Consider the following 114,481-nt stretch of genomic DNA (forward strand, 5'->3'; position numbering starts at 1 on the left):
CTGATCCCTTCCCGAACTCAGAAGTGAAACCTCTTAGCGCTGATGGTAGTGTGGCACTTGCCATGTGAGAGTAAGTCATCGCCAGCTTTTAAATTAGAAACACCCCCTAGCTAACGTTAGGGGGTGTTTTTTATCGTCATTGAAAATTATGTGAAGTAAAATTTGATGTTTTATATCCTGATCAAAATATTACTAAACAAGATAGAATTATCCTAAATAATCATCGTTATATGTTGTTGAATAAGAATAGTAAAATGGATGGAATTTAGATGACTAATCATAATTATTCTATTACTTCAGAAGAATTCGTACAAGAATTTAAAGATTTAAGAGATGAACTGATTCAGAGTTATTTTACTCTTGACTCCGATATATCACGGATTGCTTTATTGGAAAAGTCCGGAATGAATAGTGAGCAAATTAATTTAACGAAAAAAATTGTTTTAGAAGCTTTAACTGATGCGTTGTATACCATTTTACTCGGTCTTGATGGCTGCACATCAATTGGTCGGCATCAAATCATGTATAGGCTATTTGATGAGGAATCAAATGAACTGACTGGCAATATAGAATTGATAGCATGGGAAAAATTTCATAGCGAAAATACATAACAATGTATAGTTGAGAGAGTTTAAAATTCATTTTTATTCCTTTTAGGCATTCTTATGCAATGGGTTGTTGCTGAAACATATTCTTTTCCCTACGAAGCACAAATTGCTAAAACGCAATTGGAAGCCGCTGAAATTCCTGCCCATATTGAAAATGAACATACCATTAATATGGATTGGCTTTATTCCAATGCATTGGGTGGTGTTCGCTTGTTAGTTCCCGAAAGTTATTTGGAAGAGGCACAAGCATTACTGGCTCAAGATTTTAGTCAGGAATTAGAACAAGAGTTTGGTTTTAGTGAATGCTGTCCTAATTGCGGAAGCACAGATATAAAGCCTTATACAGAAGGGAAGCGGCCTGCATATTTTGTTTTCTTATTGCTGGGTTTTCCACTATTTTCATATAAACATGGAACCAAGTGCCAACAATGTCAACATTTCTGGAGTTGAGTTTGTATAAGCATTGATTAACAGAACCAGGTTTGAATTTATGAATGGCATCCTGTAAAAATAGATAGAAAATTAAAAGGAAAAAAGATGGACTTCAAAGGAAGTTGCCACTGTGGAAAAATATCCTTTGTGGCACAGGGAGAGTTAACCGAAGCTCTGTCATGTAATTATTCGATTTGCCAGAGAAAGGGTTCTTTATTGTGGTTCTTGCCTACGGATCAAGTCAATATCTCCGTTCAGGAGGACGCGTTAGCGAGCTATCGATTTAATAAACATGTGATTGACCATCATTTCTGTAATACCTGTGGTATTCATCCCTATGCAACTGGAATTGATCCCAAAGGCAAGCAGATGTATGCCATTAATATAAGGTGTATTGATGATCTTAATTTGGAAAGTATCAAGATTAATCATTTTGATGGACGTTCAGTGTGATCATAAAATCTAGAGTATAAAAATGAACAAGAATAAAAAGTTAGATTCAGAACAAGTTGCAGTGCTATTAGGCATATTAAAGGCGCGTTTTGAAAAAAATATGCATCGACATAAGAATTTAAATTGGGCTGATATTGAGGATCGGTTGCAGCAGCAGCCAGAAAAATTATGGTCGCTCAATCAAATGGAAGATACGGGTGGAGAGCCAGATGTGGTTTCATTGGATGTGAAAGCGTCAGAAATTATCTTTTATGATTGTGCTGTGGAAACGCCAAAAGGTCGTAGAAGCCTTTGTTATGATCGTGCGGCTTTAGAGATGCGTAAGGAACATAAACCTGAAAACAATGCAGTTGAGGTGGCAGACGCCATCGGGGTTGAGTTGCTAACAGAAGAAGAATATAGACAGTTACAGTCAGTTGAGCATTTTGATTTAAAAACCTCAAGTTGGGTCAAAACACCACAAGATGTGCGTAAATTGGGCGGTGCAATTTTTTGTGATAGTCGTTATGGTCGAGTCTTTACCTATCACAATGGTGCTCAATCTTATTATGCGACCCGTGGATTTCGTGGCCGATTAAAAATATAGTCTCGTTGTTTTATCTCACTTATGCAGTTTTTTAACTTTTAATTTTGCCAAGCGCTTGCTTGGTTTTTCTGGTTTTGCTACTTTAGTGCTCATTCAATAAACAATGATCAATAATTGCTAGGAAGCAGAATATGCACCTTAATCCTTTGTACTATAACGAGCAGCATCTTGAATTTTCCAAGAGTATCCGACGCTTCGTAGAAAAAGAGATTTCACCTTTTATCAATGAGTGGGATGAAAGTGAGACCTTTCCTAGAGAGCTTTATAAAAAAGCAGCAGATATTGGTTTGTTAGGATTAGGTTTTGAAGAACAATATGGAGGGGTCGCGGGAACAGATGCATTTTATACGCTGTTAGCTTCGATTGAGCTTGCAAAATGTGCATCGGGTGGTCTTAGTGCTTCTTTGCTGTCTCATACCATTGGTGCGCCTCCGATTCAGCACTTTGCAAATGAAGCGATTAAAGCTCAAGTGCTGCCTCAGATTTTATCGGGTGAAAAAATCTCGGCACTGGCAATTACTGAGCCAGGCGGTGGTTCAGATGTCGCTTCACTCAAAACCAAGGCTGTACGTGATGGTGATTATTTTCTGGTCAGTGGTGAAAAGACCTTTATCACCTCAGGGATACGAGCAGATTATTACTCGGTGGCAGTGCGTACTGATCCAAATGCCAAAGGGGCAAATGGTATATCCATGCTCCTGATTGATGCGCATAGTGAAGGGATCAGCAAAACCAAACTGGACAAAATGGGCTGGTGGGCATCAGATACCGCGCATTTACATTTTGACAATGTCAAAGTGCCTGCTAGCCATTTATTAGGTCCTGAAAATATGGGCTTTCTGGTGATTATGAATAACTTCAATATGGAGCGTTTTTTCCTTGCTGCCAGTAGTTATGGCTTTGCCCTGACTTGTTATGAAGAGGCACTGGATTGGGCACAGCAGCGTCAAACCTTTGGTAAGCGTCTAGTTGATCATCAGGTGATGCGTCATAAACTGGTTGATATGGCAACTCGATTGACTACAACCCGTGCTTTACTCGAGGATACGGCTTATCGTTTAGGTAAGCCCGAATTGCAGGGCAGTGAACTGATTGCCCAGATTTGTATGCTGAAGAATGTCGCCACTCAAACCATGCAATTCTGTGCAGATGCGGCTGTGCAGACCTTAGGTGGTATGGGCTTTATGCGTGGTACCAAGTCTGAACGAATCTATCGTGAAGTGAAGGTGAATATGATTGGTGGTGGCGCAGAAGAAATTATGAAAGATTTAATTAGTAAGCAGTTGGGCTATTAAATTCATTTCGTACCTCATTAAAAGTGCGGTTAAAACACCGCACTTTTTCATTTTGAAATTTATTCTAGTTCAGCTAATTCCTCTAAAGAAATTTGACGGATTTCAAAGATAGGTTGTTTTAGAAATGAATTCAGTGCTTTGATATCAATAAATTTTATGCTGTCGAGTGCAATACCTTCGATGCTATCTTTTTCGGCATCATAGCGAATATCTGCAGTTTTCTCGATAAATTGTTTAAATAACAATGGACTATCACTTAACTCTGCAAGAGGTTTATCCATCAAGGCTTCGAACTCATCGTCCATCGCATAAATATTGGATTCCCATGTAACATCACTAAAGTTCTCATCTTGGCTAGAAATAATGCTGCCAGTTTCATAGCCAGAAAAATAGTCTTCTTCTGAATTGATCCAAAGCACATAGCAGGGTTGTGTCGCATCGACTTCTATGAGTTGATACCAGACGATACCTGAAATTTTGGCAAATTCGAAAGCATCATCTTCATTCAGCTTTGGAATTTCACCATCTTCAATATCAAATTTTTTGCCCGTTTTTTCTAATACCAAAGCTTCAAGTTTTTCGTAGATTTCATCATCTACTTCGCCATTGCCGATGTCATAGTTACAGAGTTCATCATAATATAAGCCCTCAACAACTAATGCTTTGTATGCCTTTTCTGCTTCAGCTTTATCTGTATAAATCTTTTTGATTGCCCCAGTCGAAACGCAGTGGGTCAGATGCCATTCGTCATTATAAGCAAAGTCATTTTGACGAATCACGTATTGGATATTGCTCATTTTTATTTCCCCTTAAGTTAAGCAATTTTAGTTTTTAATTCTTGCAGCTTAGCTGCACTAGGCGGCACAGTCATGCCATTGTCCATCCAGAGTTCAAAACGCATCGGATTGAAAAAGAAATCGGGACGAATATCAAAATCAATAAATTTGGCTTCACCTTTTCCCATCATCGGAAGAATGGTATTGATAAACCAACTATTGTGGGTGATCAGTAACGACTTTAATTGTCCTGTCACCGATAAAGGAGAGAGCAGTGTTGCTGATAGCTTTGGATCATCAATCACGTCAGCGTGGAATTTCTCTAGGCGCTTTGCCAATCCATCTGTGGGGATATCCTGCATGGCTGCAACAAAATCCCCTAAAGTTGGAATAAAGCGGTGATGGAAATCAACCAATAAGTGATCTTTTTCACACAGGTCTTTCACTTCAATGCTATTTCCAGCACTATTTTCGAAGTGATGTCCAAAGATCGGAATAATGACTTCCTGAACACCCCAAAAGGTATGCAAGATACGATGGCGATTGTCGGTACACAACATTTTGGTGCTGTCGATTAGCGCATGAATATCAATATAATCTTCAAGCTCGCCCCCGCGACGTTTCACCGATATATTGGCATGTTGTACTGGATTCATTTTTACTAATTCTTATAATCATTTGATGTTTAACAACAATAACAGTTTTCTAATGAAACGAATATAGATGAGTAGACGTGAGCGATAAACTGTGTCGTGCTGAAATTGGAATTAAATTTTAAAAGGCTTGATATTTCTTATCTGTCCAATCCGAATTTAAAATTGCCCAACGTTCATGATCTTTCCATTCTTTTCCACCGACTCGTAGGTACTGGCGAGAGAAGCCTTCTTTCACAAAACCTGCATGTGCAACAAGGCGAATAGAGGGCAGATTGTCTGGTTGAATATTGGCTTCTAGTCGATGTAGATTGAGTGTTTGAAATACTTCTTTTAAAACCAGTTGTAGTCCATATCGCATATAGCCATATCCTGCATAAGGATAAAAGGCTTCATAGCCTAAATAGGCAGAATGGAAGTAACCACGAACAATATTCGATATATTAAAGGTGCCAACAATGGCATGATTTTCTGTTAAACAGACAAAATAACGGTGTTCTTGAGCGAGGTAGTGTTCAAAATCAGTCGGTGGATAGGTCCATGGTCGATGTAGATGAATACTATTTTGGTAGGCATGTTTGATTTCAGTTAAATCACTGAGTTGAGGCTTACGCAAATAGATAGCACTCATTTCACCGCCATTTCCCAAACCATGTCCGTCAATTCATCAATTTTGACTTTGCCTTCTGGCCGATACCACGTCACTGTCCAAGAAATCGAACCACCAAGTAAACGACGCCAGATAAAGGCATCATGTTTCACCTTGCCTTGAGCCCGTAATTTTTCAATCACATCCAACCAGACTTGCTCATATTCATTACGCATCTTCAAAAGATAGTCTTGTTTTTCTTTAGAAAGAGCAAACCATTCATGTACCAGTACAGCCATAGCCGCACCAGTATCACCAGCAATGGAAAGTAATTCGGCTTTGATCAAATGACGTAATTGCTGTTCAGGATCGGTTGAGCGTTCAGCCGCTTCTTTTAAGCGGGCAAAGTTATAAATGATGGTTTGTTCCATCACTGTCGCCAGAATTTCATCTTTACTTTTAAAATGATGAAACAGACTCCCAGATTGAATGCCAATAAATTCACCGAGTTGACGAACTGTGGTTTTATCATAACCCTGCTTATAAAATAGATAGGCTGCACCCTGCAATAAACGCCCACGAGGACTGTCATCAAAACAAACAATTTTGGGGATTTGTTCAATTGAAGTTGCGATCATGCCTATCCGTCTATCCTATTTAAGCTGAGGTACATTGTAACAAAATTCATTTCATGCATTGTCTTATCTTTTTATAACAAGCATTTGCTTTAATTTGACCGTTTTTGCCAATACAGCATAGCATTATGTACTTTACAAACCAAGCACTTGCTTGGTAATGTTAAGGCGTTTTTAGCAATAACAATGAGAAAGCGCATGACAAGTGTCAAACAGGATGACCAGAGGGTAGTGAAAATCGGGTGTGCATCAGGGTTCTGGGGCGATACCAATACCGCTGCTTTTCAGTTGGTACATCTAAGTGATATTGATTATCTGGTCTTTGATTATCTGTCAGAAATCACCATGTCGATTATGGCCAAGGCGATGATGATGGACCCAAGTCATGGTTATGCGCTGGATTTTGTCAGTCGAGTCATGGCACCACTGATCAATAAAATTGCTGAGAAAAAAATTAAAGTGATTAGTAATGCAGGTGGGGTAAATCCACTGGCTTGCCGTGATGCATTACAAAAAATCATTGATGAAAAGGGCTTAAATTTAAAAGTCGCAGTCGTACTGGGGGATGATGTATTACCAAAGCATGCTGAATTACTTACCCAAAATGTTCAGGAAATGTTTAATGGTGATGCCTTACCTGCACATGTTGCCAGTAGCAATGCCTATTTAGGCGCAGTTGCGATTCGCGATGCGCTCGATTTAGGGGCAGACATCGTGATTACAGGTCGTGTGGTTGATTCAGCCGTTGTGCTTGCACCCCTGTTGCACGAGTATAAATGGTCACTTGAGGATTATGACAAGCTGGCACAAGGCTCATTGGCAGGGCATGTCATTGAATGTGGTGCACAGTGTACAGGTGGAAACTTTACTGATTGGCGTCTAGTTCAAGGCTTTGACAATATGGGCTTTCCAATCGTTGAAGTGAGTGACGATGCTTCATTTATTGTGACCAAGCCGAAAGGGACAGGTGGCCTCGTTTCAACTGCGACCGTAGCAGAGCAGATCGTTTACGAAATTGGCAATCCACAAGCCTATCTTTTGCCTGATGTGACTGCTGATTTTAGCCAAGTTCATTTAGATCAAGTAGGCGAACATCGAGTCAAGGTGACAGGTGCAACAGGTCGTGCACCCACCCAGCAATATAAAGTCAGTGCGACCTACGCCGATGGTTATCGTGTTTTGGTCAGTTTCTTGATCGCAGGTCGTGAAGCACCAGAAAAAGCCCAAGTGATTGCCGATGCCATTCTGAATAAATGTGAACGCGTATTGGCGTTACGATCAGTCCCACCGTTTAGTGAAAAATCAGTCGAGATTCTCGGGGTTGAAAGTACTTATGGCACACATGCCCGAATCAAAGACAGCCGTGAAGTAGTGGTCAAAATCGCGGTCAAGCATCTGTTTAAAGAAGCTTGTATGTTCTTTGCTTCTGAAATTGCCCAAGCTTCAACAGGCATGGCACCTGCATTGGCAGGGATTGTCGGAGGCCGTCCTAAAGCATCGGCAGTGGTGAAATTATTTTCATTTTTGATTGATAAAGATCAATTAAAGGTAGAAGTCGATTTTGCAGGACAGCGTTATCCCGTACAGATTCCTACAGGGCAAGAGGTACCAGCTGTCGAGCTACATCCCGTCGGCGAAGTGGCAACCTATCAAGGTGATGAGGTTGAAGTACCGTTGATTGAGGTGGCACATGCACGCAGTGGCGATAAGGGCAATCATAGCAATATCGGGGTGATTGCACGTCAAGCGGAATATTTACCCTGGATTCGTGCGGCACTGACTGAAGCCAATGTTGCCGCGTATATGCAGCATGTTTTAGATCCAGAAAAATCAAAAGTGATTCGTTATGAATTACCTGAGATGCATGCGCTGAATTTCATGCTGGAAAATGCTTTAGGTGGTGGTGGGATTGCCAGCTTGAGAATCGATCCACAAGGCAAAGCCTTTGCACAGCAATTATTGGATATGCCGGTGAAAGTACCAGTACAACTGTTAGAAAAATAAGTAAGGATGTAAACATGGGTTATCAATCAATTTTCAGGGCAGATGCATTTGCTGACAAAGTCATTATCGTGACAGGTGGTGGCTCTGGTATTGGCCGTTGTACGGCACATGAATTGGCATCCTTAGGTGCGCAAGTCGTGATTACAGGGCGAAAAGTTGAAAAACTGGAAAAGGTTAGCCAAGAAATTCTGGAGGATGGGGGCAAAGTCCATTTTATTGTCTGTGACAATCGTGATGAAGAACAAGTTAAAAACATGATTGCTGAAGTGCTGGAAAAATTCGGCAAACTCGATGGTTTAGTGAATAACGCAGGTGGGCAATTTCCTTCTGCACTTGAGAATATTTCTGCCAATGGTTTTGATGCTGTGGTCCGTAATAACTTGCATTCAACCTTCTACTTGATGCGCGAAGCTTATAATCAATGGATGGCAAAGTATGGCGGCAGTATTGTTAATATGACTGCCGATATGTGGGGTGGTATGCCGGGTATGGGGCATTCAGGCGCAGCACGTTCAGGTGTAGATAACCTCACTAAAACTGCTTCGGTTGAATGGGGCAAATCAGGTGTGCGTGTTAACGCGGTTGCACCAGGTTGGATTATTTCTTCGGGAATGGACAACTATAGTGGTGATTTTGCCAAAGTGATTATTCCGAGTTTAGCGAGTAATGTTCCATTAAAGCGTATGGGCACCGAGTCGGAAATCTCTTCCGCGATTTGTTATTTACTTTCCGATGCCGCTGCTTTTGTGTCAGGAGTGACACTGCGCATTGATGGGGCTGCTTCACAAGGTACACGTATGTATCCATTGGCAGATGCAACCAACAATGAAGCCTTTAATGGTTTCCATCGTGCGTTTATTCCTGACATTTTCAAAAATATCGCTGATGGAGAATAAAGATGAGTATTCTCCAATCTGAGATTGCAGTGGGTGGTGAGCAATATGAGCAGAATAGAGCGGCTTTATTAACGCAGTTGGCTGAAGTTCGTGCCGTGCAACAAAAAAGCATTGATAAATCTTATGCGGCAAAACCCAAGTTTGATAAGAAAGGCAAAATCTTGCCCCATGAGCGTATTCGCTTACTATTAGATGCGGATTCACCTTTTGTCGAGCTGTGTGGTCTAGTGGGCTACAATATGCATGATGATAAAGATGGCTCCGAGGCAGGTGGTGGGGTGATCGCAGGGATTGGTTTTGTCAGTGGTGTACGTGCGCTGGTCTCTGCCAGTAACAGTGCGATCAAAGGTGGCACTATGTCACCGATGGGGGTACATAAAACCCTCCGCCTGCAAAAGATCGCATTAGAGCAAAAGCTGCCAATGGTGACCTTGACTGAAAGTGGCGGGGCTAACCTGAACTATGCGGCTGAAGTGTTTACCTATGGCGGTATGACCTTTGCCAATCAGGCACGATTGTCTGCTGCGGGGATTCCACAAGTCGCGGTGGTACATGGTAATGCAACCGCTGGAGGTGCTTATCAACCGGGTTTGTCTGATTATGTGATTGCAGTACGCAAACAGACTGAAATGCTATTGGCAGGGCCACCATTGTTATTGGCGGCAACAGGTGAGGTTGCAACGGCAGAAGAGCTGGGTGGTGCGGAAATGCATACTCAAGTTTCAGGTGTAGCTGAATATCTTGCTGAAAATGATGCCGATGGTATTCGTTTGGCACGTGAGATTTTTGAGCATCTGAACTGGAAAGAACAAACTGCGCAATCGAATCAGAATTATAAAGAACCGCGTTATTCTCCCGAAGAGTTGTTAGGTATTATTCCGCAAGATCCAAAGCAACCTTTTGATATGAAAGAAATCATTGCACGGATCATTGATGATTCAGACTTTCTGGAATTTAAACAGGAATATGATGCTTTAACGGTCTGTGGCTGGGCAAAGGTGGGGGGGCTGCATATCGGCGTCATTACCAATAATGGCCCGATCACGCCGCAGGGGGCAGCCAAAGCAGCGCAATTTATTCATCTGTGTGAACAGACCCAACGTCCACTCTTATTCTTGCACAACACCACCGGTTTTATGGTCGGAACCGATGCAGAACAGAACGGCATTATTAAGCATGGTTCTAAACTGATTCAGGCAGTTGCGAATGCGACGGTACCAAAAATCTCAATCGTGGTTGCGGGTTCCTATGGGGCAGGCAACTATGCGATGTGTGGACGCAGTTTGTCTCCGCAATTTATCTTTGCATGGCCAAATTCGCATGTGGCAGTGATGGGCGCAGCGCAAGCAGGCAAGGTATTGCGTATCGTGGCTGAAGGTAAACAAAAAGTATCAGGAATGGAACCGAATCCGCAGATGCTGGATTTCTTAGAACAAAGTACAGCAATCAAACTGGAACAGCAGTCGACCGCTTTATTCAATACCGCAATGCTCCATGACGATGGGATTATCGATCCGAGAGATACCCGAAAAGTACTGATTTTCTTATTACAAACCATTTTTGAAGCACAACAACGTGAGTTAAATCCAACACGATTTGGTGTGTCGAGATTTTAAGAAATCTCCCCTGAGGAACATCGTTCCGTAAGCCTTTTTGAAAAGGGAGGTTGGGAGGGATTTACGAGATTAAATTTAAGGAACAAAAACAATGAAATTTACCGCAGAACATGATGCTTTACGCCGCACCACACGCCAGTTTGTGGAAAATGAATTGAATCCCTTTATTCCAAAATGGGAAGAAGCGGGACGCTTTCCGATTCATGACGTATTTAAGAAAATGGGGGATTTAGGTTTATTGGGGATTTGCAAGCCAGAGGAAAATGGTGGTTTAGGGCTCGACTATTCTTATAACCTTGTGGTTGCAGAGGAACTCGGACGTGCTGCTTGTGGTGGTGTCCCCCTCGCGATTGGCGTACAAACTGATATGGCAACGCCAGCATTGGCACGCTTTGGTAGCAGAGAGTTGCGAGATGAATTTTTAGACCCTGCCATTCGTGGTGAATATGTCGCATCGATTGCTGTATCTGAAGTGCATGCGGGTTCTGATGTGGCAGCCATTAAAACGACTGCAAAAAAAGATGGCGATGACTATGTAATTAACGGCAGCAAGATGTGGATCACCAACTCACTACAAGCAGATTTCTTCTGTTTACTTGCCAATACCTCTGATGACAAGCCACATGTCAACAAATCCATGATTATTGTCCCAGCTAAGACCCCAGGGATTAGTTTCTCTGAACCCTTAAATAAACTGGGCATGCGTTCAACCACCACGGCACAGGTTTATTTCGACAATGTTCGTGTACCGCAACGCAACCTTGTTGGTGCTGAAGGCATGGGCTTTATGATGCAAATGATGCAGTTCCAAGAAGAGCGAATGTGGGCCTGTGCCAATGCAGTGGGCGGGATGGAAAAAGTCATTCAGCAAACTATTGATTATGCCAAAGAGCGCACTACTTTTGGTCAGCCCTTAATTCATAACCAATATGTACATTTCCGTTTTGCTGAGTTGATGACCGAAGTGGAAGCATTACGGGCATTAACTTATCAAGCCTGTGAACAGCATATCGCAGGTGAGAATGTCACCATGATGGCCTCAATGGCGAAGCTGAAAGCCGGGCGCTTGAGCCGTGAAGTGGCAGATAGCTGTCTGCAATATTGGGGTGGCAATGGCTTTATGTGGGATAACCCTGCTTCGCAACTGTTCCGTGATGGGCGTCTAGGTTCAATTGGCGGTGGTGCAGATGAAATCATGTTGGGGATTATCTGTAAGCTCATGGATATTCTGCCTAAAAAGCAGAAAAACTAGGAGACGAAAAGATGGTGCTTTCAACTTCTCTTGCAGACTTGAATATTGATGACAGCATTGAACTCGAGCAACAGGGTAGCATTTTGACTCTATGGCTGAATCGTCCTGAAAGCCGTAATGCCATGAGCTTGAATATGGTCACTGCCATTCAACAGGTGTTTAGCCAGATTGCCGATGATTCATCAATTCGCGCTGTCATTCTCAGAGGTAAGGGTGGGCATTTCTGCGCGGGCGGTGACATTAAAGATATGGCGAGCTTACGTGTTGAAGCTGCGAATACAGGCAGTTTGCAACCTTATGTCGATTTTAACCGTCGTTTTGGTGCCATGATTGAACAGGTTGATCAAGCACCGCAAACCGTTGTGGTGGTTTTGGAAGGTGCAGTACTCGGTGGTGGTTTTGGTCTGGCCTGTGTTTCAGATATTGCCATCAGCCGTGATACCGCTCAGTTTGGTCTGCCAGAAACAGGTTTGGGCATCTTACCTGCGCAAATTGCACCTTTCGTGGTAAAGCGTATCGGCCTGACTCAAGCGCGCCGTTTGGCTTTATTAGGTCTACGTTTTGATGGTCATGCTGCTTTGAGTTTAGGTGTGATTCATCAGTTGGCGCAGAATGACGCTGAAATAGATCTACAGCTTGCTGAGACGATTCAACAGATTAAACGTGCTGCACCTTTGGCTTCTCGTGTCACCAAAGCCTTATTACATCGAACGCTCAATGAACCTTTAAACTCTTTGTTGGATGATGCCGCACAACAATTTGCACAAGCAGTCGGTGGTGCAGAAGGGCAAGAAGGAACGATGGCTTTTATTCAAAAACGTTTGCCAAACTGGACTGAATTGTAAAAGAGCAAAGTATGGCTTTGCATACTGTATTGGTCAAAACCATATGAATACGGTGCTTTGAGGGATTAAATAATGAAATTTTCAAAAGTGTTAGTGGCAAACCGTGGTGAAATCGCCGTTCGTGTCATGCAAACGGCTAAAGCAATGGGTTATCAAACGGTTGCCGTGTATTCAGATGCCGATAGCAATGCACGCTATGTCCAGTTGGCAGATGAGGCGGTTTATATCGGTCTATCTAAAGTTTCAGAATCCTATTTATCGATTGCCAATATTATTGAAGCCTGCCAAAAGACAGGTGCGGATGCGGTGCATCCCGGTTATGGTTTCTTGTCTGAAAATACTGACTTTGCTCAGGCTTGTCTTGATCATGGCATTACCTTTATTGGGCCAACAGCTGCTGCCATCGAATTAATGGGCAGCAAGCGCCTGTCTAAAATTGCCATGATTCAAGCTGGAGTACCTTGTGTGCCCGGTTATGAAGGAGATCAGCAAGATATTGATTATCTAGCTGAACAAGCTGAGTCTATTGGTTATCCTTTGATGGTTAAGGCATCGGCTGGCGGCGGTGGACGCGGCATGCGTTTGGTTCATCAGGCTTCAGATGTGCTAGATGCCTTAAAAACAGCACGTTCAGAGGCAGAAAATGCCTTTGGTTCAGGTGAGCTGATTTTAGAGAAAGCCGTGATTGCCCCACGTCATGTCGAGATTCAGGTCTTTGGTGATACACATGGCAATTATGTGTATTTGTTTGAACGTGATTGTTCAATTCAGCGTCGTCATCAAAAGGTGGTCGAAGAAGCCCCTTGTCCTGTGATGACGCCTGAACTTCGTCAGAAAATGGGCGAGGCAGCCGTTGCAGCAGCACGGGCTTGTGATTATATCGGGGCAGGTACAGTGGAGTTTTTGCTGGATCAATCGGGTGAATTTTATTTTCTGGAAATGAATACCCGCTTGCAAGTCGAGCATCCTGTCACGGAAATGATTACAGGGCTAGATTTAGTAGAGTGGCAGCTTCGTGTTGCCAATGGTGAAACTTTAGCTTTGCAGCAACATGAATTGAAACTAAATGGTCATGCGATTGAAGTCCGTCTTTATGCCGAAGATCCGCGGCAGGATTTCTTGCCACAAACAGGTAAAGTGCTTCGTTGGCAACCCGCTGGTGCTGATGGTATGTTGCAGAATGTCCGTATTGATCACGGCATGTTAGAACAAGGTGAAATTAGTCCGTTCTATGATCCGATGGTGGCCAAGGTCATTGCTTATGGCAAGACCCGTCAGGATGCGATTCGGCTGCTCGCTCGCGCCGTTGATGATTGTGTCTTATTGGGTGTGAATAGTAATAAACAATTCTTGAGCAATTTATTACGACATCCGATTATTGTTGCTGGGGATACCAATACGGCCTTTATTCAGCAGCATTTTCAGGATGATATTAGCCTACATCAACAAACCTTAAAGATTGAAACGCTTGCGGTGGCAGCAGCATTATTCACTCAACAAAATCAGCAGCGCGTTGCTTGGCAAACGGGTGTTGGCATGCCATTTCCACTGAAACTGAAATATGCAGACCAACAGTTATTGTTACATGTACAAAATGATCAACAGCAGGTTAAAGTTGAGTTATGCGACCAACAGGCAACGATCAAGATTGTGAATATTAGCGATGTGGATATCATTTATAGTTGTGAAGGTGTTCGTCGTAAGCTCGCGTATGTGATTGATCAAGATCAGCTGTATTTAGATGCAGACAATGGCAATGTAGTGATTGAAAATATGACTTATGCAGCTCCAGAAGTCGCAGAAGTTGTAGGGGACGGAAAAATTCGTGCGCCGATGGATGGAGCTATTGTGAACCTATTGGTCAATGTTGGTGATCAGGTGGTGAAAGGACAAACATTGTTAGTTCTCGAAGCCATGAAAATTCAGCAACAGATCAAATCCGATGTCGATGGTGTGGTCGAGGAACTGATCGGTCAGGTTGGGCAGCAGGTGAAAAAACGCCAATTGCTGTTAAATCTAAATATGGCATAGTTGCCTATGGTAGCAACTAAAAAGCGAGGTTTTATGCCTCGCTTTTTAGTAAGCTCAATACAGCTTCTAAGGAATGTTGATGGTTCCCTTGTAATTCCTGCGTTGCAAATTCAGCTAAGGCTTGTTCATGCGCTAACAAATAGTGGAGAAAGTCTTGTGTGTTGGCATCTGCGTGTTGCTGCATCCGCTCAAAAGTTGCCATAAAAGGTTGTGTGCCTTGCTTCAGTAAATGCATGGCCAGTTTCCAAGGCAGTTTGGCCATGGCAATCCCTGATGCTTTAGCTTGCAACTTAATGTGTGGTCGAATTGAAGCAGTGTGACCATGTTGCAGTAAGAAGCGTTGTAATTTCTGTAAGGTCTGAGTTTCCAGTTTGGCTAAGGTTTGCCATTTTTGCTGCTGTTCGATTGAACGTGCATGTTTAGCAGCATTGAGAAAAATCAGTTCACCGAGTATTTCTGATCCGAGTGCAGTATTCAGATCTTGTTGATATTGTGGGTAATGCATTCCTTTGATTTCCATGAATAAGAGTCGATTGAACTGTAGTAAGTTGACTCATTATAAATAGCATAAAAACTGTGCAAGACAAGTACTTAACCATCTATGTCGGTTATATAGATGGTTGAAGCGAAATCAAGGAAACATTTTTAAGCGCAAATTCTCTAAACGGCTTTGATACTGCTTTTGCCATTCTGTGTCTGAGAGTTGTGCTTTTAATGGTTCCATCTCTTTTTGCAGCTGCTGCAAGGCTTGTTGGTATTGATCGACTTGCTGCTGTTGCAGAGCTTCACGTCGTTCTCTTTGCTGAACCTCTTGGCGTTCCTGTTCTGTCAAATATTGCTGTTGCAATTTCTGCTTGATCCGTTCAATTTCAGCAGGATTTTGTTGGCCTTGTTTAATCAGATTCAATGCTTGTTCATATTGCCCGATCTTGTTTTCTTGTTGAGTTGTATCAGGATACTGTTTTTGTAGCTCTTCAAAGGCTTTTAAACGTTGTTCAGCACTAAGTTTTTGATTCTGAGCCAAATCATTGTAGGCAAAACGATAATCCGCATACTGGCGTTCTTGCCCAAAACCAAGCATTGTCTCTGCTTGTCCCAAAGTCTGCTCTCTCAGTTTCCACAAAGCATCAAAGCGTTCTTTTGGCGATAAAGCGGTTGATAGCACTGTACTTTGCATACGTTGTTCATACTCAGGCAAACGTTTGAGTAGATTCGCGACCAGTTGTGCAAATTTCTGATCCGGATAATTGGCCAAGGCTTTTGCCAAAGCAGAATTACAGTCAGAGACAGGGCAGTTGGCCTTAAAGTCATTGAGAAACTCAGTGATATTGCCAGGTTGTTGTTGTAACTTTTTGAGTTGTTTCAACAGCGAGTCCTGAAAAATTTCATCCTTGTTTTTATGGGGCATGTTGTCATCACTCATCTGTATCGATGCATTCGGAGATACTGTGGATCTGGTGTGCTGGATTGCAGCGGAAGAGGCGGTGCTCTTCCAGACTACAATCGCAACCAAGACCACGACAACAATAACAATTGTCAGCAATAGTCTTTTATTCATACCGCCTTCCGTTTTATGGGTTGTAATTAAATTGTCCCATCACAGGGAAGTGATCTGAGAGATCCCATGTCATGTACAGTGGGTCAGCCGTAGTACGCAAGATACGAACATCATTACGCGCCTGAGTAGGCTGGCGATGGTTATTCGATGCTACGATATAGTCTAAATATTCAACGGTTGAACCACCAGAACCTGCTGCTCCTGCCAATTTATTCACACGTGGGTCAAAGGTCGACGCGGTATAGCCTGTGCTCGTTGCTGCTGTGGCATTCAGATTGGTCAACATGTCTTGATAGTCTTGCGGCCAAAGTAATTTATTCACATTAAAATCGCCACCCATTAATACGGCATCAAAACTTGGAATATTTTGTTGATTGACCAATTGGCGGATTTGTTTGAACTGAACTTGACGCAGGGCACGAGCTTCATCGGTATCAAATGAGGCGGTATGCGTTGAAGTCACATGATAAGCCTTACCATTTTTAATAATTTCGGCATACAGTACACCTTTATCGGCGAAGCAATCGGTGCCTGTACAATCTGGATATATCAATTGAGCAGTTTTCGCGATTGGATAACGGCTGACAATCACCAGACCGCTGTCAAACAAGTTATAGCCAGAACCGACAGGAATATGAGTTTGATAAGGATATTGTTGTGCCAGTTGATTCAACATGCCTGTACGCGATGATGCAAATGCTTCCTGCATCATAATTACATCATAGCCATTTAGATGATTTGGCAATTCAGCCAAACGTTCGTTGATTTTACTCGCGACCATTGGCAGCGCATAAATATTATAAGTCAGGACTTTGAGTTCATCGGCACTGGCTGAAACAGGCTCTTGTACCGTGTTTTGATGAATAGTGTAGTGGAAGTCATCATAACCGCCTGTATATTCAGCTTTTACTGCTGCCTGAGCGGATAAGCCTGCATAAGTGGTATTGATACGATGAACATTACGATCTGAATACCATGGGGATGTGGTGGTCGTCGTTTGAATACCGTGCTGAATATTACTGCCCGACCAAGTTCCCGTCATGGTTTGTTTTAGGGTGACTTGTGAATTGCCACTGCTGAGAACAGTATCAAAGTTATAGGTTTTACCTGATTTTATTCCTGTATAACGGTTGATACGTAATACCCGTTTGGTCTCGTATGGTGCAAGTTGAGTCGCTTCCTGCGCCCATTCATTGCCTTGCTGTAAGCTTGCCCCAGTTTGATTGATCTGTATCGATACGGTTTGTGGCGTGGTATTGGTCACGAACACATAGGAATCAGCCAAGGTCTGTTGGGTGGAAAAACCACTGATTAATAGCGCGACCCCTGCGCCTAGTTTTAAGCTCTTCAGCTTCATCTTTTATCTCTCCATAGTGCTTAATAATGTCAGAACAAATACAACCGCATATTGTTTAAATTATTCATTTGTGAAAATTTTGTGATTGTTATTTGTTCGAAAATTATAATAATGAAAAAATATTGCTAAATCATTTATATTGATGACCATTCATCTGATGTTTTTAAAAACAATATTTTATTCTGTATTTTTGGTTTATTTAGGTTTTTTTTAACAAAGAAGGACAGCTAATTAGTGAAATTCATAGCTTATTAAGATTCAAAAATGAAAATTGAAAAGTAAAGTATTATTATAGAAGTTATAAATGACAAAAATCTGACAAGCTTCTATGCCTGTCAGATTTTAGAGGTGAAAAATTAAGCTTGGTCTGCGTCGACAATGGCGCCACTGGCTTGCTTTAAGCTATAGAGCAGTTGTCCTAGTAGGACGTCTTTATTGCTTAAGGTTACCATCACCATTGGATGATGAGGGGCAGGAATTGAAGTAAGAATCGCTTTACCGTTCTCTGCATCCAAAGTAATACTCTGGCATCCCGTCAGCTGGATTTCATTGAGAAAAGCGGTGACCATTGCCAAGATTGAACTACTCACAGCCGCAAGTTTAGTGCTGTTATAGGGGTTTTTCTTGTAAATCGAGGCTAACTCAAATCCATCGGTAGAGCAGAGCATAATATAATCCACTCCTCGGATATTGGTTAAAATATCGTTGGCTTGAGCCTTTGCAAATTGAATCAGCTCTTTGGGTGCCGTACGTTGCTGACTGGGAATACTGAACATAATTCTTCTCTTTATAAAGTAATTAATTTGTTGCTTTTAAATTGACTTCTAATGCTGCAATGAGTGATTCAATCATCAGCAGAATATGCTCTTGTTTACGTGCATCGATAAAAAAAAGTGGATAGTTGTATTCATTTTGAATCAACCACTCACGATAAATAGTCGTGGGTTGTCCTTTATTTTCATCGACATGGGTGATACCAATGGAAATGTTCTGGGTATAGTCTTTAAAGGTATCTAAATAGCCCTCAAGCTCTTCAATGGGTACTTTACTATTGTGATCGACCAGTAGAATTACCCCCAATGCACCTTGGCAAATAACTGGCCAAATAAAATCAAAGCGTGACTGTCCAGGTGTGCCATATAAGCCAACTTTTACACCGTCATCTAATGTAATCTCGCCATAATCAATGCCCACCGTAGTTTGCATTTTATTATGAGCCTGACTATCTGTATTGAATGCTTCGGTTGCGAGGACAGGAATTTCTGAAAGCGATTTGATTGCTTCCGTTTTACCTGCGCCCATGCTTCCTGCAAAAACAATTTTGTATTGTTGGAGAATCATATCTATCCTTAAAGCCCAAAGCGGCGTCTAATCTTGCCAAAAAATTTATTTAAAAAGCCTTGTTGTTCAATTGTTTGCTCAGTAGTTTCTGTTTTTAAATAATGACTTTCTGAAGCAGGGATAATGCCACCATTGTCTGAAAGAATGCAGGCAGCGATAAATTGTTGAACCGTTTGAATAGGAAGTTTTAATTGTGTTGCAACTTGGTACAGTTGGGCTCCTTGTATAAAGCAAGCGGCAAGTAATAGAGTGGTTTTCCGCTCTGTGTTTTGCGCTGGCTGTGGCCAATATTCAATTTTGTAGTATTCATTTTCATTTGGCGCCAAGCGTTGGAACTCAAGCGAATGCCAAAATAGATTCCATAACCAATCATTTAAATTGTATTCAACCTTACGCGATACTTTGGTGAAGTTCGATGTCGTTGCGAACTCATATTTAAAGCTGTGGTTGGTTTGCGTATGGATACGCGTAGGTTCTAACCATGCAATTTGGCTGCGGGTGTCGATGATGGCTAGGGTGCCATGATCATCAAACAGGTGCAGTCGGGCATTTTCAGGATTTAACATGTCAGTTAAATACTTTGCATTGATCGCATTATGGGTGGAAACGGATTCAACTCTGGGCTGTTGGGCTTGTTGATGGGTGAGATAGCTTAAAAGGCGAAGATGAATCCAGTTTTTTAATGCATCAGTGTGCTGAAAAGGCAAATAAAGTGTATTGTGTTCTTCTATATGCTGTGTGCCTTCTCCTTTAGAAACTTTTAAGCAGGGAAGTTTTTTTTGTTCTAAAATTCGTTGAATACCTTCAGTATCAAAAAAGTTTTCATTTATTAATAATAAGTCGATATTTGGATCGGCAATATTGATCCAGTTAATGCCAAATTCATGAGGTATTGTTTTTCTAAGCTCTATTTTTAATTCATCTGAAACTTTTAAACTTATACCTGAAATTGCGATATTAATGCAATGTCCATTCATAGTATCACTTTAATGTTTTATAAAATATTGGACTGCACAGAATTAGTCTAATAATACTAAAGACTAATAATAGACTGCTTATATAACTCTTAATTTATTTTAAATAAATAAAATAAGAGTATATACAAGTAGTCTAATATATTAAATGTATTTAAATAGAGAGTTAAGCAAAGTCTAACTCTTTTTCAAATGTTTTTAATTCGTGACGAGCCATCGCTAAGTTAGATTTAGTGCGGTCTAATACAAGATAAAGGAACAGGTTGCCATTGCTTTCAAGTGGACGGATTAAGTGATATGCCTTACCAAGTGTGATGAGGATATCTTCAATATCATCATTAAGTTTCAGTGAGTTAGCTACACGGCGTTTTGCTCGAACAACTTCAGTATTACCTGCTGCTGCCAGTTCTAAATCAAGTGCCCCACCACCTTGAGTTGCTAGCGCTAAACCACTTTCTGTGTCTACTAAAGCTGCCGCAACGAACCCATCAATATTTGTTAAGCTTTCTAATGAAATTTTAGCCATGATTTTATCTCTACTAATACATCTTTGTTTATGAATTTATATATTTGCTACTTTTGTTTTTGATTAGTTTTCAAAAGTAGTTAATCTCATTATAGGAAACTCTTTTATTAAATCAATCATACTTTAAAATAATTGAAATGACAGGATTGCTAGTAATTGACAATTTTTGTCAAATAAACAAATAAAAATATTAATTAAGGATTGGATTTTGTTTTTATTGTATGTTAAGCACATTAATATTTGGGTTTGAAGGTATTTCTTGATTGTAAATAAATGTAAATTAATTTAATTAAAATAAGTTAATTAATATTTTAAGCGAGTTTAATTTTTTGGTAAGCCCCTGATAAAGAAAGTAAATCTACTTTCTTTATCATTTTATTGTGAGTCTTAGGCTGAAATTAATTGGCAATATGAACAATACAAAAAGAGCAAAATGACCAATGCCACAAAAGGAGAAACAATATACGCCCAAGCAGGAACTACAGGCGTTTCAACTTCAACTATTTCCTCATGATTATCATGTGCAGTTGGCTGTGATTGATGAACCATTTGATTGAATTCTTGCATGGTGGCTTCAAGCGATACTTCTTGCTGTATCACAGGCTTTGAACCAAGTAATTCTGTCAGTTGATTGGTTGACCAGACCCAGTCTTCCGCTTGCCCCGATAGATGTTCAATTTGACCAACTAAAAGCTCTGTCAATCCTGTCTGTCCAAAGCTTCCTGTTTGGTCCAGTTGCTTCAATTCAGTCAACTGTAGCGTCAGTACATCAGAAAGGCTAGTTTCCAACTCCGAGGCTTTTAGCGTAGATTGATTATGGGCTGAGGTAGTGAGATGGCGAGCAACCTCTTGAATGTAAAGCGGATCAGCGGTTTGAACTTCTTGATACAGTTTTTGTGGATTTTGTTTCCATAGACTAATCAATTGCCCAAGTGCTAACACGTTCACTTCATCAATATACGCTTGTTTTTCTTTAGTAGAATATTGATTAAAAAGTTGTGGTTTTTGAATTTTAATTTGTTCAGAAAAGTATTGAACTAAGTCAAATGCCATCTCGTCTATCCTCGCTTAATCTAAAATTCTTAGTGAAGGTTTCTTTTTAGTTGGTTCAGCGTCTTGCTTACCTTCATCCACTGGAGGAGCGGTTGTATCTTCGATTTCTGCATATTCAGAAGCATCGAAGAATAAACCTTGTCCATTTTCTCTTGCATAAATCCCTAATACAGCACGAATAGGCACATAAATTTCTTTTGCAACACCACCAAATCGAGCCGAGAAGGTAATTGCGTCATTGCTCATATGGAATTGATGAATGGCATGTGGTGCAAGATTTAAGACAATTTGTCCATCTTTGACAAATTGTAATGGAACATCAGTATGGGGTTGCGTTGCATCAACCAATAAATAAGGGGTCAGCTGGTTATCGCAAATCCATTCATAAATGGCACGAGCAAGATAGGGGCGTGTAGGCGTAAAAGTTATTTGCTCAGACATAATTGAAAAACTTATTAAATCGTTGAAATCAATTCATTGTAGCTGTTTTTTTCTTGAGCTGTCATTGATTTAATGAAAGATGGTCGGCTAAAGATACGATGACAATACAAGAATATAGGCCGACAGTGCTGTGCAGGTAATTCAATCCCCATACTTTTTAGACGTAGAAAGATCGGGGCCAACATACAATCAAGGATTGAAAATGTTTCCGACATGAAAAATGGGAAATGCTGAAAGAGTGGAGTCAGTGAAATCAACGTATCTCTTAGTTCTTTCTGAGCCTTTTGTTTTTGTTTGGGATCCAGCGTATCTGTGTGCCTCAACATGTGATCGGCCAATTTGAACCAATCTTGTTCAAAGCGCCAAATATATTGACGTTGTTCTGCTCGTGCCATCGGTGCATCGGCATAGAGTTTATTTTGGCGATAACGATCATCTAAATATTCAGAAATAACATTGGCTGAAAAAAGTTTCAGGTTTTGTTCAATCAACATGGGAAGTTGGTTATAGGGATTCAGGTCTGCCAAATCCTCATCTTCATGGTCGGTGAGAATAAGATGGTATTTGATTTGTTTTTCAGCCAGTAAAAAACGGATCCAGTGTGAGCGGAAATCGTCTGCATGACTATAAAGCGTAATGCCTTGGACAGGGGTTGGGGGATTTTCTAAAGACATAAGTCCAAAAAATTATGGTTGACTGTTTAGAATACTAAAATTAACGTGGGAAATCACTTAAAGCTGAACAATATCATTGTTACAGAATAGATTTATGATTCAATAAGTTCAAAGAGAGAAAAATACAATGAAGCCAGATTACCTGATTGTTTTATGTGGAGCGTTGTTACTGGGTGGTTGTGCTAGCTCACCGACGGGGTCGGGGCAGGGCAATGTCTCATCAGTTGAGAGTGGGGCTGCTGCTGATGCAGTGGTTGCTGATGCGGCTGATGACGATAGTGGGCAACAGTATGGGGGGATCAAAAAACAATATGTTGTGAAAGGTTGTCGGGTCACTATTTATAATGATGGTCCAATCCAGATGGTTCATGAAAAAACAGGTCAACCGTGTAATGCACCGATCCCGAAAGATCATCAATTTTCCAAAGTGAGCAAGACCTATACTCAGAATGGCTGTAAGATCACAGAATTTTCTTCTGCCGATGGCACGGGTGATGCAGTGATGGATTGTTCTAAAAAGAAATAACGATCAGTGAGTAATAAAAAAACCTCGGAAAATTCCGAGGTTTTTTGTCCAATTCGTAAAACGATTAACGTTTAGAGAATTGAGGACGTTTACGAGCTTTACGTAAACCAAGTTTCTTACGTTCAACTTCACGAGCATCACGAGTAACGAAACCAGCTTGACGAAGAGCAGGTTTTAAGTTTTCGTCAGCAGCGATCAATGCACGAGTAATACCGTGACGGATTGCGCCTGCTTGACCACCAATACCACCACCTTTAACAGTGATGTAAAGGTCAAATTTTTCAGTAACTTCTAAAAGCTCTAAAGGCTGACGCACAACCATACGAGCAGTTTCACGACCGAAATATTGCTCAAGCGTACGGTTGTTAATTACGAGTTTACCTGTACCAGCTGATAAGAAAACACGTGCAGTTGCGGTCTTACGGCGACCTGTACCATAATTAGTAGCCATGTGCTGTATCCCTTAGATGTCCAAAACTTGTGGCTGTTGAGCAGTATGAGGATGCTCAGTACCAGCGTACACTTTCATTTTTTTGATCATTGCATAACCAAGAGGACCTTTTGGTAACATACCTTTAACAGCTTTTTCTAAAACTGCTTCAGGTTTGTGAGCAATTAACTTCTCGAAGTTAGTCTCACGGATACCACCAGGGAAACCAGTATGGCGATAATATTTCTTATCAAGCGCTTTTTTACCAGTCACTTGAACGTGTTCAGCATTGATCACAACGATGTAGTCGCCAGTGTCAACGTGAGGAGTATAAGAAGTTTTGTGCTTACCGCGTAAACGACGAGCGATTTCAGTCGCAAGGCGACCTAAAGTTTTGCCAGAAGCATCAACAACATACCAGTCGTGTTGAACTTCAGCTGGCTTAGCGCTGAGAGTTTTCATTTAAACCACTACCTATTATAGTTGGTTTGGACGGTGAAATCTGTCCAAACAAAAGGAGACCGAATTCTACATGGATTTATAAAAATGCACAAGAAAAAATCACCTGAAAGGTCATAAAATGCTGCAATGTGACTGAATTTGTAAGTAAGACGACTTTTATTTCAGGCAACATTATTTGCCTTGTGAGGGGGAGGGATTTGCCCTATTATTTTTTTAGCAAATATTTGAAATAAATAGAAGTATTAACCTCTTCTCTTGGGGAATTTGATGAAGTTGTCGTTTTCTACAAAAATTGTTGTAGTTACATTATTGATAGGTGTTTGTTCTACACAGACAAATGCACGACGGCTTTATAAGTGGGTAGATCAAACGAGTGTTACTAATTATTCCGAGTTTCAACCCAAAGAAGGGACCAGCCGTAAGTTAGAAGTTTTGGAAAGTCGAGGTAATGATCACGTTGACCCAGCAATGGTAGTGACAGCTGAGATGAAAGCAATCGAGATTCCTGTCGATCAACTCAATCTTCAGGGGCAGGCCTCGCACATAACAGTACAGCCTGTTCAGCAACCGACGACACAAACTGTGGTGAAACAAGGGGCAATTGCAGCACCTTATACTCGGCCTGTAAGTACTGTGCCTGCAACACCTGTGATGGAGAAGAGGGAGTCTCCGATTGCACAGCCTGTTCAGGTTGCAGAAAAGAAAGATGTAGTTAGTAATCCATTGATAGAAAAAGCCGCAAGTAGTGTTGTCGTCGCAGAGAGAAAAGAAGAAGTCGCTGTGGTACAGCCTGAGAAAAAAGTACAGCCAAAGATTAATCCTTGGACACGTAAGGTGGAGTTTGTACCATCGAATTTAGTTCCACAGAACTTACCGAAAGTTTCAGCAACGCCCTAAAGTATTTGAATTATTAAAAATGAAGCACTATAGCTGTTCTGAGATTTTGGTTACACTAGATGGGAATCAAAAAAAGACTGGCGGTATAGATGCTTCCTTTATATGTCACTTCAGGCGAACCAGCAGGAATTGGTCCTGATATTTGTCTCAGTCTGGCAGAACGTGTAGATGAGCGACCGATTGTTATCCTTGCTGATCTACAGATGTTACAACAGCGTGCCGATCTTTTAGGAATCAATGTTGAACTGATTACTTATCAAGGACAAGCAGAATCCAGTTTGAAGGGGCAACTTTTTGTTGAACATGTCCCTTTAGCAAAACCTGTTACTTTAGGTCAGTTAGATTCAGCCAATGCCGCCTATGTACTGGAACAATTACGTCGTTCAGCGGCTTATGCGATGTCTGGACAGAGTGTTGGTGTTGCGACAGCACCAGTGCAAAAGTCGATTATCAATGATGCGGGCATTGCATTTAGTGGGCATACCGAATATTACCAAGAGTTTGCCGGCATTGATCGGGTGGTGATGATGTTGGCCACCAAAACATTGCGTGTTGCCTTGGCGACAACACACTTACCCTTGCGTGATGTACCTGATGCCATTACTAAAGAACGCCTGCTGCAAGTCATTGATATTTTGATTCATGATTTAAAAACAAAATTTAAAATTGCTCAGCCAAGTATTTTGGTATGTGGCCTGAACCCGCATGCAGGTGAAGATGGTTATTTGGGTCGTGAAGAAATTGAAGTGATCAACCCAGTATTGGAAAGCTATCGAGCGCAAGGTATTGGGATGAGTTTAAGCTTACCAGCTGATACCTTATTTACCCCTGAAAATTTAAGCAATGCAGATGCGGTTTTAGCGATGTATCACGATCAGGGCTTACCTGTGTTAAAATCACAAGGCTTTGGTGAAGCAGTTAACATTACTTTAGGCTTGCCATTTATTCGAACCTCTGTCGATCATGGTACAGCACTCTCTCTTGCAGGCACTGGACAAGCAAAAGCATCGAGCTTGCATGTTGCAGTGGATTTAGCACTTGATTTAGCTCGTCAGTGATTAACGAGTAAATTATTCACGTTGGAATTATTATGTATCAAATTAATGCCCTAAACCCTAAAGATGAAGGGCATCAGGCTCGAAAACGTTTTGGTCAAAACTTCTTACATGATCAACGTGTGATTGCCAAAATTGTACGCTCTGTGAATCCACGTACAGGCGAGAATATTGTTGAAATCGGACCTGGTTTGGCTGCATTAACATCGCCGTTGATTGGTGAGTGTGATGCTTTGACCGTGGTTGAGCTTGACCGAGATTTGGCAGCAGGGTTACCTGGGCGTGTGCCGCATCCTGAACGTTTGACCATTATTGAAGCCGACGCATTAAAATACGATTTTACTGAATTGTTTAAAGATGGCCGTCCACTGCGCGTAGTTGGAAATTTGCCATATAACATTTCTACGCCCTTGTTGTTCCATCTCTTGGAGTTTGGTGACAAAGTCAAAGATATGCACTTCATGTTGCAAAAAGAAGTGGTTGACCGTATTACTGCGACGCCAAATACCAAAGAATATGGTCGTCTGTCGGTGATGATTCAGTATTACTGCAAGCCAACATTTTTGTTTGAAGTACCACCAGGATCATTCAATCCACCACCGAAAGTCACATCGGCAGTGTTCCGTTTAGAGCCGTACGAAACCAAGCCAATCGTAGCAAAGGATGAGAAAGCCTTGGCACGTTTGGTTGGGCATGTCTTTACGCAGCGCCGTAAAACGCTACGGAATAGTTTGAAAGGGATGTTGGCAGAAGATGGTTTTGAAAAAGCAGGTATTGATCCGATGGCGCGTCCAGAAACATTGAGCTTGGCTGATTTTGTCGCACTTTCTGATCAGATGGTATCTTAATGTCTAAACGCTATAACTATGTCATTGGTGATGTGCAAGGTTGTTTCGAAGCACTGAAAGCGTTGCTGAAAGAAATCCGCTTTGATCCTGACCAAGACTTTTTATGGTTTGCGGGTGATTTGGTTGCACGTGGTGAAAACTCGGTTGGTGCTTTACGTTTTATTAAAAAGCTGGCTGACCGTGGTGCCGCAGCAACCGTACTGGGTAATCATGATCTTACGTTGATTGCCTGTGCGCGTGGTTTTAAAAAAGCCAAAGATAAAGATCATACTCAAGCAGTGATTGATGCGATTGATGGCGATGAGCTGATTGATTGGCTGCGTAAACAACCTTTGAGTCTATCTCCAAATGAACACACCTTGATTACCCATGCGGGCGTACCCTGTATTTGGAGTGCGGCAAAAACAGTTGCGCTGGCGCAAGAAGTGCAACAGGTGGTGGGTAATGATGATCTTGCAGTATTAGACAGTTTTCTTGCCGAGATGTATGGTTCACAACCTGATCTATGGTCTGATGAGCTGACAGGTATGGCGCGTTTGCGCTGTGTTACCAATTATCTGACCCGGATGCGTTTAACTGATGCTAAAGGGCGTTTGGAATTTGATTTTAAAGATGCGCTTGATGCACCGATGCCAGCGGGCTTTCAACCGTGGTTTGAGTTTGAAAGTCAGGCGGCACAAACCCATCAATTAATTTTTGGACATTGGGCAGCTTTGCAGGGCAAAACCATTAGTCCTCACATTCAAAATGTGGATGGAGGTTGTGTTTGGGGGCAGCAACTGGTGGCTTTCCGTCTAGAAGATCAGCAGATTTTTGCGGTGGATAATCCTTTGGCTTGAATAAGTGCAATTTGAGTTTGATCTAAATATTTTTATCTAGAGTCTGTTGGAAAAAAATTATCTTAACGGTGTCTTGATAAATTTTCATCGAATTACAGGATCAGCCTGCGGCTCGGCCTACTTTTGTTTTGGGAAAAGTAGGCAAAACATGAGGGACGAATAGCAAAGATTAATAATCTTTGCCGTACCGTAAGACGAAAGCTATGCTTGAGTCCTAAACTACGCACTTCGTTTATCTTGCGCTAAGCCAAAGTTTAATCGCTTTGGCTTACTCAGGTTGCTGACGACGTTTCCGACACCATATTTCTGATCAAATTTAGGTTAAGTATTTATTGTGTTGTATACAAATACCCAGTTTCAGGCTGGGCATTTTTTATTTTAAGACTGTCAAAAAACTGTCATAGACTGATCATTAAAGTGTCAAAAAATGCTTTTAAGCTGAAAGCATGAAAATAACGACACAAATGGATGGCGATATGCAGAGTACATACGCGACATCTCTATTCAAGCAGGAGTTTCCTGAAAATTTTAAATTTTACTTTAAAAGGAAACAACTCAAAAACAAACAAGATGAATTGTCTGAGCTTCGTGATCTGGTTCGTCCTCGCCTTCGAATTGCAATTGTGACTGAAACATGGCCTCCAGAAATCAATGGTGTGGCACTGTCGATGATGCAATTATGCCAAGGGTTACAGCGACTAGGGCATAAAATTTTACTGGTACGACCAACCCAAAAGGCAGTGTGTACCGAGTTTCATCCCGAACAAGAATGCTTAGTGATGTCACAACCCATTCCTAAGTATCCAAGTATTCAATTTGGTTGGCCGCAATATATCAAGGTTTCCAAAGCCTTCGAAAAATTTGCCCCAGATGTGGTGCATATTGTGACTGAAGGGCCTTTGGGATTGACTGCACTACAAGCAGCAAAGTCGAGGAAAATTGCAGTGTCCAGCGGTTTTCATTCGGCATTCCATGATTTTAGTCGCTTCTTTGACTTGGCATTTTTAGTCAAGCCAATTCAACGCTATTTGACTTGGTTTCATAACAGTACCGACGTGACGTGTGTTCCGAGTCAATATACCGAGCACGCTTTACGTGGTTTCGGTGTGACTTGCCCATTAGTTGTAGTTGGTCGTGGTGTGGATACCGAAAAATTTTCACCTCAGCACCGTTCGCAACAGCTTCGCCAGCAGTGGGGTGTCGATACCGATACTCGGGTAATGCTATACGTCGGACGTTTATCACCAGAAAAAGAAGTCGATGTGCTGATTAAAAGCTTCCATGCATTACAGGCACAACAAGGTAGAAATAGCAAATTTGTGATTGTCGGTGATGGCCCAGATCGTGCTCGACTCAGCAAAATGGCCCAATCCGAAGATGTTATTTTTATGGGCAGTTTAAGCGGACGCGAGCTGTCAGCAGCTTATGCCAGTGCAGATGTTTTTACCTTTGCCAGCCAAGCCGATACCTTTGGCAACGTGGTGTTGGAAGCGATTGCTAGTGGTTTGGCCGTAGTTGCTTATGATTATGTTTGTGCCCATCAACACGTCAAACCGAATGTTACAGGGTGGTTGACTCCATTAGGGCAAACAGATCATTTAATTCAGTCGATTCGTCAACTACCTGCACTACCACAATTGAGACAGATGGGCTTATTAGCCAGTGAAAGTGTGCAACAGAGTAGCTGGCAATTTCCAGTACAACAATTAGAACAAGCACTCTATCAAGTCGCGAGGAGTCTCCCATGACCGCGACTTAAAGTATTCTCATCAGAGGAGAAAAAGTATGAATCTTCAAAATGCAAAAATAAAAATACTTGATTTAGATTTAAAAGGCTGTGTCTACCTCAATCATCTCTCCCATTCGCAGCGAGTCGCTTTATTTTTTAAAACGATCAGTCGTTTGGGGGATGGACCATTTTGGTATGTCATGTTGTTGTCAGTTTGGGCAATGCAAGGTTTGGCATATGGCGTGCAAATTTTGTATGTGATTGCTGCGGGTTCTGTAGGAACCTTGATCTATAAATTTTTGAAAAATAAAACCACACGTCCAAGACCCTATCAGGTGCATCAAGTAATTGTCTTGGGGGAACGAGCATTAGATCATTTTAGTTTTCCGTCAGGTCATACTTTACATGCAGTGATGGTGACTATCACTTTGGGTTATGTTCAGCCGCTGTTATTGATCTTGATGCTGCCATTTACCATTCTCGTCGCCTTGTCACGTATGGTATTGGGTCTGCATTATCCAAGTGATGTGATTGTGGGGGCAATGATCGGTGCATCGGTTGCAAGCGGCATTATTCTGTTGGCGCCTAGCCTGAATATCGCGTTGTAATTTTTTTTATGCTGAATTTCGCAATCGAACACTATCTCTTAAATTACATGATTTGTTAAAGTACGCTCAATCACATACATTTATTTAGGTTGTCATATGGGCTTACGTTGGACAGATACGATTGATATTGCGATTGAACTCACCGAAGCACATCCGGATGTAGATCCACAATGGATCCGTTTTACCGATTTACATGCATGGGTTTGTGCTTTGCCTGACTTTAGTGATGATCCAAATAAGTCGACTGAAGGTTTGCTTGAAGCCATTCAAATGGCATGGCTGGATGAAGTTCGTTAAAAATTCGTCAGAAAACGCTTAAGTTTTGCATATTCAAGCTGATTATTGGCGATGACATCGGTATAATGCGGCAAATTTTTTAGTTTAAACCATAATAGGAGTCAATCATGGCGATTGAACGTACTTTATCTATCGTAAAACCAGATGCAGTATCTAAAAACCACATCGGCGACATTTTTGCTCGTTTCGAAAAATCAGGTTTGAAAATTGTTGCAACTAAAATGAAACACCTTTCTCAAGCTGATGCAGAAGGTTTTTATGCTGAGCACAAAGAACGTGGTTTCTTTGCAGACTTAGTTGCATTCATGACTTCTGGTCCAGTGGTTGTTTCTGTTCTTGAAGGCGAAAACGCTGTTCTTGCTCACCGCGAAATCTTAGGTGCGACAAACCCTAAAGAAGCTGCTCCAGGTACAATCCGTGCTGACTTCGCTGTAAGCATCGACGAAAATGCTGCTCACGGTTCTGACTCAGTTGCTTCTGCTGAGCGTGAAATCGCTTACTTCTTTGCTGATAACGAGATTTGCCCACGCACTCGTTAATCCAAAGTATTCAGACCAGATAAGTGGTATACTACTTATCTGGTTTTTTATTTCTTATCGCTTGTGTTGTGCGAATAATGCACAGCAGTTTTTAGCGTCGATATTGTTTAGGTAAATATACATGAGTTCTGCAGTGGTCGTTTCATCAGAAAATTTAGATGAAAAACAACAGTCTGTTTCTACACCTGTCGTTCATGCTGCCGAGAAAAAAGTAAATTTACTTGGCATGTCTCGAGCTGAATTAGAAAAATTCTTCGAAGACTTAGGCGAAAAGAAATTTCGTGCGGGTCAGGTCATGAAATGGATTCATCAATATTTTGTGACTGATTTTGCTGAGATGAGCAATATCTCAGGCAAATTACGAGAGAAACTCGAAAAGATTTGTGAAATTAAAGCGCCTGATGTCGTGCATCGTAACTACTCTAAAGATGGAACCCGTAAGTGGGTGTTCCGTGTTGGTGATGGTGAGGGGTCATTGGTTGAAACCGTATTGATTCCTGCGGAAGATAAAACAGGTGCACGTAAGACCTTGTGTATTTCATCACAAGTGGGCTGTGCCTTGGATTGTTCATTCTGCTCGACAGGTAAGCAAGGTTTTCAACGAGATTTAACCCCAGCTGAAATCATTGGTCAGTTATGGATGGCGAACTATTCCTATATGGAAGAGGTGCCTGTTGCCGAACGCGAGCGGACCGTGACCAATGTAGTGATGATGGGTATGGGCGAACCTTTACTCAACTATGATGCTGTACTCAGTTCTATGCAGTTAATGCTGGACGACTTTGCTTATGGCATGTCGAAACGCCGTGTAACCTTATCGACTTCAGGCGTGGTGCCTAAAATTGATCAGTTGGCACAAGATATTGATGTGGCATTGGCGATTTCACTACACGCACCGAATGATGAGTTACGTAACGAACTGGTTCCAATCAATAAAAAATATCCATTACAGCAGTTAATTGCCGCATGTCAGCGTTATTTAACAAAAGATGGTAATGAAAGTGCACGTCGCCACGTTACGATTGAGTATGTAATGTTAGACGGTGTCAATGATAAGCCTGAACATGCACAACAACTTTTAAAGTTATTGAAAAACTTACCGAGTAAGATCAATCTTATTCCATTTAATCCGTTCCCGCATGCACCGTATGGTCGTTCGAGTCGTAACCGCATCATTGCGTTCCAAAAAACTTTGTCGGATGCTGGATTTGTGTGTACGATTCGTCAGACACGTGGTGATGATATCGATGCAGCGTGTGGACAATTGGTAGGACAGGTTGCTGACCGTACTCGTCGTGCTGAACAATGGAAAAAGAAAGTGGCGCAACAACAAGAAATTTTGCGCACACAAGGATAATACTTGGGGAAAAGGCGTTGAATACCACTCGACCAAAAACGATTATTGCGACAGCTGTTGTGTTTACTTTACTTGGCTTAACAGCATGTCAAACACCCTCTACAACATTAAAAAAAGATCCAGAAAAAGCAGTGCAAGTTCGGACTCAACTTGCAGCAGAGTATATTCGTAGCCGTGATTTAGATGCAGCCAAGCGTTCGCTTGACCAAGCTTTAAAGATTGATTCCCGTGATGCCAATGCCAATATGATGATGGGAATCCTGCTGCAACAAGAAGGCAGCGCCACCAATATGGAAAAAGCAGAAGCTTATTTTAAGCGTGCAATTTCCTCAGAACCTGATAATGCTCAAGCGCGTAATAATTACGGTACATATTTGTATCAACAGCAACGCTATAATGATGCCATTGAGCAATTTACCCGTGCGGGTGCAACCTTAGGGTATGAACAGCGCTTTCAGTCGTTGGAAAACCTAGGGCGAATCTATTTGAAGTTGGGCGATGTTGCGAATGCTGAAAAATCATTCAAACAGGCGCTACAAGCGAATCGAAACGCAACCATTTCAATGTTAGAGTTGGCGGAAATTTTCTATTTGCAACAAAATAATAGAGATGCAGCGCAACTATACGAACAATATGTTCGTAACGTGGGACAGAAAAACCAAGGTGCTCGGGCGCTTTGGATTGGTCTACGCATTGCTCGAGCGAATGCGGATCAATTAGGAATGCAAGTGTTAGTCAATCAACTACGTGCGTTATTTCCTGATAGTCCAGAATATCAACGTTATTTGCAATTACAGTACAGTACTGAGGCCGTATGGAAATAAATCCAAATTCACATCAGCCAACTGGCTCAACCTCGCCAGCGTCAACGTTAGGAAATATTCAACGACCTGGTGAGTATTTGCGTCAAATTCGTATTGCACAAAAGAAAGAAATTGATGAGATTGCAAACGTATTGAATATGCCTGTCAAAACATTGACAGCATTAGAGCAAGACGACTATAAATCATTACCTGAAGCGACTTTTATCAAAGGCTATTATCGTGCTTATGCAAAGCATTTAAATGCAGATGCCAGTGCGATCATTCAGCGGTTTGATGAAATCTATGCCAATGATACTGGGCTTAAAGCGAGCCATGCTTTGAATAATTCTCCGATTAAAATTATGGGGAAATTATCAGGTTCGAGAAGTGTGCGTAACCGTATCTGGTTAAAGCGCATTGCGATCGTGGTTGCGGTTGCCGTATTGGCTTGGTTAGCGGTTATGGCAGTTCAGAACTGGACATCAAGCCATAAAGATGATGAAGATGTACCGAAGATCAAGAATTCTGACGTTCAAATTCTACCAATGAGTGGTAGTACCACGACTGCAACATCTGGTGACCAATTGGTGTTGAGCTTTAATCGTCCGACCTCTGTGCATATTGTAGATGCAACAGGTAAAGTATTGGCAACAGGTCGCCAAGCATCGACATTGACTTTAAGTGGTGAATCACCATTTCAAATTCGTTTAGATGATGCGACAGCAGTAGCATTGACTTTAAATCAGGAGCAAATTTCATTGTCTCCATATACAGTTAATGGAAAAGCAGAATTCCGTTTGTCTCGTTAATGCCAAAGAGTAGAGCTATACGATGATTGTGAACCCTATAAAACGCCGTCCAACACGTAAAATTCGCGTCGGTTCGGTGTATGTCGGTGGTGATGCCCCGATCAGTGTTCAAAGTATGACGAATACTGAAACCTGTGATGTCGATGCAACTGTCGCGCAGATCCAGCGTTGTGCAGATGCAGGCGCAGATATCATGCGTGTTTCTGTCCCTTCGATGGAGGCGGCAGAAGCATTTGGTGCAATTCGTAGACGTGTGACTGTTCCTTTAGTTGCAGATATTCATTTTGATCATCGTATTGCACTTGCTGTTGCAGATTACGGTGCAGATTGTTTGCGTATCAATCCGGGGAATATTGGTTCGGATCAGAAAGTACGTGAAGTGGTTGCTGCGGCAAAACATCATGGTATTTCGATTCGTATCGGTGTGAATGCGGGTTCATTAGAAAAAGATTTACAAGTGAAATATGGCGAGCCAACAGGACAAGCTTTGCTTGAGTCTGCTATGCGCCATATTGATATTCTTGATCGTTTAGATTTTCATGAATTCAAAGTCAGTGTAAAAGCATCGAATGTGTTTTTAACCATGGATGCTTATCGTTTACTGTCTCAACAGATTGATAATCCGCTACATCTTGGTGTAACTGAGGCTGGGATTTACCGTACTGGTACGGTGAAGTCTGCGATTGCATTAGGTGGATTATTGATGGAAGGCATTGGTGATACCATGCGTATCTCGCTGGCTGCTGAACCAGAAGATGAAATTAAAATCGGTTTTGATATTTTAAAATCGTTGGGCTTACGCTCAAACGGCATTAACTTTATTGCGTGCCCAAGCTGCTCACGTCAAGAATTCAACGTAATTCAAGTGATGCAAGCATTGGAAGAGCGTTTAGAAGATATCCGTACCCCGATGGATTTGTCTGTGATCGGGTGTAAAGTGAATGGTCCTGGTGAAGCCAAAGAAGCTGATATCGGGATTGTAGGAGCAGCTCCTCGTTCACTGGTCTATCGTAATGGTGAAAAGAGCCATTTGATCGACACAAATCAGTTGGTTGATGAAATTGAAACAATGGTTCGTCAACGTGTTCAAGAGCTTGAAGAAGCAAAATCCAAAGAAATTATTCGTAGTTCATCATGAGTTCAATCGTCGCTATCAAAGGTTTTAATGACATCCTTCCAACGCAAACTGCGGCTTGGAGAAGTCTGGAACAACAACTTGCATCTCTGATGGATGCGTATGGTTATCAACAGATCCGTTTACCGATCGTTGAGCAAACTGGTTTATTCAAACGTGCTATTGGTGATGCGACCGATATCGTTGAAAAAGAAATGTATACCTTTTTCGACAAAGGTAATCCACCTGAATCACTTACGCTACGTCCAGAAGGGACCGCAGGTTGTGTACGTGCGTTGCTTGAACATAATTTGTTGCGTGGCGCGACACCGCGTGTGTGGTATATGGGACCTATGTTCCGTTATGAAAAACCGCAAAAAGGCCGTTACCGTCAGTTCCACCAGTTCGGTGTCGAAACGTTTGGTGTGGCAACGCCAGATATCGATGCAGAGTTAATTCTACTCACAGCGCGTTTGTGGAAGCGTATAGGGATTGCTGACAAGGTTCAACTTGAGTTGAATACCTTAGGCGAAACCGATGAGCGTACAGAATACCGTGCAGCATTAGTTGAGTTTTTAAACCAACACAAAGATGCGTTGGATGAAGACTCTCAGCGTCGTTTAACTACCAATCCATTGCGTATTTTGGATTCTAAGATTGAATCGACTCAAAAGATTTTGGAAAATGCACCGAAGTTGCATGATTTCCTTAAAGAAGATTCAATCAATCACTTCCAGCAATTGCAGCAATATTTAACCGATGCTGGTATTGAGTTTGTGATTAACCAAAAGTTAGTGCGTGGTCTGGACTACTACAACAAAACTGTATTTGAATGGACCACCACGATGTTGGGTTCACAAGGTACGGTGTGTGCGGGTGGTCGCTATGATGGTTTGGTTGGCCAGTTGAAAGGTAAAGCAGATCAGTCTGTACCAGCAGTTGGTTTTGCGATGGGGATGGAGCGTTTGCTACTGTTGCTTGAGCAAGTTGAACAAACCAAAGATGTCCGTGATTGCGAAATTTTCTTGTTGGCTGAACCTGCTTACCAAGCCAAGGCATTGATCTTGGCAGAGCAAATTCGTGACCAATTGGAAGTGGCAAATAGCTCGATTCGTTTGAAAACTGGATCACAAGGCAGCATGAAAAGCCAAATGAAAAAGGCGGATCAGTCTGGTGCAACCTATGCGGTTATTTTGGGTGAGCGTGAGTGGGAATCTCAACAGCTTCTCGTAAAAGAACTTGCAACGGCTGAACAGTCGCAAGTTGCTTTAGCTGAACTGACGTCATTTTTTATCGAAAAATTTAAACAATAAATTGCAAAATTTAGGAAAAGGACAATCACATGAGTTTAAGTGATGATGAACAACTCGACAGTTTAAAGTCGTTTGCCAAAAAATATGGTTCTGCAATGATTAGCGGAATTCTCATTGCCTTGATTGCCTTTTTCGGCTGGGAATATTGGCAAAAGAAAAATCTTGCTGAAGCCCAGAACCAAACCGCAAAGGTACAAAAGTTGATGGATGAGGCAAAAGCTGCATCAGGTCAACCGAATGCCTTTGCAAGCTTATCTGAAACAGCTGATAAAATTGTGAAAGATGATGCAGACTCTGCTCAAGCGATTCAAACACAATTTATCATGGCGAAACTTGCTTATGACAAGCAAGATTATGCTGCGGCTGAAAAAGCCTTGAAGAAAGTTGAAAATTCAAAGGTGAAAGATGCTGGTTTGCTGCAAATTGTTAAAATACGTTTAGCTGATACGCAATTGGCGCAAAGCAAATACGATGAAGCTTTGAAAACCTTATCAAGCGTGACTGATCCAGCATTTAAAGCAACGGCAGAAGAGCTACGCGGTGATATTTTTGTTGCGAAAAAAGACAACGCATCTGCACGTAAAGCGTATCAAAGTGCGTGGGATAATTTGCTCGAACGTAAACAAGAGCGTCAGCTTTTACAAATTAAACTCGAAAGTGTTGGCGTTTTAGTAGATGATCCTGAGTTTGAGCGCCCGATCTTAGATACCAAAGTGGATGAGTCTTAATGCAGAATAAACTAAAACTACCTTTGGCAATTGCAATTGCTTCAGCTTTATTGGTTGGTTGTTCAAGCAATAAAGTAAAAGAAGTCAAACCAAATCCATTGCCAAAAATCACGCAAGAACAAAGTTTAAACCTTGTGTTTTCACAAAGTGTTTCGTCGACCAATGCCGCTGAAGCTTTACGCCTACAGTTGGACACCGACAATGGTGTAGTTTTTGCGATTGATCCTGATGGTCAGGTGTCTGCGTACAAAGGTAAAGAACGTCTTTGGAAAAGTAAAATTACCAAACAAGAACTCACTGCTGGTGTAGAAGCGGGTGAAGGGATTGTAGTCAGTGGTAATCGTAAAGGTCAGTTATTTGCTTTAGACCAAGCGACTGGCGAGCAAAAATGGACAGCGAAACTGTCTGGGGCAATTTTGTCTCCATCCCTGATCCAGTCTGGTCGTGTCATTACCATTGCCAATGACGGTACGGTATTTGCGCATGATGCAGTGACAGGACAACAAGTTTGGGCATATAAACTGCCAAATGTACAATTCAGTTTGCGTGGACAGCCAGCACCAGTTCGTTTAGATGAGCGTACTGTACTGATTGGTTCTGCCAATGCCTATGTGTATGCCTTGGATATCATCAGTGGTGTACCGCGTTTCCAACGTCGTGTCGCGATCAGTGAAGGTCGTTCAGATATCCAGCGTTTGGTGGATGTTGTGGGTGATCCAGTTGTTTCAGGACAATATTTGGTGACGACTAGCTTCCAAGGCCAAGTGACTGTGACAGATCTTGCAACGCAACGTGTCGTGTGGAGTGAGGATGCGAGCAGTACCAATAGTGCTGAAGTGGCTGATGATAAAGTCTATGTTACAACGACTGACGGTAAATTGAATGCTTATAATTTAGCGACAGGTGAGTTGGTTTGGCAAAATGAAGAGTTGCTGAATCGTAAGCTCAGCAATCCTGTGATGTTAGGACTAAACCTTGTCGTGGGTGATTTGGATGGTGTGATTCATCTGATTAATCCAGCCTCAGGTAAGCTCATTGGCCGTGCTAAAACCAGTGGTGAAGTGCGTTCATTACGCGTGATTGACAATCAACTTTATGTTGCGACGCGTAAAGGTGCATTAAGCATTTGGCAGAATCGTTAATTTTTCCTAAATGTGGTAAAATTAAAACAGCGAATTGCACTTTTAACAAATTCTTCGGGGTATTTGTCAGACAAATCCCCGAATTTTTATTATGATCATTTGATCACCAAAATCTTCCCTACAGTTTCTGATACGATGTCATCAATGATGGCTCGTCTGAATTAAGGTTAATTTATGAAACCCGTTATTGCGCTCATTGGTCGACCAAACGTCGGAAAATCAACGCTATTTAACCAAATCACCAAAAGTCGTGATGCTTTGGTTGCCGATTTTGCTGGTTTAACCCGTGACCGTAAATATGGTGATGCTGTTTTTCAAAATAAGTCATTCATTGTTGTCGATACGGGTGGTATCGGTGAGAATGAAGGTGGTATTGACTCGTACATGGCTGAGCAGTCGAAAACTGCGATTCATGAAGCAGATATCATTGTTTTTGTTGTGGACGCGCGTGCTGGCCTATTAGCATCAGATGAACAAATTGCACGTGAACTACGTACGCTAGGTAAGAAAGTTTACTTGGTTGCCAACAAGGTGGACGGTGTTCATGCTGAGGCTGCGTTGGTTGAGTTCTACAAGCTCGGTATGGGTGAACCCTTACAAGTTGCTGCAAGTCACGGACGTGGCGTACAGCAAATGCTTGAAGATGTTTTGGCTGAAGTTCCTGAAGATGAAAATCCAGAAGAACATGACAAGGCGACTGGTTTACGTTTGGCGATTATTGGCCGTCCGAATGTCGGTAAATCGACGTTGGTTAACCGTTTGTTGGGTGAAGACCGTGTGGTTGCATTTGACCAGCCAGGAACAACCCGTGATTCGATTTACATCCCGTTTGAACGTGATGGACGTCAATATACGTTAATTGATACCGCAGGTGTGCGTCGTAAAGGCAAAGTAGAGGAAATGATTGAGAAATTCTCAATTGTGAAAACCCTACAAGCCATTAAAGATGCACATGTCATCGTGGTGGTACTTGATGCCCGTGAAGGGGTGGTCGAACAAGATTTACATTTGATTGGTTATGCGCTTGAAGCGGGTCGTGCCATGGTGATTGCGATCAACAAATGGGATAACATGACCGAGTATGATCGTAAGCAATGTAAGTTGGATGTTGATCGCCGTTTTGACTTTATTCCTTGGGCCAAAGTGCATTTAATTTCAGCATTGCATGGTACTGGCGTCGGAGAAATGTACCCAACCATCCACCGTGCCTATGATTCATCGCATTTAAAAGTTTCTCCTGCGAAACTCACTCAGATCTTGAATGATGCAACTGAGGCGCATCAACCGCCGATGATCGGTGGTAAGCGTATCAAAATGCGTTATGCGCACATGGGCGGACAAAATCCACCAACGATCGTGATTCACGGGAATAAGGTAGACAAAACGCCTGCGGATTATCGTCGTTATCTGGAGAATGTGTTCCGTAAAGTCTACAAACTGGAAGGAACGCCCGTGCGTGTTGATTTCAAAACGTCTGAAAATCCATTTGAAGGACGCAAGTCGCAAGTGGATGAACGCGTTGCAGCACGTAAACGTCGTTATGTACAGAAATTCAAAAAAGCAGAAAAGAAATTCAAGCGTTAAGCTGATCTTGATGCCAAAAGCCCAAAGTTTGCTTTGGGCTTTTTTATATCAAAGGAGAGGGGGAGTGGTGACACGTCAAATTGAAATCCATGTTCAGGCATTGGCTCAACTCCTTGAACGAAGTAAAACGGATTTTGCCGATTTAAGTAGCTTTAACCATTATAAAAAAGAGCAAATCAAACAGTATCGTAATGTTCTTTTAGCCGAGCGGCTGCATTGCCCAGTTGAGGCATTAAGCTTTTCAAAACATGAATATGGGAAGCCTTTTTTAAGTTCTCATCTGTTGCATTTTAACCATACGCATAGTCAGCTGTATTATGTATTGGCGATGAGTGAACGGGTAAAAGATCTTGGTGTTGATGTCGAGGAACTTGATCGTAAAGTACGCTTTGATGCTTTGGCACAACATGCTTTTCATGCCGAGGAATATCAAACTTGGCAGCAGCAAGATCAAGATCCTGAATATTGGTTACGGGTTTGGACCACCAAAGAAGCAGTATTAAAAGCATCGGGTTTGGGGATTCGTTTGGATCTCAATAGCTTAAATACTCAAGTTCATCCATCCAATCATGGAGGCATGTGTTCTCATCCTTTGATTGGTAGTTTTGCGTATCAGAATTTTATTTTAAATCAGAAGATTGTACTGACAGTGGCATGGCGGGCAGAGCAGTCCTGTCGTGGTTTTCAGTTTCCTCAGATCCAGATTATTCAGCACTAGTCATAATCCAAATTTTCATTATTCAATTGTCCTAAATAAAAAATGCCAGCTTTTCGCTGGCATTCTGTTTGAGTTAAAAGATATACAAGATTTAAGGAATCTCTTCTTCTTCAAACTCAGGTTTAACCTGAACAATAAAGTCCTGACGATTCAGACCGCGCCATAATGCGAATGCAGTACCGATATAGATCGATGAGTAGGTACCAACAAAGATACCGACAAACATGGCCATAGAGAACCAGTGTAAGCCATCACCGCCTAAGAACATCATGGCAAGGACCACGAGTAATAAGGTCATCGAGGTATGAATGGTACGACGTAAAGTTTCTGTCAGCGCGATGTCCACGATTTCACGTGGAGTCGCGCCACGAATCTTACGGAAGTTCTCACGGATACGGTCCGAAACAACGATGTTATCGTTGAGCGAGAAACCAATGACTGCAAGCACAGCCGCTAATACGGTTAAGTCGAATGGCCATTGGAACAGCGCAAAGGCACCAAAAATGATGATAATGTCATGGAATAATGACATTACAGCGCCGACAGCCATTTTAAATTCAAAGCGAATAGTGACGTAGATCAACATCAGGATCAATGCCAGTGCAACAGCACCCGCAGAGCGTACATACAGCTCGTTACCTACAGCACCGCCCACAGCATCGACCTTATGGACTTCTACTGTGTTATTTGGCAATTGCACTGCTTTGGTAATGCTATTGCTCAGGTCTTCTACATTGAGGTCTTCTTGTACTGGCATACGCACGATGAGGTCAGTACTACTTCCTAAAGTTTGTACCACAGCATCTTTAAAGCCTGCACGATCGAGTGCTTGAACTACTTGAGCAGGTTGAACTCCTTGCTTATAGTTTAATTCAGCCGAGATACCACCCGTAAAGTCTAAACCGAGGTTCAGACCTTTGGTCACAATAAAGAAGATACTGGCAATGGTAATCAGGATCGAGAAGATGGCCGCAGGTGTGGCAATCTTCATGAATGGGATGATCTTTAGATCATCTGGACGACCGTATTGCTTTGAGTCTTGTTGAGTCAGATCAGTCATGTGAATCTCCTTAAATACTCAACTTGGTCAAATTACGGCGTTTGCCATAAACGAGCTGTACGATTGCACGTGTTACTGTAATTGCAGTAAACATCGAACAAATAATACCGATCATCAAGGTGACAGCGAAGCCTTTGATCGGACCTGTACCAATCGCGAATAAAATAAACGCAACAATGAAAGTGGTTAAGTTCGAGTCAAGAATGGTGTTATAAGCTCGATCGTAACCTGCGACAATTGCCTGTTTTGGCGAGGCACCCCAGAGCATCTCTTCCCGTATTCGTTCACAGATCAGGACGTTGGCATCGACCGCCATACCAATGGTAATCACGATACCTGCAATACCTGGCAGGGTGAGCGAGGCACCAATCCAAGACATCACCGTTAAGATCATGGCAAGGTTAAATACCAAGGCAAAGTTTGCGATTAAACCGAATAAACGGAAGAATACAACCATCCAAATTGCAACCAGCAAGAAGCCGATTTGAGTAGATAACACACCCTTATCAATGTTTTCTTGCCCCAAGCTTGGACCAACCACACGTTCTTCAACGAAGTACATTGGCGCAGCCAAAGCACCCGCACGTAGCATGAGCGCAAGTTCAGCAGCTTCTTGTGGTGAATCAAGACCGGTAATACGGAATTGTGAACCCAATACGGCTTGAATAGTTGCGGCATTGATGACCACAGATTCGGTATATGGGGTACGAACTTCAGTTTGCACACCTGTGTTTGGATCAGCAACATAAGAGATTTTTTGTTTATTTTCGATAAACAAAACTGCCATACGTTTACCCACAGCACCACGGGTTGCATCAGCCATGAGCTTACCACCTGAAGAATCTAGGGTGATATTAACTTCTGCACCACCAGAGTCTTGGCTAAAGCCAGAACTTGCATTTTGAACACGTTCGCCCGTCAAAATACGGTTACGTTGCAACAGTAACTGACGACCACTGTCTAAAGACTGATAAGCAAATACTTCAGTGCCTGGAGGAAGTGGTTGACCATTATATTTACCTGTATATGGATCGATATATTGATCATTGCTGTCCGCAACTAAACGGAACTCCAAGTTCGCCGTACGACCCAAGACACGTTTTGCTTCCGCAGTATCTTGTACACCTGGTAATTCAACCACGATACGGTTACTACCTTGGGTTTGTACCAGTGCTTCTGCTACACCAAGTTCGTTAATACGGTTACGTAGCGTTGTTAAGTTTTGGTTCACTGCATAAGATTGAATTTCCTGACGACGTGCGTCGGTATAACTCAGTCTTAAAGTTGCGCCAGATGAGGTTGCAACCGCTTGTTGAGTATATTCATTACCATTACGACGTAAAAAATCAGTCGCAGCATCACGGTCTGCATTGCTGGCAAACTGGACAGTAATGGTGTTGTTACTTAACGCAAGGTTGTTAAATTTGATTTTGTTATCACGGAATTGACGACGCAAATCAGTCGCAGATGTTTCCATGCGTTGACTAATTGCTTTATCCATGTCGACTTCGAGCAAGAAGTGTACACCACCACGTAAGTCCAAACCGAGTTTCATCGGTTTTGCCCCAATCTTTTGCAACCATTCTGGTGTAGTCGGTGCAAGGTTGAGTGCAACAACGTAGTCTTCACCTAAATCACGTCGCAATACTTCTTTGGCTTTTAACTGTTCTTCAGAAGAGTTTAAGCGTAATAATGCCGCGTTATTGGTAAAACTATTGTCGTGACTGCTAATGTCGGCAGTTTTTAAAATCTGCTCAGCTTTTTGCACGATGGTCTGATCAATTTTTGTGCCTGCTTTTGCGCCAGAAATTTGGACAGCAGGTTCATCTGGATACAGACTTGGAAGTGCATATAACGTACTGATCACAAGTACCACAAGGATCAGCAAATATTTCCATGCAGGGTAACGCATTTGCTTTCTTCTTAAATGAAAAAGTCGTGCTGAGGCACGACTATTTTATGATTAAAGGTTATTTAGTGTGCCTTCAGGTAAGACTGAAATGACACTCGCACGTTGAATTTTTACATCAACACCACGAGCAAGTTCAACTACTGCAAAGTCACCTTCAAGTTTGGTAATTCTCCCCATTAAACCACCAGCAAAGACGATTTCACTGCCCACACCCAAGCTTTCGATTAAAGAACGGTGTTCTTTGGCACGTTTTGCTTGAGGTCTCCAGATCAAGAAATAGAAGATTGCAATAAAAACAGCAATCATCAAGATGTTTGCCATCAGGCTTGGACCTTGTGCAGCCGCAGGCGCAGCGTGAGCAGTAGAGATTAAGAAGCTCATTTCGTTTTCCTAAAATTAAAAAGCCAAAAAATTAACAATAAATTCCAATTCGTTTTGCAATGTACCTTGTCTTGCGATCAGGCGCAAATCTTGATGCATATACTTCACATTAGTCTTCAGGGCAAGGTGGTACGTCTAATCCACGGCGTGCATAAAAGTCCTGAACATATTCATCAAATGTGCCGTTATCCAATGCATCACGCATACCTTGAGTGAGGCGTTGGTAGTAACGTAAGTTATGAATGGTACCGAGCATCGATGCAAGCATCTCACCACACTTCTCTAAATGATATAAATAGGCACGACTGAAGTTTTTACAAGTGTAGCAATCACAATGTGGATCTAAAGGACCTTGATCATGGCGATAACGACTGTTGCGGATTCGGACCAAACCATCGGTGACAAAGTAGTGACCATTACGTGCATTACGGGTTGGCATCACACAGTCAAACATATCGACACCACGACGAACCGCTTCGACGATGTCTTCTGGTTTACCGACACCCATTAAATAGCGAGGTTTGTCTTGTGGCATTTTGTTAGGTAAATAATCAAGCACCTTGATCATTTCCTCTTTCGGCTCACCTACTGATAAACCGCCAATTGCATAACCATCAAAACCAACGTCCAATAAGCCCTTCAGTGACTCGTCACGTAGGTCTTCATACATGCCGCCCTGAATAATACCGAATAAGGCATTTTTATTCTTGAGCTCATCATGATGGTGGGTTTTACAACGCTTTGCCCAACGTAAAGAAAGCTGCAATGATTTTTGCGCTTCTTCATGGGTTGCAGGGTAAGGGGTACATTCATCAAAGATCATCACGATATCTGAGTTGAGTACGTGTTGAATCTCCATCGAAATTTCTGGAGATAGGAACACCTTTGAACCATCAATCGGAGAGCGGAAGGTCACACCTTCTTCTTTAATTTTACGCATTGCGCCCAAGCTAAAGACTTGGAAACCACCTGAGTCTGTCAAAATCGGTTTATCCCAGCGGATAAACTCATGCAGACCGCCATGCTCTTTAATTACTTCAAGGCCTGGACGTAAATATAAATGGAAGGTATTTCCCAAAATAATTTGTGCTTGAATTTCTTCAATATCACGCGGGAGCATGCCTTTGACTGTACCGTAAGTACCCACTGGCATAAACACAGGGGTTTCAACCACACCATGTTCTAAAGTAAGTCGACCACGACGGGCGCGCCCCGACTGGCCTAATTTTTCAAATTTCATGTAATAACCTGAGCAAGATCGAAGTGCTACTATGATTGCAGCGCAAGAAGGCGAAAAAACAGTTCGCTGATCGAAAGCGGCTATTTTCCCCGATTATGGCGTGTAGTTCTACTACTAAATGTAGCTGTGAATGAAATTGATAAAATTTTAATTTTCTTTTGGATAATTAAAGAAAGACATAACCTCAATATACTTTCAAGAAAAGATATCTTGTGTATAGGTAGACCTTACTTTTCATAGGTGAGGAGTGTGCTCCGCAAGGTAACAAAAATCCTTTGTAGGGCTGACGGTATATCCTGAGCAGCTTCAAAGCATCGCTTTGAAAATAGCGCAAGGCAGCCCTACCAGCGGCATCCATGCCGCTACACGATAGTGAATACCGTATGATGTAAGGGTAGTGCTTTGCTCAATATTTAAAAATTCGGTTTATAGTCAAAATTTTCAGTCGCCAGATTATCCTTAAAAGGACGAATTGCTTTCTTGGATAATGTTAGGGTATTGATCAAGTTGTTTGGAAACACTTCGATCTGGTTATTAAACAATTCCACATTGCGGTTAAAAATAGTGATTGCAGCACCGACGTTCTCGTTTTGCTCCTGAATATCATCCATCATTTTGCTGTATAGCGCATCTGCTTTCAGTTCAGGATAATTTTCAACCACCACATTGAGGCTACGAATCAGCTCTTTGCTCATTTTCTCGATCTGTTGTAACTGCGAAATATCCGTGTCATTCACATTCAGATTGAGAATCTGCTGGCGTAATTCAGTGACTTTTTCCAAGGTGGATTTTTCAAACTGGGTGTATTGATCCAGCGTTGCTTCCAATGCTTCTAAGGTCTTTATTTTTTGACGTTCGAAGTTAGCCACTTCTGACCACGCACGTTTGGTGGCATTAAAATATCGTACGATGTTGTTGTGAATAGAAACGCCCCATACAATCAGTATTACAAAAATCCCCAAGAAGATCAGTAAACCTGTCATCGTCATTCCCCTTATTGTTATTTCCCTTAAATTCTCGCTTTGTTCAAAGAGAGCTCGGGAGAATTATTGAATTACATTGAGCATCAATTGTTGAAATTTCTGATATTGCGGCATGGTCATGGTGCGTAAGTGCCCGCGTAATGCTGGAATATCATGGATTTCACTGCGTTTACTGGCGGTTTGGAAAAGATTTTGTTCGCCTATGTAACACAGGATTTGCTCTTCATGATGATAAATTAAATCACCTGTAAAATGTTGAAAAAAATCATGTAATTTTAAAGTCAGACTTGGACTGATTTCTTTCGCTAACTGGTGTTGATTCAAGCCAAAAATATTCAATTCTTGATTAATCAAAATATCACTGCTTTGCCATGAACTGGTATACGGTTCAAAAAAACGAGAACGCTGATTACTCACGGCAATACCAAGGGCGGGCATTTGAAAAATAAAAGCGCCCCACAAATCCTTATGGATCTCTTTGACGATATTTTTATCGTTACTTTGGTCTGGAAGAATCGGTATTTCACTGACATAGTGATATTGGAACAGTAACACCTGATGGTCGGTTGTGCCATCGTTCCATGTGGTAGACGCATATTGGGTAATCTCGTTCGATTCATTGCCACGATTAAACAGCGGGAAATGCTGTTTTAACTTACTCAGGACCAAGAGGGGTTGGGCTTGAATGGGTAAATAAGCAGGCAATTGCTGGAACTGCAAACCATAACGTAATACGGTCATTCGTTCTTCTAAATAACGAATCACCCGTATTAATGGTTCTTGTGGTTCATAAAGTAAATAGGCTAGAAAACCTGTCAAAAATGCGCCGAGCAGACTCCAGATATATTGAATATGTGGATGGAAAAAATAGCCAAACACCAAGGTTCCAATACTGATGAGCGCTAATAAGTAGGGCAGCACATTAAAAAAACGCAGGCTATGATCGTCACGCCACGGATGCAAGGCATCTAACAAGTCTTGATCCGTATGCGATTTTTGCCCTGCCTCCCAAAGCCGAGCAATATTATGAAAAACCTGCGCATTTTTTTTACGTCGGATATGCAGTGCTTGTTGTACAGTATCGATCGGCATGGAATTAATGGGTTCATTATAATTGGTCTGTATTATTTTAATTATGCGTTAAATTTCAGAAACTAAGAAGCCTATAATCTAAATCTGACGGTCTTTTTTTATTTTAATAAATAGCCGTCTATTTGAGGTTTTGAGGGGATAGGCTAAACCGTGATTTAGCCTATTGATCCATTTTAAGCGTTGAGTTTGTCCACTAACATCGCATCGCCATAACTAAAGAAGCGATAACGTTGTTCTACTGCATGAGTATAAGCAGCCAAGATATTATCCCGATTCGATAATGCTGAAACCAGCATCAACAAGGTCGATTCAGGCAGATGGAAGTTGGTAATCAAACGATCCACGATACAGAACTGATAACCTGGATAGATAAAGATTTGTGTATCACCTGTCCAAGCTGCAATCTTTCCTTGATTGGCTTGTGCTGCACTTTCCAGGGCGCGGGTCGCCGTGGTTCCAACTGCAATGACTTTATTACCGCGTGCTTTAGTTTCCAAAATCAGGTCAATGGTCGCTTGCGGAACATCACACCATTCACTGTGCATAATGTGATTGGTAATATCCGCAGTGCGTACAGGCATAAACGTTCCTGCACCAACATGCAAGGTTACAAAGGTTTTTTGCACGCCTTTAGCAGCTAATTTTTCTAATAAGCCTTGGTCGAAATGCAGACTGGCTGTTGGCGCAGCGACACTGGCAATTTTCTCAGGATCGTGGAACACGGTTTGATAACGCTCAGTATCAATCTCTTCGGCTTCACGGTTGAAATAAGGCGGAATCGGGAGTTGACCGTATTGATCCAGTACCGACAAAATCGGTTGTGAAAACTTCACCACAAACAGATTTTCATGGCGACCTTGTACGGTGACAGGAACAGCATCTTCACCGATATACAGTTCTGCGCCTGCTTTAGGTGAGTTGCTTGATTTGATATGGCAATGGGCAGTGTGGGTATCCAACATGCGTTCAACCAGAACTTCGATTGCACCACCTGTGGCACGTTTGCCTTTTAAGCGAGCTTTCATGACTTTGGTGTCATTCAGTACCAGCAAATCGCCGTCTTCGAGTAGGTCGAGAATATCGGTAAACGCGTGGTCGTGATATTGGCCTTGGGCATCGATATGCAGCAGGCGAGACGCGCTACGGCTGTCTAATGGGTAGCGAGCAATAAGTTCATCGGGGAGATCAAACGAAAAGTCGGAGAGTTGCATACATCTAAAACATTGCAAAAATTGGGCGTAGTATAGTCTTTTTTGCATTTTCTCGCTGAGTTCGCGTGTTTATAAGCAGAAAAATATCTGAATGATTTAAAAGTGAGCAATAAGCGATAGTTAGTGTTTGACAATAAAATCAAACAGGTTATTATACGCAACACAAAGCATCGCACTCTTCCCGAGGTGGTGAAATTGGTAGACGCGGCGGACTCAAAATCCGCTGTCAGAGATGACGTGTCGGTTCGAGTCCGACCCTCGGGACCAAGCGAAAGCTTACACAGATTATTCAAAGCCCCAAGCCTTATATATCAAAGGCTTGGGGCTTTGTCGTTTCTGGCGTTTGAGTTTTTTTCGGGTATTTCTAGGGTTTTTCGGGTATATATTTCCACACATTTTCCACATTAAATTTTTGTGGATTTATTTTAGGAAATTAGGGACTTGGTGCAGATATGAGTTTGTCTGTTTATCAGCAAGCGAACGGCTCTTGGCGAGCTGATTTGCGAGTTTTAAATGTTCGTTGCAGCAAAGTTAGAAAAACAAAAACAGAAGTGCTGAAATGGGCGATGGAAAAAGAGCGAGATATTCTTTTGAATAACTCGACTGAAGAAGCTTTAAAAAGAAAAATTGTTTTGACCGTTCATGAGGCTTTAACTCGTTACTCCAATGAAGTTTCACACTATAAAAAAACTGGAAAGAAAGAAGCGCAGCGGATTAAATATTTTCAGCAGCATTTGCCGAATGTTGATTGGCCATTGGTAAATTTTCAGTCGGATTATTTGGCTCAGTATCGTGACGCTATGATGAATCGTTCAATCAAGCCTTTGAAGGCGAGTTCAGTGCGTCGTGACTTTTCTACATTGTCGTCATTTTTCTCTTGGTGTATAGAGAAAAAATGGATTAAGCATAATCCTGTGGCAGAAGTGAAGTTACCACCAAAACCTACTAACCGTGAACGTCGTATCGAGTTAGATGAAGTTGAGAGAATGTTGGCTGCTTTAAAATATGTTCCTGGTTCTGTACCTACCACTAAGTCTCAGGAAGTCGCTTTAATTTGGCTGATTGCGATGGCTACGGGTATGCGCTCAGGTGAAATAGTGAATCGGGTACCTAGAGAAGTTTTATTGAGTAAGCAGCAGATCCTGTTGCCTGATACCAAGAATGGTTCGTCAAGGACAGTTCCATTGGATAATTTTGCGGTTCATCTTTGGTCACTGGCAATGAAGATTGATCGTAAAGCATCACCTAAAGTCTTCACTGTTTCTGACTCTTCAAGAGATACGTTGTTTAGAAAGGCGAGGAAGCAAGCAGGCTTGGAACATGCAGATTTAACTTTTCATGATTCAAGGCATGAAGCTGCGAGTTTGATGGCGAAACGAATTAAAAATGCACTCACACTTTGTAAGATATTTGGTTGGAAAGATCCAAAGTTTGCTTTGGTTTATTATAATCCAACCAATGATGAGATTGTTCATGAATTGAATCAATCTGAAGGATTAAGAAATTCATTTAACAAAGTTTAAAATTTGGTGTTGAAAAATGAAGTTGGAGCCATAAATAAGAATTATAAAATTAGAAATTAATTTTAAAATCTAAACACTTAATTAAAGAGCATCTTATGACTACCCAAATTTATGGAAATATACAGCATTTTAAAGATCAGATTGATGAATGGAAAAACGTTGTAACTGAAAAACTAGCTTTTTACTCTAATCTTATTGATGATGCTTTTGCCCATTTTAATGATACCAACAATAGTGCTGACTATCAGAGTGTTGAGAAAATTGATAATAGACATTCCTTAGAAAGTTTAACTTCAGAGAAAAATATCGCTAATATAAAAATAGCTGAGATAAAAGATTTAGTAGTACAGATTTCGCAAGACGGAGTATTAAAGTTTGAAAATCTGTATGCTATTTCATTCGATGAAAGTGGTACAACGGATGCGTTTGAAGATTTAATCGCACATCAAATATGGATTGAAGTCCGAATGAATGAGTTTTTAGGTTCAATGAATAATTATGAGTATGATTATGTTGAAGGCTACAAAAATTTTAAAAGCAAAAACTCGCTATCTTCACTATTCCGTGCAATCAATGACTTACGCCACAGTTACTACCTTGAAAGATTACTCAAGTTGACAAAAGATGAATAAACCATTTTTTAGACATCTAATTTTAAAATTCCAATATAAATTAGATGTGTTTAGCGATAATTAATATTTGCCTTATCAAAAGCCATACCAAAACTAATGACATCCTTAGCTCGCCATCTTGGGACAGTGTGATCGCCAGTTGTTGGTAGATCACGGCTCGGTGGAAAGTAGGGGTTAGTAATGATATGGCGTTTGGTATAGTCCGCTGAATATTTAAAATATTTAGCTACATCATCGAGATCCCAAAGTTGATGTGCAATTGGGATAATGGGTTTAGCATCCAGTTGCTGCATCATTCTTAGAATGACTTTTTCTAATAGTTTTTCATTGCTCATTGTTGTGTCCACTATCGTAAAGTTTCAGATAAGAAATAAATAGCTCCGCAAAATGATGAGCTACTAATAATAATTGTGGCTTGGGTCATATTTATCATTTTTTTGTTCCTGGTTGTTTAACTTGATTTGGATTTGTAAAGATCCAGCACTTAATAATCCGCTCGCTTTGGATCGGATTGTCATTGGTGTGATCACCAAGATTTTTGGCATCATCAGCGGGAAATTTATTCGATCTGACTGGTTTATTAGCTTCAATAAACTTGTACCGTTTACTTGTTCGCAATAAGTTCCGCATTTCGTTGATGTCTGGTAATGCTTGGAAGTTACGCGCAGCAACTTTGTAGACTTCATTCAGGTTGATTGCGATATGTGCCTCCGTAGCGTCGTAATGGTTAAGATGGAAATGTACATTTCGGATGCCGTTGAGGTATTCGTATGCATCCCAAAACTGTTGCACGTATACGTGGTCCATGCCGATTTCGTCTACACGTTTTCTGGCCATGTTCTCAAGCATGTTTTTGGCGTTCTGGATCTCGGTCGCGCTTATCTCTTTTTTGAGTACATTCTCAGCTAGTGCGTCGATCATTGCTGATACTTGGGCATGACATAACGCTATACGAACGTGAGTGATTCCTTTCGCGTGGAAGTCGGCTTCGATCTTTTTTAGATTGTTTGTGTACGTCTCTAAAATTTTGTTCTCGTTCTTCAGGCAGTACGTCATATAAGTACAAGCTTCTTCCAAAGGCATTTGCGACAATCTGGTCGCAATATTCTTTTTCTCTAAGCTTTGCCCTTTAATGTCGACCGATATATGCAGTGTACGAGAGAGGATCGCTTCAGAGGCTTGGATCGGAGTGTTTTGGCTAATCATTACCGCAGCGCGGAATGGTGGCTCGTATGTTTCATTACCTGCCGTTTTTAAACCTTTGGAGCGAATTGCTCGACCGTTAAATGCATCTTTTAATTCATCCCATGAAAATTTGGCTTTCTGTCCTGATTGTTGATCATTACGGTCGCCCTCGATGAGTACAATTGGCATGTTCGAGGTTTGCGCGAAGTTGCGATAAACTGCCACGCTCGTTGATTTATTAGGGTCAAAACCCTCGTAGGCTTCTCGTCCGCTAAACTTCCATAGCATTTCGATTAGTGTTGATTTACCAGATCCAGCCTGACCAACAAACTCAAAGAATGGATAGGATGAATTAATCGAACGGATCTGTTCAGCAAAATACGAGCCAGTCCACCATGCTAAAAGTATTAATCCGACTTCATTATTTAAGTCGTAGTAATCACGCCACCAAGTTGGTTGGAATTCCTTCTTGTTGTTTAGATGAATAATTGGAGTCGAGGCTAAAGTCTTGATCTCCTTTTTATTTGTTTTGAAGTAATCATGTTCGTTCTTGGGGATAACTTGACCTTTATGCACAGCAAATTGATCGAAGATATAAACATCGTGTTCCTTGCTGTATCCAATGAAGTCGATCGTTTTGACTTCGCGTAAACGTTCTGTTTTGCGCTTAATAAATGTTTCGAGCTGTTGATCTGATCCAGTCCACATCGCACCAGATAAAACGCCCATAACGCGGGGTTTAAACTTGCTACGTGAGGAAATATGTTCAGGTGTGAACGTTGCTTTAACTTCACCCCACGGTGATTGAAGGTGGAAGTAATACCAACTTTCGTCGGTTATCTCGTTCCGTTGGAAATATAGCGGCTCCAGCTGAGCGTTGCAGATTTCCACGACTGAAGAACTATTTTTTAGTGCTTGAATCTTTTGTTCTTCTTCGGACAATATTGAGCCTTGTCCTTCTTTTGTTGCTTCAAGCACTGTATTAAATTTTTTGTAATCCAATTCCCACCAATAGGTGCGGAAACCGTGATTAAAGTAAAACTTCGCAATATTGTAGAAGTTGTAAATCAATAAGCCGGCTTCCTCAGCTGTTTTTGCGATTTGCAGCTTGCCGTAATGGATATATTTATCCTGGTGTTTCTTTGTGAGCAGATTGTTTTGAAATAGATCATTCCAATCTTGACCGACTATAGGTAGAGCAGCTGTGCATAGCCATCCATCTTGTATCGATTGGTCGATCTGTTTAGGTAAAAACTTTTTGCCTGCCTTGTCGTTATCCAAAGCCCAAACAAGGCGAGGGCGGTCTTTTTTTAGTTCTTCGCAGCGTGTAGCGATTTGTCGTAGGATCTTGTTTGGATAGTTGCTACTGTTCATGGTACTGATACTGATCAGATCCGACTGTGACAATGCAATGCTGTTAAAAATTCCCTCTGTCAGCCATATACTGCCAGCATTACAAAGATCATCTAATGTGTGAACGGTCCAAGATAGGCCTTTCCATTCGCCAATAAAATTGGCTTTCATACGTCCAAAACGTTCTGGACGATCAATAAATCTTTCCCAATAAATACCTGGTGCAAGCTCAAAACGAACTGTGGCCGTAACTAGACTTTGATTCTTATAGTCGCGGTAAAGTTCTTGCTTGTAGAGGGTTTTAATGTCGTTTATATCGAAGCCCCGAGCGTGTTGCATATAAGCATCTGCTGAAGCATTTAGGTTTGTTTCTGTTTTAGGGAAATCCTGAGACCAATCTTTGAATAATTCTTCACAGATATCCCTGACGTGTTCTTTATAAGTACATTTATTGATACGGCCACACTTCACCACCTTTGGGGTAATAGCATGTGTGTACAGTTCCTTTTGATTACACTTAGGGCATACACCGCTACGGTACCAGTCGCCTACTTTTTTGAACTTGAAAAGTTGGTTCAGTCTTTCGTCGATTCGACGTTGCAAAATATCCATGTATTACTCAGATCAATTTCATTTGTAGGAGGCGATTGCGATAGGTTTGTGCTTGGGCAAGGTCAATTTTCCTTGTCCAGAAAAGAGCGTTTATCGCACCTTCAACAAAGCATTTTTGAAACTTATCAATATCAGCCTGAAGCTCTAAGCTGCGGAGCTGCATTTCGATTTCGTTTTCCCATGTCTGTCTGGTAAGTGACAGATCAGGGCAAGGGGTGAGGCTATTGTGGATAGTGCGAGTGATTTCGAGATCGGCTGCAAAGCTTGCGAGGCAGTCGGGATTCATGCAGCTAACGATTATGTTATGAAGAAGTGGAGACGGCTTTTTGCGGCTCGTCACATGCATCCTACGGTCACAATGCGGACAGTAGAATCCTATTGATTTACTCATGTATTTCCCCGTTATTACTGGACCAAGTGATCTGTTGCTCCCGACACCACTCACTTGCATATTTTTATTGCTTTACATTCTGTTTCAATTGTTAATCAAATGGTTACATGATCAGCTTTTGTTTCTGTGATGAGCCAAAAAGTCGTCTCTTATGATTATTTTGAGTTTGAAAGAGTTGATTTTGGCAGTTTTGATTCGACTAGCGATTTGATCCATTCATTAAGTGACATGTTGCATTTGGCTGCTTCGATGCGAGCTAAACGACGATTTTCTGGTGTGGTTCGAAAACTGATTTGTATTTCTTTTTGAGACTCTTTAGTCGCCATTGCAGGTTTCCTTTTAAGTGACAGTTTTAGACTGTAGTGAAGATAGAACTTTGTTAAGATGGTATATGTTTAAACAGATAATATCCCAATTGGGATATTTAAATAACAGGTATATCTCAAATGGTATATGAAAATACCGATCAAAAGGGTGATCGTATTCGTATCGAGCGATCTAGACTTGATTTATCGCAAAGTGAATTTGCATCCTTAATGAACAAACAAAAGATGGCAGTGTTTCGCTACGAAAAAGGTGAGCGTGTCATGGGGCAAGATGATTTAGAGGCTTTACATTCAAAAGGTGTAGATGTTTGGTTCTTACTTACCGGAGAGCGTACTCGTCCTGATCTGCTTTCAGACGATGCAAAAGAACTATTAAAACTTTGGGATCAGGTTGATCCTTCTCAGCATGCAACTTTGCTGACTTTAGTAAGAAATTTTGCTGAGAGTTTTGGGGTTAAAAAAAGCGATTAAACGTTCTTTTGAACGAATAAACACAAGTTCATTCGTTCAATATTTTTTTATAATAATAAAAATGTTATAAATACATCAAATTAACAATGTTAAATTTATAAGAGTTATTAAATGTATATTACAAAAGTTTTGAGTTATAACGGAGCTTGGGATGAATTATTAAGTGAAAATAATGCTACTTTTATTGAAATAAAGAAAATTTTAGAACAATTTTCTTCAAATATTCATGATCCAGCAGATTGGTTACGCCCTGACTCTCCAAGAGACCAATTCACACATATTAGTGAAAGATTTGAGAAGAAATTTTTAGAAAATGGATGGGGATATCCAATTGCTCGAGTATCTAACAGAATATTAAGGAACTCATTAGGGGTAGTGAAAAATGGATTATCTTTGAAAATGGATAATAATATTGATGCTATTCCTACTTTTATATTTAAAAAAATAAAAATAAATAATATAGGAAATGTTACTTTGCCTACGCTAGTTACCTTTAACACTTCTACGGTCAAAGATGGATTATCAACTACATTCACTATAGCAAATAGTATTGTTTGTACTTTTGAAAATGCTTATGAAGATCTTATCGAATTATTGCCTAATGATTTTAACACTAAATTTTTAATATTTGGAATTGATAAATTTGATAGTGGATTTGAATTAGTTAAAATAGATATTAAAAAAAGTGAAAGTATAAAAATAGATAGATGTATTACATTTGAACCAGAATATTATCAAGCAGGATTAAGCATTCTGAGCTATTTCGGAACAGTCTTAAGAGATAAATATCCTGAACAAAATGCAACTGTTAGAATCGAACAACATGATTTGAATGTACGAATGGTCATTCAGTCTGAAAATGGAAATATCGAAACGATTGAAAAGGCTCTACACGAATATGAGTTATTGCTAAAAGGGGAAACAAGCCCAGATGAATTTGCTATTTCTCCTTTAAAAGCTCTAGAACTCAAAAATCAGCTCAATCTATTTAAATTTCAAGTTGAGTCTCAAAAAGAAATTATTGCTTTGCAAAATGGGCAAATCTTGGATTTAAAGCAAATCATACATAAAGCACTTTCTCCTATTTCTCATCCACCTGTAACGATTATTAATCAATTACATAACTCGCAATCCACAGTGATAAATCATAAAGCTGCGATCTCAGAATCTAATGATGAGCTAGAGGAACTAATTGATCTTGCTGATAGTGAGACTTTGAAGAATAAGCTTGCAATGATTCAAAATGCTTTAGAAAGTAATAGAAACTCAGAAAATCCTGAGGAGATTAAAGACTCTAATGGTATGAAGAAATTAGCTAAATTTCTGAAAGAAGCAAATGAAGTGGGTACAGAGGCAAATGATTTAGCCGAAAAGGGTGGCAAAGCAGTAGATCTTATTAAAAGCTTAGGACGAAGTTATAACAGCATAGCTCAGTGGTGTGGGATGCCAGTTATTCCTAGTGTATTTGTAAAGGAATAATGTCAGATGGAAATTGATTGGAAACTCGTTGCACCTATAGTTGGATCATTAGTAGCAATAATCACACTTTTTTTTAAATTACATGAAATCACTAGTTTCAAACATAAGAAAATCTCCGACAGACTTGCTTCAAGTATTCAATATTTCGATAAGTATTTTGAGAAAGGGCAGACCAATCAACTTGTATTAGATCGAGCTGCTCAGGATCTTGCTAAAAGCCCACATGTAGACCATAACTTGGTGAATAAACTTATAGAATTTCATCAGAATTATTTAGTCAATTTTGATCATATGGTTTCTTTGTTTGATGATGGGTATCAATTTATTACTTATAAAAGAGGTCAAACACTTGATATAGAATTGAATTTATCTATTAAACCATTCATATTTATAACAATAGGTTGGAGAAGATTTCTATTTGTAATGGGGTATTTTATTTTTGCAACTTCAGGTGTAATGCTTTTTTTAGTTTTAATTACTTCCAAAAATGTTCAGTTTATGACTGCTTTAATTATGGTAGTTATATCTTTAGCCTTTATATTTCTAGGAGTTTTATGCTTAATGCTTGAGGAAAGAATCAAGCAAGCAAATAATTTTATTATAAGAATCAATCAGGCTAATGCGAAATATAAGGCAATTGATAAGCCTAGAACAATTATTTTGCTGACTAAGAGAAGTAAGCCCTCATAAGAGGGCTTTTTCTTACTCTTTATTCATAGAATTTTGAACGAGGCGAACTTGCTCTTGAATAATGAATAATGTCGCAGCGACAGACTCGCCAGTTAATGAGTCGCAATTTTCAGTAGATTCAATAAGTAAAGATAAGTGCTGATCTAATAATGATAATCTTGTTTGTATATCCATGTCATACCCCTTTTGAAAGGTTAAATCCGTTATTTATCAGGTCTGAAAGTTCGTTGAATAGTCTCCAACTCTGTTCTGTATTTTCAGTAACTAAAATGGCTTGAACAGCACTAATACTTAGGTTGTAGGTGTCATAATTTTTGTTCAAATGGTAATCAATATTTTCTCGCAACCGTGACCAACTAATATTTGTTTCGATGAACGTTTTGTATGAGAGATTACTCTCTATCAGTCGATGTAATTTTCTAGTGCTGACAAAAAGCTGGCGTTTATTTTTCTGCGGATTTTGAACTCGCATGATTAGTTTTTCTATGCTCATGGTTCGCCTTCAATCTAATAAATGGGTTGGAAGTATTTGCTGCGGTGTGTGCCAGTGCCATTTTATGATGTCTAAGCGCGAAGATGCTGAAGCAACATAAGCTGTAATCATGCGAGCGTGATGCACCCATATTTCGAGCAATGGTTCGGTCGGGGAGATATCCAATTTTAAGGTGCGTAATTGGTTATAAAGCTGCCTTTGCTTGTCTGGCATTGCCCTTAATTGTTCAGGTGTTGCAGCTGGCTTTTGCGGCTCTGAAGTCCCTACAATTTTATCCTGGTGCGGAGCAGTTGCTGGAGTTGGTGAAGGCGTTGATTCTGTTGGGATCTCAATACAAAACAGACTCTTTAATTTTTTATAATCGATGGTGTAGTAGTTCACCCGATCCGACTTCACATCCGATAGCTTTGCTACCTGAATGAGGCCAAGAGCGCGTAACTTGGCCACGGCTCTTTTAATCGTTGAAACACTAAACATTCCAAGAGTCTCTTTCCATTCTTCATGGGTATGAAACCACCACTTGCGGCCTTTGTAAGTGGTTAAATTTTTCTTGGTTTTACGTTTTCTTGTTTCATTCAGAAAGAAATATAGTTTTTGGAGAATGGTTGCTGCTGTGATCCCTAAAACCTTCGCCATTTCAGGCGAAGCGATCAATGGATATTCATTGTGCTGAAGAAGTAGTTTCATGCCACAGCCCCCCGATAAAGCTCCATGTAGCAAGCCTTACACTTTGAGGTCCATTGTTGTACACCATTTCGCAATCCGTTCCTGTTGAAGAACTCACCGTCGAATGGGTAGTACTCCCCGCAACTGGTACAGAGTCTTTCTGTGCCTAGTTCGGTAAATATGAGGAATTTAGACATTATGCACCACCCATCTTTAACAGGAGGTAGCCGAGTATCAGGATGGATACATATGCGAAAGTGTCTTTAATTTTTTTTAGCTTTGCAGCTTTCTTTTTTGATGCCAGAAATGCGGGGAAATCAAGGATTTGGGTGTGTTCGTTTGATGTGGTAGACGTGCGTGTGTATTCACTATAAATACGTGTGTTCATAGTCGTTTTCTCAGTGACAAGTTTAAATAAACCTGCCGACATCCTTCCTACGGGATGGTGGCAGACTAAACAGGGTGTAGGAATACCGTTCACTGAGTACGGCCAGCACGAAGCTGCCCTGTCTAGCCTACCGTAACGACTGCTAAACAGTTGGCAAAAAAAATGCCGCATTAAGCGACTTTGATTTGCGCTCAGTGATGATAATTCAGGTTCCTACGCCCGATCACAGATTTTGCTGTGATTTAAGAAATATAATCACATTTATTATTGAAAGCAAGCGTTTTTGGTTTTGGCATTCTTTTATATTTCTAGTTGTTATTTTATTTATAGATAGTAGGAAATGTCTTTTTGACCTTTTGCATCGAGTCAAAATGAAGCATATCATCGTGTCATTATGAGCTGTTTCATTGTGTCATTCTTATACTTGACCTTACATAGAAGAACTGAACAAAAGGTAAATTAAACGAGAAAAACTAATGATATTTTAGTCTAGATATCTATTTAACTTTGTGAAGTTGTGAGAGAATTAAAAGTATTTAAAATAAAAGCAGTTATAGCTTAACGATATTATGACAAAGAAATTTAACTCACGGTTAGTGGAATGGGTAAATGACTTGGGGCAATACTTACTCCAAGATATGAAAGCTTTAGAAAAGCGAAATTTCAAAGATTCAGATGTTTTATCGGATGCTTTAAGTTATATCTATCTACAAAAAGATTTTGGTCAAAGTGATTATAAATCGGCGAAGCTAGAGTTTGATCAAGTTATAAATAAGCTGCAAAAGTTACCTACAAAAAAATGTCCATTTTGTAATGGTGAAATGGTTGATAACACAGACGTCATTATTTTAAAACAATATATGAAGAATTTTGGATTTTCGTCATTTTCTGGTGCTTACCGAGATCAATGTAACGAAAATGTTTGGCTTGGAAATTTAAATTGGTCTTGTTATGGCTGTGAAACCTTAGCTACCGATCCACCGAAAGACACAGCCAAGGTTTGGCTAAATATACCTGAAATAAGAAAGAAGAAAATCTTTGCTAGTATCGTATTTAAAAAATTTCCCGAAGTAGAAGCTATGAGCTTGGAAGGCGCGGCAGGGCGTGGTTGGCTTCTCAAGTTTAATGAAACTTGGTATAGCAACAGTAAGGTAAAAGCGGAGTTGGTTAAGGTTTGGGAATTATAATATTTAATTTTTTATTAAAGGTGTAAATGTGACAGTAGCAAGAAAAAATGAAAATTTATATCAAGAAATGGAAAACCTATTAAAACATGGTGTTATAGGATTTTATAATTGTGTTGAGATTATTGAACTATTTATGATAAAAGAAGGACATGTATTTAATGTATTTACCATATTAGTAGCATGTAAAAGAAAGGTAATTCCTAATAAAAGTGAATTTTTAACTAATGAGTTAATAAAATTAAAAGGAAGAAGAGAGAAATTTGGAGTGATTGTTACTTATAAGTCTATAAGTGAATGTAAAGAAATTTTCCGTAAATTACTTGATGAAAAAACATGGATTATTAGTGATGCTGAAAATCTTAAAGTTAGTAATGAGTTAGAGTGTGATGGAAAATATTTTGCACCAGTTGATTCTTCAGATATAGTACCAATAAATCAGATTCTAAAAAATAATTTCTTTAATGGATCATATATATTTGAAGTAGCCGACAAGAATAAAAGTCATTTAAAATTTTTCTATGAGGAAAAATCCTTAATACAAGAGTTAACGATTGCTTTAAAAAAATATTTACCAATTTCTTTAGCTTCTGTATCGGACAAGCTTGGTAACTATGTGTTTCAATTTCCTGTGGAAATTCTAAGCTACCAATTGTCTTATAATGAAAATGAAAATTTGATTTGTGAGATAGCTTGGCACGATGATGCAGAAAAAAGAGATTTAATTGTCACAGCAAGAGGCGTTGAAAAAGATAATGTATTAGAAGATTTTTCAGTAGCAAAAATAAATTCAGGATCTAATATTTGTGAGTTGAATTTTAAAGTAGATAAACCTTTTTTGTTGTATATCATAGATATTGAAACTTCAGTTATATATGCTGCTGTAAGAGAAAGTATGTTTATGATGGCGAAGTTCTTAAAAGTTGAAGTTAAAGTGATTGATGAAAATGATTGTATAGAGAGAGATTTTAAAATTGAAAATGAAGACTTTAAAGTTTTTGTGAAGGATAATAAAAATCAAGTAAAAGTTATGAACTGGATAGATAGAAGAATTTATACAAATGATATTGAGGTAGCCAAAAATAAGAAATATTTTGTACAGTATTATAATGATGATAAAAAGTTATCAGAGGATCTTCACCGTGAGGCACTCAAAGATATTCATTGGTTATTAGATCAGTATGGTCAAGAAGAAGTGTGGTTGTGGGATCCATATCTTAAATATAATGATATCGCAGAAACATTATTTTTTAATAGATATTCAAATAGTGTTATGAAGGCTATTACTGGAGATAAAAATATACCTGAAAAAAAACTTTGTGATGTATGTAAACTTAAATTATGCGCTTCTTGTACAGGGACGTCGGGAATCATAGACAATTCTATTGATGAAAAGAATCAAGGTTTTAATTTCTTAAGTGTTGATTTTAAAGGTAAAATTAATTTAGAGTTTAGAACAACAAAAGGTACTCCTGCTAATGCATTTCATGATAGGTTTATCATTTTTCCTAAAACATATGAAGGTGCAATGGCTTGGTCACTGGGAATATCAATAAATCAATATGGCAAAACACATCATATACTTCAAAAAGTAACTGATGCTCAAATGACAGCGGATGCATTTCAAACTTTCTGGAATCAAATTCAAGGTGATAATCAGCTGATTTGGAAGAGTAAAAATGATTAATAGTATAAAAAAAACAGACTCAGAAATTACTGATTTATATTTATTAATTGATGAATTAGTTAGTGTAATTTATGACAGTGATGAAGATTTAAGATTCAGAGATTCCTATGGTCAATTGTGTGGAAAACTAAGTTATATTAATGAGTTAGATGTCAATAGTTTGCTTATGAATTGGGCGGTTTCAAGGGTTGAAAGTGAAACTAATATTACTTTTTTAAAAAAAGTACTGCATGTTATTAATCACTTGGGTTTTTCTTTTTGGGAGTATGTCAGAGCCAATCAATTAAAAATTAATAATAAAAACATAGAAATAATTAAAGAGTTATTGTTAAGTGCAAAAGTAAGCCAAGAACTGAGTATCTCTGAAAGATATACTCAAAATAATTTTTTTGAAAAAATAGTAGATTTTAAAAAAAGAAATGCTTGGTCTGAGTTATATGTTACTACTCATAGTGCAAGTGAGTGGTTTCAATATTTTGTCGAAAGGAGCGCTGTGTCAGGATTTAAAATTCTATTAGAGTGTTCACTACCTGAAGAACTTGAATCTGTTTTAGATGGAATAGATATATCAGTGTTGTGGGGGATTTTTGCAAATATAGATAGTTTGGTCTTGTTAAATTTTATAGATAAAATCGAAAGTAAATTTATTGTATTTACAGCACTTAGTTCTATTTTTCCTTATAATGGTAGCGCACCTTTAGAAGAAGATTTAATAATTGATGATTTGCTAGTTAATATTTTTGTCAAAGCTGGATCAGATATTAATTTTATTTCTGAATTGTTTAATATTTTTAATCATTATCCGACTCGCTATGAAAGATTACAAAAAATTATTGGAAATACACTTGCACGTTTAGAAAGTGAAGATGTGATTGTTAACTATTATAAATCTTTATCCCTTTATACTTTGGGGTGTGAAGATAAGGCTAGAGTTTACGTGAAAAATTGTCTTGAGACATTTGAAGTTAATTGCCAAGATAAATTGTTAATAAATAGATGTTGGGAAATTGCTTTTGAATTGTGGTCTGATTGGAATTTTGATATATCGCTTAATAATTATTTAATTGAAATTAAATACTCTATAATAGATTTTGCAATTGTTAAATATTATTTATCTAAATGTAATCAAAAGCAAATAGATGATTTAATTGAGGAAAATTTTAATAAAATCAAGGATATAGGTAGTAAATGGTATCTTGGAAAAATAGATTTAAATACTGATTGGAATAAATTAAAATCACAAATGCAACCACTATATCATGCCCAAAAAATATCTTTAGACAGTACCTTAAGTCCTTTACAAGATGGGTTTAAGTACGATTTTGAAAATTTATCTAAATATGTCTCATTTAGAGTTGGAAATTAATTTTCTTTGATTTAGTTTCCAAATTTTTAAATCCGCCATTTATTAAGTAACAATAAATATTTTTTGTCAAAAATACATTTTAATTTTTCCACTGTATCCATGCAGTGGATTTTTTTTGTTCAATAAAAACGACCATCTATCTGAAGGCTTAGGCGGTGATTGGTCTATGCAGCGATCCAATCTGACACCGAATTATTTTACTGCTGAAGGGATGATTAGAATTAATCATTAAATATTTGCTTCAAGCTCAAGCTGCAGAGTCAAGCCACTTGTTGAATAACGATGAGTGGCTTTTTCAACGATCCATTTTAGCTTATCCACCTGTGGTTTAAAGCCATCAAGATTCATCGGTGTTTCAGTCGAAATTGAGGGAACGCCGAAAGCAGTGCTAATACTAAACTTTGCCATTTGCCTTTTGATCTCTGCCATTTTTGCGTCTGCAGCTCGCTGTGCTTCCTCTTTGGATGCAAAGGTTCCCTTTAAAACTTTAGTTTTGGTGCTTGGGTCATTGCCACCACCGCGAGTTTCAGGATTGCCCGACGTTGCTCGTTTACGAGTTGCTTTTCCCTGGTCATGATAACTGGCTGATACGCCTGTGTAGTCTGAGTCACGATCTTGTTCAACATATCTGAATTGATCGCCATCATTACGTGTTAGTGTCAGAGAGGGGAGATCTTTATCTGAAGCGGTTTTGGCTGAGCCTGCTTTAAAAATCAATAAACGATCTTTCTTAACCGCCAATTCTGCGCCATTTTGCTTGGAGATCCGTACCAGTAGATTGAGGTCAGATTCATTGGTTTGATCAATGTGATTGAGGTTAATTTGTTTTAAGTCATCAGTCATTACCAATGTTAATTCATGATTTTTGGCAATCTCTGCAGCAATTTCACCGAAGTTTTTACGATGATAAGATTTTGACTTGGCCTCTTTGATCTTACTTTTAAAGTTTGCACTGGAAGCCTTGATGGTAATGGTATCGGGTGTGCCTGACCATTCGGTTTCATCGACAATAAAATCGCCCTTATCGTGTAAGCCTTCACCCTCGAAACCAAGCTGACAATTTATCTTTACACCTCGTCTTGGTAACTCTAAAACGCCATCGCTGTCATCGAGCACAATGTCGAGTTGATCGGCTTCATTGGCGCGATTATCGATAACTTGAACACTGATAATCCGCTGAATTATTTTTTCATTTAGGGGCTGATTATCGGCTTTTAAAACGCAAATGGGAGTCTTGATCATGTTTATGACTCCGCTTCAGTCTGTTGTTCAATGCGATCATCATCAATCCGAGTGAGTTTGATGGTGAAATCAATCTTTCTCGGTACGCCATTGAAGAACAAGACTTGCTTAGTTTCATCGATGTTGTCGATGGTATAGACACCGTATAAATAACCGCTGCCATCAACCAAGACAAAACCTTGCCCTGTATCTGCCATCTGCGCTAAGTCATCGAGCGCAAAACGATTACCAAAACCATGCTCCTGATAGATGAGACCAGGCAGTGTGATGATGTCATCGCCTGAGCCTATGAATTGGCGTTTCTTGCGTCCTTTTGCGACTACGTTGTCAGCATATTGCCAAGAGCGTTGGCGTTGGATCTCGTTAAATGTGAGCGTATCAGTAGTAAAGGGGAACTGCCCCAAACACATAAGCATGTTTAATCCCTGTCGTTGTAGGTACGTTGCTGTTGAGCTGAGATCGCGCTTTGATGCTGTCGAAGTTTCTGATCAACTAACATCGCAACTTGGTTTGGATCACTTACACCTGTGATGCTGATTTGTGCGCCCATAAAATGATTTGTTGTTGGAGCTGTTCGGCTCGGGAATGGGATCGCTTTGGTTGGTGTTACTGTTTTAGTGGGAGTTGTGACCGTTGGAGCTGCAAAGGTTGGCACCTGCGGGATTTTTGGAATATTGATACTCGGGATTTTATTTAGTCCACTGATCAAAATATTCACCGCATCGATTACCAGCCTTAAAGGTGTCAACAAAAAGTTTATAAATGCTGTGCCTGCTTCTTTGACATAAGTTTTTAATGCATTGAATGCTGCGCTTGCTCGTTCTGGAATAAGAGATAACCACCCGAAAAATTCTCCGATCGCTGTGCCGACATTGACCAAGATGGTCATGGCGAGTTTTACAAAGATTAAAATCATTTCTCCGATGACCCCAATAACACTCCCGAATATTTGGCCAAGTGATGAGCCATAAGATGTGGCGTTGGCTAGTTCCTGGTTAGTTGCCTGAAATGGTCCAAGGGCTTCAGCAATTACACCTTTAAAAATAGTCCAGATAGCAACTAAACCTTCCCATAGTGGTTTTAGGGGGGCGAGAACGGTTTGTAAGGCAGTAAACATGCTCCTGATTGAATCTTTAAACGGAGCTAGGCCAATCATAAGCCCTGACCAGAAACCTTGGAAAAACGCCTTTATAGGACCCCAATAGCGATAGATTACAAAGGCAACCGCCATAATCCCCGTGATGATCCATGTAAGAGGGTTGGTCATTGCAGCTATGGCCAATGCTCGCAAGCCTGTAATTACTAGAGGGATAGCCTGACGTGCCAAGAAAGTAAATGCACGGCTGAGTAACTGGAGCGTTTTAGTAATAACAGTAAATCGACTCGGTAGACCTATGCCAAACTTGTTGGCGATCTTGTGGGCTATCCACATGACAATCGCGAACTTGGTAATGCCTGCGATGATGCTGACAATGCTACCCAAGAACAGATTTGCAGTGTATTTTGCACCAAGTAAACCGACCTTTAGCATGAGCAGCTTGATTGCAATATTGGCTAGTGTTCTCACCAGTTCGGGATTGGCTTCGACCCATGCTTTTATCCGTCCGATAATTTCAGAGACCTGTTGGATAAAGGCGCGAAGATCATTCCCAAGAACTTTTTGAATAGCGATGCTGAGATCCTGCCATTCACCCCCCATATTTTCGATATCACCAGCGAGGTTGTCTTTTAAAATTGCCGCTGCTTGAGCTGCTGCACCTTTTGAGTTTTCTAGTTCATCGGTGAGCTGCTTGATCTTATTGACAACTTTCCCTGTTTTCTCGTCAACGACACCCGTCTGATCTACAAGCACAGCCATTGCTGAAGCTGCTTCGGTACCAGAAATATCGGACAGCAATGCCAGGCGTTCTTCTGATCCCATTTTACTGGTGGTTATCCGAAGATCATTCATAACATCGGATAGATCTCGCAAGTTACCTTTTGCGTCCGCAGTTTTGACACCTAAATCATCTAAGGCTTTTTGAGCTGCTTTAGGTGGTGCAGCTAGGCGAAGCATAATGCCACGTAAGGCTGTACCTGCTTGGGTATCGAGAATGTTGTTATTACCAAGTAAACCCGTCATAGCTGTGACTTGTTCGATGGATGCCCCGTACTGCTTGGCCACGGGTGCAACATATTTCATTGTTTCACCTAAGCCCCCCACACTGGTGGCCGTGGCATTGGTTGCTTGTACAAATACGTCATTTACTCGGTTGATTTCTTTGGCTGCTAAACCGAAACCATTTAAGGTACCAACCGCAATTTGTGCAGCTTGTTCGAGTTCTACTTTGCCTGCTTCAGCTAATTGAAGGGTTCCACCTAACGCCTGGCGAATCTGATCCACATTGAAACCACCAGAACCCAAGGCAAATTGTGCTTGTGCTGCTTCAGTTGGACTGAATGATGATGCAGCTCCCCACTTACGGGCATCAGCTTCGAGCTGCTTCATTGCTGCGCTGGCTTTATCTAAATCTAGAACGGCTTGAACCCCACTGACTTGTTTTTCAAAGTCGATGGCTGGTTTAAAAAATTGGTAAATACCTGCGCCTGCTACAGCTCCCCCAATCGCAATACTTTTGAATTCCTGGCGCATGTTTTGGCGACTTTGAGCCAGTTTGGTATTCCATTGGTCTGTTTTATGGAGCAGGTTCGATAATGCTCTATCAACATGGCCGTACTCGGTGACGAGAACACGAGTAGCAGAACGGGCAGCGTTGGTATTTTTCTCTGTTTGTTTTAATGATTGGTTATAACGCTGGCCATCCGATCCGTTTAATGTCTGGTTGAGCTGTTTGATACTTTGATTTAAATCGGTAATGGAGTCTGAGCTTGATTCACTATAGTTCTGGATCGCTTTAAGCGGCTTTGATGCTTCATCAATGATCGTTAAAATTGCACTTAAAGTTAAATTGCTCATTCGCCATTACCTATTTTTTACTTTTCTACTTCACTTCGAGCCCTTGCACGTTCGTTCCATTGCATCAGCTCATCGATTTCAAATTCCTCACAATCTTTAGGTGTCCAGTGGAAAATCACCGCTAGATTTGCAATGACTTCATCTACACTGCTTGGGATTTCGCCTTTGCAGTCACCAAAAAACTGGTTAATTCCACTGCTAAACCTGTGTAATCACCTACATCCATTGCATTTAAATCATTCAAGCTAAGTGTTGGCGTAGTGATACGTGTAAGCAGTGTATTGGTAGCTTCGATTTGCCACTTCAGCACGTCTTGCAGACTTAAATTGCGAAGGGTTCCGACGTTTGGTTTACGTAAAGTAATCTGTGTAATGGATTCAGATCCGCGAATGATCGGAGTCTCTAAGTCAACAATACGGACGTTTGGATCGATGATGGTTTCTGCGTTTTGCTCTTGCTTTGCTGAAGTCATGAAAATTTCCTGTTATGAATTTTTAGGGGGGGAAGGGGGGGGGAAACCCGGTTTATAAACCGAGTAACTCTCGAATTGCCTGGGCGACGTCGGTGTCGCCAAAACGTTCAATGCCATTCACCAGATCAAGTTCAACTTGGACTAATCCATCCACCTCAATGCGTAAATAGGTGTAGTTATAAGTCATAGTGATTTCTGTACGCTCACCGTTTTTACTTGATCCAGGATCTAGTTCTAGGGCTTGGCCACGCATATAAATTTCGACATTTTGTGTGGTGCAGTTATCCTGGCGTTCATAAATACCGACATAGCGAACGGGTAGATCTGAAGTACCGCAAACACCTAGTTGGCGATATTGTTTAACGTCAAAACCTGCATAAGTGACTTCACCTTCAAGCTTTTCATATCCCATGGCCAGAGCAATATCACCAATCATGCCGGCACCGCGATAGTCTTCCGTTTTCTTGGTAATTTTTGGAATATTGAAAGTTTCGGCTACGCCAGCCCATGAATGGGTATCAACAAAAACATTAAAGTTTTTAAGTGTACGTGGAAGCATTTGGAACTCCTTATTCCGTTGTAGAACCGCCACCAAGCAACTTGCTGAAATCTACTAAATAGCGATCAGTAATGCGTTGGTTTACGCCTAGGTTTTCAAGGGTTGGGACAGGGGTATAGTCGTAGTCGACCCAGAGTTGCCCTTGTTGTAAGTTCTGGATCGAGTTTTCGGCTGCGTCATACCAAACTGAGGCACCAAGCAAATGACGTGCTGTAACGTGTTCCTGTAGCTCAGCGTTGATCGAATCGATGATGTCTTTGGCAAGATATGGGGTCAGTGGTTGGTCCACGAATGGAAAACAGCCATTAATGATGGTGTCTAAAATAAATTGTGCGGTACGTGTGGCCACTTCAAAACTGAAGCGAGGATCATCAGAACAATTGCGGTTTCCCCAAAAACGAAAACCTTGATGCTGGATCATGCTGGTAATGTCGTGCTGATTTAAGTAACCGACGTCTGTGTCTGGATCTTCAAGATCCCATGTCATTGGTTGGCTGATTCCTGTTGGACCAGTCACTGGAATATTTGACAGTGATTTATGCCAGCCGACCTTTTTGTCGGTTTCGGCTCGCAAAGCTGCAGCTGCGACGACAGCAGTGAAACTGCCATGTCCATACAGTTCGGATAAGTTGGTTTGAGGCATGAAATTTCCCATTTCATTGGTTGATGGGTCAATCATGCGGTGAATGGTCAGGCTTCGCTATTTGTGCAATCCTGATTAAAAGCTAATCGGGTTTTGTTGGTTTTTTTAGCAGTAAATTAAGGGACGACGTATTCAATTATGTCGATTAAATTTGGGTCACTCCACTGGGAAAATACCTTGATAGAAGCGATATAAATCCTCTGGCCAGAATTTGCCTCAATAGAAAAGTCGCCACTAGAAAAGCCGTCTAACGTTGCTTTGAATTGAGCAACTTCAAAAACATCTAAAGTATTAAATGGCAAACCAATACTGTAATAAATGTCCTGTTTAACATAGTTGCCGCCTCTTGCATTGGCGTTAAAAGTTTTTGGACCAGTCACAGTCAATTCAGGGGGAACAAGATGATCAGATGATGATTTAACGTCGATCAGGACTTCCTTCCGTTCATTTGTAAGGCTGTCGACTGCTTGAACTGTATAGACACCAACTCTTTTAAAGGTCTGAACTCTGAAATTAAAGTTTCCATTATTATCTGTATTAATTATTACCCCATCGTAAACAAAGTCCACCATTAACAGATGTAGACTTATTTCTCGATTTGGGTGAAATGTTGATCCAGTAATAACAACATCCCCATTCACTTCATCAAAAGTCGTATTTAACTGTGAAATCTGATTAATTTTGGGGGTCAACCAGAAAGTGGCGACTTTACCAATTTGGCTGAAACTTTTATTACCATTTTCAATCTCGACATCCTGATTGATTAATGTCCCTGTTGTCATTGTGGTCATTTTTACCAAAATGTTACTTGAGGCTTTTGTTTCAAAAGTGAAAGCGTAATTCGCATCGTCCGAAATAGCATCCGTAATTTGCGCGTAATTAAAGAAATTGACATTAAACCATTCAAGGAATGCCCAGTCATTACCTGGAGACCACTCATATAAAGCAGATATAGAGCCGATTTCAACTTGTACATTCCCACGCAAAAAATGCTGGTCATAAAGCCGAATTGTTGAGGTGGCTTGTTCACTACCATTTTGACTGGCCGCTGATAAACATACACCTATATGCATAGGGGTATTGTCCAGCTCAGTAACCGTGGGGTTATCGTATGCAAGGAGAATGATATCTGAGTTATTGCTGACGAGTTCAATACGGTGATTAAGTTCATCGTTGTTTGTCCACTGCATGACACCCTGACCGACTTGGAATCCTGCAGGGACAGGGAATGGGAAATTTTCTTCTAAAACTTGCTCACTTAACCAAGTTAAAGGTGGTTTATCATTTTGATTTACACCATCTACGAATAAGGTGAGGTCAGCAGGCGGTGTGGTCCCTTCTCGGATTGCCATTACCCACTTAAAGGATTTTGTCGCCCCCTCACAACTTAGTGTTGAGGGGGTTGGATCTCCCCCAAAAAAACACTCCCTGAGGTCCATTCAGGCCAGATCAGTTCAATCTCACGATGGGCAAGCTGATCGCGATATAAAACAACTTCTTCAGCTGTTGCAAGAATTCCACCAGTAGCATCGCGAGGGTTAGCGTAGCAATAAGCACGTAATTTTTTACATACAGCAGCAAGGGCCTCGACTACGTCCGGCGTTTCTACATCAGGCGCAATAATAATTTTGGGACTAATCCCGAGGATTGATTTTGCAGTCAAGAAGGCTTCAATGCCCGTTCGTTGACCGAATTCGTTAACGCCACCAGTCACATTATTTACATCGAAAACCTCACCAAACGGGGAAGGGATTCGGATCACGATAAGAGTGGGGTTGGTGATTTTAGAAATGATCTCAAGGTTTTTGCGTAAATTGCCTGTTAGACCTGCTGCAGGTAATACACGATTGATTGATGAAACTCGAACAGGGACATTTTCTGGGAAAACGATAGGATCTGCATCCTCTGCAAAACAGATCATTCCAATGGTGTTGGTTGCAGCATCTTGCATCGGAATGATGCCAGATTGGACCTCACGTCCAGAAATGCCGTGGTGTTGGTTTGCCATTTAAAAAATCTCCAAAAGATAGGGTGGCTTTTGGAGATTCTGAGGTTTGAAGTTTGAGTATGCGAATGATTGAATCCTGATTAAAAACTAATCGGGAAATTATTTAACAACAAGTTCGCCAAGGCATGTTGGGTTGATAAACACATATTTGTCCGAAAAGGACGAAGCGATAGTAATTGATAATCCATAAAATATAGATTGCGCACCATAAAATTGATGGTGAATGAGTGGACCACCTGTTGATTGCTGTACACCCAAAAACGAAAATGGTATCGAATTACCCGAAGTCGGTGTCAGTGGTGCAATTAAGTACCAGTTTGGGTTTGCAAGCGTTACCCATGGTACGGCAGGCGAGATAGAACCATTTATATGTCCTCGAATCCATAACATACCGTTGATTTTTGCAAACTCGATTTGCGTCCATTCCTTATCAATATCGCGATGAATAGATCCAATTGTTTTGGCGTTAAACCAAGTGACACTTGAAGGAGACACGTCAAACTGTGCCTGTAATTTTCCTAAAGATTTCTCTATCGAATCGCCATTTTTTATTTTTGAAGAATCTGTAAAAACAAGATTTTGCAGAAGTGTATTTCTGACATTGATTGGGAAATCTGTAATAAATTTTGTGATCTGTCCTTGTAGTTTACCAACAGCAACCCCTATTTTATCAGCTGCGGTAACTGCAGTTGAAATAGATGCGTCGAATCCATTCAATACAACGTCTAAGACCCTTTGAGCCTTAAAATATAAATTTAAATTTCCTTCTGGAACTTCATCGGTATTTGAACCAATGTTAATACCAGAAATATTCCATACTCCTGCAGTTCCACTCCAGATAGCAGATAAGCGTCCAAAGTTTTGCGACTCTTTGATGTGGGCGTAATCGCCATCTTTACCAATAGGAATATTGGCTATTAGATCTGCATAGCTGTCATGAACACCACGGAAATGTTGCTCATAATCAACCTTGTCAAGTTTTGCACTCGAAAGAGATTCGATTGAAAGCAGCAATTCTTGTTTGACTTGTTCAGCTGCTCCGATGGGATCGGCTTGTACATCATCAGCGGATAATTGAATTGCTCCGGTTTTACCTTGTACCGATGTGACTTGGGGTACTAAAGCTGTGAATAGACCTATGGGCACATCGAAAATGAATTCAGGTTGATCATAAAGTTGATCGATAGGAATGGGAGAATTCGACCAATGCATTTCCAAAACGATGTCGATCATTTGGTAATACTCTTATCAATGGTAAATGAATAATTACCAGAGTTGCGTTTCTGGTCGCCAATTTTTAGCAGTACATCACCAGTCGCGGTACCGGCTTTCCATGTAGAAGTAATTGTCTGATCAACTTTAATTAATACTCCACCTTTCGCTGTCACTTGATCACAGATTTCGATTTCACAATTCGCAATTACTTCCCCATGGCCATTCACGATCGTTGAAGAAAATTCCATTTCAGGGGTAACTTCAATAACCGCCCTGGTCATAAGATCACGAACGATGAAAAGTAGGCAAAAGGGGTTGCCTATCTTAATAAGATATTCATTTTTCCTCATAGTTTTACCCCATAATCCCAAAGTTCATTTATACGAGTTTCATCAAGCTGGAGAAGGTTGGCCATCTTCAAAAATGATTCGCTGGAGCGATCAAAAATTTGGCTCTCGTTGAACTCGATTTCTAATAGTTTGCGCTGCTTTGGATCTTCAATTGCTGCAATTGCTATTTTGAGCGCATCATCGAGATCATATTCAACAAGGGTCAGCATGAATTGGCGACGATTAAGTGGCGGCATTCTGTTTTTATGAGTATCTATAAAGTGACGATCAACTTCAGATTTGGTCATCTTCTTCATATCTTTCGTAATAAAACTGTTTTGCGAGCCATCTTTAGGAAAAGCATGAACTTTACCTGTGACATTGTTTTTAAAGTAATTCATCATCTAATTTCGCCCCAATACATAAAGCCATTATCACCAATTAATTCATACGTCCCAAAGGGTGGAACCCTGACTATTAGCATCGTTACGATGTATCCACCATTACCCACATCACAGAAAGTCATTGCTTCGACTTCACCATTTACAAGAAGTTTTGCCGGTCCTTGCGTATGATAAATTCTCGCAGCAATCTGAATTTCAATAATTCGGTTCGTTGGATTCGTATATACGGTTCCCCCAGTGCGAATGCCACCAACGTCATATCTAAGTTGATTCACACCGACTGGAATATGAACAGGCGCATTTTCAAGTTCAAAAATACGATCTGAAAGTAGTTTATCAACATCAAAACGGACTTGATTTGCTTGATCAATTTTGTCATTGAGTAGGTTGTCACTATAGATTCGTGAATCACGCTCTATATTTTGTTGTTGCTGAAGATCGTTTATGGCCTGTTCAAAAACTGGAATGCGTACTAAGTTATCTAATACCCATTTTTTATTTGCAATAACGACAGTTGGATCTATCTCGATCAAAGCTTCTTTGCCTGATACTGAAGTGATATCGATCACAAGGGTTAAATCACCGCCTGCACCTTCTGCAATAACGGGTTTGTACGCCCCATGATAATTACCAATATAAACAAGCTGCCCTGTGTCATCTTTGAGCCCGATTTCATGCAGGTTGAAACCGCCAATATTTGCGGGAACAGTTGCAATAACTGTGGTTACTGGTCCATTGATCGAAACAGATTGAACTGGAACAGTAGCTTTTTGATTGACTAAAGCCACACGTTCTTTTTTTTCGACTGGATCATAAGGTACGCCATAGGCATCACCGAGTACCAATTCAGAAAGTAGAATCGAAGTAGTATTGTGCGCTTGTGCAACCTGTGCTGCGCCATAGTCGGTCAAGGTGAGATAATATCTAGCGGGCATGTATAAATCCTAAATCGTACTTAAATAAACGGTTTCGCCTGTGTGACAGGCTCCAGTTGTTTTGTCTTGGCCGCTACTCAATACTTTGGCCGCTATTGAGAAATGATCACGGGCGGACTTGGTTGCTTCGACTGCTGTCTGGATCTGCAATAATTGCTCGATTGAAATAATCATTTCATTGATGATCACCACGAAAGTAAAAGGCGGCTGTCGAGGCGTGAACTCATGCCATGCTTTTAATTGAAAGTTGGCCACGAATTTACTGAGTAGGTTTTCTATCGAAGATTGGGTCCCACGTTGGGCATTGAATTCCTTACTTTCAGCGATGGCCTGACGTTTCTCTGCTTCGGTCCACTCGGATCTCCAGTACTCGACTCGATGATCCCAAGCGAGCCATGCCAGTAATGGCACTGGACACTGATCGACTCGATGCAGTTCTACAAATGGAACTGGTAAATCACTGATTCGTTGGCCAAGCTGCTCGAAATTCTTTTCAAGCTTTGTGGCGTTCGGCGGGAGTAGGCTATACATCGCGGAACTCCGTAATCGTGATATTGATCCCCACATTCTTGGCATATCTACTTTTTGGAATGACGATATCGATTTGAGGATCTGTCAAAATTACATTCTGAACACCGCCCTGGTGTAATGCTTTAAATAATGCGCTGCGAGTAACGTCATAGCCTTGAGTGCTAACCATTGCGTTATATTCATTTACTGCATCTTGGGCAGCTTTAAGCACGACTTCAGCATCAGGACCCGGGAATAGAATCAAATTTGCATTTAATACCCATTCGTGGGGTGTAGATGCTTTAAAAAATACCAGATCAGTGAAAGGGCGACGTTTACCCGGTGTTAGTGTTTGATCTACTGCATCAAGTAAGGTTTGTGGTGCAACCTCATCGATATGGCTTTGAACCCATATTTCGACTTCGCCCGCAGCGGGACTCAAAACAGAAATATCTTTGACATGGCCATGAGCTGATAAACCCCAAAATTGATAGCATCCTTCGGAACCCGCAGACATGGACTCGGGTTGGAGTTGTGTACGTCTGCGCAAGTCCTCATCCAGTTCCATGACAGGATCAATAGGAGGGGTTGCCGTTGGATTACCCTCAATGATTGTTTTTCGATACACACCACGATTTGCAGCAAGGTGGTCGAGATCCGAACCTTTGGCATATGCAAGCATGAGTGCTTTTGCTTTTTCATTGATTCCACCCGTTTTTAAAAGCAACCGATATGCAAAGGTTTGTAAAACCTTGACCATGGGTTCACTTTCAAATTCCAAAGCCGGTGCAAGATCTGGATCACGGGCAATCAGTTCATTTTTACAAGCCAGCAATTCGGCTTCAAAGTCCAAAACCTCTAATACATTTGGGAACGGCAGGGCTGATAAATCTATGCGTGTTGAACTCATGCAGCGGCTCCAATATTAAAATTTTCACTAAAAGGTTTTTCACCAGTGGGCAGGATGCGTTTGCCTAAAATAAAGAAATCCCATTTACCTGGTGTATTTGCTGATTGATTCACTCGGATCTGACTGATTTTGATTCGAGGCTCAAAACGGATGAGTGAAGTCGCAGCGGTCGACATCAGCAATACTTGAGTTATTTCATTGCAGGGCTGATCGATGTAATGGGGAACTAATGAGCCATAATTCCGACGGCCTAAACGGGTACCAATTAAAGTACTTAAAATATCGTGTATGGATTGCTTCAAATGAGCGAAGTCTTGATCCTCGTCATCAGTAATGCTTAAACCAGTCAATCTGGACATGCCTTTCATTTGTTATTCTCCCGTAGGAAGTGCAGGACCAGACTCGTCCGTTCCACTGCGGACGAAACCATGAGGGTGTTTCACAAGGCTGCGTTTTGCAGCAATCACATCTACGTCCGAAGTAATTTCTTCATCTGAGTGAACTTTCCCCTTAAAAATTGTTTCGGGACAATCGAATACGCACTTGGAAAGCTTGAAAGTACCTTCACCGCTTGAGACATTTACAACAAAACTGTATTCGCCAAACTCGAAATACACTTCGTCAGGGTTAGTGGTAGGGGGTGGGTTTTCTTCGGAAAATAAACTGATTTGAGGAATGGCACTTGTCAGTTCACCGCCTTGGGCCATAACAGAAAATTGTTCACCCATGGAAGGGCATCGCCAGAATTTGACAACACCAGCGGCCAAGGTGGGAATGGGTATCCAGTCGGTTTCGTTCTCGTCAATTTTTAAGCGCATTTTCCCTACAGATGGATCGAGGGCGATGACCGTGCCGATCCCTGCCAAGTTTTGAAATTGCCTGATTAAATTGCTCATATTGAAACTAAAAAGCCCATGATGATTGAATCATGGGCTTTTTGAATTGGGGTTGCTATTTGGTCGATCCTGATTAAAACTTAATTTGGAATGTTATCTTAAGTAAATTTTTAAATTTAATATTTATAATAATAACTGTTAATAAAATTAAAATCTTTCCAGTAAAACGTTAGTTGTAATGAGTAAAGTTTAAATTTGATTTTTTATTTATTATATTGGAGTGATTGGTATTTGATAAAAGATTTATATCAGTTGATTTGCTAAATTATAAGTATAGTATGTAGTTTTAATTTTTAAATGGGGCAAGAAATGCAATTTTTAAAAGATTCATTTGCTGATAAAGTAAGACGTGGAAAAATAGCTTCACCATTAAAACCATCTTTTTCAATGGAGGCCTGGAGTGAAGCTGAAAAAATAACCGAATTTGACAACGAACTTTACTTAGCCGGTATGATGTTTAATTTGCAATTCACTGCTATGCGTTGTCATTTGGAAGAAATAAAAAATTACGATATTTCATTGTCAAATAAAGATTTTTTAAAAATTTTTTGTGGAATTTCTAATCGTAACTTAAAGATTTTAAATGACAAAGTGCGAGAAATGAATATAGGTGAAGAGAAAATTCTTTTAGATGTAAGTATGTTTAGTAAAAAACTAAATAATAACCCTATGGAAAATCCACTATCTCTTGAGGAAATTTCTACTGCGACTGTTGACGGTGTATTTTATAATATTTTGAGTCGCTTAGAAGAGTCAGAAAGTACAAGTAATGATTTGTATTCTGATGCACAGATAGCAAGACTGATCAATTCTGAAGCTTATATATCTCAGCTTTATAATACTTATGAAAATTATTGGAGCTCTATTCTATACGAGCAAATAAAGTTTACAGTAACAAATGGTAGAATTTTACTAGAGTCAAATCCAGAAATTATGATTCCGTATCAAATATCAAATGCAAGAAAAACAAAAAATCAAATTGAAGATACAATAATGTTGCATGATGCTATTGAGTATTTGCTTAGGAATAAAGATATTGTTGAGTATGATGGAGATATAATAAAAGTAAATAAATATTCAAAATTGAGTGAACGTAAAAAAAATCTAATTTCAGTAATGTGGTTAAGTTTTAATGACAAAATTATTGATTTTTTACCTAAAGATCTACCTGGAAAATCTTTTACACTTACAGATTTAATAAATTTGTTTATACAATTAGGCTCGTTGGGCTCTGATTTATTAACTTTAGTGCCGAATGATGATGAAGTAAAGGAAGAAGAATTTAGAAAATTTATAGATTTTAGTCCAATATTAAATATTAAGGCATTAGTATCTGTTTTAGTACCGGTATTAAATAAAGATGAAAAAATAGTTTTGGAAATGTTGGAGTTTTTGACATTTACGGGTAAAAATACTAAAGGTGCACCTAGACAAGATTTATGGAGAAAACCTTTAATAAGAGTTTCGGATGATGATTTTATTTGTATTTTAGAGGCTTTAACTCACCCTGTCGGTATAAGATGTGTTGAAGGATGGCTAATGGAATGTGGCGTAGTATTAAAAGATAAAGGATATGGCTATGAAGATTATGTGAAAAAAACTTTAAAGCAAGCTTTAGATTCAAATAAATTTATTAACAGTTATAGCTTTGCTGAAAAAGAAACTATTTCAGTCGGGAAAAGTAAAGAGGAAATAGATCTTCTTTTTATGGTTGATAATTTAATTGTTTTAGGGGAAGCAAAATGCGTAGTAGTAAGTGATAGTGCAACATCATATTGGCATTGTTTGGAAATTATCAAAAAAGCAAGTGAACAGTCTCAGAGAAAAATAGAATTTATAAAGAATAATCTTGAAAAAGTTTTTGATTTTTTAGGATGGGATTACGATGCAGACTCGAATTATATATTCCAACCAGTTGTTATTATGAGTAACTATATTGGTGTTGGTTATAGTTTCTTTGATGTTCCTGTCATCGATACAACTATCTTAAATAATTACTTTTATAAAAATATTTGTCCATTAATTTCTTTAGATTCAGAAGATCATCTAGTCTATTTAAAACTTTACAATTCTAATAAAGAATTAATTGATAACTTTTCAGAATACATAAATAGCCCTCCATCTCTAGAATCCTATAAATTATTCACAAGTGTTGTCGAGGCTATTCCTGTAATGAGTCCATATGAAAATTATGAACCAACTTGGCAATTTAAAAGAATTGGTATTAAAGAATATGAATTAGATACTCTATTGGAACATGATTTTAATTTTCCTCTTGTTATTACTGATAAGTTTTATGAGTTAGAAAGATTATAATTTGTGACTTAATCCATTCTTTATCATCTTTACTGAAGCCCGTTAACTCACGGATAGGGTAGCGGGTTGGCTTCGCACTCTTACTCGGCCTAATAGTTTTCCCCTTCTGGTGTACTGAGGCAACAAAACCAGTATGTCCACCGAATCCGATGGCAGCATGATTTTCTGAATATTCAGTTTTTAATTGTCTGCCAATTTTTTGGAACATGGCTGCGTTACGTTTAATCTTTCCAATTTGTTCCCGTTTCCTTGGAACGAATCGATTACCGTTTGGATCTCGCTGCTGTTTAATTCTGTCCCGAAAACGAATGCGTAATCCTTGTGATAATTTACGCATTAGTTCACGACGTTGGGCAGGTTCAAGTAATAAACCAATTTGATCAAGCCAATGATTTAAGCCCTCAATCGCATCCATCATTCACCTGCAGGGAAAAAACCGCCACGTTTTTCGCACCAAACAATAGGTGGACAAATGTGATAACTAGCTTGATCAAAAACAATTTTATCCCGCTGCGGGAAGTCTATCTCTAAGTCAAAAGTATCAGAATCAATAATTTCAGAGTTAAAAGATAACTGGATATCTTTCCCCGTTGAATCTAAATGTAAATTTTTAGACTCTAACCAGGTTCTAATCAACATTAGAACCTCGATAGGATCTCCCCGGTAATCTAGGATTAAAATGCGGACCGTATAATCCATATAACCATCTTTTTGAGTGCCATTAACAATCAAGGGATGGCATTTATCCGCTGACATCAAAGGCAAACGTTCAATTAAAAACGGTTTAAGTTGGACTAGGGCTTGCATGACTATCTCGCAAAACGTTGAAAAGCATTGGCCAACTTTGTGTCGTAATTATTGGCTTTGTAGTTTTGACCGTTGTATCCCTGGGCGAATGATTTCCAATCCTTGTTTTTCAAAGCATTAATTAAATTATTTACTTTGATATAGCGGCACATTGCATCCAATTGATGGGCTTCATTCTTGTACATCGCATTTAAAAAGTCTTGGATTGAATCATAGCCAAGCGCATACCAGTGATAACCCATGACCTGACCAAGTCCCCAGCTACAAGACTCTAAAGCACTTTCACGGTCAAATTTGACGGCATCCTGAAGCTTTAAATGTTGTACTGACTCTAAACCATAATCACCCGAGGTTTTTGAGCAAAGATCAGGGCGTTTTCGCATCATTTCATCAGCGATTTTTGACTTTTTATTTTGAATTAATCTGCGACGCATGATGTGGCGTTCATACAAAATAACGGGTGAGCCATCTTTGTTAAAACCTGAGCTTTTACATTCGATTTCAATCACAGCACGTAATGCGGCTGTTTCAATACCGAGGTTTTTAGCCTGTTGCTCAATTTGGTCCAAGGAAATTTTTAAACTCATTCAGTCCACCATTCATTTAAAAATCGCGGTGAAAGTGTCTTTAATTTCTTTGATGAGTTCGCTAGGTTTTTTACCATCCATCATCTTAAAGGATTGATATACAATTCCCACGACTAACAGGCCAAAGACTGCAAACGTTAACATTACGATGCCTTGGGCTGGGTGCGAATAATGTGTTAAACCAAAGTATTCGATAAAAGCTGCACCACCAAAGATACTAATCGCCACACTGAACGTGAATTTAAGTAGTAAGCCTTTAGATATTTTTAATCGACCATCGATGTCAATATCACCGCTAAGAGTCAGAGCCAAGACGGCCCCAATGATTGCGGCAACGATTTTTATGAACCATGGTAGGCCTTTTATGCTAATAGGGTCATTCATGACCATCCCCTTAATCCCAAAGCTTGAGCGTTTGTGGAGCTGAAGCTTTGGTTAATTCTGGTAATTGTATTTTTTGATTTTCATTCAAAAAAAGCTGATTGATTGTCGAGTTTGCTTCGATAAGAGCAGGGAGCATGTCGACCGCTTTAGATCCAAAGTATCGGAACGCTATCGACTCCAAAGTGTCTCCCTGAATAGCATTGACTGATCTCATATTAATCGGACCCGATTACGTGGCCGATTCGTTAAGTCAGCAATCGTATGCTGCACAATCCGACGATGGGCATCTGCTTTTACTTGCTGGTTTTCACCCCTGACTTGACCTGCGGTTGTGGTATCAAAATCCAGATTGTCTTCACATATCAGTGCTGCGGCTTCATAGCTCACAGCACGTTTATATTTGCGGATCTGTTCCTTTGATTGGATCTCAAGGCCATTTAAATCGCCATTGATGGTGTCCATTGCCAACAGGATTTTTTCAGTAAGTAAAAGTTCGCCCTTGGATTGGTCCAAACGCACGTTCGCGAGCAGATCCTTGATGCTGATACTTGGATATTCAGCAATAGGGTTTTCGACTTCAGCATCGCGAACGGGTGCGTTTAAAAGCATGGTTTACTCCTTGGCTTTGGAGTCGGTGGACGCAGGATCAGTTGCAGCGGCATTTAAGTCTGCCACTGTAACTGCCTGCGAGCCGACCGTGGCGTCGGGAGACGACCCGGTTGCAAGTTGACGCAATCGTTTTTCAAGCTGTTCTAAATCTTTTTTACAGCCAGCTTTCGGATTGTATCGAAGTGCATTCTTGTAAGCTGAAACAGCTTCATTTGGTTGGGCTTGGCTCAATGCATCACCTAAAGCACGATAAATTTTTGCGCGGACCTCATCGACCATAGGTTCACCATCACCGAGACCAATAATTCGCTCCATAAGCGATGCATTGGCGATCGCTAGATCTTCATCATCAATAAAGACTTCAGCACATTGTTCAGTGATAAATTCAGCGGTTGAACGAGAATATCCTTCAGGCATAACCATGTCATTCAACACAACATATTCAGCAATTTTGACAGCAAGTTCAAAATCGTTGACATCACACGCCCAGATCATCAAATGAACGAGGGTAGTGTTTTGTGGAGCTGGTGAAACAGCCAGACAGCCATCAATAAAACCTACATATTCTGGAAGCCATTCCGCTTTTTTCGCGATACGCTCTTGAATCGATTTCATACCACTAAGAATATTCAAATGATTGAACATGCGTAGTTCGATATTTGGCTGGTTACCCTGATTCAATAGCTCAGTAGGAATTTGAACTGTTTGATCTGGGCCCGATGCCAAGTCAACCGCAAAAGTGCGTTTGACTCTTGGATCTTGGCTTTGTTGGGCTTTTATGGCCCGTTCAGCCAGCATCTTTTCACGATGCTGGCGCATAGAATTAACGGTCATGTTTATTGGACCTCAATGTTTTCGATGAGAACAGCCTTTGTATAATCTTCAACTACAAAGTCTTCGTTCACTGATTGATAATCCACCGCACGATTCCATGAGGGTTGATCTTCGATAGAGCGGTTAAAAGTACCGTTCTGCATATAAATCGACAGATTATCAGCAGTTGTGATCAGCATGGTTTTAGCTGGAAATTTTGGAACATGCAGAGCAGGTAGAGTGCCTAGTTGCTTATTTGCATAAATGGTACGGGCAGCCAATTGTTCGGTTGGATCTTGAATTTTATTTAATAGTGGTAAATATTTATCGCTCAAAATTCCACGGCCACAAATGACTATCAATCCACTATCTTTATGCTGATCAGCAATAAATTCTTCGACAGCGTATTCCACCAAGCCATCTACTGTTTTGTATTCATTAGCTGCACCGATCAGGGTTTTTTTGACGACATTACCACCAACATTGACGTCTTCTCCCGCATAGTGTTGCTCTGGTGCAATCTCACGAATTTTTTGCAACCATCCGCGTTTCACATCCTGTAATAATGGATTCGCGATGCGATCAGAAGTCGGAGCGCGGTATAAACCATTCCACCCAATACAAAGTTTATCCAACGCAACAGCACGAATAACGAGTACCTGAAGCATTTGCTTGAAATTTGGGTGATGACGCCATGCATTCAGCAATGCCCATTTCATAGCAACGTCATAATCTGTCTGAGTACAATCATATTCATCCAGATGATCCAGATTTCCCACTGGAGTCGGTTGACGTTCTTGGACATTGGTATTGGTGTTACCAGCAATGCTTGAGCCGATACTTAATGCAATTTTTTCACCACGAGCATTATCAACAGGGAAATAATTGATTAACTTTAAAAAATCGGCTTGTTCCTGATATGCCTTGATGATTTTTTGCTGTGGTACGGGATTTACAGCAAATGTATGAAGAACACTCTCGACACCATTGGCGCGAGCAATATCAGCTTTATAGGATTCAAATAGCTGACGTGCTTGTGGTTGTAGAACTACAGACATATTTAATTAATTCCTTAGTAATCGACAGTGTTTGCTGCGCCACCTGCTTGTGCTGGTGGTGGGTTCAATGGGGTTGTACTTAAAGCATTGAACTGATTTTTTAAATCGCTCATGCCTTGGGAAAGTTGTTGCAAAGTCGTAGCCAACTCAGGGGGAAGGCCGTTAGTTGGTGCGGATTGTTGTTGCTGTTCAGGAGCAGCTGCAGGAGGGGTTTGTGTTGTAGGAGCAACTGCAGCTGGGGTTTGTGTTGTAGGAGCAATAGCAGTTGGATTGCTTAAAGATTGTTTAAGCCCACTCATTTCCTGAGTTAAGGTTTTTAAGCCTGTTAAACACTGGACCACGCCTTGTGTTAATTGGCCTGCCAATTCTTCGCTAACTGCAAATTGTTCTTGTGGCTTTGGAGTTGGGGTCAAAATTTCTTTGAGTTGTTCTAGGAAAGTTTTTCCTTCATTTGATTTTTCAGACATGGTGATATAAATCTCCGAATCATGTTGGGTTCTGAGCGTATGAGGGTTTGCAGAAAATTTGATGGCTTGAGTGCCTAATGAGTTCGGCGTGTCAGTCATTCCTAAACCGACTAGATATGCTTTACCTGTCCCGGCAAAATTTCGGTAAAACTCAATTGAAGGGTAAATTTTTTGCCCTTTTTTATTCATTTCCACAAAATTGGGTAAAGCTGAAATGGTCGCGAATAAATGAAGCTTTCCGTCTACTTCTTCTGCTTCAGCTTTCAAAATATCGCCATAAGCATTGAATGGTGGTTCAGGCGACCAACCCCCGAAATGTTCGATATTGATACGACCCGCATAATGCTCCGGGTTGTATGTGCTTGCCATTTCTTGAATCTCTTGACGCATTAATTCACGTCCATCGACGGTTTGTCCCTCACGGGCAACACGAAATCGTTTGATTACACGTCCTTCTCCTGGTAGTTCCATTAAATTATCCGCAATTCATTTTTAAGATGATTGCAGTCTGCTTTGACCAAAGGTATGGGCGCAATCTGACCTATCCTGATTAACGCTTAATCAGGAAAACATCACTCAGAGATTTTTTGTGCTTATCGCAACATTGGCACATGAATACAAATACGCCGACGTTCCTTGAACTCATGAACCCAAGACAGCAGGGAAGAATTCTTTTCTCGATGGGTATGTCTGTCTCTGAAATCGCCAATCACACTGGCGAAAATCGTTCGACTGTAGAAAGTTGGAAACAGCGCGATCAGTGGGCAAAATCGGATGTTTTTGATGACATCACAATTGCCTTGAAAATCCGTTATATGTCACTCACTTTCATGGAAAATAAAAGTAATGCCAATTACAAGGAAATGGAACGGATCTCAAAAGAGTTCGAACGATGGGCTAGGATCAATAAATATTTAGAGTCAGGTAAACAAACGGATCTCAATCCGAACATTGAGAACAGAAATGCAGGACCTAAAAAGCGGAAACTTAAAAATGAAATTACGCTCGAGGATCTGGAAAAACTTGAGGAAGCATTCAAGGAATTTTTGTACGTTTATCAAGAGGAATGGATGGATGCAATTTCTTGGTCTCGTATTTTTATATTATTAAAATCTCGCCAGATCGGAGCGACTTATATTTTTGCTTTATGGGCATTGATTGATTTATTAAAAACAGGGAAGAATAAAATTTTCATGTCTGCGTCAAAAGCGCAGGCTTACCAATTTGTCGAATATATAAAAGCATTTGTGCTTGATGTCATTGGGTTAGATCTGACTGGAGATCCGATTGTGATCAATGGACCGAATGGACAAGCAACAGTCTACTACTTGGGAACAAATGCGCTGACAGCACAAGGTCGACATGGCGATGTCATCATGGATGAGTTTTTTTGGATTCGTAAGTTTTTACAGTTCAAAAAAGTTGCTTCTGCAATGGCATCCCAAAAAATGTATAAGCAAATTTATATGTCTACCCCTTCAAGTATTTTGCATGAAGCATTTACATTCTGGACAGGTAAAGACAGCAAACGAAAACTACCTATCGAGATCGATGTCAGCAAGGTTGCATTAAAAACTCCAGTTAAGTGCGCTGATAGGAAAACTAGACAAATTGTCACATTGAGCGATGCCGAGGAAAAAGGGTGTGATCTATTTGATCGTGAGGATCTCCTTGCAGAATATGGCGACGAGGAATTTGCCAATTTATTCGATTGTGAATTTATCGATGATTCAGGATCTTATTTTCCACTTAAAGACATCATCCCGAATATGGTCGACACCTGGGAAGTTTGGAAGGACTTTTTTCCTAATCAAAATCCACGTTATGCAGGGGAAGTTTGGCTCGGCTACGATCCTTCGTTCACTGGAGACAATGCAGCACTTGCCATAATTGCACCGCCACGCACACCGCTGGAACCCTATCGAATCCTAGAAATCAAACAATTTCAGGGTATGAAAGCCAGTGAACAAGCTTTGTACATCAAAAAAGTTTGCGGACGTTACAACGTTACTTTTATCGGTATTGATAACACTGGGAATGGTTTGGCCGTTGCTGAGCATGTAGAGATTTTCTTCCCGCAACTCACGCGCTTGAACTACACACCAGAATTGAAAATCCGTATGGGCCTACGGGTAAAAGAATTATTCCAGAAACGCAGACTGCATTTTGATGCAGGTTTACAAGTAGTGGCTAAGTCCTTTTTATCGATCAAAAAAGCACTCACTGGAGGCGGTGGAAACAAAACACTGATCACAAGTCGAAGTGCTGAAACGGGTCACGGAGACATAGCTTGGGCAGTAATGAACGGACTAGAGAATGCACCAATTATTCATGTCCCAGATCCAGAACATCAAGGCGCACGTCAAAGCCGTATCAGAGTATTTAATTCATGAAAATATTAGACAGAGTTATTACAAGTTTATTTCCGCACAAGGAGCAAATGTCGGTTGATCATTCGGCACCAATAAATCGCGTGAACGAACAAACTAAAACTACGTTTCGAAGTTTTGGAGATCCTGAGCCTGTTCTTGATGGCCATACTCTTTTTGAATATGGCTATTGCCCCCAATGGCAGGAATGGTATGAATTACCGTATGACATAGCTGCTACTTCAAAGCTTTATCGCGGTACCAGCCACCATACCAGTGCAATTGTCATAAAAAGAAATATTCTTTCAAATGACTTTATCCCGCATCCACTTTTAAGCCGCCATGATTTTAATGCCTTGGCATTGAATCTGATTACCTTTGCAAATTGTTATGCTCATATTCAATATAATCGATTCCGTGGTGTACTGAAGCTGACTTCACGTCCAGCAATCAATATGAGAAAAGGGATTGATCTGCAAAGATTCTTTCAATTGGATGGCTTCCAAGCAAAACAACATGTATTTGATCCGCACGAAATCATTCATATTTCTGAGCCTGATATCAATCAGGAAATTTATGGAGTTCCGAATTATCTAAGCAGTATCAATGCCATTCTTTTGAATGAGGCAGCGACTTTATTCCGTCGTCGATATTATAAAAATGGCGCACATGCAGGTTTCATTCTTCACATTACAGACGCCATGAAAACTCAAAAGGATGTAGACGATTTGGAGGATTCTTTAAAGAATTCAAAAGGTGCCGGCAATTTTAAAAATCTATTGGTCTATACACCAGGAGGGAAAGAAAAGGGGCTAAATGTTATACCGCTGGCTGAAGTTGCTGCAAAGGATGAGTTTTATAATATCAAGATTGCAAGCCGAGACGATCAGCTTGCTGGGCATCGTATGCCACCACAGTTGATGGGCGTAGTACCTCAGAATGCTGGAGGATTTGGAGACATTGAAAAAGCCGCTAGGGTGTTTTATTACAATGAGATCGTTTACTTACAAAATCTAATGAAACAAATAAATGATCAACTTGGAATAGAAGTAATTCGATTTAAAGAATATGACTTAATTTCTTCGGAATCAAAGCCATAGATACCTGTATTTTATCAAAAAAGCATTAAAAAATATACATTTATTTAATTTTTAAGATGCCAAGTTTAAAGCTTGGCATTTTTTTTTGCTTGTGAATATTAAACAGATCAATAGTGATTGCACTGGATATCAACCAACAGGCAGAGGGGGCAATCGCAGTCTCCTCTCCCGCCTGCGCAGTTCCTAAATGTCTCATTTTTGATGCACAGAGAAATTATGTTCAAACGTTATGTTTTATAAGGTTTAGAGCCCTTTTTAATTTCATATTAGATGCGCTTTGACGCAATCCAATGCACTAAATAAAAAATAGGGAAATTAAAAGATTTTTTAAACCTTAAAACTATAGGTATTTTGAGGTTACAACTTAAAATTAATAGAAGTTACAAGTGTTAAGTATATGATTATTAAATTAATATTTTGTAACCTCATAGAGGTTACATGAGGTTACGGATTTTTTCAAAAAGATAGAATATCTATATAAATCATATATATAAGGGGTTACAGCTTGTAACCTCGAAAAGAGGTTACATGTAACTTCAAAGTAACCTATATGTAACTTTTATATTTTATATATTTATTAATAATAATCATATAGTTAACTATATAAATAAATATCTGTAACTTTTGTAACCTCTATTTTTCATGACCTAAAGTTTGAGAAGAAGGGAATAAAAACCCCCTTAAACCTTTGTTTCTATGTTCCTGATATTTCGCTCATTTATCTGAGATCTGCACACTATTTCCACACTTATGTATCTAACTAATTGAATCATTTACATTACTGTGATCCCGACCCTCGGGACCAAGATTCAAAGACCCCAAGCTGGTATTAAAGGCTTGGGGTTTTTTAATGGGAAAAGATTATAAATAGGTTGCAAAAATATTTTTAAAACTATGACTAATTAAGTATTTTGATTCTTCAGGCAAATCATGATTAATATTCTTGTTTTTAGCTAAAAGATTTTTCGCAAAAAAAGTGCATGATGGATTTTCGCATCTTTTGTGAAAATGCTTTCTATATTCTTACGGCTGCCATAGGTTTTACTGTGATTTAGAAAGTACAATCATATATTTAAAAGCAAGTGTTTTTGGTTTAGGCATTCTTTAATATTTCTAGTTGTTTTTTTACTTATAGATAGAAAGATTAGTTCTTTTTGATACAATGGGTTGGCTCATTGTGAGCTGATGGATTGGGTCAATAAATAGTTATGATAAATGAGCGTTTAAAAAATATATTTGAAATTTTAGATGAGATGCAATCGTTAATTTCTAAATACTTAGACTCGTTAAATGCATCGGATGCAAATTATGAAGAATATGAAATTTTAAATAGGTTTAATAAATCTGTGATTCCTAAATTTAGGCTTACTATTAATACTTACAGCTCTTTATTTGAAAATGAAATATTTTATGAAACTGTAATGAACGATCTAGAGTCTATGGCAGGTTCATTTAGATATAATGTAATGAATCTTGATGGGTTGGAAGCTCATCAAACATTATCTAACATGGTAAATAGTGCAAGAAATATTCAAGAAATAAAAAAAGATTTGCAGATGATGCGAGCTACAAGCTTACGTTTCGAAGAGTTGATTGAGCCTGCAATTGATAAAGCTTTAAACCAAATAAAAAACAAAGTGGATAAAGTTGATGCAGCTATTTTGGCAATTGAACAACATGAAACAGATAAAATATATTTAGGTTTATATAATAAGTATAATAAGGAGTATGTTTTTAATAATATATTTTTTTATACTTCTATTTTTTTTGGAATTTTTTTTACATATTATTCAACGATTGAATTAACTGATATTACAAATCCAACGGTTGCTAATTATCAAAGCTATCAAAATTTTTGGATTAAATTTATTACTATAAAATTTTTAATTCTTTCAGCAACAGTAACCTTTGCGACACTTTTCTTGAGACGTCTTTCACATGCAAAAAAATTAAAAGAACAGGCATATCAGACTCATGTTGAAATATCAGCATTTCCCATACATGTACGATCTTTGAAAGAAGAAGATAAACATGAATTGGTGAAAGAGTTAACTATGAAATACTTCGGAAAAGAACTTGATCAGACTCAGAATGACAAGATTGGCGATCTGATGCAAGATCAGCTTGTAGCAGGAACAGAGTTGATTAAAGCGAGTGCTGAGTTGGTTAAGAGTGTGAAGCCGAGTGCCTTAGCAGATAATCCAAGTGATAGATCAAATAACTAATAATTACATTGAGACAGTAAAATAATGTTAATCAAAATAGAAAAGAAGGTTGGTTAAAATGCTTTCTCCAATTCAAAAAATAATTTTCAATGATTTAAAATTTTTAGTTGAAATTTTTTTACCTATTTTTAAATTTGGCATAGGTTTAGGAGCAGCATGTTTGATTTATTATCTTATAGAAATTCAATATTTACCTAATGAAATATCTTTGGGTGATGGTTTTGTCCTCTTTTTTATCGCAATGGTTTTTGGCTTTTTACTACTGTTTTTTATTTTGTCTGAAATTGTAATAGGAATGATGATTTGGAATGCTATTTCTTCTATTTTTGTTAAGATTTTAAGTAAAAATTTTAGAAAATTATTAGATTCTAAATTTAATAAATGGTTAGGTGTAGAGAAAGGAAGAAATAGGTTTCTCACCCCTAAAGTTAAAAAAAGTACTTATATTTTTCTCGCACCATTAGTTTTAATTCCCCTTATATTTTTTGAATTTGATAAATTTGGAATCATTTGGGCTGTACTAATTGGTCTCTTTTCTTTCCTTTTTTTTAATGTAATTTATACTTTGTCTAAGGAGTATAACTTTTTTTACAGACTTAAAGATCATGTTGATGTTGAAGATGATTCTTCTTTTTATAAAGGTATAATAAATAGAATTAATTTTAAAAATATTGATAATCAAAATACTGTCAGGTTTTCACTTTTGGTGGTTGTGTTTTTCCCATTTTTTTATAGTGCATATCAGTTTAATGTGCCCTTTAAAATGATTTCTTCTTCTATGAATTTAGTTAGTATGAGGAAAGAGAAAACAATTATCTATGTCAAGAAAGAGTATGCAGAAATAATAGTAGGCTCTAAAGCCGCAACCTCAAAAGAAAATTACTATCCTATATCTGAAGTCACAATACTTTTTAAAGGTATTGGGAAAAACACCTATTTGCAATTTGAAAGAAATGACACGATTCAAAGGTTAGAAATTCCTAATGACGCAATACTTAACACGGTCATTATGAAAGAAGACTAAATTGACGCTTCAAGCTGCATGGTCAAGCCACCCATCGAGTATGTGTGAACAGCTTTTTCAACAATCCATTTAAGTTTGGCCAACTGGGGCTTCAATCCTGCCTGTTCAATAAGTGTTTCGATTGAAATGGTCGAGTTATCCCAAATATCAGTAATACTGAAGTTCAAATTATTGAGTTGGATTAGACTCAAGTTAAAATTCAATGAAATTTCACGTTTTGTTGCGAATTGATTGAATCAACAATTGCCTTTTCTGTTAAAGTTTGTTAATACTAAGTGATAGTTTTCACATTTTTTTTATAAAACGTAAAGAACCGTATAACGATAATATTCGAGAGGCGGGAATGACGATTCAATTATTAGAACTACAGCAAGCTGAAAAGTTAAGCGCTTGTAAAATCTCTCTTTCTTTGGGGCTAACTTCAGAGCAGAACCTGCTTGAGCAATTTTTACAGTTTAACCGAAAACTGATGCAAGCCAGTACGGCATTACTGTCATTTCACCAAGAACCTTATCTATGGCACCGTTGCCCTGAAAAACTCAAAGCGATTGATTCTGCAAAAGTTACCAAAAGTTTAAATACCTTATTCGTCAATGGTGATCTGGTCGATAGCGATCATCCGCAATACCAAACACTGTTAGCATTTCTTGCACCATTGAAAAAGAAAATCCAAACTGCGATTGCTCTGCATCTCAGACATCCTGACCAAACCTCACTGGGCTATATCATTCTATTTGATGAAGCTGCTCAAGGTTTTAACGAGTTACAAAAACAACTTCTCCAAGAACATTGTGTCAACTTCATGCAACAACTGGAACTGAAGTTTAACCATGACGAGTTGAAAGAATTATACGAACAAGAATCCGCACTAAATTTTAGTAAAACCAAATTCTTTTCCATTATTTCACATGATTTACGTGCACCATTTCATGGCCTATTAGGCTTCTCAGAAATCTTAGCCAAAGAGCGTGAAACCTTAGACGAATCCAGTATTCAAAATATTGCGGACTATCTCTACGACACTTCACAATCGACCTATAACTTATTGGAAAGTTTACTGAATTGGTCTATGGCAGAAGGCGGGCGCTTTGTCTATCACCCGATTAATTTCAAGTTACGTCAAATCACCAGTATTGTGACCGATATTCTCAAAACCTTGGCAATCAAGAAGAATATTCAACTGATTAATGAAGTGGATGAAAATCTAAAAGTTTATGCCGATATGAATATGATCACTTCGGTGATTCAAAATCTGGTGTCCAATGCACTGAAATTTACTGATGTCGATGGTACGGGTAAGGTCTATATCCAAGCACAACATAAAGGCACCTATGTCGAAATCTATGTCAAAGACACAGGTTTAGGCATGACTCAAGAACAAATCAAAGGCCTATTCCAGCCACGCATTACCATGAGCTATAAAGGTACGGCAGGAGAGAAGGGCGCAGGCTTGGGTTTAAGTTTATGTAAACGCTTTGTGGAAATGAATTTGGGTGAAATCAATGTCAGTTCCAATGAGGGCGAAGGTACGATCTTTACTGTATTGCTGCCGATTGAACGTGAACAGGTTGATTTATGTACCGATCAACAAAAAACTAAAGCGAAATTAGTCTAAAGAGATTTTAAAGATAAGCTTGTAACTGATATAACTAACCAAGATGACATGACATCAGTCGAGCCTTTTTATATGAATGCGCAACAGCTACAAAAAACCTTAGTTGCAAGCCAATATGCTGAACAAGTTTTAAATTTATACAAAACAGAATTAGAACAAGACTATTCCGAAGCTCAATTTGTTGACTCGTTGTCGACTGAAACCATCCATCAAAAAGTCCAATTGGCTGTAGCCGAAGTCACAGACGAACAGGCATGGATGAAAGCCTTGCGTATCTTACGTGCCAAGTTGATGTTCCGCTGGATTTGGCAAGATGCCAATCAACTGACCAATGTGGTGACGCTGACGCGTGAACTGTCTGATTTTGCCGATGCCAGTATTTGTGCAGCCAAAGCCTTTGCATTACCTCCTTTATTAGCCAAACACGGGGAACCGATTGGTTACTCTGGGCAATTACAAGACCTGATCGTGATTGGCATGGGGAAGTTGGGTGCACAAGAGCTGAATTTATCCAGCGATATTGACTTGATTTTCGCCTTTGATGAACAGGGCGAAACCAATGGGCGTAAATGTATTGATGTACAGCAGTTCTGTATTCTGTGGGGACAGAAATTAATTTACTTATTGGATCACATTACTGCCGATGGTTTTGTATTCCGTGTTGATATGCGTTTACGTCCGTGGGGCGATGGCTCGGCATTGGCGATTAGTCATAGTGGCCTAGAAAAATATTTAAGTCAGCATGGGCGTGAATGGGAACGCTATGCATGGATTAAGGCACGGGTAATCACGGGCGGCAAAGCGGGTGCAGAATTACTGGATATGTCGCGTCCGTTCGTATTCCGCCGTTATGTCGATTATTCCGCTTTCGCAGCCATGCGAGAAATGAAAGCCATGATCGAGCGTGAGGTCATGCGCCGTAATATTGAAGATGACATTAAACTGGGTGCAGGTGGGATTCGTGAAATCGAATTCATCGTGCAGGTGTTCCAGTTGATCTATGGCGGATCGAAGCGTGAATTGCAAGATCGTCAGTGCTTGGTAAATTTGCATCATTTGGGCGAAGCTGAATTATTAGATCAGCAAGCGGTAATCGATCTGGAAGATGCTTATTTATTCCTGAGACGGATTGAGCACGCGATTCAGGCCTTGAATGATCAGCAAACCCAGTCCTTGCCAACCGAACCAGAACTTCGACAACGGATGTTGGATACGCTTGGTTTTGCCGATTGGCCTGCGTTCTTAGCCGTGCTGAATCAGAAGCGTGACAAGGTCAAAGTTCAGTTTAAACAGTTGATTCAGGAAAAAGAGTTTTCGGAACCTGTGGATGATTTTGTCCAGCTTGAACAAAAACTGAATGCGGTATTGGATGATGATGCCAAGAACCTGATTCAAAATTTTTGGCATGGGCAAGCATTGCGCAAAATTCCCGCCAGTGCATTAGAACGCTTAAAGAAATTTTGGCCGCATTTGATTGAGGCGATTTTACAGTCGGAGCAACCGCAAGTGGCCCTGTTGCGGTTGATGCCTTTAATCGAATCTGTACTACGCCGTACGGTCTATCTGGTGATGCTGATGGAAAGTCGCGGTGCATTGCAGCGGCTGGTCAAGATGGCAACTGTCAGCCCGTGGATTTGTGAAGAGTTGGCGCAATATCCAGTGCTTTTAGATGAATTCCTGTCGATGGATTTTGGCTTGCCACAACGTAAAGACCTTGAAGATTCACTGCGTCAGCAATTACTGCGGATTGAGATTGATCAAGTCGAAGACCAGATGCGCGTGCTACGCTTATTTAAAAAGAGCAATGTCCTTACCGTTGCTGCCAGTGATGTGTTGGCAGAAAGTCCGTTGATGAAAGTGTCGGATGCACTGACTGATATTGCTGAGGTGAGTGTGCAAGCGACACTGCGTTTGGCTTATGAGGCTGTTGCAGAACGGCATGGTTATCCTGTAGGTAATGATGGGCAGCGGTGTAGTTTGGATAATAAAGGCTTCGCAGTGATCGCCTATGGCAAATTGGGTGGCATCGAGTTGGGTTATGGCTCAGATTTGGACTTGGTCTTTATTCACGCCTTTGAAGAACAAAGTGAAACGGATGGCCGCAAGGGTATTAGTGGAGCTGAATTCGCGATTCGTGTGGCACAAAAATTTATGTCACTCATGACCACACAAACCCTGGATGGACGCGTTTATGAAATTGATACACGCCTTCGACCTTCGGGTGAAGCAGGGATGCTCGTCACCAGTTTAAAAGCCTATGAGCAATATCAGCAAAAGAGTGCATGGTTGTGGGAACATCAAGCTTTGGTGCGTGCCCGTTCGATTGCAGGTGATATTGGATTATGCAAGCAATTTGAACAGATTCGTTGCCAAATTCTGACTCAAGTTCGTGATGAAAATGAAGTGCGTGAAGAAGTGCTGAAAATGCGCCAAAAGATGAAAGATCATTTGGGATCATCTTCTGAGCAAAAAAAACATGGGATTTTTCATTTAAAACAGGACTCAGGTGGTATCGTTGATATCGAATTTATGGCACAGTATGCTGTGCTTGCATGGAGTGGGACGAATACAGATCTCGCCCATTTTTCCGACAATGTAAGAATTCTAGAAGATGCTGCTAAAGCAGGCTGCTTATCCAGTGAAGATGCCACAGCATTAATACACGCTTATCTCCGTGAACGAGCTGAGAGCCACCGTTTAGCGCTTGCAAATCAATCTATGCAAGTCAATGCTGCGGATTGGCACGATACCCGCGAGATCGTTTGCAAGTTATGGCAAAGATTAATTGATCCAACTGCGCAAGCATTGGAAAGTGAATAATTGTGTAAAAAGAAAATGGAGTATGTGCGATGAGTTTGGCTGATCGTGATGGTTTTATTTGGCAAGATGGAAAGTTAGTTGATTGGCGTGATGCAAAAATTCACGTCTTAACTCACACACTACACTACAGCATGGGTGTCTTTGAAGGCGTCAGAGCTTACGAAACACCGAATGGTACAGCAATCTTCCGTTTGCAAGATCATACTAAGCGCTTATTAAATTCAGCAAAAATTTATCAAATGAATGTTCCATTTGATCAAGCGACACTAGAACAAGCACAGATTGATGTTGTGCGTGAAAATAAATTAGCCTCTTGCTATCTGCGTCCATTGATTTGGATTGGTTCTGAAAAACTCGGTATCGCAGCAACGGATAACACCATTCATGCAGCAGTTGCAGCATGGGGTTGGGGCGCATATCTAGGTGAAGAAGCAATGGCACACGGTATTCGTGTCAAAACTTCTTCATTCACGCACCATCATCCAAACGTGACTATGTGTAAAGCAAAAGCGTGTGGTAACTATACAGTGTCAATCTTGGCACATCAGGAAGTTGCGCGTTCAGGTTATGACGAAGCCATGTTACTTGATCCACAAGGCTTTGTTTGCCAAGGTGCGGGCGAGAACGTGTTCTTGATTAAAGATGGCGTATTGCATACCCCAGATTTAGCGGGTGGTGCATTAGAAGGGATTACGCGTCAAACGGTAATTACCATTGCCAAAGATCTTGGTTATGAAGTGGTTGAGCGCCGTATTACACGTGATGAGTTCTACATTGCAGATGAAGCATTCTTTACCGGTACTGCTGCGGAAGTAACGCCAATTCGTGAATATGATGACCGTGAAATCGGTTGTGGTTCACGTGGTCCAATCACGACTGTAATCCAAAAGACCTTCTTTGATGCGGTACAAGGTCGCAATGACAAGTATGCACACTGGTTAACTTATATTAAATAAGTTGAAATCATTGCAAAGGCGAAGCTTAGGCTTCGCTTTTTTATTGCCTGACTGTCAACAGATTGCAATTAAAGCATCATTAATCTTTCATTTAACTGGACTAGCTTGAGGCTAAGTACAATTAAAAATCGAGAAAGAATGAAAATTACGGTTGTGGGTGCAGGTTATGTCGGCTTATCAAATGCCTTGTTATTTTCAAAACAACATGATGTCATGATTTTGGACATTGATAAAAATAGAGTAAAGAGCATCAACCAAAAAGTGTCACCGATAAGTGATACTTGTATTCAAAGCTATTTATCCGAATCACATATTGAAGCGACTTGCGATAAAGCGTTGGCCTATCAGAACGCCAAACTCATTATTATTGCGACCCCAACCAACTATAATCCTGAAACCAATTATTTTGATACCAGCAGTATTGAAGCGGTGATTGAGGATATTCAGAGTATTAATCCCAAAGCCTTGATGCTGATCAAATCTACGGTTCCAGTCGGTTATACTGCTGAGACTTCGAAAAAATTCGGTCTTAAAAATTTAATCTTTTCGCCTGAGTTTTTGCGTGAAGGGCAAGCTTTGCAAGACAATCTCTACCCCTCACGGATTATTGTGGGTGAAAAATCCAAACGCGCAGAAAAAATTGCCAAGCTCTATCTCAAGGCAACCATCACAAAAGATGCGGTCCTGTTATGTGTCGATTCGACCGAAGCTGAAGCGATTAAACTTTTTTCCAATACTTATTTGGCCATGCGAGTGGCGTTCTTTAATGAGTTAGATACTTATTGTATGAAGCATAAGCTGAGTGCGTTGGATATCATCAATGGTGTGGGCTTGGATCAGCGTATAGGCGATCATTACAACAATCCTTCCTTTGGTTATGGGGGCTATTGCCTGCCCAAAGATACTAAACAGTTATTGGCCAATTATCATGAAACACCGCAAGAGTTGATTTCAGCGATCATCCGTTCTAATCAAACCCGCAAGCAGGCCATTATTGAAGATATTCTGAGTCGTAAGGTCTCGAGTGTTGGTGTTTATCGCCTGACCATGAAAGCGGATTCAGACAATTTCAGAGAGTCGGCAGTACATGATGTGTTACAGGGTTTGGCTGATCAGGGGATTAAAATCATCATTTATGAACCAACCCTCGATGTAAAAGAATATTTGGGTCATCCTGTGGAAGCGAGCTTGCAAAAATTTAAATCAAAATCCGATTTAATTATTGTTAATCGAATGGTGACGATGTTTAGTGATGTGATGGAAAAGATTTATACCCGAGATTTATTCGGGGTAAATTAGTTGTAATTTGAGTGGGATGAAAAATAAATAAGCTGAATACGTTGACGAATTAATACTAAAAAAAATGATCAGCTCTATGCTAAGATGAGAATATATTCAGTGCATATGATTGAACGCTCTTGGATTTTTTATGACAACGCGAACTTCCATATCTCAAGCATTTAAGGTTATCAGATGGTAGATATTCAACAAAATTCGGCAACTCATGAAGACAATGTGATTTTGTGCATGAAGTGGGGAACCAAATATGGTGCTGAGTACGTAAACCGTTTGTATAACATGGTCAAACGTCATCTGACCTTGCCCTTTAAAATGGTATGTCTGACAGATCGTACCGAAGGGATTGACCCGAATATTCAATGTTTCCCAATTCCATCATTAGACTTACCTGCAGGCAGTCCTGAACGTGGTTGGAATAAGCTTTCAACGTTTGAGCCAGATTTGTATGGTCTAAAAGGCAACGCACTGTTTCTCGATCTGGATGTGGTCATCATTGATAATATTGACTGTTTTTTCCAAGCGGAAGGCGAATTCTTGGTGATTCACGATTGGAAACGTCCATGGCGGATCACAGGGAACAGTTCGGTATATCGTTTTAAATTAGGTGCTTTTCCTAAAATTCTGCCATATTTTCGTGCAAACTTTAAGGAGATCAGTCAAAAATTCCGTAATGAACAAGAGTACTTGTCTTGGTTTGTACATAATGAAGGCAAGTTGAGCTATTGGAATAAAGACTGGTGCAAAAGCTATAAATATCACTGCTTAAGACGAGTGCCATTTGCTTATTTCCAGCCGCCAATAAAACCGAAAGGCGCAAAAATTATTATTTTCCATGGCGAGATTAATCCACCTGATGCGATCAGTGGTGGTGGCGGTAAGTGGTATCGCTATGTATTGCCATCGGACTGGATTAAAGAGTCTTGGCAATAATCTTGATGATGCCAAGCACGATAGTGATGTGTTTGGCGCAATAAAAAAATCAGGCGAAATGCCTGATTTTTTATTTTTAATCGATTTGGATGTTGTGATATTGACGATACCAATCGACAAAGTTTTTTACCCCATCGACCACTGATGTAGCTGGCTTGTAGTCCACATAATTTTCCAGTGCAGAGCTATCGGCAAAGGTATCAGGCACATCACCTGGTTGTAATGGAAGTAAATCTAAAATCGCTTCTTTACCCGCTGCTTTTTCAATAGCCTGAATATATTCAATCAGCTTCACTGTGCGGTTGTTGCCAATATTAAAGATTCTAAATGGGGCATTACTGGTTGCAGGATTTGGATGATTGCTGTCCCATGTCTCATCTGGTGTTGCAATTTTATCGCTGGTACGGATAATGCCTTCAACAATATCATCGATATAGGTGAAGTCACGGGTGTGATTGCCGTGATTAAATACAGGAATTGGTTTGCCTTCAAAGATATTCTTGGTGAATTTAAATAAGGCCATATCTGGACGTGTCCACGGTCCATACACGGTGAAAAAACGTAAGCCAGTGGTTGGTAATTTAAATAAGTGGCTGTAGCTGTGTGCCATTAACTCATTGGCGCGTTTGGTCGCGGCATAGAATTGCAGTGGATGATCGACGCCATGCTGTTCGCTAAATGGCATGGTGGTATTAGCCCCATACACACTACTGGTACTGGCATAGGTCAAATGCGGTGTTTCTGCATAACGACAGGCTTCTAAAATATTGGTAAAGGCAATCAGGTTGCTTTCCACATAGCTATGCGGGTTTTCAAGTGAGTAACGTACACCTGCCTGTGCTGCTAAGTGAATCACGCGATCAAATGTGTGATCTTTAAAACATTGATCCACTATGGCTTTATTGGCAAGATTCTCACGAATTAAGCTAAAGTTGCCCGTATCTTTGTTTTCAGCCAAGAGTTGTAATTGCTTTGCACGCGCTTCCTTGAGAGATGGATCATAATAATCATTAAAATTATCAAAACCGACCACATCATCACCACGTTGAAGTAGTTTCTGTGCAACACTAAAGCCGATGAATCCCGCAGCACCTGTGACTAGAACTTTCATTCATCGCCTCCAAAAATATCTCGTGTATAAACTTTATCTTGTACATCTAGCAAATCACTGGAGAGGCGATTGGCAATAATCACATCACTGGACTGCTTGAATTCATTCAGATCTTGAGTCACTTTTGACTTAAAGAAGGTATCTTCATGAAAGGTCGGTTCATAAATAATAACTTCAACACCTTTCGCCTTCAGTCGTTTCATGACGCCCTGAATTGCTGAGGCGCGGTAATTGTCTGAGCCACTTTTCATCACTAGACGATAGATGCCAACCGTTGTTGGATTTCGAGCAAGGATCGAATCGGCAATAAAATCTTTACGTGTCCGATTTGCATCGACAATCGCTTGAATCAAATTGCTTGGGACATTGTTATAGTTTGCCAATAACTGTTTGGTGTCTTTTGGTAGGCAATAGCCGCCGTAACCAAAGGAAGGATTGTTGTAATGACTACCAATACGCGGATCAAGACAGACGCCGTCGATCACTTGCTTCGTGTCTAAGCCAAAGCTTTGTGCGTAAGTATCTAATTCATTGAAGAATGCGACACGCATTGCAAGATAAGTATTGGCAAATAATTTAATTGCTTCGGCTTCGGTTGAGTGGGTCAGCAAGACAGGAATATCTTGTTTTACCGCACCTTCCACAAGCAAATCTGCAAATTGTTGCGCGCGTTCAGACTGTTCCCCAACAATAATACGAGAAGGGTAAAGGTTATCGTGGAGTGCTTTACCTTCACGCAGAAATTCAGGCGAGAAAATAATATTCTGGGTTTGGTACTTCTGTTTGACTTGTTCAGTAAAACCAACAGGAACCGTTGACTTGACGATCATGGTCGCATTTGGATTGACCGCTAGGACATCTTGAATAACACTTTCCACACTTTGAGTATTAAAGTAATTGGTCTGAGGGTCATAATCGGTTGGGGTCGCAATAATAATAAAGTCGGCATTTTGATAAGCGAAATTTTTATCCGTAGTTGCTTTGAAGTTTAAGTTCTTTTCTTTTAAAAAGGTTGAAATATCATGATCTTGAATCGGTGATACTTTGTTGTTGAGTAAGTCTACCTTACTTTCTAAGATATCAAGTGCAATGGTTTCATGGTGTTGTGCAAATAGCATCGCATTTGACAACCCGACATACCCAGTTCCAGCAATCGCTATTTTCATAAATACCTAATAGATTCTAAATACATGATGGATGGTTAATAGGATAGCCAAAGGGAACCTAATTTTAAATCCCATTCCATTGGTGTGATGACCATTCGTCCTGCATTTGGGGTGAGTGTAATTTCACTAAAATAAACGTGATCTCGTGATAATAAGAAGTCTATTCGACTATAACCATACGAAAAACATAGCTTCTCTGACAGTTCAATGATGTCTTTGAATTGTTGCGGTTTTGCCAAAGCGATCGGCGAGTTCTCTTTCAGATCGACCCGAAATGGCTGTAGCTCCCACTCAGTATCATACATATTTGAGTAGTCCTTGCCTTCAGAATCTTGTACATCAATTTCGAGATATGCTGGTTTACCTTCAAAACAGTGCACGCGACAAGTGGTAATTGTCGATTGACTCTTTGGATCAATATATAAATCAACATATTTCTCAATCAGAATTTTAGGGCAGATATCTTTGTAGTGCCATTCTCGCTTTCTAAAATACATGTTCATTTTCAGATGATTTTTGATTTTAGCTGAGGCTGCAGCGACATCAAACTTGCTCTTATCACGACAGATCATGGCACTACCACTGTCATGTGTGCATTTTAAAACAAACTGATTTGGAAGTTGCTCAAAGTCAATTTCATCAAAACATTTGTAAATTCCAATCAGCGGAACAAAATATGAATCACCAATTTTTGCAGAGACCAATTCTCTTACTGCACATTTATCAGCTAATTTTGTAAATAGGGGACTTCGCTCGAAAATCATTCGGGCAGTTACTTTTTCATTAAAGCTTTTTGGGGAGCAAAAATTAGGGGTATAACCTAATTTGCAGATAAACCGTTTAGTGAGATAGGTTTTATCTGAGACAAATTTAGTTCTAATTATTTTTGCTTGATACTCAAAGTAGTTATAGTCGATCATGAGTCAAAAGGTGAAATCGCATCAAAGTAACGGACAATTATAATAAAAACAGCTCGATCCGTCTAATAAAAGTGTAGGAGATATTAGGTGAATTTGATTCCAAAAGGTTTGATTTTGTTAGGGATCGTGGGATTTTAAGTCGATATTAAGGATAGTGTTCGAGTGAAAGAAATCGCTTTCTGAACAATGCATTGTAAGGGGTGGAAATTTAAAAATTATAATATATTGATTTATATGCAATGATTGCCTTTTTAAGCTGAAAAGGCATTACCAAAAGAGACTGTCTGTCGGTAGATGAGTGGTGTTATCATATTGCGTTAAATTAAACATGTTTGGCCATATTGGTGGTTTTTTAATCGTTTAAGAGTGAATTGATGAGTGAAATGATGCAGCCGGTTGATGTGGTGATTGCTTGGGTTGATGGCAATGATCCAAAGTTAAAGCAGAAACGCATGCAATATCAGGGCAAGACACAAGCTTCTGATGCTGTTAGCGACACTCGCTTTGCCAGCAATCATGAAATTTATTACAACGTTGCATCAATTTTGAAATATGTTCCATTTTGCCGACATATTTATATTGTGACCGATGGTCAACAACCGCAATGGATTGATGATTTCGTAACGGATGGCATCTGTGAGGCTGGCAAGATTCGGATCGTTGATCACCGCGAAATTTTTGCGGGTTATGAACAATATTTACCCACCTTTAACACTCGATCAATTGAAACGATGCTTTGGAATATTCAGGGCTTATCCGATTACTTTTTCTACTTGAATGATGACTTTTTCTTTAATGCACCTGCACAGTTGGACGATATTCTTGTCGATCAGAAAATGGTGATTTACGGGCATTGGCAGAGCAGTTTTGCGCTTAAAGCCAAGCTTTGGTACCGCCAATTGTTAAATCAATATTTTAATAAGCCGATTCAGCCTAAACATATGATTGCGCAAATGTTGGGGGCAGATATGCTTGGATTTAAAAAGTTTTTTGAAATTCACCATTATCCGCATGCGGTTGACCGCAACATTCTGCGAGATTATTTGCTTGAGCACCCAGCATTTTTGCAAAAACAAATTCAGTATAAATTTCGCAGTGTAGAGCAGATTAATCCGATTTCATTGATGAATCATTTAAAAATTAAGAACAATGAAGCACTGTTAAAACCAGATATCGAAGTTGCTTATTTGAAAAATGAATCAAGTTTAAGCAATTTCTTGCAAAGTCTGGGCAATGAACAGATTAAGTATGGCTGCATGCAAAGTCTGGATCAGTTGAGTGCTACTGCAGCAAATCAAATTTATACGGCTTTAAATCAAAAGTTGGCTGGCTATTTACCATACGTTTTATTGGCTCAGACAGCCGAAGGATAAATGATGAAAGTAATAACTTATCTGATTAACCTCGATGGCAGTGATCAGCGTTTAGCAAATGCAACAGCTCAATTGCAGCGCGAGGGCTGGCCATTTACACGCTTTGCTGCCTACGATGGTCGTGGTAAGGCTTTATCAGAGTTTACCAATTATGATGATGCAAAAGCGCAGAAAATTTTAGGACGTAGTCTGATTAATTCAGAATTAGGTTGCTATCTGAGCCATTATGGCTGCGCTGAAAAATTTCTTGAAACAGATGCCGATTATTTGCTGGTGCTAGAAGATGATATTCAGGTCCTACCCAATTTTAAGCAGAATCTTGATTCACTTCTCAATTATCTCGATCAGCATAAAGAACTGGATTGGTATCTGGTGAATATGGCAGCGAAAAAGAAAAAATTAGCAAAAGACATTATTCAAATAGATCAATATCAATTGTGGCATGCGTATTATTTTCCAATTCGTGGCGTAGGATTGCTTTGGTCTCGAAAAGGGGCAGAGGAGTTTGTCAAATTGGGCAAACAGATACATGTGCCTGTCGATATCTTCTTCCAAGGTTGGCTCAGTAAAAATGGTAAAGGTCTAGGCGTTTGGCAACCTTTTGTAAAACCTGCAGGGTTAGACAGTGATATTTTAGGTACTGTTGCAACTCAGGGGATTCAGCGTAAGGACTTAGAAAATCGCGATGCTTCTCATGGTCTCAAGAAACAGAAACGGATGTGGCGTGATCGTTTTTATGCTTTTAAGCATCTCTTCTTCTAATGAAAATGGTTTGCGTAAGTCATTGGTGTGAAATGAAAAGCATAAATGATTGGATTTTTACTGAGTTCCCTCTATGAAAATATTTAAAAAAATATTCTATCTCTTAACGTTTTATACGATGTATTCAAATAAAAAGAGAGGGGTGAATGAAGCAATAGACAATGAAGCAGATTTAATTGTTCTGAATCCGATTGTACCAAATGCAGTGATTCCTAAAAAAATCTGGATGTATTGGGAAGGTTCACTTTCAGGTTTTGTTGAAAAATGTGTTGAGCAAGTCAAAAAGACCAATCCAGATTATGAGGTTAACTTTTTAACCCCTGATACGGTTAAGGATTTCTGTGATATTGATTTTGGTCGTTTCCCTCAGGCGACACCGCAGCAAAAGGCTGATCTGCTGCGTTTTGAACTGATTTATCAACATGGTGGAATCTGGTTGGACGCGAGTACGATTGTGTATGAGAGTTTGGACTGGATTCAAGCCTTGGTGGTGAAGAATCAAACCAACAGCTTTGCCTACTATCGAGCGAAGAACACAACGCTTAAAGAGTTTCCCGTATTAGAGAACTGGTTACTGGCCAGTGCTGAGAAAAATATCTTCTTTAAAGATTGGTTCAATGAGCTGGCAAAAGCCATTGAAATGAGTCCTAAGACCTATCTTCAGCAACTCAAGCAAACAGAACCGCAATATCAGGACCTATTTCAGCAGATTGGTCGTTTAGAATATTTAGTTGCTTACGTGGCTTGTCAGAAGGTGATGCGTAACCATTTACCAAGTATGAGCCTGATTAACTGTGATAAAAATGCGTTATCTTTCCAAGTAAAACATCAATGGGTCAAAGAAAAAGTACTGATTGATATGGCGATTCATTATCCACCTGCAGAAATGCCAAGATTGATCAAGCTTGCGGGTAAGGAAAGAAAAACGCTGAGCCATTACTATGAAAAGGGGATGTATCTGGAAGGCTCTCTTCTTGATCTCTCTTAACCATCTGGCAACTGTACTATCGATGAATTGGTGATGAAGGTTAGGCAAAAAGGTAGTAAAATACGACTAATCTTCAGCTTTTTACGACTATGAAAAAATTTGTTATCAGTCTAGCGACAGCCAGTGAACGTAGAGAGCATATTTCTAGTGAGTTTGCTAAAAAAAGTCTAAGTTTTGACTTTTTTGATGCTTTGACCCCTGAGCCAGCAGCACTTTTTGCTAAAGAACTGAATTTAAATGTTGATGCACAATCTTTAACAAAAGGTGAAGTTGCCTGCTTCATGAGTCACGTTTTTTTATGGAATAAAATGATTAGCGAAAATATTCCATATATGGCGATTTTCGAAGATGATATTTATTTGGGTGAGAATGTTAAGGCATTTTTGAGCGATAATTCTTGGATTGATTCTGATTGGCATCTGATTAAAATTGAAGAATTTACGTCAAAAGTTGCATTAGGGCAAAAGATTAAAACGTTTAATGTCGAACCTGAGAGAGCTCTTTTTGATCTTAAAAGTAAGAACCTTGGGACAGCAGGTTATATTCTGTCTTTGCATGGGGCCAAACAATTAATCAGCTACATCCAATCCTTAGATAAATTGATTGCCTTAGATCACTTAATGTTTGAAAAATTGATTCAAGATAAAATTTTATCTGTTTGTCAGATGAAACCAGCCTTGTGTATCCAAGACGTGACGCTCTTCTCTACCAAAGATAGTGTGCGCTTTGCCAGCCATTTATATAAAGAGCGCTTAACCAGAAGACATTATGATAAAAAAACTGGACTGGATAAGATTCTGTTAGAATTAAGTCGAATTTTTCAACAAATCAGAAATCTTATTTTCTTTAAGACTGTTGGATTTAAATAAACATTTTCCCCAAGAATATATCAATACTCTTGGGTGTTTATTTAATAAGTTTGCTTAACTTTCGGGCCAAATAGTGTCCGAAGACGCCAAGATCACGAAATATAAAGAAAAGTTTTTCTCTTTTGGTTTGTATAATGCTGAGATCTGGTTTTAGATTTTTCATTTCTTTTGCAATTTTTCTCCAATTCTTATTGGTAATAAAATAACCTCTACATTTTTTTGATTCATCTAGGTAGATATAAGAAAAATGAAGTAGCGGGATTGCAAATATATCCCTCTTTTTAGTGTTTTTTATGAGCTCTTTAATTAAAAGAGAACAACTATTTAATAATTTATTTTTTGTTGATAGGTTATTCTCACGTGTAGCACTGTTTTCTAAGATTCTATAATTATAAATGCTATCTTTAATTATAAATATATTTTTAATTTCAGTGAGTATCTTGGATACAATAAATGCATCTTCAAAATGGGTCATATTTGTGGGGAATGGATTATTGAGAAGTAATTCTCGTTTATATACTCTTAACCAAGAGAACCAATTGTTTTCATTGAAAATATTGCGAAGTACTTCATCATTCACCTTATGCAGACCAGATGATAGTGATGGTTGAGACAGATGATAATTTTTCTCTGGCGCACTTTCGAAAAAACAATAAGCATTAAACTGAATCAGATCTGGAGATGTCTGTACGGCAGACAGGATTTTAGAAATATAATCATCTGCTATGATGTCATCGGAGTCTATAAAGGTTATATAGTTGCCATTTGCATTCTTTATCCCATTATTTCTCGCATGACTTACGCCCTGATTTTCTTGGTCAATTACAATAAAATTCTGTTTGAGCGAGTTTGGTAAGTTGTGTGTAAATTCATCAATAATTTGTGCTGATTGGTCTGTTGAACCATCGTTGACAATAATAACTTCGATATTATTTTTTATTTGATTGCATATACTTAGCAGACATTCATGAATGTACTTTTCAACATTGTATACAGGAATAATAATACTTAAACAGATCATCGAAGGGATATGGCTAATTTGAGTCATAACCTATTTTATCCTATAATTACTCAAATAACAGTACGTTGTTAGCACGATCCAGAGAAGAGAGTATTGAATGGATATTTCTGTCGTTAGCTTAAAAAATGCACTTGAAAGAAGGGCGCATATAAATAAGCAATTTATGACTCAACAAATTGAATTTCAATATTTTGATGCGATTGAACCTCATCAGATTGATGACGCACTTAAAAGTACAGGAATTGAACTTAAAAATTGTTCTTTAACAAAAGGAGAGATAGGGTGCTTTTTAAGTCATCTCTCTTTGTGGAAAAAAATAATTGATAATAATTTACCCTATATGGCAATTTTTGAAGATGATATTTATTTAGGCTCAGAAGCAAAATCATTTCTGAAAGATAATTCTTGGATACCTGAAAATGTAGAAGTTATTAAACTTGAAGCATTTTCAGATTCAGTTCAGGTCGAGCTTTTTTCTAAAAAAAATCTTATTAATGATCGGTCGCTATTTCTTTTAAAAGGGCGACATTTGGGTACAGCAGGCTATATTATTTCCAACACGGGAGCTAGAAACTTATTTAATTATATACGTGAGCTGGATGTTGTAAAACCGATTGATGATATTATGTTTGATAGCTATATCGCGCAGAAACTGGTATATCAAATGCAACCAGCACTGTGTGTGCAAGATTTTATTTATAATAAGGAAGTTAAATTTGTAAGTTGTCTTCAATCTGATCGATCTCAAAGACATCAGAGCGAAATAATTGCTCCAGTAAAAATAACTAAAATAAGCTTAAAAATAAAAAGAGAAATTTATCGTTTTTTTATTCAAATTTATAATCTACATTATAAGATTTTTGAAAAGAAAATAGAGTTCAAGTAGATTAAACTACTTGAACTTATATTTTAGATAATAGCGAATCAAATTAAATAAACTTGAAATATTGATTTTCTTTGCCAACTCTTTTAAGAAAATTTTATCTGTTGCCACATTTGAGGCTAAAACTTTATTGGTATAGTGTACTGTATGGACTTTTTCTTTATAGCTTTCCTTTTTTTCTTTATCTAACCATGAGCCAATAAAATGATGTGTGGTATAGTTTTGGGGGAGATCTAAACAAAAATAAGAAGAAGAAAAAATATGAATTTTATTAGATCCATCATTGCCAATTTGATTTTCATCTTTATGCGGATCAATTTCGTAAAAGCGGGTTAAAAAATTGCTAATCGTGACTGTATTAGGTGGCTCATCATTGCTATACGTCTTTGAGTCATAATAATCTAGCATTCTTTTGGCTAGCGAATGCTTAGGCATACTTCCCCACACAGCAGAAGTAAAAGGGATACTGTCGATTTCAAAACTGCTAAAAGCTTCTAGTGTTAAAAACTCATCTATAGCATGTTTAATTTCAACATCAGTATCTAGATAAACACCTCCAAACTCATATAACGCAGATGCTCTAACGTAGTCTGAGACAAAAGCATACTTTTTTTCTTCATAGGCTTTTTGGGTAAAGGGGTGGCTATTGATGTCGAAATTTTCTTCATTCCATAGCTTGATTTCCCAGTCAGGGCATTTTTCTTGCCAACCATTGATATAGTGTTGTAATGGTTCGGGAATTTTTTTTCCACCAAACCAACAGTAGTGAATAATCTTGGGAATCATGGAACAGAATTTAAGTCTAAGATGTCATCATAATATAGCATTATTTTTTACAATTAGGATTGCCATAGCATTTTTAGTACATAATTTTATATTCAATTTACCTATTTTTATGCATTAACGTGATGCGCTTTTAGGGGGCTGAAGAGGCCAGATCAGACTTTTTAGATTCCTGAGTGTGTAATTATTGAAGTTAAAAATGGCGGATCCCTATAGCTTCTGTATTTTTGCTAAAAATAGTCTATATGTCTTTAACTTTTTATACATATTTTTTATATCAAGAGGTTGTATGTATTTTGATATACAACCTCTTTTGATTTTATTGTTTTTTAAATTTTGAGCGAATGTAATAACGTACTATTATTAATAGTTGAGTTAGATTTATTGTTTTTGCTATTTGCTTTAATTGGTCTTTTCCCCCAAAAAAATCAGTTTCTATTCTGCTTGAGTAGTATTTATTATGCAATTGTTGCTTATATGGCTTTCGATTGTTGTGATCCTCTATCCATGAACCAATAAAATGGTGTGTCGTGTAGTTTATAGGAAGATCTAAGCAGAAATAATTGGATGGGAAAATATGAATGACATTAGTATTATCGCTCCCAATTTGATAGGAATCTATTTCTTTATCTATATGAAAATCAGTAACCAGAATATCTGAAATAAATAGAGTATTAGGCGGGATTTGATTAGAATAAGTTTTATTATGGTAGTAGTCTAAGATTTTTTTTGAAAAACTGTGTTTTGGTATTGATCCCCATACTGCAGTAAATGGTAAATTAATTCCTTCAAAGCCGCTAAATGCTTCATAGTTTAGGAAGTTATTGATTGGTAACTTAATTTCGACATCTGTATCTAAGTAAACACCACCAAATTCATATAATGCCCATGCTCGTACATAATCTGAAACAAAAGCATATTTTTTCTGCTGATATGCAGATTGGGTGAATGGATGACTATTAATATCGAAATTTTCTTCATTCCATAGCTTAATTTCCCAATCTGGACATTTTTCTTTCCAACCGTTGATATAGTGTTGTAAGGGTTCGGGAATATTCTTTTTTCCAAACCAACAATAATGAATAATTTTAGGAATCATTTAGGTAAAGAGTAAGTCAAAACTGAATGATAATATATCATTGTTTTATCAAGTTTTTGTAGTTCTAGCGTTTTAGTGTGAATTGTTTTGAAGTAAGTTGGCGATGGCATTCATAAAAATAAGTTTTGATTATTTATAATAATCTTTATGAGCTGACTCACCTCTAAACCGTTTATAACCCCACATATATTCAGCAGGAAAGCGGTTAATCATATGTTCAACGGCTTGATTGAGTGCAGTTGTCGCAACTTCGATATCCCGATCATACAGTTGCGGATCATTCAGATCATCACAATAGACATCAAAACCTTCACCATCTTCACGGCGGAAACAGCTTAAGCCGACTAGGCGACATTGAGTTTTTTGTGCCATTTTACTGGCAAGTGTGCTGGTTAGACATGGAATTCCAAAAAAAGGAACCACAACACCACCAGACGGATCAGGTACATGGTCGGGCAAAATTACACTAAAGCCACCTTGTTTTAAATTTTTAAACAAGGCCTTTACCCCAGAGGCATCGGTCGGGACTAATGTGGCATTCAAGCGTTGACGCGCATGCAGGGCGAATGTATTAAAACCAGAATCTTTCATGGGTTTGTACATAATAGTTGGAATGCCATATTGATGTACCCAAGCATTCATCATTTCCCATGTACCCAGATGTGGGGTGATAATCAGTGCGCCACGTGGATCTTTTAATGCACTTGTGAGCACTTCAAGATCATGTACGGTATGAATCTGCTGAATGCTCCATTCAGGAGGCATTGCCCAGCATTTTCCAGATTCAATATAACTGAGACATTGCTTGGTGACACTTTCTCTGGCGAGCTGTTCTTTTTTTTCTGGGCTAAGTTGAGGATAGGCGAGTTCTAGATTGACTCTGGTTTTCCACAGCATACTTTTATTGGGGTTTTGATTGATAAAGTAAGCTGCCACTTTTGCAATACTACGCAAAAATGCTAAAGGGAGAATACGAAGCAGAGTAATGTAAAACGACATGATCTTAGTCTTGTTTGTCTACGTTGCCTTTCAGGACCATATAGATTAATGCAACAAAAATCAGTAGAGCGCCTGCTAAGCTACTTACACAGAAATATAGAATACGTTGGTTGGTATCCATATTGAAGAGTTCATTTGCCAAGATGTAACGCATGAAAAACCATTGAGCAAGTGAAAAAATAATAATCACGATTGCATGTCGACGTACATCAGGACGCATTGCCATAAGACGGATCTCTCAATAAAAAAGCAGCCTATTATGCCACTAGCGGGCATCTTCGCAAAGTATAAATTACCTTACCTAAGCGGCCCCTAAAGGAAGAGCACTGTATAGATATAAAAAACCCTGCACGGGGCAGGGTTCTTGTTGAAGCATAAACTCAAGGTTTATTTTTCTTCAGCTTTAGGTTTTTCGCGTAAACGAATACCTAAGTCGCGCAATTGGTTTGCTTCAACTGGCGCTGGTGCTTGAGTCAACGGACATTCAGCAGTCTTGGTTTTCGGGAATGCAATCACATCACGAATCGAAGATGCACCTGTCATCAACATGATCAAACGGTCAAGACCAAATGCCAAACCACCGTGCGGAGGCGCGCCATAACGTAATGCATTGAGTAAGAAGCTGAATTTCTCTTCTGCTTCTTCTTCACCAATCCCTAAAGCTTCAAAGATTGCTTTTTGCATCTCTAAGGTATAGATACGGAGTGAACCGCCACCGATTTCAGTACCGTTCAGTACCATATCGTATGCGACAGAAAGTGCTTCACCTGGGTTGCTCTTCACTTCTTCAACACTTGATTTTGGTAGTGTGAATGGGTGGTGAACAGAAGTCCATTTGCCATCATCAGTTTCTTCGAACATTGGGAAGTCAACAACCCAAAGTGGTGCCCACTCGCAAGTAGTCAGCTTCAAGTCATGACCGATTTTCACACGAAGTGCGCCCATCGCATCATTTACAACTTTAGCTTTATCCGCGCCAAAGAACACGATGTCGCCATTTTCAGCGCCAACACGTTTTAATAGATCGAGTACGATTGGCTCGATGAATTTAACGATAGGAGATTGAAGACCTTCAATGCCTTTTTCAAGTTCGTTGACTTTGATATAAGCCAGGCCCTTTGCACCGTAGATGCCAACGAATTTGGTGTATTCGTCGATTGCACTACGTGGCAATGAACCAGCACCTGGAACGCGTAAAGCAACAATACGGCCTTTAGGATCTTTTGCAGGACCAGCGAAAACCTTGAATTCAACGTCTTGCATCAAGTCCGCAACGTCAACAAGTTTCAATGGAATACGCATATCTGGTTTGTCAGATGCATAATCACGCATTGCGTCAGCGTAAGTCATACGTTCAAACTTATCGAATTTTACATTCAATAATTCGTTGAACATTTTAACTGTTAAGCCTTCCATTAAATCCATGATGTCATCGTCACTCATGAACGATGTTTCAACGTCGATTTGGGTAAATTCAGGCTGACGATCCGCACGTAAATCTTCGTCACGGAAACATTTCGCAATTTGGTAATAACGATCAATACCGCCAACCATCAACAACTGTTTAAACAATTGTGGTGATTGTGGAAGCGCGTAGAAGCTACCATTTGAAACACGGCTTGGTACTAAATAGTCACGTGCACCTTCTGGGGTTGCGCGTGTCAAAATTGGTGTTTCAACGTCAAGGAAACCATGATCTTCAAAATAGTTACGGATCAAGTTAGTGACTTTAGAACGGAAACGTAAGCGCTCTAACATTTCAGGACGACGGATGTCCAAGAAACGGTATTTCAAACGAATTTCTTCTGAAATATTGGTGTTTTCGTCATTCAATGGGAATGGCGGAGTATCAGAAGCTGCAAGAACTTCGATCTCTTTACCTAAAACTTCAATTTGACCACTCACCATGTTGGCATTTTCAGTACCTTCATAGCGACGACGTACACGACCTGTAATTTTTAATACAAATTCTGAACGTGCTTTATCTGCTGTAGCGAATGCTTCAGGTGTATCTGGATCGATCACGACTTGTACGAGACCATCACGGTCACGCATATCAAGAAAAATCACACCGCCATGGTCACGACGACGGTGAACCCATCCGCATAAAGTAACTGTTTGATCGATTTGGGCTTCTGTTAAAGAGCCACAGTAATGAGTGCGCATCATATTGAATTATGTATCCAAACTATATTGGCTGTAGAAGGTGAATGCGTAAACAGCGCACCACCAATGAAGGGGAGATTATGCCTTGTTGAACGTATAGTCTCAAGTCTTAATGTTTTCAAGCGAATTTTAAACAGACGCTTTTGGTGAAAACTATTTTAGATAAGCTGTTCGATCTAAAAACAAGAATAATAGACACGCCATAGTAAAGACCGTTAAGCCAGCTTGGGTAAACTCATTAATCGATTTACCAATAAAAAAATAGCGTTCAGTATTCCAAAGATCAGTATTGATATGACGGTTATAGTCAAACACTGAGAACAGTCCATATAAGATGGAGAAGATGGCACTGATGAGTGCAAGTCCTTTGAGCCGAGTGGGAACGGGATAGTGATGTTTATGCGTCTTATAATAATGCCAGCACATTTTTATCAAAAACGGCAAGGCAATAATTGAAGAACCAATCTGTAAGACAAAATGTAATGGATAACTAAAGCCCCAGAATGAAACGTTATGGGCCAGAATTTCTTTAAAAGCAAATGTCCGAAAATCGAGATGGGTGAGTCCATCCCAGATCAAATGTGTGCTGATCCCCAGTATAAGTGCCAGACAACTGAGAAAGCTGAAAGAAATAAAGTCATCCACTGAGCGAATATTTAAAGGATGTCGGATTTCAAGGCAGCGATAGGTGACAGGGCGATAGATTAAATACCACAAGAGGCAAAAGAATAGTCCAATCGGAAGATTCGGAAATAAGATACCTGACCATTGGTGTGTTAAAGCGATGTTTTCTTGAGTAAATAATCGATAAAGATCGGGTGTCATACATCCAATCGCCAAGGCTGCGACAGGCAAATGACCCTGACTTAATTTAGATAAAGGTGGGGCAAGCACGGCATGTGAAAGTGTAAAAGGCATATCGTTGAAAAACGACCATTCATTGAATCATGGAGAAGTAGTGTAGCAAATGTTCTTTGATGCACTGTTTTTTATTGCAAAATAAATGAAATGTTATAATATAACAAAAATAACGATCGACTGATTCGAGACACGATATGTCATTTCCACAGAATATTTTGACCTTATCTATTTTAGCTATTGTATCTGTATCTACTTTTGCAGCAGAAAATGAGCAAGTTGCAACCTTAGATACCATACGGATTAAAGCACATCCACTAGAGCAAACATCGAAAGATTTTGCTGTTGCTGATAGCGTAGTAGACCAAAAACGCTTACAACAAGGAGCTGTCACGATTGGTGAAGCATTGAGTAGCGAACCAGGAATTTATTCCAATCAATTTGGAGCAGGTTCAAGCCGGCCTGTGATCCGTGGCCAAGATGGGCCGCGCGTTAAGGTTCTGCAAAATTCATCTGAAAACATTGATGTATCAACTTTATCTCCTGACCATGCAGTCACTGTAGATCCTGCATTAGCGCAACAGGTTGAAGTGATTCGTGGGCCTTCTACCTTGTTGTTTGGTGCAGGAACAGTAGGTGGTTTGGTGAATGTAACGGATAGTAAGATTCCGACCAAAATGCCTGAAAATGGCTATGAAGGTAATATCGGTCTACGTTACAACACGGGGAGTGATGAGAAGTTGGCTACGGCTGGGGTAACGGTTGCTTTGGGTGATCAAGTGGCCTTGCGTGTTGAAGGCTTAAATCGTGAAGCGAATGACTATATCGCGCCGAACTATGTGCATGAAGGTGAGAAAGAGCGTCGAGTCGGTAATACATTTGCCAAAGGTGAAACGGTGAATGTTGGTTTGTCTTGGATTTACGATCGCGGTTTTACGGGAATCTCATATAGCAATCGCCAAGATAAATATGGTTTACCTGGGCATAGCCATGAATATGAAAGCTGTAGTGCGCATCTGACGGGTCGTCCACATTTACACTGTGGCGATCATGATCACGCAGATGGCGATGATCATGACCATGGTCATGACGACCACGATCATGCACATGAGGCCGGCCCTTGGATTGATCTGAAATCTGAGCGTTATGATGTTCGTACCGAATTGAATGATCCGTTTGCAGGTTTTAAAAAGCTACGTGCACAAGCTAGCTATACGGATTATAAGCATGATGAAATTGAAGAAGATACCATCGCGACTCGCTTTAAAAATAAGGGGTATGATGGCCGTTTAGAATTGGTACATAATCCACTTGGGCCATGGGAAGGTGTGATTGGGACCCAATATGGGCAACAAAAATTAGAACTCACAGGTGAGGAAGCTTTCTTAGCACCGAATACCACGAAAAAGTGGAGTGTTTTTGCCTTAGAGCATGCGCAATTTGATGATGTGCATGTTGAGCTGGCGGCACGTGCAGATCAGCAAAAAATTGATATTGAAGATTCAACTAAAAAAGATTTCGACGGTTCAGCCTTTTCTATTTCTGGTGCAGCCAATTGGGAGTTTGCACCGAACTATAAACTCTCATTCGTGACCTCTCATCAGGAACGTTTACCATTGGCGCAAGAGCTATATGCAAATGGTGGACATTTCGCGACCAACACTTATGAGTTGGGTAATGATCAATTGAAGAAAGAGAAATCCAATAATGTGGAACTTGGTTTCCATTATGACAATAACAAGTTTGATTATCATGTCCATGTCTACCATAACTGGTTTGATGACTATATCTATGCCCAAACTTTAGATCGTTATAAAGATTTCCGTTTGGTGCAATACACTCAAGATCAGGCACGTTTCTATGGTGCTGAAGCCGAGGCGGGTTATCAGATTTCAGACGTGTACAAAGTCGGTATATTTGGTGATTATGTGCGTGGCAAAATCGACAATGAAAATGCACCACGTGTGCCTGCTGGACGCTTAGGAACAAAAGTAAATGCGGACTTTGGTGATGGTTTTAGCGGTTCGGCTGAATATTATCATGTGTTCCAACAAGACAAGATTGCTGCTTATGAAACCGACACGCAAAGCTATAACATGCTGAATTTAGGTGTGGCATACACAGGTAAATATAGCAAGGCTACTGATTATCGCGTATTCCTGAATGCCAATAACTTACTCGATGACCAAGTTTATCAACATGCATCGTTCTTATCGACGATCCCGCAAGTGGGACGTAACTTTACTGTTGGGGTGAATTTTAACTTCTAACTGAGTTAAAAATAGAATATTGAACAAGCCATTCGCA

Annotated in this window: 120 protein-coding genes, 1 tRNA gene and 1 rRNA gene; 55 read left to right on the plus strand and 67 right to left on the minus strand. The window is 39.8% G+C overall.

The genetic code is table 11. The features are described from left to right. The 6 genes from rrf to F909_RS12660 form a co-directional block, all read left to right on the plus strand. Positions 1-87, plus strand: a 5S ribosomal RNA gene (gene rrf / locus F909_RS20515); the annotation flags it as partial. A 182-nt stretch (positions 88-269) separates the two neighbouring features. Next, entirely contained in the window at positions 270-611 is a 342-nt protein-coding gene (locus F909_RS12680; RefSeq protein ID WP_005149642.1) for a hypothetical protein, read from the plus strand. Positions 612-665: 54 nt separating this feature from the next. Continuing rightward, entirely contained in the window at positions 666-1,058 is a 393-nt protein-coding gene (locus tag F909_RS12675) for a putative signal transducing protein (RefSeq protein ID WP_005149644.1), read from the plus strand. Between the two features lie 87 nt (positions 1,059-1,145). Continuing rightward, on the plus strand, positions 1,146-1,493 hold the full coding sequence (locus F909_RS12670; protein ID WP_005149646.1) for a GFA family protein: 348 nt from the start codon (positions 1,146-1,148) through the stop codon (positions 1,491-1,493). Between the two features lie 22 nt (positions 1,494-1,515). Beyond that, a complete protein-coding gene (locus tag F909_RS12665) occupies positions 1,516-2,079 on the plus strand; it encodes a DUF4256 domain-containing protein (RefSeq protein ID WP_005149647.1) in 564 nt (187 codons plus the stop codon). 131 nt (positions 2,080-2,210) lie between these two features. Beyond that, positions 2,211-3,374 carry an acyl-CoA dehydrogenase family protein gene (locus tag F909_RS12660; protein ID WP_005149648.1) on the plus strand — a complete coding sequence of 388 codons (1,164 nt, stop codon included), beginning with the start codon at positions 2,211-2,213 and terminating at the stop codon, positions 3,372-3,374. A 59-nt stretch (positions 3,375-3,433) separates the two neighbouring features. Here F909_RS12660 and F909_RS12655 read toward each other — a convergent pair whose 3' ends face one another. From F909_RS12655 to F909_RS12640, 4 genes are all read right to left on the minus strand, one after another. Then, a complete protein-coding gene (locus tag F909_RS12655; RefSeq protein WP_005149650.1) occupies positions 3,434-4,171 on the minus strand; it encodes a hypothetical protein in 738 nt (245 codons plus the stop codon). Positions 4,172-4,188: 17 nt separating this feature from the next. Continuing rightward, a complete protein-coding gene (locus F909_RS12650; protein WP_005149651.1) occupies positions 4,189-4,806 on the minus strand; it encodes a DUF6915 family protein in 618 nt (205 codons plus the stop codon). Between the two features lie 118 nt (positions 4,807-4,924). Next, positions 4,925-5,434 carry a GNAT family N-acetyltransferase gene (locus F909_RS12645; RefSeq protein WP_005149653.1) on the minus strand — a complete coding sequence of 170 codons (510 nt, stop codon included), beginning with the start codon at positions 5,432-5,434 and terminating at the stop codon, positions 4,925-4,927. Then, positions 5,431-6,030 (minus strand): TetR/AcrR family transcriptional regulator, encoded by a 600-nt coding sequence (locus tag F909_RS12640; RefSeq protein WP_005149660.1) that lies wholly within the window; start codon positions 6,028-6,030, stop codon positions 5,431-5,433. Before F909_RS12640 ends, F909_RS12645 begins: the two co-directional genes overlap by 4 nt. Before the next feature lie 195 nt (positions 6,031-6,225). Here F909_RS12640 and F909_RS12635 point away from each other — a divergent pair, with 195 nt between their 5' ends. From F909_RS12635 to F909_RS12610, 6 genes are all read left to right on the plus strand, one after another. Beyond that, on the plus strand, positions 6,226-8,031 hold the full coding sequence (locus tag F909_RS12635; RefSeq protein WP_005149662.1) for an acyclic terpene utilization AtuA family protein: 1,806 nt from the start codon (positions 6,226-6,228) through the stop codon (positions 8,029-8,031). Between the two features lie 14 nt (positions 8,032-8,045). Then, complete coding sequence (locus F909_RS12630) at positions 8,046-8,927, plus strand: SDR family oxidoreductase (protein ID WP_005149664.1); 882 nt, start codon at positions 8,046-8,048, stop codon at positions 8,925-8,927. 2 nt (positions 8,928-8,929) lie between these two features. Continuing rightward, entirely contained in the window at positions 8,930-10,543 is a 1,614-nt protein-coding gene (locus F909_RS12625; protein WP_005149666.1) for an acyl-CoA carboxylase subunit beta, read from the plus strand. A 91-nt stretch (positions 10,544-10,634) separates the two neighbouring features. After that, positions 10,635-11,795, plus strand: a complete 1,161-nt coding sequence (locus tag F909_RS12620; RefSeq protein ID WP_005149668.1) for an acyl-CoA dehydrogenase family protein — start codon at positions 10,635-10,637, stop codon at positions 11,793-11,795. A gap of 11 nt (positions 11,796-11,806) precedes the next feature. After that, positions 11,807-12,640: an enoyl-CoA hydratase/isomerase family protein gene (locus F909_RS12615; RefSeq protein WP_005149669.1), complete on the plus strand. Its 834-nt coding sequence runs from the start codon at positions 11,807-11,809 to the stop codon at positions 12,638-12,640. A gap of 72 nt (positions 12,641-12,712) precedes the next feature. After that, a complete protein-coding gene (locus F909_RS12610) occupies positions 12,713-14,671 on the plus strand; it encodes an acetyl/propionyl/methylcrotonyl-CoA carboxylase subunit alpha (RefSeq protein ID WP_005149670.1) in 1,959 nt (652 codons plus the stop codon). Between the two features lie 31 nt (positions 14,672-14,702). Here the strand turns inward: F909_RS12610 and F909_RS12605 are convergent, their stop codons facing one another. The 10 genes from F909_RS12605 to F909_RS12560 form a co-directional block, all read right to left on the minus strand. Continuing rightward, complete coding sequence (locus F909_RS12605) at positions 14,703-15,176, minus strand: hypothetical protein (RefSeq protein WP_005149671.1); 474 nt, start codon at positions 15,174-15,176, stop codon at positions 14,703-14,705. Between the two features lie 126 nt (positions 15,177-15,302). Continuing rightward, positions 15,303-16,229, minus strand: a complete 927-nt coding sequence (locus F909_RS12600) for a lipase secretion chaperone (protein ID WP_005149672.1) — start codon at positions 16,227-16,229, stop codon at positions 15,303-15,305. Between the two features lie 13 nt (positions 16,230-16,242). Further along, positions 16,243-17,586, minus strand: coding sequence for a sphingomyelin phosphodiesterase (locus F909_RS12595; RefSeq protein WP_005149673.1), 1,344 nt, complete (start codon positions 17,584-17,586; stop codon positions 16,243-16,245). 356 nt (positions 17,587-17,942) lie between these two features. After that, positions 17,943-18,362 (minus strand): roadblock/LC7 domain-containing protein, encoded by a 420-nt coding sequence (locus tag F909_RS12590; RefSeq protein ID WP_005149675.1) that lies wholly within the window; start codon positions 18,360-18,362, stop codon positions 17,943-17,945. Between the two features lie 22 nt (positions 18,363-18,384). Next, on the minus strand, positions 18,385-18,927 hold the full coding sequence (locus tag F909_RS12585; RefSeq protein WP_005149677.1) for a GTP-binding protein: 543 nt from the start codon (positions 18,925-18,927) through the stop codon (positions 18,385-18,387). 8 nt (positions 18,928-18,935) lie between these two features. Continuing rightward, positions 18,936-19,904: a hypothetical protein gene (locus tag F909_RS12580; protein WP_005149679.1), complete on the minus strand. Its 969-nt coding sequence runs from the start codon at positions 19,902-19,904 to the stop codon at positions 18,936-18,938. Positions 19,905-20,067: 163 nt separating this feature from the next. Beyond that, on the minus strand, positions 20,068-20,427 hold the full coding sequence (locus F909_RS12575) for a roadblock/LC7 domain-containing protein (protein ID WP_005149681.1): 360 nt from the start codon (positions 20,425-20,427) through the stop codon (positions 20,068-20,070). Positions 20,428-20,814: 387 nt separating this feature from the next. Then, complete coding sequence (locus F909_RS12570) at positions 20,815-21,480, minus strand: hypothetical protein (protein ID WP_005149683.1); 666 nt, start codon at positions 21,478-21,480, stop codon at positions 20,815-20,817. A gap of 15 nt (positions 21,481-21,495) precedes the next feature. After that, complete coding sequence (locus F909_RS12565; protein ID WP_005149684.1) at positions 21,496-21,921, minus strand: ClpXP protease specificity-enhancing factor; 426 nt, start codon at positions 21,919-21,921, stop codon at positions 21,496-21,498. Between the two features lie 14 nt (positions 21,922-21,935). Continuing rightward, positions 21,936-22,595 (minus strand): glutathione S-transferase N-terminal domain-containing protein, encoded by a 660-nt coding sequence (locus F909_RS12560; RefSeq protein WP_005149686.1) that lies wholly within the window; start codon positions 22,593-22,595, stop codon positions 21,936-21,938. Positions 22,596-22,722: 127 nt separating this feature from the next. On the opposite strand from F909_RS12560, the gene F909_RS12555 reads away from it, so the two are divergent. Next, on the plus strand, positions 22,723-23,121 hold the full coding sequence (locus F909_RS12555) for a hypothetical protein (protein WP_005149688.1): 399 nt from the start codon (positions 22,723-22,725) through the stop codon (positions 23,119-23,121). 64 nt (positions 23,122-23,185) lie between these two features. Here F909_RS12555 and rpsI read toward each other — a convergent pair whose 3' ends face one another. Further along, positions 23,186-23,572, minus strand: coding sequence for a 30S ribosomal protein S9 (gene rpsI / locus F909_RS12550; protein WP_004775642.1), 387 nt, complete (start codon positions 23,570-23,572; stop codon positions 23,186-23,188). A gap of 12 nt (positions 23,573-23,584) precedes the next feature. After that, the gene (gene rplM, locus F909_RS12545) at positions 23,585-24,013 is read right to left on the minus strand and encodes a 50S ribosomal protein L13 (protein ID WP_004802631.1); all 429 of its coding nucleotides are present in this window, start codon (positions 24,011-24,013) and stop codon (positions 23,585-23,587) included. 267 nt (positions 24,014-24,280) lie between these two features. Between rplM and F909_RS12540 the strand changes: the two genes are divergently transcribed. The 17 genes from F909_RS12540 (at position 24,281) to F909_RS12460 (ending at position 40,393) form a co-directional block, all read left to right on the plus strand. Beyond that, positions 24,281-24,910 (plus strand): hypothetical protein, encoded by a 630-nt coding sequence (locus F909_RS12540; RefSeq protein ID WP_005149691.1) that lies wholly within the window; start codon positions 24,281-24,283, stop codon positions 24,908-24,910. An 89-nt stretch (positions 24,911-24,999) separates the two neighbouring features. Continuing rightward, positions 25,000-25,968 carry a 4-hydroxythreonine-4-phosphate dehydrogenase PdxA gene (gene pdxA, locus F909_RS12535; protein WP_005149697.1) on the plus strand — a complete coding sequence of 323 codons (969 nt, stop codon included), beginning with the start codon at positions 25,000-25,002 and terminating at the stop codon, positions 25,966-25,968. Between the two features lie 32 nt (positions 25,969-26,000). Beyond that, positions 26,001-26,813: a 16S rRNA (adenine(1518)-N(6)/adenine(1519)-N(6))-dimethyltransferase RsmA gene (gene rsmA, locus F909_RS12530; protein WP_005149698.1), complete on the plus strand. Its 813-nt coding sequence runs from the start codon at positions 26,001-26,003 to the stop codon at positions 26,811-26,813. After that, positions 26,813-27,652 (plus strand): symmetrical bis(5'-nucleosyl)-tetraphosphatase, encoded by an 840-nt coding sequence (locus F909_RS12525; RefSeq protein ID WP_005149701.1) that lies wholly within the window; start codon positions 26,813-26,815, stop codon positions 27,650-27,652. Before rsmA ends, F909_RS12525 begins: the two co-directional genes overlap by 1 nt. A gap of 476 nt (positions 27,653-28,128) precedes the next feature. Further along, positions 28,129-29,400, plus strand: a complete 1,272-nt coding sequence (locus F909_RS12520; RefSeq protein WP_005149703.1) for a glycosyltransferase family 4 protein — start codon at positions 28,129-28,131, stop codon at positions 29,398-29,400. Positions 29,401-29,437: 37 nt separating this feature from the next. Beyond that, positions 29,438-29,989, plus strand: coding sequence for a phosphatase PAP2 family protein (locus F909_RS12515; protein WP_005149705.1), 552 nt, complete (start codon positions 29,438-29,440; stop codon positions 29,987-29,989). Positions 29,990-30,085: 96 nt separating this feature from the next. Then, positions 30,086-30,286, plus strand: coding sequence for a Fe-S cluster assembly protein IscX (gene iscX / locus F909_RS12510; protein ID WP_004652532.1), 201 nt, complete (start codon positions 30,086-30,088; stop codon positions 30,284-30,286). A gap of 107 nt (positions 30,287-30,393) precedes the next feature. Next, positions 30,394-30,825: a nucleoside-diphosphate kinase gene (ndk, locus tag F909_RS12505; protein ID WP_004652531.1), complete on the plus strand. Its 432-nt coding sequence runs from the start codon at positions 30,394-30,396 to the stop codon at positions 30,823-30,825. Between the two features lie 121 nt (positions 30,826-30,946). Continuing rightward, complete coding sequence (rlmN, locus tag F909_RS12500; RefSeq protein WP_005149709.1) at positions 30,947-32,182, plus strand: dual-specificity RNA methyltransferase RlmN; 1,236 nt, start codon at positions 30,947-30,949, stop codon at positions 32,180-32,182. Positions 32,183-32,199: 17 nt separating this feature from the next. Beyond that, entirely contained in the window at positions 32,200-33,006 is an 807-nt protein-coding gene (pilW, locus tag F909_RS12495; protein ID WP_005296860.1) for a type IV pilus biogenesis/stability protein PilW, read from the plus strand. Next, positions 32,997-33,794: a helix-turn-helix domain-containing protein gene (locus tag F909_RS12490; RefSeq protein WP_005149714.1), complete on the plus strand. Its 798-nt coding sequence runs from the start codon at positions 32,997-32,999 to the stop codon at positions 33,792-33,794. Before pilW ends, F909_RS12490 begins: the two co-directional genes overlap by 10 nt. Positions 33,795-33,816: 22 nt before the next feature. Further along, positions 33,817-34,932, plus strand: a complete 1,116-nt coding sequence (gene ispG / locus F909_RS12485) for a flavodoxin-dependent (E)-4-hydroxy-3-methylbut-2-enyl-diphosphate synthase (protein WP_005149715.1) — start codon at positions 33,817-33,819, stop codon at positions 34,930-34,932. Next, positions 34,929-36,221 carry a histidine--tRNA ligase gene (gene hisS, locus F909_RS12480; protein ID WP_005149716.1) on the plus strand — a complete coding sequence of 431 codons (1,293 nt, stop codon included), beginning with the start codon at positions 34,929-34,931 and terminating at the stop codon, positions 36,219-36,221. The genes ispG and hisS overlap by 4 nt, the downstream gene beginning before the upstream one ends. 29 nt (positions 36,222-36,250) lie before the next feature. After that, entirely contained in the window at positions 36,251-36,949 is a 699-nt protein-coding gene (locus F909_RS12475; RefSeq protein ID WP_005149717.1) for a YfgM family protein, read from the plus strand. Next, a complete protein-coding gene (gene bamB, locus F909_RS12470; RefSeq protein WP_005149718.1) occupies positions 36,949-38,091 on the plus strand; it encodes an outer membrane protein assembly factor BamB in 1,143 nt (380 codons plus the stop codon). The genes F909_RS12475 and bamB overlap by 1 nt, the downstream gene beginning before the upstream one ends. A gap of 174 nt (positions 38,092-38,265) precedes the next feature. Beyond that, positions 38,266-39,675: a ribosome biogenesis GTPase Der gene (der, locus tag F909_RS12465; RefSeq protein ID WP_005149719.1), complete on the plus strand. Its 1,410-nt coding sequence runs from the start codon at positions 38,266-38,268 to the stop codon at positions 39,673-39,675. Between the two features lie 64 nt (positions 39,676-39,739). Then, positions 39,740-40,393 carry a 4'-phosphopantetheinyl transferase family protein gene (locus F909_RS12460; protein WP_032877827.1) on the plus strand — a complete coding sequence of 218 codons (654 nt, stop codon included), beginning with the start codon at positions 39,740-39,742 and terminating at the stop codon, positions 40,391-40,393. Positions 40,394-40,484: 91 nt separating this feature from the next. On the opposite strand, the gene secF is transcribed toward F909_RS12460, so the two are convergent. From secF to queA, 7 genes are all read right to left on the minus strand, one after another. Continuing rightward, positions 40,485-41,453, minus strand: a complete 969-nt coding sequence (gene secF, locus F909_RS12455) for a protein translocase subunit SecF (protein WP_005149725.1) — start codon at positions 41,451-41,453, stop codon at positions 40,485-40,487. Between the two features lie 10 nt (positions 41,454-41,463). Continuing rightward, the gene (gene secD, locus F909_RS12450) at positions 41,464-43,365 is read right to left on the minus strand and encodes a protein translocase subunit SecD (RefSeq protein ID WP_005149728.1); all 1,902 of its coding nucleotides are present in this window, start codon (positions 43,363-43,365) and stop codon (positions 41,464-41,466) included. 51 nt (positions 43,366-43,416) lie between these two features. Next, on the minus strand, positions 43,417-43,746 hold the full coding sequence (gene yajC / locus F909_RS12445; RefSeq protein ID WP_005149729.1) for a preprotein translocase subunit YajC: 330 nt from the start codon (positions 43,744-43,746) through the stop codon (positions 43,417-43,419). A 109-nt stretch (positions 43,747-43,855) separates the two neighbouring features. After that, positions 43,856-44,986: a tRNA guanosine(34) transglycosylase Tgt gene (tgt, locus tag F909_RS12440; protein WP_005149731.1), complete on the minus strand. Its 1,131-nt coding sequence runs from the start codon at positions 44,984-44,986 to the stop codon at positions 43,856-43,858. A 413-nt stretch (positions 44,987-45,399) separates the two neighbouring features. Next, complete coding sequence (locus F909_RS12435; protein WP_005149733.1) at positions 45,400-45,969, minus strand: LemA family protein; 570 nt, start codon at positions 45,967-45,969, stop codon at positions 45,400-45,402. A 63-nt stretch (positions 45,970-46,032) separates the two neighbouring features. Then, a complete protein-coding gene (locus F909_RS12430; RefSeq protein WP_005149735.1) occupies positions 46,033-47,061 on the minus strand; it encodes a hypothetical protein in 1,029 nt (342 codons plus the stop codon). A gap of 173 nt (positions 47,062-47,234) precedes the next feature. Beyond that, complete coding sequence (queA, locus tag F909_RS12425; protein ID WP_005149738.1) at positions 47,235-48,272, minus strand: tRNA preQ1(34) S-adenosylmethionine ribosyltransferase-isomerase QueA; 1,038 nt, start codon at positions 48,270-48,272, stop codon at positions 47,235-47,237. 180 nt (positions 48,273-48,452) lie between these two features. Between queA and F909_RS12420 the strand changes: the two genes are divergently transcribed. The 3 genes from F909_RS12420 to F909_RS12410 all read left to right on the plus strand — a co-directional run bounded on the left by F909_RS12420 (position 48,453) and on the right by F909_RS12410 (position 50,427). Further along, a tRNA-Leu gene (locus F909_RS12420) sits at positions 48,453-48,539 on the plus strand. 185 nt (positions 48,540-48,724) lie between these two features. Next, positions 48,725-49,795 (plus strand): tyrosine-type recombinase/integrase, encoded by a 1,071-nt coding sequence (locus F909_RS12415; protein ID WP_005149741.1) that lies wholly within the window; start codon positions 48,725-48,727, stop codon positions 49,793-49,795. A gap of 95 nt (positions 49,796-49,890) precedes the next feature. Beyond that, on the plus strand, positions 49,891-50,427 hold the full coding sequence (locus tag F909_RS12410; protein ID WP_005149743.1) for a hypothetical protein: 537 nt from the start codon (positions 49,891-49,893) through the stop codon (positions 50,425-50,427). Positions 50,428-50,477: 50 nt separating this feature from the next. Here F909_RS12410 and F909_RS12405 read toward each other — a convergent pair whose 3' ends face one another. The 4 genes from F909_RS12405 to F909_RS21245 form a co-directional block, all read right to left on the minus strand. Next, entirely contained in the window at positions 50,478-50,762 is a 285-nt protein-coding gene (locus F909_RS12405) for a hypothetical protein (RefSeq protein WP_005149744.1), read from the minus strand. Between the two features lie 94 nt (positions 50,763-50,856). After that, entirely contained in the window at positions 50,857-53,577 is a 2,721-nt protein-coding gene (locus F909_RS12400; protein ID WP_005149745.1) for a toprim domain-containing protein, read from the minus strand. A 7-nt stretch (positions 53,578-53,584) separates the two neighbouring features. Next, complete coding sequence (locus F909_RS12395) at positions 53,585-54,028, minus strand: ogr/Delta-like zinc finger family protein (protein ID WP_005149747.1); 444 nt, start codon at positions 54,026-54,028, stop codon at positions 53,585-53,587. Positions 54,029-54,123: 95 nt separating this feature from the next. Next, the gene (locus F909_RS21245; protein WP_005149748.1) at positions 54,124-54,294 is read right to left on the minus strand and encodes a hypothetical protein; all 171 of its coding nucleotides are present in this window, start codon (positions 54,292-54,294) and stop codon (positions 54,124-54,126) included. Positions 54,295-54,414: 120 nt separating this feature from the next. Here F909_RS21245 and F909_RS12390 point away from each other — a divergent pair, with 120 nt between their 5' ends. The 3 genes from F909_RS12390 to F909_RS12380 all read left to right on the plus strand — a co-directional run bounded on the left by F909_RS12390 (position 54,415) and on the right by F909_RS12380 (position 56,934). Beyond that, complete coding sequence (locus F909_RS12390; RefSeq protein ID WP_005149749.1) at positions 54,415-54,765, plus strand: helix-turn-helix domain-containing protein; 351 nt, start codon at positions 54,415-54,417, stop codon at positions 54,763-54,765. Between the two features lie 111 nt (positions 54,766-54,876). Further along, complete coding sequence (locus F909_RS12385) at positions 54,877-56,244, plus strand: hypothetical protein (RefSeq protein ID WP_005149751.1); 1,368 nt, start codon at positions 54,877-54,879, stop codon at positions 56,242-56,244. A 6-nt stretch (positions 56,245-56,250) separates the two neighbouring features. Further along, entirely contained in the window at positions 56,251-56,934 is a 684-nt protein-coding gene (locus F909_RS12380; protein WP_005149758.1) for a hypothetical protein, read from the plus strand. Between the two features lie 12 nt (positions 56,935-56,946). Here the strand turns inward: F909_RS12380 and F909_RS21250 are convergent, their stop codons facing one another. From F909_RS21250 to F909_RS12370, 3 genes are read right to left on the minus strand one after another with little or no spacing between them, the layout of a single operon-like run. Next, complete coding sequence (locus F909_RS21250) at positions 56,947-57,108, minus strand: hypothetical protein (RefSeq protein ID WP_005149759.1); 162 nt, start codon at positions 57,106-57,108, stop codon at positions 56,947-56,949. Position 57,109: 1 nt separating this feature from the next. Further along, positions 57,110-57,427, minus strand: a complete 318-nt coding sequence (locus F909_RS12375; RefSeq protein WP_005149768.1) for an antA/AntB antirepressor family protein — start codon at positions 57,425-57,427, stop codon at positions 57,110-57,112. Positions 57,428-57,436: 9 nt separating this feature from the next. Further along, positions 57,437-58,114 (minus strand): hypothetical protein, encoded by a 678-nt coding sequence (locus F909_RS12370; protein WP_005149769.1) that lies wholly within the window; start codon positions 58,112-58,114, stop codon positions 57,437-57,439. 936 nt (positions 58,115-59,050) lie between these two features. Between F909_RS12370 and F909_RS12365 the strand changes: the two genes are divergently transcribed. The 3 genes from F909_RS12365 to F909_RS12355 are packed head-to-tail and all read left to right on the plus strand — an operon-like array spanning position 59,051 to position 62,718. Further along, complete coding sequence (locus F909_RS12365) at positions 59,051-59,668, plus strand: hypothetical protein (protein WP_005149771.1); 618 nt, start codon at positions 59,051-59,053, stop codon at positions 59,666-59,668. Positions 59,669-59,696: 28 nt separating this feature from the next. Then, positions 59,697-61,352, plus strand: coding sequence for a VPA1262 family N-terminal domain-containing protein (locus tag F909_RS12360; protein WP_005149773.1), 1,656 nt, complete (start codon positions 59,697-59,699; stop codon positions 61,350-61,352). After that, positions 61,345-62,718: a hypothetical protein gene (locus F909_RS12355; protein WP_005149776.1), complete on the plus strand. Its 1,374-nt coding sequence runs from the start codon at positions 61,345-61,347 to the stop codon at positions 62,716-62,718. The genes F909_RS12360 and F909_RS12355 overlap by 8 nt, the downstream gene beginning before the upstream one ends. A gap of 228 nt (positions 62,719-62,946) precedes the next feature. Here F909_RS12355 and F909_RS12350 read toward each other — a convergent pair whose 3' ends face one another. The 17 genes from F909_RS12350 to F909_RS12275 all read right to left on the minus strand — a co-directional run bounded on the left by F909_RS12350 (position 62,947) and on the right by F909_RS12275 (position 75,797). Further along, positions 62,947-63,960, minus strand: coding sequence for a contractile injection system protein, VgrG/Pvc8 family (locus tag F909_RS12350; RefSeq protein WP_005149778.1), 1,014 nt, complete (start codon positions 63,958-63,960; stop codon positions 62,947-62,949). Between the two features lie 2 nt (positions 63,961-63,962). Next, on the minus strand, positions 63,963-64,376 hold the full coding sequence (locus F909_RS12345; RefSeq protein WP_005149780.1) for a phage tail protein: 414 nt from the start codon (positions 64,374-64,376) through the stop codon (positions 63,963-63,965). Between the two features lie 2 nt (positions 64,377-64,378). Continuing rightward, entirely contained in the window at positions 64,379-66,916 is a 2,538-nt protein-coding gene (locus F909_RS12340) for a phage tail tape measure protein (protein WP_005149783.1), read from the minus strand. A gap of 17 nt (positions 66,917-66,933) precedes the next feature. After that, positions 66,934-67,107 carry a GpE family phage tail protein gene (locus F909_RS20785; RefSeq protein ID WP_322782743.1) on the minus strand — a complete coding sequence of 58 codons (174 nt, stop codon included), beginning with the start codon at positions 67,105-67,107 and terminating at the stop codon, positions 66,934-66,936. After that, positions 67,059-67,388, minus strand: coding sequence for a phage tail assembly protein (locus F909_RS12335; protein ID WP_005149791.1), 330 nt, complete (start codon positions 67,386-67,388; stop codon positions 67,059-67,061). The genes F909_RS20785 and F909_RS12335 overlap by 49 nt, the downstream gene beginning before the upstream one ends. Before the next feature lie 52 nt (positions 67,389-67,440). Continuing rightward, positions 67,441-67,947 (minus strand): phage major tail tube protein, encoded by a 507-nt coding sequence (locus tag F909_RS12330; RefSeq protein ID WP_005149792.1) that lies wholly within the window; start codon positions 67,945-67,947, stop codon positions 67,441-67,443. 10 nt (positions 67,948-67,957) lie between these two features. Then, on the minus strand, positions 67,958-68,590 hold the full coding sequence (locus tag F909_RS12325; protein WP_005149794.1) for a phage tail sheath subtilisin-like domain-containing protein: 633 nt from the start codon (positions 68,588-68,590) through the stop codon (positions 67,958-67,960). Positions 68,591-68,706: 116 nt separating this feature from the next. After that, a complete protein-coding gene (locus tag F909_RS12320; RefSeq protein WP_005149796.1) occupies positions 68,707-69,942 on the minus strand; it encodes a hypothetical protein in 1,236 nt (411 codons plus the stop codon). Positions 69,943-69,977: 35 nt separating this feature from the next. Then, a complete protein-coding gene (locus F909_RS12315) occupies positions 69,978-70,598 on the minus strand; it encodes a phage tail sheath protein (protein ID WP_005149798.1) in 621 nt (206 codons plus the stop codon). Between the two features lie 99 nt (positions 70,599-70,697). After that, entirely contained in the window at positions 70,698-71,831 is a 1,134-nt protein-coding gene (locus F909_RS12310; protein WP_005149802.1) for a hypothetical protein, read from the minus strand. Next, positions 71,828-72,094 carry a hypothetical protein gene (locus tag F909_RS12305; RefSeq protein ID WP_228129395.1) on the minus strand — a complete coding sequence of 89 codons (267 nt, stop codon included), beginning with the start codon at positions 72,092-72,094 and terminating at the stop codon, positions 71,828-71,830. Before F909_RS12305 ends, F909_RS12310 begins: the two co-directional genes overlap by 4 nt. A 65-nt stretch (positions 72,095-72,159) precedes the next feature. After that, positions 72,160-72,546 (minus strand): hypothetical protein, encoded by a 387-nt coding sequence (locus tag F909_RS12300; protein ID WP_005149815.1) that lies wholly within the window; start codon positions 72,544-72,546, stop codon positions 72,160-72,162. After that, complete coding sequence (locus F909_RS12295) at positions 72,543-73,481, minus strand: phage tail protein (protein WP_005149816.1); 939 nt, start codon at positions 73,479-73,481, stop codon at positions 72,543-72,545. The genes F909_RS12300 and F909_RS12295 overlap by 4 nt, the downstream gene beginning before the upstream one ends. Before the next feature lie 9 nt (positions 73,482-73,490). Next, on the minus strand, positions 73,491-74,012 hold the full coding sequence (locus F909_RS12290) for a phage tail protein I (RefSeq protein WP_005149818.1): 522 nt from the start codon (positions 74,010-74,012) through the stop codon (positions 73,491-73,493). Next, a complete protein-coding gene (locus F909_RS12285; RefSeq protein WP_005149820.1) occupies positions 74,005-74,901 on the minus strand; it encodes a baseplate assembly protein in 897 nt (298 codons plus the stop codon). Before F909_RS12285 ends, F909_RS12290 begins: the two co-directional genes overlap by 8 nt. After that, a complete protein-coding gene (locus F909_RS12280) occupies positions 74,898-75,269 on the minus strand; it encodes a GPW/gp25 family protein (protein WP_005149821.1) in 372 nt (123 codons plus the stop codon). Before F909_RS12280 ends, F909_RS12285 begins: the two co-directional genes overlap by 4 nt. A gap of 3 nt (positions 75,270-75,272) precedes the next feature. Next, positions 75,273-75,797, minus strand: a complete 525-nt coding sequence (locus F909_RS12275; RefSeq protein WP_032877835.1) for a phage baseplate assembly protein V — start codon at positions 75,795-75,797, stop codon at positions 75,273-75,275. A gap of 309 nt (positions 75,798-76,106) precedes the next feature. Here F909_RS12275 and F909_RS12270 point away from each other — a divergent pair, with 309 nt between their 5' ends. Continuing rightward, complete coding sequence (locus F909_RS12270) at positions 76,107-78,113, plus strand: hypothetical protein (protein WP_050559989.1); 2,007 nt, start codon at positions 76,107-76,109, stop codon at positions 78,111-78,113. On the opposite strand, the gene F909_RS12265 is transcribed toward F909_RS12270, so the two are convergent. Genes F909_RS12265 through F909_RS12225 form a run of 9 tightly spaced genes read right to left on the minus strand, consistent with a single transcriptional unit; the run spans position 78,079 to position 83,309 of the window. Continuing rightward, positions 78,079-78,528: a phage virion morphogenesis protein gene (locus tag F909_RS12265; protein WP_005149827.1), complete on the minus strand. Its 450-nt coding sequence runs from the start codon at positions 78,526-78,528 to the stop codon at positions 78,079-78,081. The genes F909_RS12270 and F909_RS12265 overlap by 35 nt on opposite strands. Beyond that, positions 78,528-78,920, minus strand: a complete 393-nt coding sequence (locus tag F909_RS12260; protein WP_005149841.1) for a phage tail protein — start codon at positions 78,918-78,920, stop codon at positions 78,528-78,530. Before F909_RS12260 ends, F909_RS12265 begins: the two co-directional genes overlap by 1 nt. A gap of 2 nt (positions 78,921-78,922) precedes the next feature. Then, positions 78,923-79,507 carry an N-acetylmuramidase family protein gene (locus F909_RS12255; protein ID WP_005149842.1) on the minus strand — a complete coding sequence of 195 codons (585 nt, stop codon included), beginning with the start codon at positions 79,505-79,507 and terminating at the stop codon, positions 78,923-78,925. A 12-nt stretch (positions 79,508-79,519) separates the two neighbouring features. Next, positions 79,520-79,891, minus strand: coding sequence for a hypothetical protein (locus tag F909_RS12250; RefSeq protein ID WP_005149844.1), 372 nt, complete (start codon positions 79,889-79,891; stop codon positions 79,520-79,522). A 10-nt stretch (positions 79,892-79,901) separates the two neighbouring features. Next, positions 79,902-80,105: a tail protein X gene (locus tag F909_RS12245; RefSeq protein ID WP_005149845.1), complete on the minus strand. Its 204-nt coding sequence runs from the start codon at positions 80,103-80,105 to the stop codon at positions 79,902-79,904. Continuing rightward, the gene (locus F909_RS12240) at positions 80,102-80,500 is read right to left on the minus strand and encodes a head completion/stabilization protein (RefSeq protein ID WP_005149847.1); all 399 of its coding nucleotides are present in this window, start codon (positions 80,498-80,500) and stop codon (positions 80,102-80,104) included. Before F909_RS12240 ends, F909_RS12245 begins: the two co-directional genes overlap by 4 nt. A gap of 3 nt (positions 80,501-80,503) precedes the next feature. Continuing rightward, complete coding sequence (gpM, locus tag F909_RS12235; protein ID WP_005149849.1) at positions 80,504-81,334, minus strand: phage terminase small subunit; 831 nt, start codon at positions 81,332-81,334, stop codon at positions 80,504-80,506. Between the two features lie 2 nt (positions 81,335-81,336). Beyond that, entirely contained in the window at positions 81,337-82,371 is a 1,035-nt protein-coding gene (locus tag F909_RS12230) for a phage major capsid protein, P2 family (protein WP_005149850.1), read from the minus strand. A gap of 14 nt (positions 82,372-82,385) precedes the next feature. Further along, on the minus strand, positions 82,386-83,309 hold the full coding sequence (locus F909_RS12225; protein ID WP_005149853.1) for a GPO family capsid scaffolding protein: 924 nt from the start codon (positions 83,307-83,309) through the stop codon (positions 82,386-82,388). Between the two features lie 140 nt (positions 83,310-83,449). Here F909_RS12225 and F909_RS12220 point away from each other — a divergent pair, with 140 nt between their 5' ends. The 4 genes from F909_RS12220 to F909_RS12205 all read left to right on the plus strand — a co-directional run bounded on the left by F909_RS12220 (position 83,450) and on the right by F909_RS12205 (position 89,556). Then, positions 83,450-85,231: a terminase large subunit domain-containing protein gene (locus F909_RS12220; protein ID WP_005149856.1), complete on the plus strand. Its 1,782-nt coding sequence runs from the start codon at positions 83,450-83,452 to the stop codon at positions 85,229-85,231. Between the two features lie 47 nt (positions 85,232-85,278). After that, positions 85,279-86,307, plus strand: a complete 1,029-nt coding sequence (locus F909_RS12215) for a phage portal protein (protein WP_228129396.1) — start codon at positions 85,279-85,281, stop codon at positions 86,305-86,307. A 1,208-nt stretch (positions 86,308-87,515) separates the two neighbouring features. Then, a complete protein-coding gene (locus F909_RS21395) occupies positions 87,516-88,532 on the plus strand; it encodes a hypothetical protein (protein ID WP_005149859.1) in 1,017 nt (338 codons plus the stop codon). A gap of 58 nt (positions 88,533-88,590) precedes the next feature. Further along, the gene (locus F909_RS12205) at positions 88,591-89,556 is read left to right on the plus strand and encodes a hypothetical protein (RefSeq protein ID WP_005149860.1); all 966 of its coding nucleotides are present in this window, start codon (positions 88,591-88,593) and stop codon (positions 89,554-89,556) included. Here the strand turns inward: F909_RS12205 and F909_RS0120230 are convergent. After that, positions 89,553-89,747 (minus strand): hypothetical protein, encoded by a 195-nt coding sequence (locus tag F909_RS0120230; RefSeq protein ID WP_032877838.1) that lies wholly within the window; start codon positions 89,745-89,747, stop codon positions 89,553-89,555. The two genes, F909_RS12205 and F909_RS0120230, sit on opposite strands and share 4 nt — an antisense overlap. 152 nt (positions 89,748-89,899) lie before the next feature. Here F909_RS0120230 and F909_RS12200 point away from each other — a divergent pair, with 152 nt between their 5' ends. From F909_RS12200 to F909_RS12180, 5 genes are all read left to right on the plus strand, one after another. Next, on the plus strand, positions 89,900-91,171 hold the full coding sequence (locus F909_RS12200; protein ID WP_005149862.1) for a sensor histidine kinase: 1,272 nt from the start codon (positions 89,900-89,902) through the stop codon (positions 91,169-91,171). 72 nt (positions 91,172-91,243) lie between these two features. Continuing rightward, positions 91,244-93,991 (plus strand): bifunctional [glutamate--ammonia ligase]-adenylyl-L-tyrosine phosphorylase/[glutamate--ammonia-ligase] adenylyltransferase, encoded by a 2,748-nt coding sequence (glnE, locus tag F909_RS12195; RefSeq protein WP_005149864.1) that lies wholly within the window; start codon positions 91,244-91,246, stop codon positions 93,989-93,991. A gap of 29 nt (positions 93,992-94,020) precedes the next feature. Further along, positions 94,021-94,947, plus strand: coding sequence for a branched-chain amino acid transaminase (locus F909_RS12190; protein WP_005149867.1), 927 nt, complete (start codon positions 94,021-94,023; stop codon positions 94,945-94,947). 138 nt (positions 94,948-95,085) lie between these two features. Then, entirely contained in the window at positions 95,086-96,246 is a 1,161-nt protein-coding gene (locus F909_RS12185) for a nucleotide sugar dehydrogenase (protein ID WP_005149869.1), read from the plus strand. 174 nt (positions 96,247-96,420) lie between these two features. After that, a complete protein-coding gene (locus F909_RS12180; protein ID WP_005149872.1) occupies positions 96,421-97,176 on the plus strand; it encodes a hypothetical protein in 756 nt (251 codons plus the stop codon). Between the two features lie 76 nt (positions 97,177-97,252). Here the strand turns inward: F909_RS12180 and F909_RS12175 are convergent, their stop codons facing one another. Genes F909_RS12175 through F909_RS12165 form a run of 3 tightly spaced genes read right to left on the minus strand, consistent with a single transcriptional unit; the run spans position 97,253 to position 100,373 of the window. Beyond that, complete coding sequence (locus tag F909_RS12175) at positions 97,253-98,287, minus strand: NAD-dependent epimerase (protein WP_005149875.1); 1,035 nt, start codon at positions 98,285-98,287, stop codon at positions 97,253-97,255. Further along, positions 98,284-99,453: a nucleotide sugar dehydrogenase gene (locus F909_RS12170; RefSeq protein ID WP_005149881.1), complete on the minus strand. Its 1,170-nt coding sequence runs from the start codon at positions 99,451-99,453 to the stop codon at positions 98,284-98,286. Before F909_RS12170 ends, F909_RS12175 begins: the two co-directional genes overlap by 4 nt. Positions 99,454-99,488: 35 nt before the next feature. After that, positions 99,489-100,373, minus strand: coding sequence for an ATP-grasp fold amidoligase family protein (locus tag F909_RS12165; RefSeq protein ID WP_005149882.1), 885 nt, complete (start codon positions 100,371-100,373; stop codon positions 99,489-99,491). A gap of 374 nt (positions 100,374-100,747) precedes the next feature. On the opposite strand from F909_RS12165, the gene F909_RS12160 reads away from it, so the two are divergent. The 4 genes from F909_RS12160 (at position 100,748) to F909_RS12145 (ending at position 104,365) form a co-directional block, all read left to right on the plus strand. Then, positions 100,748-101,746 carry a Stealth CR1 domain-containing protein gene (locus tag F909_RS12160; protein ID WP_005149883.1) on the plus strand — a complete coding sequence of 333 codons (999 nt, stop codon included), beginning with the start codon at positions 100,748-100,750 and terminating at the stop codon, positions 101,744-101,746. A 3-nt stretch (positions 101,747-101,749) separates the two neighbouring features. Continuing rightward, positions 101,750-102,508, plus strand: a complete 759-nt coding sequence (locus tag F909_RS12155; protein ID WP_005149884.1) for a glycosyltransferase family 25 protein — start codon at positions 101,750-101,752, stop codon at positions 102,506-102,508. A gap of 73 nt (positions 102,509-102,581) precedes the next feature. After that, positions 102,582-103,496, plus strand: coding sequence for a glycosyltransferase family 32 protein (locus tag F909_RS12150; RefSeq protein ID WP_005149885.1), 915 nt, complete (start codon positions 102,582-102,584; stop codon positions 103,494-103,496). Positions 103,497-103,585: 89 nt separating this feature from the next. Continuing rightward, a complete protein-coding gene (locus F909_RS12145) occupies positions 103,586-104,365 on the plus strand; it encodes a glycosyltransferase family 25 protein (protein ID WP_005149889.1) in 780 nt (259 codons plus the stop codon). 37 nt (positions 104,366-104,402) lie between these two features. Here F909_RS12145 and F909_RS12140 read toward each other — a convergent pair whose 3' ends face one another. Continuing rightward, positions 104,403-105,413, minus strand: a complete 1,011-nt coding sequence (locus F909_RS12140) for a glycosyltransferase (RefSeq protein WP_005149890.1) — start codon at positions 105,411-105,413, stop codon at positions 104,403-104,405. A 70-nt stretch (positions 105,414-105,483) separates the two neighbouring features. On the opposite strand from F909_RS12140, the gene F909_RS12135 reads away from it, so the two are divergent. Then, positions 105,484-106,272, plus strand: a complete 789-nt coding sequence (locus F909_RS12135; RefSeq protein WP_005149892.1) for a glycosyltransferase family 25 protein — start codon at positions 105,484-105,486, stop codon at positions 106,270-106,272. Positions 106,273-106,278: 6 nt separating this feature from the next. Here F909_RS12135 and F909_RS12130 read toward each other — a convergent pair whose 3' ends face one another. The 6 genes from F909_RS12130 to F909_RS12105 all read right to left on the minus strand — a co-directional run bounded on the left by F909_RS12130 (position 106,279) and on the right by F909_RS12105 (position 112,234). Next, complete coding sequence (locus tag F909_RS12130) at positions 106,279-107,055, minus strand: glycosyltransferase family 32 protein (RefSeq protein ID WP_005149894.1); 777 nt, start codon at positions 107,053-107,055, stop codon at positions 106,279-106,281. A 316-nt stretch (positions 107,056-107,371) separates the two neighbouring features. Then, positions 107,372-108,151, minus strand: a complete 780-nt coding sequence (locus F909_RS12125; protein ID WP_005149896.1) for a glycosyltransferase family 32 protein — start codon at positions 108,149-108,151, stop codon at positions 107,372-107,374. A gap of 129 nt (positions 108,152-108,280) precedes the next feature. Continuing rightward, positions 108,281-109,150: a lysophospholipid acyltransferase family protein gene (locus F909_RS12120; RefSeq protein WP_005149899.1), complete on the minus strand. Its 870-nt coding sequence runs from the start codon at positions 109,148-109,150 to the stop codon at positions 108,281-108,283. A gap of 4 nt (positions 109,151-109,154) precedes the next feature. After that, entirely contained in the window at positions 109,155-109,376 is a 222-nt protein-coding gene (locus tag F909_RS12115) for a hypothetical protein (protein ID WP_005149901.1), read from the minus strand. 161 nt (positions 109,377-109,537) lie between these two features. Next, on the minus strand, positions 109,538-111,319 hold the full coding sequence (aspS, locus tag F909_RS12110) for an aspartate--tRNA ligase (protein WP_004652455.1): 1,782 nt from the start codon (positions 111,317-111,319) through the stop codon (positions 109,538-109,540). Between the two features lie 150 nt (positions 111,320-111,469). Further along, a complete protein-coding gene (locus tag F909_RS12105) occupies positions 111,470-112,234 on the minus strand; it encodes a DUF4184 family protein (RefSeq protein WP_005149902.1) in 765 nt (254 codons plus the stop codon). 137 nt (positions 112,235-112,371) lie between these two features. On the opposite strand from F909_RS12105, the gene znuD reads away from it, so the two are divergent. Continuing rightward, the gene (gene znuD / locus F909_RS12100) at positions 112,372-114,444 is read left to right on the plus strand and encodes a zinc piracy TonB-dependent receptor ZnuD (protein ID WP_005149904.1); all 2,073 of its coding nucleotides are present in this window, start codon (positions 112,372-112,374) and stop codon (positions 114,442-114,444) included. The last annotated feature ends 37 nt before the right edge of the window (positions 114,445-114,481 follow it).

It is taken from the genome of Acinetobacter sp. ANC 3929 (genome assembly GCF_000369405.1).
In the GTDB taxonomy this organism is placed as follows: domain Bacteria; phylum Pseudomonadota; class Gammaproteobacteria; order Pseudomonadales; family Moraxellaceae; genus Acinetobacter.

Excerpts from the sequence above, each read along its gene's own strand:
- F909_RS12680 (WP_005149642.1), top strand. The coding sequence starts at position 270 with ATGACTAATCATAATTATTCTATTACTTCAGAAGAATTCGTACAAGAA.
- F909_RS12675 (WP_005149644.1), top strand. The coding sequence starts at position 666 with ATGCAATGGGTTGTTGCTGAAACATATTCTTTTCCCTACGAAGCACAA.
- F909_RS12670 (WP_005149646.1), top strand. The coding sequence starts at position 1,146 with ATGGACTTCAAAGGAAGTTGCCACTGTGGAAAAATATCCTTTGTGGCA.
- F909_RS12665 (WP_005149647.1), top strand. The coding sequence starts at position 1,516 with ATGAACAAGAATAAAAAGTTAGATTCAGAACAAGTTGCAGTGCTATTA.
- F909_RS12660 (WP_005149648.1), top strand. The coding sequence starts at position 2,211 with ATGCACCTTAATCCTTTGTACTATAACGAGCAGCATCTTGAATTTTCC.
- F909_RS12655 (WP_005149650.1), bottom strand. The coding sequence starts at position 4,171 with ATGAGCAATATCCAATACGTGATTCGTCAAAATGACTTTGCTTATAAT.
- F909_RS12650 (WP_005149651.1), bottom strand. The coding sequence starts at position 4,806 with ATGAATCCAGTACAACATGCCAATATATCGGTGAAACGTCGCGGGGGC.
- F909_RS12645 (WP_005149653.1), bottom strand. The coding sequence starts at position 5,434 with ATGAGTGCTATCTATTTGCGTAAGCCTCAACTCAGTGATTTAACTGAA.
- F909_RS12640 (WP_005149660.1), bottom strand. The coding sequence starts at position 6,030 with ATGATCGCAACTTCAATTGAACAAATCCCCAAAATTGTTTGTTTTGAT.
- F909_RS12635 (WP_005149662.1), top strand. The coding sequence starts at position 6,226 with ATGACAAGTGTCAAACAGGATGACCAGAGGGTAGTGAAAATCGGGTGT.
- F909_RS12630 (WP_005149664.1), top strand. The coding sequence starts at position 8,046 with ATGGGTTATCAATCAATTTTCAGGGCAGATGCATTTGCTGACAAAGTC.
- F909_RS12625 (WP_005149666.1), top strand. The coding sequence starts at position 8,930 with ATGAGTATTCTCCAATCTGAGATTGCAGTGGGTGGTGAGCAATATGAG.
- F909_RS12620 (WP_005149668.1), top strand. The coding sequence starts at position 10,635 with ATGAAATTTACCGCAGAACATGATGCTTTACGCCGCACCACACGCCAG.
- F909_RS12615 (WP_005149669.1), top strand. The coding sequence starts at position 11,807 with ATGGTGCTTTCAACTTCTCTTGCAGACTTGAATATTGATGACAGCATT.
- F909_RS12610 (WP_005149670.1), top strand. The coding sequence starts at position 12,713 with ATGAAATTTTCAAAAGTGTTAGTGGCAAACCGTGGTGAAATCGCCGTT.
- F909_RS12605 (WP_005149671.1), bottom strand. The coding sequence starts at position 15,176 with ATGCATTACCCACAATATCAACAAGATCTGAATACTGCACTCGGATCA.
- F909_RS12600 (WP_005149672.1), bottom strand. The coding sequence starts at position 16,229 with ATGAATAAAAGACTATTGCTGACAATTGTTATTGTTGTCGTGGTCTTG.
- F909_RS12595 (WP_005149673.1), bottom strand. The coding sequence starts at position 17,586 with ATGAAGCTGAAGAGCTTAAAACTAGGCGCAGGGGTCGCGCTATTAATC.
- F909_RS12590 (WP_005149675.1), bottom strand. The coding sequence starts at position 18,362 with ATGTTCAGTATTCCCAGTCAGCAACGTACGGCACCCAAAGAGCTGATT.
- F909_RS12585 (WP_005149677.1), bottom strand. The coding sequence starts at position 18,927 with ATGATTCTCCAACAATACAAAATTGTTTTTGCAGGAAGCATGGGCGCA.
- F909_RS12580 (WP_005149679.1), bottom strand. The coding sequence starts at position 19,904 with ATGAATGGACATTGCATTAATATCGCAATTTCAGGTATAAGTTTAAAA.
- F909_RS12575 (WP_005149681.1), bottom strand. The coding sequence starts at position 20,427 with ATGGCTAAAATTTCATTAGAAAGCTTAACAAATATTGATGGGTTCGTT.
- F909_RS12570 (WP_005149683.1), bottom strand. The coding sequence starts at position 21,480 with ATGGCATTTGACTTAGTTCAATACTTTTCTGAACAAATTAAAATTCAA.
- F909_RS12565 (WP_005149684.1), bottom strand. The coding sequence starts at position 21,921 with ATGTCTGAGCAAATAACTTTTACGCCTACACGCCCCTATCTTGCTCGT.
- F909_RS12560 (WP_005149686.1), bottom strand. The coding sequence starts at position 22,595 with ATGTCTTTAGAAAATCCCCCAACCCCTGTCCAAGGCATTACGCTTTAT.
- F909_RS12555 (WP_005149688.1), top strand. The coding sequence starts at position 22,723 with ATGAAGCCAGATTACCTGATTGTTTTATGTGGAGCGTTGTTACTGGGT.
- rpsI (WP_004775642.1), bottom strand. The coding sequence starts at position 23,572 with ATGGCTACTAATTATGGTACAGGTCGCCGTAAGACCGCAACTGCACGT.
- rplM (WP_004802631.1), bottom strand. The coding sequence starts at position 24,013 with ATGAAAACTCTCAGCGCTAAGCCAGCTGAAGTTCAACACGACTGGTAT.
- F909_RS12540 (WP_005149691.1), top strand. The coding sequence starts at position 24,281 with ATGAAGTTGTCGTTTTCTACAAAAATTGTTGTAGTTACATTATTGATA.
- pdxA (WP_005149697.1), top strand. The coding sequence starts at position 25,000 with ATGCTTCCTTTATATGTCACTTCAGGCGAACCAGCAGGAATTGGTCCT.
- rsmA (WP_005149698.1), top strand. The coding sequence starts at position 26,001 with ATGTATCAAATTAATGCCCTAAACCCTAAAGATGAAGGGCATCAGGCT.
- F909_RS12525 (WP_005149701.1), top strand. The coding sequence starts at position 26,813 with ATGTCTAAACGCTATAACTATGTCATTGGTGATGTGCAAGGTTGTTTC.
- F909_RS12520 (WP_005149703.1), top strand. The coding sequence starts at position 28,129 with ATGCAGAGTACATACGCGACATCTCTATTCAAGCAGGAGTTTCCTGAA.
- F909_RS12515 (WP_005149705.1), top strand. The coding sequence starts at position 29,438 with ATGAATCTTCAAAATGCAAAAATAAAAATACTTGATTTAGATTTAAAA.
- iscX (WP_004652532.1), top strand. The coding sequence starts at position 30,086 with ATGGGCTTACGTTGGACAGATACGATTGATATTGCGATTGAACTCACC.
- ndk (WP_004652531.1), top strand. The coding sequence starts at position 30,394 with ATGGCGATTGAACGTACTTTATCTATCGTAAAACCAGATGCAGTATCT.
- rlmN (WP_005149709.1), top strand. The coding sequence starts at position 30,947 with ATGAGTTCTGCAGTGGTCGTTTCATCAGAAAATTTAGATGAAAAACAA.
- F909_RS12490 (WP_005149714.1), top strand. The coding sequence starts at position 32,997 with ATGGAAATAAATCCAAATTCACATCAGCCAACTGGCTCAACCTCGCCA.
- ispG (WP_005149715.1), top strand. The coding sequence starts at position 33,817 with ATGATTGTGAACCCTATAAAACGCCGTCCAACACGTAAAATTCGCGTC.
- hisS (WP_005149716.1), top strand. The coding sequence starts at position 34,929 with ATGAGTTCAATCGTCGCTATCAAAGGTTTTAATGACATCCTTCCAACG.
- F909_RS12475 (WP_005149717.1), top strand. The coding sequence starts at position 36,251 with ATGAGTTTAAGTGATGATGAACAACTCGACAGTTTAAAGTCGTTTGCC.
- bamB (WP_005149718.1), top strand. The coding sequence starts at position 36,949 with ATGCAGAATAAACTAAAACTACCTTTGGCAATTGCAATTGCTTCAGCT.
- der (WP_005149719.1), top strand. The coding sequence starts at position 38,266 with ATGAAACCCGTTATTGCGCTCATTGGTCGACCAAACGTCGGAAAATCA.
- secF (WP_005149725.1), bottom strand. The coding sequence starts at position 41,453 with ATGACTGATCTGACTCAACAAGACTCAAAGCAATACGGTCGTCCAGAT.
- secD (WP_005149728.1), bottom strand. The coding sequence starts at position 43,365 with ATGCGTTACCCTGCATGGAAATATTTGCTGATCCTTGTGGTACTTGTG.
- yajC (WP_005149729.1), bottom strand. The coding sequence starts at position 43,746 with ATGAGCTTCTTAATCTCTACTGCTCACGCTGCGCCTGCGGCTGCACAA.
- tgt (WP_005149731.1), bottom strand. The coding sequence starts at position 44,986 with ATGAAATTTGAAAAATTAGGCCAGTCGGGGCGCGCCCGTCGTGGTCGA.
- F909_RS12435 (WP_005149733.1), bottom strand. The coding sequence starts at position 45,969 with ATGACAGGTTTACTGATCTTCTTGGGGATTTTTGTAATACTGATTGTA.
- F909_RS12430 (WP_005149735.1), bottom strand. The coding sequence starts at position 47,061 with ATGCCGATCGATACTGTACAACAAGCACTGCATATCCGACGTAAAAAA.
- queA (WP_005149738.1), bottom strand. The coding sequence starts at position 48,272 with ATGCAACTCTCCGACTTTTCGTTTGATCTCCCCGATGAACTTATTGCT.
- F909_RS12415 (WP_005149741.1), top strand. The coding sequence starts at position 48,725 with ATGAGTTTGTCTGTTTATCAGCAAGCGAACGGCTCTTGGCGAGCTGAT.
- F909_RS12410 (WP_005149743.1), top strand. The coding sequence starts at position 49,891 with ATGACTACCCAAATTTATGGAAATATACAGCATTTTAAAGATCAGATT.
- F909_RS12405 (WP_005149744.1), bottom strand. The coding sequence starts at position 50,762 with ATGAGCAATGAAAAACTATTAGAAAAAGTCATTCTAAGAATGATGCAG.
- F909_RS12400 (WP_005149745.1), bottom strand. The coding sequence starts at position 53,577 with ATGGATATTTTGCAACGTCGAATCGACGAAAGACTGAACCAACTTTTC.
- F909_RS12395 (WP_005149747.1), bottom strand. The coding sequence starts at position 54,028 with ATGCAAGTGAGTGGTGTCGGGAGCAACAGATCACTTGGTCCAGTAATA.
- F909_RS21245 (WP_005149748.1), bottom strand. The coding sequence starts at position 54,294 with ATGGCGACTAAAGAGTCTCAAAAAGAAATACAAATCAGTTTTCGAACC.
- F909_RS12390 (WP_005149749.1), top strand. The coding sequence starts at position 54,415 with ATGGTATATGAAAATACCGATCAAAAGGGTGATCGTATTCGTATCGAG.
- F909_RS12385 (WP_005149751.1), top strand. The coding sequence starts at position 54,877 with ATGTATATTACAAAAGTTTTGAGTTATAACGGAGCTTGGGATGAATTA.
- F909_RS12380 (WP_005149758.1), top strand. The coding sequence starts at position 56,251 with ATGGAAATTGATTGGAAACTCGTTGCACCTATAGTTGGATCATTAGTA.
- F909_RS21250 (WP_005149759.1), bottom strand. The coding sequence starts at position 57,108 with ATGGATATACAAACAAGATTATCATTATTAGATCAGCACTTATCTTTA.
- F909_RS12375 (WP_005149768.1), bottom strand. The coding sequence starts at position 57,427 with ATGAGCATAGAAAAACTAATCATGCGAGTTCAAAATCCGCAGAAAAAT.
- F909_RS12370 (WP_005149769.1), bottom strand. The coding sequence starts at position 58,114 with ATGAAACTACTTCTTCAGCACAATGAATATCCATTGATCGCTTCGCCT.
- F909_RS12365 (WP_005149771.1), top strand. The coding sequence starts at position 59,051 with ATGACAAAGAAATTTAACTCACGGTTAGTGGAATGGGTAAATGACTTG.
- F909_RS12355 (WP_005149776.1), top strand. The coding sequence starts at position 61,345 with ATGATTAATAGTATAAAAAAAACAGACTCAGAAATTACTGATTTATAT.
- F909_RS12350 (WP_005149778.1), bottom strand. The coding sequence starts at position 63,960 with ATGATCAAGACTCCCATTTGCGTTTTAAAAGCCGATAATCAGCCCCTA.
- F909_RS12345 (WP_005149780.1), bottom strand. The coding sequence starts at position 64,376 with ATGCTTATGTGTTTGGGGCAGTTCCCCTTTACTACTGATACGCTCACA.
- F909_RS12340 (WP_005149783.1), bottom strand. The coding sequence starts at position 66,916 with ATGAGCAATTTAACTTTAAGTGCAATTTTAACGATCATTGATGAAGCA.
- F909_RS12335 (WP_005149791.1), bottom strand. The coding sequence starts at position 67,388 with ATGACTTCAGCAAAGCAAGAGCAAAACGCAGAAACCATCATCGATCCA.
- F909_RS12330 (WP_005149792.1), bottom strand. The coding sequence starts at position 67,947 with ATGCTTCCACGTACACTTAAAAACTTTAATGTTTTTGTTGATACCCAT.
- F909_RS12325 (WP_005149794.1), bottom strand. The coding sequence starts at position 68,590 with ATGCCTCAAACCAACTTATCCGAACTGTATGGACATGGCAGTTTCACT.
- F909_RS12320 (WP_005149796.1), bottom strand. The coding sequence starts at position 69,942 with ATGGCAATCCGAGAAGGGACCACACCGCCTGCTGACCTCACCTTATTC.
- F909_RS12315 (WP_005149798.1), bottom strand. The coding sequence starts at position 70,598 with ATGGCAAACCAACACCACGGCATTTCTGGACGTGAGGTCCAATCTGGC.
- F909_RS12310 (WP_005149802.1), bottom strand. The coding sequence starts at position 71,831 with ATGATCGACATCGTTTTGGAAATGCATTGGTCGAATTCTCCCATTCCT.
- F909_RS12305 (WP_228129395.1), bottom strand. The coding sequence starts at position 72,094 with ATGACCAGGGCGGTTATTGAAGTTACCCCTGAAATGGAATTTTCTTCA.
- F909_RS12300 (WP_005149815.1), bottom strand. The coding sequence starts at position 72,546 with ATGATGAATTACTTTAAAAACAATGTCACAGGTAAAGTTCATGCTTTT.
- F909_RS12295 (WP_005149816.1), bottom strand. The coding sequence starts at position 73,481 with ATGCCCGCTAGATATTATCTCACCTTGACCGACTATGGCGCAGCACAG.
- F909_RS12290 (WP_005149818.1), bottom strand. The coding sequence starts at position 74,012 with ATGTATAGCCTACTCCCGCCGAACGCCACAAAGCTTGAAAAGAATTTC.
- F909_RS12285 (WP_005149820.1), bottom strand. The coding sequence starts at position 74,901 with ATGAGTTCAACACGCATAGATTTATCAGCCCTGCCGTTCCCAAATGTA.
- F909_RS12280 (WP_005149821.1), bottom strand. The coding sequence starts at position 75,269 with ATGAAAGGCATGTCCAGATTGACTGGTTTAAGCATTACTGATGACGAG.
- F909_RS12275 (WP_032877835.1), bottom strand. The coding sequence starts at position 75,797 with ATGAGCAATTTAATCAGGCAATTTCAAAACTTGGCAGGGATCGGCACG.
- F909_RS12270 (WP_050559989.1), top strand. The coding sequence starts at position 76,107 with ATGCAATTTTTAAAAGATTCATTTGCTGATAAAGTAAGACGTGGAAAA.
- F909_RS12265 (WP_005149827.1), bottom strand. The coding sequence starts at position 78,528 with ATGGATGCGATTGAGGGCTTAAATCATTGGCTTGATCAAATTGGTTTA.
- F909_RS12260 (WP_005149841.1), bottom strand. The coding sequence starts at position 78,920 with ATGCAAGCCCTAGTCCAACTTAAACCGTTTTTAATTGAACGTTTGCCT.
- F909_RS12255 (WP_005149842.1), bottom strand. The coding sequence starts at position 79,507 with ATGAGTTTAAAAATTTCCTTGGACCAAATTGAGCAACAGGCTAAAAAC.
- F909_RS12250 (WP_005149844.1), bottom strand. The coding sequence starts at position 79,891 with ATGAATGACCCTATTAGCATAAAAGGCCTACCATGGTTCATAAAAATC.
- F909_RS12245 (WP_005149845.1), bottom strand. The coding sequence starts at position 80,105 with ATGAGATCAGTCAATGCTATTCAGGGAGACACTTTGGAGTCGATAGCG.
- F909_RS12240 (WP_005149847.1), bottom strand. The coding sequence starts at position 80,500 with ATGCTTTTAAACGCACCCGTTCGCGATGCTGAAGTCGAAAACCCTATT.
- gpM (WP_005149849.1), bottom strand. The coding sequence starts at position 81,334 with ATGACCGTTAATTCTATGCGCCAGCATCGTGAAAAGATGCTGGCTGAA.
- F909_RS12230 (WP_005149850.1), bottom strand. The coding sequence starts at position 82,371 with ATGTCTGTAGTTCTACAACCACAAGCACGTCAGCTATTTGAATCCTAT.
- F909_RS12225 (WP_005149853.1), bottom strand. The coding sequence starts at position 83,309 with ATGGAACTACCAGGAGAAGGACGTGTAATCAAACGATTTCGTGTTGCC.
- F909_RS12220 (WP_005149856.1), top strand. The coding sequence starts at position 83,450 with ATGAATACAAATACGCCGACGTTCCTTGAACTCATGAACCCAAGACAG.
- F909_RS12215 (WP_228129396.1), top strand. The coding sequence starts at position 85,279 with ATGTCGGTTGATCATTCGGCACCAATAAATCGCGTGAACGAACAAACT.
- F909_RS21395 (WP_005149859.1), top strand. The coding sequence starts at position 87,516 with ATGATAAATGAGCGTTTAAAAAATATATTTGAAATTTTAGATGAGATG.
- F909_RS12205 (WP_005149860.1), top strand. The coding sequence starts at position 88,591 with ATGCTTTCTCCAATTCAAAAAATAATTTTCAATGATTTAAAATTTTTA.
- F909_RS12200 (WP_005149862.1), top strand. The coding sequence starts at position 89,900 with ATGACGATTCAATTATTAGAACTACAGCAAGCTGAAAAGTTAAGCGCT.
- glnE (WP_005149864.1), top strand. The coding sequence starts at position 91,244 with ATGAATGCGCAACAGCTACAAAAAACCTTAGTTGCAAGCCAATATGCT.
- F909_RS12190 (WP_005149867.1), top strand. The coding sequence starts at position 94,021 with ATGAGTTTGGCTGATCGTGATGGTTTTATTTGGCAAGATGGAAAGTTA.
- F909_RS12185 (WP_005149869.1), top strand. The coding sequence starts at position 95,086 with ATGAAAATTACGGTTGTGGGTGCAGGTTATGTCGGCTTATCAAATGCC.
- F909_RS12180 (WP_005149872.1), top strand. The coding sequence starts at position 96,421 with ATGGTAGATATTCAACAAAATTCGGCAACTCATGAAGACAATGTGATT.
- F909_RS12175 (WP_005149875.1), bottom strand. The coding sequence starts at position 98,287 with ATGAAAGTTCTAGTCACAGGTGCTGCGGGATTCATCGGCTTTAGTGTT.
- F909_RS12170 (WP_005149881.1), bottom strand. The coding sequence starts at position 99,453 with ATGAAAATAGCGATTGCTGGAACTGGGTATGTCGGGTTGTCAAATGCG.
- F909_RS12165 (WP_005149882.1), bottom strand. The coding sequence starts at position 100,373 with ATGATCGACTATAACTACTTTGAGTATCAAGCAAAAATAATTAGAACT.
- F909_RS12160 (WP_005149883.1), top strand. The coding sequence starts at position 100,748 with ATGAGTGAAATGATGCAGCCGGTTGATGTGGTGATTGCTTGGGTTGAT.
- F909_RS12155 (WP_005149884.1), top strand. The coding sequence starts at position 101,750 with ATGAAAGTAATAACTTATCTGATTAACCTCGATGGCAGTGATCAGCGT.
- F909_RS12150 (WP_005149885.1), top strand. The coding sequence starts at position 102,582 with ATGAAAATATTTAAAAAAATATTCTATCTCTTAACGTTTTATACGATG.
- F909_RS12145 (WP_005149889.1), top strand. The coding sequence starts at position 103,586 with ATGAAAAAATTTGTTATCAGTCTAGCGACAGCCAGTGAACGTAGAGAG.
- F909_RS12140 (WP_005149890.1), bottom strand. The coding sequence starts at position 105,413 with ATGACTCAAATTAGCCATATCCCTTCGATGATCTGTTTAAGTATTATT.
- F909_RS12135 (WP_005149892.1), top strand. The coding sequence starts at position 105,484 with ATGGATATTTCTGTCGTTAGCTTAAAAAATGCACTTGAAAGAAGGGCG.
- F909_RS12130 (WP_005149894.1), bottom strand. The coding sequence starts at position 107,055 with ATGATTCCCAAGATTATTCACTACTGTTGGTTTGGTGGAAAAAAAATT.
- F909_RS12125 (WP_005149896.1), bottom strand. The coding sequence starts at position 108,151 with ATGATTCCTAAAATTATTCATTATTGTTGGTTTGGAAAAAAGAATATT.
- F909_RS12120 (WP_005149899.1), bottom strand. The coding sequence starts at position 109,150 with ATGTCGTTTTACATTACTCTGCTTCGTATTCTCCCTTTAGCATTTTTG.
- F909_RS12115 (WP_005149901.1), bottom strand. The coding sequence starts at position 109,376 with ATGGCAATGCGTCCTGATGTACGTCGACATGCAATCGTGATTATTATT.
- aspS (WP_004652455.1), bottom strand. The coding sequence starts at position 111,319 with ATGATGCGCACTCATTACTGTGGCTCTTTAACAGAAGCCCAAATCGAT.
- F909_RS12105 (WP_005149902.1), bottom strand. The coding sequence starts at position 112,234 with ATGCCTTTTACACTTTCACATGCCGTGCTTGCCCCACCTTTATCTAAA.
- znuD (WP_005149904.1), top strand. The coding sequence starts at position 112,372 with ATGTCATTTCCACAGAATATTTTGACCTTATCTATTTTAGCTATTGTA.